Source organism: Flavobacterium frigidimaris (assembly GCF_002217275.1).
Lineage (GTDB): Bacteria > Bacteroidota > Bacteroidia > Flavobacteriales > Flavobacteriaceae > Flavobacterium > Flavobacterium aquidurense.
Genome location: NZ_MUGV01000043.1, coordinates 1 through 115,343, shown reverse-complemented (window position 1 = coordinate 115,343; position 115,343 = coordinate 1). Strand labels below are relative to the sequence as shown.

The window sequence follows — 115,343 nt, the reverse complement described above, 5'->3', positions numbered from 1 at the left end:
CGCTCTTTTTACTCCAATGTTAGGCCTTGGGGATGGTGGGGTCCGGTTTATAAAACCTTAAAAGTAGAAGATCAGACTTTCGAAAAGAACAATGATTTCTGGAAAGACATGCTGAATTGTGTCATAGGAATTGTATGGCAGTCGAGTATGATTTTGCTTCCGATATACTTTGTGATCCGGGATTATCCAAAAGCGATTGCAGCATTGGTTGTGTTTTTAGTGACTACGACAATTTTGAAATTTACCTGGTTGGATAAGGTTAGGAAGATAGAGGATTAATTAGATAATTAGTCAATTAGTCAATTAGATAATTAGTCAATTAGAAAATTAGATAATTGAATATAGAAAATAGAATATAGAAAATAGAAAATAGAATATAGAATATAGAATATAGAAAATAGAATATAGAAAAATATTAAACACATAGAAACATACCTTTTAATTGGTAAAAAGAGATTAAAAGAAACTAGTTTCTCACACATAGCTGTGTTTCTTTAAGTTAATGAAATGGCTTTTTTAGGTTTCATACGCTATGATTCTATGTGTTTAAAAAACAAATCATTAAAACGCATAGGACATAGAACTTCAATTGTGAAAAAGAAACTAGTTTCCCACACATAGCTTTGTTTTTTTTAGCATCTATGTTTCTATGTGTTTTAAAAAAAAAGATAAACAAAAAACAACAAAAAAATATTTAAAGATGAGTACAATTCCTTGGCAAGACAGACCCGAAAACAGCAATGATGTAATGTGGAGATATTCTGAAAATCCTATTATAGAAAGATATGCTATACCATCGTCAAACAGTATTTTTAATAGTGCTGTTGTTCCTTTTGGTGATGGATTTGCAGGTGTTTTCAGATGCGATAATAAAGCGGTTCAAATGAATATTTTTGCCGGTTTCAGTAAAAACGGAATCGATTGGGATATTAACCATGAGCCAATTGTAATGCAGTCTGGTAATACTGAAATGATCGAATCGGCATATAAATATGATCCTCGTGTTGTTTTTATCGAAGATCGCTACTGGATTACGTGGTGTAATGGCTACAACGGGCCAACAATCGGAATTGGCTATACTTTTGACTTTAAGGAGTTTTTTCAATGCGAAAATGCCTTTTTGCCTTTCAACAGAAATGGCGTTTTGTTTCCACAGAAAATCAACGGAAAATATGCGATGTTAAGCCGTCCGAGTGATAACGGTCATACCCCTTTTGGAGATATTTGGATCAGCTACAGCCCCGACATGAAATATTGGGGAGAACACCGTTTAGTAATGAAACCAACTCCTTTTGAAGACAGTGCCTGGCAATGTACAAAAGTAGGAGCTGGACCTATTCCAATCTTAACTAACGAAGGGTGGTTAATGATTTACCACGGTGTTATCAATACCTGCAACGGTTTCCGTTATGCAATGGGATCGGCACTTTTAGATGTCAATGCTCCGGATAAAGTAAAATACAGAACGCAGCCTTATTTATTAGGACCTGCAGAACTTTATGAAATGGTTGGCGATGTACCCAATGTGGTATTCCCATGTGCTGCTTTGCACGATACTGAAGAAGATAAATTAGCTGTTTATTATGGTGCTGCTGATACCGTTGTGGCTATAGCATTTGGTAAATTAAGCGAAGTAGTGCAGTTTACAAAAGATAACAGTTTATAGAAAAAATATGCGTTTAAAATCTAAATGTTTTGCAGTTGCTTTAGGAATTCTTTGCATAAGTGGCTATGCGCAAGCGAAAAAGGCTGTTGTACCAAAAACGTATGTTGCATCAAAAACAACAACTCCCATTATTATTGATGGAGAAGAAACGGATGCTTCGTGGAATAAAGTAGAATGGACTGCTCTTTTTGAAGATATCTCAACTGAGGTAAAACCAAAATATGCCACCAAAGTAAAAATGCTTTGGGATGAGACCAACTTTTATATCCTGGCCAAAATGGAAGAACCACACGTTTGGGCCAATTTAAAACAACGTGATACCATTATTTTTTACAATAATGATTTTGAAGTTTTCATAGATCCCGATAGCGATACTTTTAACTATTATGAATTAGAAATTAATGCTTTAAATACAGCTTGGGATCTATTTTTAACAAAACCATACAGAGAAGATGATAAGGTAGTTTTAAACGACTGGAATATTCCAGGATTAAAATCGGCTGTAAAAATCAACGGAACATTAAATAATCCAAACGATACTGATGAAGGCTGGGTATTGGAAATGGCAATTCCGTGGGCCTCTTACAAAACAACTTTTTTTGATCAAAATGTTCCTGCAGATAAATTCTGGAGAGTTAATTTTTCGAGGGTTAACTGGCAGCATGACATCAAAAATGGCAGTTACGAACGAAAGAAAGATGCTGAAGGAAAATTTCTTCCGGAGTACAATTGGGTTTGGTCGCCAATGGGTGTAATCAATATGCATGAACCTGAAAAATGGGGTTATGTTTATTTTTCTTCAAAAGAAGGAAAAGACAGTTTTGCAATTCCGCAGGATGAAAAAGTAAAATGGGAATTGTACACACTTTACCGCGCACAGAAAGAATACCATAGCAAAAATAAAACATGGGCAAAATCGATACCAGATCTTGCTAAGAAACCAATTACTGTTGATGGAAAAGTATTAAAACCAGTGCTCGAAAATCATACAACCGGATTTAATATAGCTGTAAAAAGTCCATTTTCGAATAAAACATTTATTATAGAAGAAGACGGCAAAATAATATCAAAATAAACCACTATGAAACTACCAAAACTATTACTTTTTTTATTGGCACTTAGTATTTTTTCCTGTGCTAAAAAAGGAGAACAAACCACCTTTAAATTTGGAGTCTGGACAACGGCAGATGCTAAAAAGTCTGACGCAGATTACACCAAAGAATTCAAAAAATACAAAGACGGAGGAATTGACGAAGTCTTAATAAATACAGGAACTGATCCAAAACTTCTAACAAGAATAGCACCTTTAGCGGCAAAAGAAGGTTTAAAAGTACACGCCTGGATTATGGCGATGAACAGACCTGGAGACTCCATTGCTTTACAACATCCGGATTGGTATCAGGTAAGTAAAGAAGGAAAATCTTGCTTTGACAACCGTCCGTACGTAGATTATTACCAATGGTTATGTCCAACCAGAAAAGAATCAAGAGAGCACGTTTTGCATTTAGTTGAAGAGTTAGCAAAAGTAGAAGGTATCGAAAGCGTTCACTTAGATTACATTCGTTTTCCGGACATCTTTTTGCCAATCAGCTTATTGCCAAAATACAACCTGGTTCAGGATGTAGAATTGCCGCAGTTTGATTTTTGTTATTGTGATGAATGTGTGAAAGCGTTCGAAAAAATCCACCACAAAAATCCAAAAACAAGTCGCAATACTTCTATCGATATGGAGTGGAAAAACTTCAGGCTTAATGCGATACAAGCTGTAGTAAATGATGCTTACAAAATTGTACACAAACACAATAAAAAACTAACAGCAGCGGTATTTCCTTATCCTGAAATGGCCGATCATATGGTGCGTCAGCGTTGGGATAAATGGGATATTGATGAAGTGTATCCAATGATTTATCATAGTTTTTATGATGAAGAAATTGACTGGGTGGGTTACGCCACCAAGCAAGGTGTAGCCGATTTACAAGGCAAACAAACGAAAGTAAATACCGGAATTTATATTCCGGGATTAAAATCGGACAAAGAATTAAAGGAAGCCATTTTGTTAGCAAAAGAAAATGGAGCCGTAGGAGTTTCTTTTTTTGATGGTGGCGCTTTATCTGAAAGCAATCTAAAAACCATTAAGGAAACAAAAGCAAGCTTAAATAAGTAGTAGTTTTATCAAATCCGGATCTCTGCAGTGTTGGTTAATGCAGCTATTCGGATTTTGAACGAAAGTAACTTTATATATTTGCAGGAACCATGATAGTAATCGTGGTTCTGTTTGTTTTTATTGAGATAGGATTCATTCTGTGTGAGAAAAAGAATGTTTTACTATTTTTTGAAGAAATAAAATCTAAGATTCAGCACAAAAGAATAAAAATCAAATGATGAAAAAAACTGTATTCATAGCCGCACTCACAATAGTTTCTATATTTTCTGCCCAGGCACAGGAAAGTACTCCTTATTGGCAAAATGAAAAAATCAATGAAGAGAACAGAGAGTCGATGCACGCGGCCTATTATGTTTTTGAGAATGAAAAATCAGCAGCCAATAACGACTGGCGCTCATCAAAAAATTATTTGGATATCAACGGAGCCTGGAAATTTAAATATGTTGACAGCCCGGCAGATCTTCCCGCAGCATTTGAAAAAAGCAATTTTAACGACCAATCCTGGGACAATTTTAAAATTCCGGCAAGCTGGGATGTAAATGGTTACGGTTTTCCTGTTTACACTAATACAACCTATGATTTCGCAAAATACATAAAAGTAAATCCACCTTTTGTTCCCACAAATTATAATCCGACTGGAGTGTACAGACGCGAAGTTACAATCGATAAGTCGTGGGAAGGGAAAGATATTTTTCTGCACGTTGGTACAGCAAAATCAAATCTTACGGTTTGGGTAAATGGCGTTTATGTGGGTTATGGTGAAGACGGAAAATTGCCATCCGAATTTAACCTGAACAAATATGTAAAAACAGGTAAGAACACGATCGTTTTAAAAGTAATGAAATGGAGCGACGGTTCCTATCTAGAATGTCAGGATTTCTGGAGATTTAGCGGTATTACAAGAGATTCTTATTTGGTTGCCCGAAATAAAACCCATTTAAAAGATTATGAAATCGTTCCGGATTTAGATGCTTCTTATGTAAATGGAAGTTTAAAAATCACGACTGAATTTTCCGCTGTAAATAAAAAAGACAATTATACTTTAGAGGTTCAATTAAAAGACGGTGATCAGGTCATTACCTCAAAAGTTATTTCCGCTTTAAGCGAAAAACAAACGTTTGATTTTGCTGTAAATAACCCGAAGAAATGGAGTGCTGAAATTCCGAATTTATATCAGGTTAATTTTCTTCTAAAAGATAAGAAAGGAAATAGTATTGAAGTTATTCGTCAAAATATTGGTTTTAGAAAAGTAGAAATTAAAGGCGGACAGCTTTTGGTAAACGGAAAAGCGATTTACATAAAAGGAGTAAACCGTCATGAAACGGATCCTGTTACGGGACAAACGATTTCTAGAGAACGCATGGAAGAAGATATTAAATTGATGAAAGAATTTAATATCAATGCGGTAAGAATGTCCCATTATCCAAACGACGAATATTTCTATGAATTATGTGATAAATACGGAATTTATGTTGTTGATGAAGCAAATATAGAATCGCACGGAATGGGTTATGATCTTACTAAAACCTTAGGAAATAAACCAAGTTGGGAGCTGGCCCATTTACAACGCATGCAACGTATGGTGGAGCGTGATAAAAACTATCCTTCGATTATTATTTGGAGTATGGGAAATGAAGCGGGTAATGGTTATAATTTTTACAGAGGGTATTTGTGGATTAAAGACCGTGATAAATCAAGACCAATTCAGTACGAAAGAGCCACTGCCGGAGCATGGGACGGAAAGGATCTTAGATACGAATGGAATTCGGATATTATTGACCCAATGTACAGTTCGCCAGATAAAATGGAAGAATATATTTTGGCAAATCCAAATCCGGACAGGCCTTATATTCAGTGCGAATATGCTCATGCGATGGGGAATTCAATGGGGAATTTTAAAGATTATTGGGATATCATCAGAAAGTATCCAAATTTTCAGGGAGGTTTTATATGGGATATGATCGATCAGTCCGTTTATAAAAAACAACCAGACGGAACTGTAGTTTTAGCCTACGGAGGTGACTTTGGACCTAAAGACACGCCAAGTGATAATAATTTTTTGGACAATGGTGTTTTTAGTCCGGAAAGAAAACCAAACCCACATGCTTTTGAAATGCGAAATGTATATCAAAACATTCTGACATCGTGGGAAAATAAAGAAACGACAACTATAAAAGTATACAATGAATTTTCGTTTAAAGATTTAAGCAATGTGAGTTTGCATTGGAAATTAATTTTGGATGGAAAAGAAACTGAAAGCGGTGTTATTGATAATTTAGACATAAAACCTACTGAATCGAAATCCTATCAATTACCAGTTAATTTAGACGGAAAAAAGTTTCAGGAAGCTTTTGTAAATGTGACGTATCATATCAAACAAGACGAACCGTTTTTACCAAAAGGTTTCCAGATTGCAACAGATCAATTGGCACTTAAAGGAAGCTGGAAAAACGATATTAAAATTGAAGGCGGTTCAAAAATAACGGTAGAGAAAAAGGAAAACAGTACCGTATTTAAAAGTGATAAAATGGAAATTGCTTTTGATAAAAAATCGGGATTTATAAATGGTTATTCATTCAATAAACTGCCAATTATAAAAGAAGGGTATCAATTGCGTCCTAATTTATGGAGAGCGCCAAACGATAATGATTTTGGAGCTTATCTTCAGGAAAAACTGAAAGCGTGGAAAGACGCAACGGAAAATCCGACACTTGTGAGCTGGTCTTATGTGGCAAAAGACAATAAAATTATTGTTACAGCAACATATGATTTACCTCAGGTTGTTTCAAAATTAGTTTTGAATTACGAACTTAGCGGCAACGGAGAATTAAGCGTGAAAGAAGAGATAAACATTGATAAAACAAAAGAACAGCCCATGCTGCCAAGATTTGGTATGGAAATAATTATTCCGAAAGATTTTAGCACTATGAGTTATTACGGAAGAGGACCACACGAAAACTATATTGACAGAAATTACAGTTCACAGGTTGGGCTTTATACACAAACAGTTTCAGAGCAGTTTTATCCGTATATCCGTCCACAGGAAACCGGAAATAAAACCGATATTCGCTGGGTGGAACTATCCAACGATAAATTGAAATTAATCGTAAAATCAGATGATTTGTTGTCGATAACGGCTTTGCATTATTTAAATGAAGATCTTGATGACGGATTGAAAAAAGATCAAAGACACGCCGCCGAATTGAAAGAAAGAGATTTAACCAGTTTAAAAATCGATTACAAACAAATGGGTGTTGGAGGTATTGATAGCTGGCAAGCGTGGCCAATGAAAAAATATCTTTTGCAGGACAAAAATTACCAATATCAATTTAAAATTACACCATCTTTAAAATAAATTTATGAGAACATTAAAACCATTATTGATCTTAATCTTCTTAACCGTTTTAACTGCGGGTTATAGTCAAAAAAATTACACGGAAAAAGACATTAAAATTATTCCGAAACCAACGCAGTTAATCATTAATAAAGGTGTATTTGAATTTTCTAAGAACACAAAATTTATTGCCGTTACTGATTTTCAAAAAGAAATTTCAAATGCGCTGATAAGCAAGTTTGAAAAAGCAGGCGGGTTTCGACCTGAAGTGTCCACTGCAATTCCGAATAGCAATTTTGTACAATTTAAAGTAGACGAAACTTTAGATAAAGAGGCTTATGTATTAGATGTAAATCCGAAAAGCATTATCATTACAGCCAAAGGACAGGCAGGTTTTATTTACGCATTAGAAAGTATACGACAATTGCTTCCGGTTGTTATTGATAGTAAAAATGTTATTTTGAAGCAAAAATGGCAAATTCCAAGTTTGGTCATCAATGATAAACCTCGTTTTCAATGGAGAGGTTTAATGTTGGATTTGTCGCGTCATTTTTTTGATAAAAACTATATTCTGGCTACAATTGATCGTTTGGCTATGCATAAAATGAATGTTTTGCATCTGCATTTAGTAGACGATCAGGGATGGAGAATTGAAATTAAAAAATATCCAAAATTAACCGAAGTTGGTGCCTGGAGAGTTGATCAGGAAAATTTATCGTGGAATGCGAGACTTACCACAAATCCAGACGAAAAAGGAACGTATGGAGGATTTCTAACTCAGGATGAATTAAAAGAAATCGTAAAATATGCGGCATCAAAAAATGTCGAAATTATTCCTGAAATCGAAATGCCGGCACACGTAAGCAGTGCAATTGCGGCCTATCCGGAACTGGCTTGTTTTGATCAGCGTATCGGAGTTCCGTCAGGAGGTTTATGGCCCATAACAGATATTTATTGTGCCGGAAAAGAAACAACATTTGAGTTTTTGCAAAATGTAATCGATGAAGTAATTACCATTTTTCCTTCAAAATACATTCATATTGGAGGCGATGAAGCGACTAAAACCAATTGGGAGAAATGTCCGAATTGTCAAAAAAGAATGCAGGAAAATGGTTTAAAAAACAGCCACGAACTGCAAAGTTATTTTGTAAAGAGAATGGAGAAATATATCAATTCTAAGGGCAAAAAAATAATTGGCTGGGATGAAATATTAGAAGGCGGTTTAGCTCCGGAAGCAACTGTGATGAGCTGGAGAGGAACCAAAGGTGGCATTGAAGCGGCAGAACAAGGTCATGACGTTATTATGACACCGGAATCACCATGTTATTTCAATTTTTACCAGGGACCACAAAATGAAGAGCCTTTAGCTTTTGATGCTTATAATCCATTAAATAAAGTATATGAATTTGATCCTGTTGTTTCAACTATGACACCAGATCAGGCAAAGCATGTTTTGGGCGGACAGGCGAATTTATGGGCAGAATTTCTTTCTACTCCAAGTGCTTCAGAGTATATGATTTTTCCAAGATTGGCTGCTTTATCCGAGACTTTATGGAGTCCGAAAGAAAGTCGCAACTGGAATGATTTCACGACAAGATTAACGTCATTATTACAGCGTTATAATTATTTAGGAATCAATTATGCAAAAAGTGCTTATTTGGTAACGGCTTCTTCAAATGCAGATATAGCTCAAAAACAGATTAATGTTACGCTAAAAAATGAATTTCCTAATCCGGATATTCGTTATGTTTTGGGTAATAAATCCTTAGATCAACAGGCTTTAAAATATACAAATCCAATTCCGTTTAACCAAACTACGATTCTAAAAGCTTCACTATTTCAAAACGATAAACCAGTCGGAAAAACATTTACGGATACGATAGTTTTTCACAAAGCAGTGTCACATAAAGTTAGTTACCTGACACCATACAACGGGAATTATAAAGGCGACGGACCTTTTGGGATGGTAAATGCAATTCGCGGTTCTAAAAACTTTCATGATGGTCAATGGCAGGCCTGGTTAGTAAATGATATGGAAATTGTGATTGATCTTGAACAACAACAAAACATACAGCAGGTAATAGTTGGCACTTTGGAAAGTCAGGGAGCGGGAATAAATTTTCCGGTACAAGTAAAAGTCTTGGTTTCAAACGATAGCATTAAATATAAAGAAGTTGGAAAAGTGAATCGTGTGTATGCATCAAATCCAATATCAGAATTAAAAGATTTTACAATTGATTTTCCAAAACAAAATGCGAGATTTGTAAAAATTATTGCTGTTAACCTAAAAAAGAGCCCAAAGGGTGATAGCTCCTGGTTATTTGTCGATGAGATCCTGGTAAACTAAAAAAGCTAATAGAGATAAAAGCTAAAAAAGAAATGAAAAATAGAACGATCCAAACAGCATGTTTTTTTTGCATGCTGTTTTTTAGCATACACACATTTGGACAACAGCCCGCAGAATTTGTGAATCCGTTAATCGGGACTTCAAATTATGGTGCTGCTTTTCCCGGACCAATTGCGCCAAGAGGAATGGCAAGCATTAGCCCGTTTAACGTAGCAGGACCTCAAAATCGACCTTTAGAAAAAGACAGTCAGTGGTTATCCAACCCTTATGTTAATGAAAACACCTTTTTGACGGGATTTAGTCAGGTGAATTTAAGCGGTGTAGGCTGTCCTGACTTAGGTGTACTTTTGCTAATGCCAACGACTGGCGCGGTTGAAACCAATCATTTGAAATACGGTTCTACTTATTCTAAAGAAGTTGCTAAAACAGGGTATTACAGTGTAAATATTGATAAATACAAGATTAAAGGAGAATTTACAGCTTCGAAAAGAGTAGGAGTTAGCAAATTTACTTTTCCAAAAGGACAATCGAATATTTTACTTAATTTAGGTTTAGGATTGACAAATGAAGAAGGCGCTATGATAAAAGTGGTTTCCTCAACCGAAATTGAAGGAATGCGTTCTGTTGGATCGTTTTGTTATAATAGTCCTGAAGATGCTTATCCGGTTTATTTTGTGGCCAAATTTTCAAAACCTGCAAATCATTTTGGAGTTTGGAAAAAAACACCAAAGTACGAAGGGGTAGAAGCACAATGGATGGGTTACAACGGTAAAACCCGAATGATGAAAAATACCATTAAAACGGTTGTTGGAGATAGCATCGGATCCTATTTTACTTATGAATTTGATAAAAAAGAAACGGTTGAAGTTAAAATTGGCGTTTCTTATGTTAGCATTGCAAATGCCCGTGAGAATTTAGAAAAAGAAACCGGAGGCAAACCATTTGACACTGTTTATAAAGAAACATACGAGGAATGGAATAAAGAGCTTTCTAAAATTTTGGTCGAAGGCGGTTCCTATCAGGATAAAGTTATTTTTTACACGGCATTGTACCATACTTTAATTCATCCAAATACTCTAAATGATGTCAATGGAGAATATCCACAGATAAAAAGAACCAAGATTGGAAAAACTACAGATACACGTTATACGGTATTTTCGTTGTGGGATACCTATCGAAACATGCATCCGTTAACCTCTTTGGTTTATCCGAAACAACAATCTGATATGATTAAAAGCATGTTGGAAATGTATGATGAAAATGGCTGGCTCCCAAAATGGGAATTAAATTCAACCGAAACATTTACAATGGTTGGAGATCCTGCAAGTATTGTTATTGTTGATGCCTGTTTAAGAGGAATTCAGGATTTTGATATTTACAAAGCGTATCATGCCATGTTAAAAGGGGCTGACCAAATTGAAGAGAATCCGTTACGTCCCGGGCTTAAGGAATATCTGGATAAAGGTTATTTATCAACCAATTATCCCGGACCTGTTTCTACAACGCTCGAATATAATACTTCAGATTATGCGATTTCTCTTTTAGCGAAAGCGTTAGGTGAAAAAGAAGATTATAAGCGTTTTACTAAACGTTCTTTATCGTACCGAAAATTATATGACAAAGATTTAAAATTGCTTCGACCAAGAACGGCTACAGACAATTGGTATGAACCTTTTGATCCTGTTGCAGGAGCTAATTTTCAGTCAAATGTTGGGTTTATTGAAGGGAACGCGTGGCAATATGCTTTTATGGTGCCGCATGATATCAGGGGATTGATAAAGTTAATGGGAGGTGACAAACCTTTCTCTGATCAATTGCAAAAAGTTTTTGATATCAAACAATTTGATATGGCAAACGAGCCTGATATTGCTTATCCTTATTTATTCAATTACGTAAAAGGTGAGGAATGGAAGAGTCAGGAAATGGTAAAGAAATTAGTAAGAGAACATTTCAGGAATGAACCAAAAGGACTACCTGGAAATGATGATACAGGAACCATGTCGGCATGGCTGGTGTATTCAATGATGGGATTCTATCCAATATCACCGGGAGATCCGATTTATACGCTTACAGCGCCAATGTTTGATAAAATAACGATTCAGTTAGATCCAAGATATTACAAGAAAGAAAATATCGTAATTCAACGAGAAGTGAATTCTGATGGAAAAATCAAAGACATTCAGCTAAATGGAAAAAGTCTGAATAGTTTCTTTATTTCACATGATGATTTTGTAAACGGAACCACATTGAAAGTGATTCAGGAATAATATATCGCTATTTTGAAATAAGCTTTATTTTCGCTTAGGTATCGGACGGAAAGGGTTATCATAATGTATTAATATTTAAGTTATGAGCTACGAAAAAGTAAGAGAAGAATTTATTAAAGATGCAGAAGAATACATACGTGCAAAGCGACAACCGTTTGCAAAATTAGCAGGTGCCGACTTGGAGCTTGCCAAGTATGAATACCTGGAAAACTTTCAAGACTATATTAACTTTCTTAATTTTCGAATAATTGCCAGACTTGATGAAAATTTGATATCTTTTAAAAGCCTCGAAGAAGCAACTGCTTTTCAGGATTTTATGAAGCCGACATTTGAAATGCTTGCAAGAAAGTATACTGAAGGGCTTATGGATTAATGGAACACTCTTAACTCTTTATACACAATAAAAAAAATCCATTCACCGTATGAATGGACTTTTTTTGTATTCGAATCTCTGTAAAACAAACAGGATTATTTTGTTTTTATACCAATTTCAGCGATAGAAATATACCTTCCATCTACACTGGTTTTTCCAATAAACTTAATGTATCTCGCTTTCGCCACTGATTTTAAAATGATGTTTTGCTCCACCGGATTGCTTTTGATATTAGCAAATTCACCTTCTGCAACCGTTGTCCAGTTTATACCGTCAGTACTTATTTCCCATTGGTAATTCTTTACAATTCCACCCGTTCCATTATGGCGTGGTAAATACGATAAAGTTGTGAATTCCATTTCCTGTCCCATATCAATAACTATGAATTGAGGTAAAGGTGTTAATGATGTATTATCAGCGGTACTCCAGAAAGTTTCGGCATTTTCATCAATAGCGTTTAAGGCTGATTCCTTTTCCTCATTTTCAAAAGAGACCGTAACTATTTTCCAGTCTTTTTTGTAAACGTTGAAGGATTGAATGGCAGTTTCACCAGATTTCATGTCTGTTCCAAAAGATTTGGCTTTGACATTACCTGAGGTTAAAAAAGGAAACGGGCTTACAAAAATTGGCGATTGTGCAGTAGGTTCTGTTCCGTCGATTGTGTAGCGAATGTGATTTACACTAGTTTCCGTAGTGATTGAAACATTCCCCTCTTTGTCTCTTTTAATTTTTGGAAGTGGCAATAATTCTGGCTCTCTAAAAACTCCAATATCGCTTAAAGCAATACAAACAGGAGATTCTTTAATAGTAATTCTCAATTTTGAAGTTGTGATATAATTTGGTAAACGCAGCAGTCGGTTAGCACCAATACTGGTAACTTCGCCTACTTTTTTCCAAATTCCATTGATAAAAGCATCAATTTCGACTTTTTCAATGCGTTGGCCCAATTTGATGTTTTCTCGTAAACGGATGATGTTAAATGTTTGTTCTTTGTGCCATTCTAGAGTCACGGTTGCTTTTTTTACTTCATCACTGGTTGCCCAATACGAATAGCGGTCATTATCAGTCAGGTTTTTGGTTCCAAAAAAGATCTGATTTTCACCTCGAACCTCAGAAGCCGTAATAACAGCTGATTGTGCAAGATTATCAGCGAATAATTTCTTTAGAAAATCACCAAAATCTTTCAGACTCTTAACATCATTCTGATGTAACAGACCATCTGTATTTGGTGCAATTCCGATATCCATACCAGCACCTCTTCCAACAGATTTTAAGTAAATTTCAAATAACTCCGAAACTGATTTCACATTATTGTCTTCATTAGCGTGATAAAACCAGCCATTTCTAAGAGGAACATCACATTCAGCCGGTTTCCAAAATTTACCGTTTCGTGTTCCTCCCTGCGCTTTGTCCGAATCGGTTTCTCCGGGAACGGCTACGGTTTTGCCTGCTATTGGTTCCGGGGTAAAAGTGGCCCATGAAGTTTCATTTGCAAAACCTCTTTCATTACCCACCCAGCGCACATCGCCATTATCAGCAAAGATAACCGCGCCTGGCTGCAGCTTACGAGATATTCCCCAGGTAGTGTCCCAGCCATAATAAGTAGATCGGTCTATGTTTCTTTTTTCGTTTTTTCCACCATAATAACCGTCTCCGCCATTAGCGCCATCAAACCAGGTAATGAATAGATTACCATAATTAGTGTACAATTCTTTTAACTGATTTCGGTATTTTTCTACGTATTCAGGTTTCCCATAATCTTCATTATTTCGATCCCAAGGCGAGCAATAAAGACCAAATTTCATTCCGGCCTTACGAGCTGCAACTTCGAATTCTTTTACCATATCGCCTTTTCCGTCACGGAAAGGGCTTGCACTAATGTTGTAAGCTGTTGTTTTGGTTGGCCATAAACAAAATCCATCGTGATGTTTGGCAACAAAAATAACGCCTTTAAAACCGCCATCTTTGGCAGCATTCACAATCTGACTCGCATCAAATTTTGTTGGATTAAAGATCTTAGGATCAGCATCGCCATATCCCCATTCTTTATTCTGAAAAGTGGTTGGCGTAAAATGCACCAAAACATATTGTTCCAATTCCTGCCAACGCAATTGCGGTTCTGTTGGCAATGCCCCATAAGGAGCTGGCGGGCCAATTTTCTGCGCTGTCATGGATAAAAAGGCAAAACATCCTAAGAAAGTTAATAGTAGTTTTTTCATTTGATCTGATATCTCTTATTGCGTTACTTTAATTACCACCGCTTCCTGACTCGCTAATGAAGTCCTCAATTCTTTCGGGATTGTAACAACGATTCCGCCATCGACTTTTTTACTGGTGAGTTTTTGTTTGTTATTTAGTAAAGAAGCTTTCAAATTGCCTTTACTGTCCGTTTTGATGCTGATCTCAGCAGGTAATTCTTTTTCGTCTTTGGCGGGCATGTAAATTCCGTAAATTGATTTTCCTTTCTGTGTATAACCCACTTTTTCATCTAAATAAGGGGCAACAGGTTTAGTATCATAAATAGCCTCACCGTTTACAGCTAACCATTTCCCAACATTAGCTAAAGTAGTTTCAATTTTAGGATCAAACTCCCCCTTAGCATCCGGCCCAACACCTAATAAAAGATTTCCGCCTTTTACCACAATATTAGTCATCAATTGAATTACTTCTTTTGAAGATTTGTAATGATCATTTGGTACCCATCCCCAGGCTCCTCCAAGGGTAATACAACTTTCCCACGGCACACTTAATGGTTTCTCAGGTGTTTTTTGTTCCGGTGTTAAATAATTTTCATACTCACTCGGAACCCAACGATCTACAACCAACATTCCAGGTTGTTTTTGACGTGCTTTTTCTGCAATCAATTTCATATTGATATCCATATCATACGGATATTTGCAAAAGTCTTCTACTTTTTTATTGATAGTGGATAATGGTCGAACCCAACATCCGTCAAGCCAAAGAATATCCACTTTTCCGTAATTGGTAGTCAATTCGTTCAACTGATTTTGGGTGTATTGTACATAACTTTGCCATCTTTCAGGAAATTTTTTGATGTCATAAGTAGGATTTCTGTCTTTTGGAGGATAATAGGACCACCAGAAATTTTCTGTCGTCCAGTCCGGTTTTGAGAAATAAACGCCAACAGCCAAACCTTCTTTTCTTGAAGCATCCAATACATCTTTTAATACATCTGCTTTTGGATTTTTAGCATACGGTAATTCCGGATTCGTAATTTTGAAATCGGTATATTTCGAATCATACATACAGAATCCATCATGATGTTTCGACGTAAAAATCATATATTTTGCTCCGGCGTTTTTGAACATTTTCGCCCATTTTTCAGCGTTTAAATTCGTCGGATTTAATTTGAATTTTGTATTTCTGTAATCGGTGGCATATTTGTAATAATCATCATAACCATCTCTGGTTACCCAATCTTCCGGAGCCAATCCCCATGATTCTACTGTTCCCAACTGTGTATAAAGCCCCATATGAATCAGGACACCAAATTTATAACCCTGCCATTTGTCCAGATTAGCTTTTACTAAAGGGTCCTTTGTCCACACGTAGCCTTCTTCTTCGGTTTTATCGGCTTTCATGCTGAAATCACCTTGCGCGTGAAGCGAAAGAGCACTGGCGCAGACAAATGCCGTATATAATAATTTGAATCTATTTTTCATTTTTAGTTTTTGGTAAGTAGTTATTGCAGATTATTTTATGTAAAACTCAGGATTGATCAATTTGTTCCCGGTTTCATCATAAACGGCGTAATTAAAACCACTCTGAACGCAATAAGAACCATAATCACCTTTTTTGTTTAAAGCAATAAACCCAACCTGAATATCTTTTAAATTTTTATTTCTGTTTTTCATCAGCTTCACCACTCTCAAAACAGCTTCTTCACATGCTTTTTGCGGAGATCTTCCCTGACGCATCAATTCAACAACCAAATGACTTCCTGAAATTCTGATTACTTCTTCACCGTGACCGGTCGCAGTTGCAGCGCCAATTTCGTTATCTACATACAAACCGGCACCAATAATAGGAGAATCGCCTAAACGGCCGTGCATTTTAAATGCCATTCCGCTGGTGGTACAAGCTCCGGAAAGATTTCCATCAGCATCTAAAGCAATCATCCCTATAGTATCGTGATTTTCAATATTAGCAATGGGTTTATATTCAGAAGTTTTTAGCCATTCTTTCCATTCTCTTTCAGAATCCGGAACCAATAAATTTTCTTTTGGAAAACCTTGTGCCAAAGCAAATTGAAGCGCTCCGTCACCAACCAACATAACGTGTGGCGTTTTTTCCATCACAGCCCGAGCAACAGAAATTGGATGTTTGATAAATTCCAGACACCCCACAGAACCAATATTAGACATTTCATCCATAATACAGGCATCTAGGGTTACACGTCCGTCTCTGTCAGGTCTTCCACCGTAACCAACACTTCTTTCTGTCGGATCACCTTCAGGGATTTTTACTCCTGCTTCTACGGCATCTAAGGCACGTCCGCCTTTTTTCAATACTTCCCAGGCTGCTTCATTGGCTTTTAAACCAAAATTCCAGGTAGAAAGTACGATTGGTTTTCTTATTTTTCCATCAGAAAGAATAGTATTAGGCTCTTCGTTCTCTTCTGGTTTCCCGGTGAAGGAACTTAGCGCTACAGCAGCCGAAGCCATTGCAGCTGTTTTAAGAAAGTTTCTACGATTGTTCATATGTTGTGTCTTTTTATTTGCTTTTGGTGCTAAAAATAAGTGTTTTTATTTAATTACTAAATCGTATTAGTAAATTAATTTTCTACTCTGCTTTCTAGCATAAAAATCATAAATTTTTGCTTCTATTTTCTTTGAATCCGCAATAATAGAAGATTTTATTTTAGCTATAATTGCATAGTTGTTTTTAATTGAAAAATTCTAACGTTTTGGCAGACCATTCATTATCAAAGAAACCGCTTACTTTCATATCCGGTAATCCATTTAAAAGTAAATCAGCCTTAAATATCATGACATCCGGAAATCCTGTAATTCCTGAGATATAGTTGTTTGCCCAAGTCGCCTTCATTCCTTTTTCAGAAGTTCCTGCCACAACGCCTACCATTGCCGTTTTACTGTCTTTTCTTGGTACAACAAAATAAGCTGCTAAATCAGCTCCTTTTAACACTTTGTCACCCACTTTTATTTGTTGATTGTCAATTTGAACTGGAGCATTTTTCAGTAATAAATTCCAGGCGCTATTGTTAACTGCATTTCCATAAATCACGACGTTTCTGTCTTTGTATTTTTCCAATGAAAATTCTTTGTCCGAGATCACGTCAATACTTCCATTCCCTCTGTAATAAAAAGTTTCGGCGTCAAAGCGGGCTCTGTTTAAATACCAATCGCGTTCTGAAGCAGAACCGCCTGTCGCATAAACAAAAACAACATTATTATCGAATGCAAATTTGAATCCGCCCTGACGTTCTGCATACTTTTCGGCTGTATTGATTTCGTTTATCAAAACCCATTTTCCGTCTTTCAAATTCAGGATAGCTTTTTTATCCGAAGTTGTTTTTAGCAGCTGATCATCAATATTTAAGGTAATTTCTCCTTTTAATTCTAAAGAAACCAAATCGAGTTCCATTACCGAAACATTTACTGTTTTAATGTTAATTTGCTGCTTGTCAATTTTTGCATTGATAGTAGAAAAATCAAAAGGGCGAATTTGCTGTTGTAGTTTTATCCAGTAATCTGTTGAAGAAACGGCTGGAGTTGCGGTGTGAAAATCAATTTCTTTGACTTCTTTGTTTGTTGGAATGGTTTGGCGCTTGAAGAATTCAAATATTGGAAACCAGTCTACAGAATGATCGCCATACCAATGCTCTCCTCCAGGATACTCGTAATAACAAAAGTTAGGATGAAAAGTGCCTAAAATCTGGCGCATTTCCCGAACCTGCGAAATAGGAACAGTCGAATCGGCATCGCCATGCAGCATATAAACCCCTCCTTGTTTCAGGTTTTGTACAAGGCTTTTAACACGACCAGAATTGGCAGAACGTTTGATTGGCTCAAATGCTTTGAACATATCATGCATTTCATCGCCTTTGTCAGATCCGTACATCGAAATATCAGGGTAGGAGGCGCAAGGGGCAATAGCAGCAAATTTACCCGGATAAGTTGTTCCTAAAAACCAGGTACCGTGACCGCCCATTGAGTGACCGGTTAAGTACGTCTGATTCGGAATAGTGTTGAATACTTTTTTGGCTTCGGCTAAAACTTCCAGAGCATCAATTCTACCCCAATCTTCCCAGTTAAAACCAAAAGGGCGTCTATTTGTAGCTGCAACAATATGAACCCAATCCTTTTGTTTGTAAGCTCTTGCCTGATTTCGAGCCTCAACAGATGCACCGTGAACTGAAAGGACCAACGCTTTTGGTCCGGCTCCCAATGCCGGAGCGACACTATAATACTGTACGCTGTTGTCTACTTTACTCACAAAAGTGCGTTCGTGATGCACAGTTGCAGCGCGTTGTTGGATTGTAATTTCTATTTTGTCGATTACTTTTCCGCTTTTATCTGAAAGTGTAAGGTTCATCTTTAATTCTCCTGTAAAATCAGCTTTTGCAGCCGGAACTTTAAATTTTACTTTTCTCACAAACAAAGGCATAATAGCATCAGTTGCGTATGTAGCTTTTTCTCCGCCGGATAAAGTGGCTGTAATTACAAGGTTTTTTAAATCTTTCTCCGTTGCATTGATTACACGAATGGAAGCCCATTTTTCGTCTTTTTCACCATTGATAACATCCGGAAGCGTTAAATCACGTTTGGTAAACTGAATACTTTTTGAAGGCACAATAATTTTCGATTTCACACGGCCAAAACGGCCTTTGGTATAAATAAATTCGTTTACACCTTTGCGAAGTTTAAACGGAACTAAAGTGTATCCAAAATCATAATGATCACCTTCATGGGGCTGGCCATTAATATAGGTTCTTGTACCTCCTGTAGTTTCCAGTAGCACGATTTGTTCTTTTGAAGCATTATATTCTGTATATAGAAAACCGGATCGCATAGGTTTTCCACTGAAAACTTTGGCAGAATCTGCCTCAATTTCCTGCCAATTTCCTTTCTCTTTATTTGGATTTACAAATTTCCCAACAGCATATTGCCACGCTATAGGATCTTGTCCATTAAAAAGTGTACCTGTTCTGCTTTCAGTTTGAAGTGTATAGCCATTTATAAAATGATACAAAACATTTCCTTCGGCAGTGGTAATAATTTTTTCTTTACCAAAATATTCAACAACATTTCCGGTCGTTTTTGTCTGTGCAATCGAATTTATGCACAAGAAAATAGAGAAAATCAGAAGTCCTTTTTTCATTTTTCGGGGTTTGTTTTTTTTATTTTATTCCAATTTTTCAGACTTTTACTAAAACGTTTTACTTAAAAAGCAGCAAAAAAGGGTATTTAACAATTTATTTCCGATTAATTTACGTTTTTTTAAATTTATTAAATCGATTTAGTAATGTCCTTAAGATTTTTTGTTATTTTTGTTTTTTATGAAATATAAAATTATATCTAAATTAATTTAGTAAATACTTCAATATTATCCTTATTTAGTTATTAATTATCATTGTTATTCTAAAAAATGAAAATTGTAAAAACAAATATCGCTTCCTATACTAATACGTCGCTATCTGTGTTTTCGCGCGAGGAATCTTTTTTTCAATCGCCTTTTCATTCGCACCCTGAATTTGAGTTGGTTTATATCTTAGAAAGTCATGGAAAACGCATCATCGGAAATTCGGTAGAATCTTTTGAATCAGGTGATATGGTTTTTCTGGGAGATGATATTCCGCATGTTTGGCTTAACGATGAAATTTTTTATAAGGGAATAAATAGTTTAAAAGCTAAAGCTATTGTAATCTATTTTAGCAGGGATCTTTTTGGTGATTCTTTTTATGAATTACCGGAAGCACTGGAAATCAAAAAGTTTTTTTCACAGGCCATAAAAGGAGTTTCGATTTCAGGACAAACGAATTTGATTATTGCTAAAAAAATGGAAAAATTGCTAAAGAAGAAAGGTTTTGAAGTGGTTATGGGTCTCATAGAAATTTTATTTCTCTTGTCAAAAAGCAAAGACCTTAGATATATTAATGACAATTCCTATGTTTCTGCCTGTGATGAAAATAAAAATGACCGGCTTGCAGCAGTTTTTCAGTATGTAAAATCAAATTATAAGGAAGAAATATCACTGGATGAAATTTCTAAAATAGCCCATTTGACACCAACATCTTTTTGCAGAATGTTTAAAGCTAAAACCCAAAAGCCCTTTGTAGAATACCTAAACGAAATACGAGTTTCAAATGCTTGTAAGTATCTTATTGAAACAGATTTAGGAGTTTCAGAAATTGCTTACGAATGTGGTTACAAAACTGCTTCTAACTTCAATAAGCTCTTCAAGAAGTTAATTGGAACAACTCCAAAGGAATATCGAAGAAATGCTTTAGTTCAGGCGTTTTAACCTCTTTCTTTACTTAGTTATTAGCATTGTTTCGATGTTGTTTTCGATGTAAAATAACAACCAAAACTTTTCTTTAATGATGCTGTTTTGTTTTTCCGAAATACAGCAGTGTCTTTGCGTATTTATTTTATAAGTCGAATATTTTTTTAAAATCAATAATGTAGTAGTGAGACGGATCGCTTTTTTTGACTTTTTGCGAAATTAATTATAAAGATAATAAATGCTTAATTAAGGATAATTTACAGCTAAAATAAAACCTGATAATACAATAGTTTTATTTTTTTGAGATTACGTTAAAAATGCCATTCGAAAACATAAAACGATTTAGTAGATCGTCTTCGTTTTTGCAGGATCAGTCAATTATTAGATAACCTCTTAGATAATATACGTTTAAAGAAAATAAAATATATAGTATGAGAAGCAGAATAAAATTAGTTTTCACAGTTTGCTGTTTTGCGATGAGCGCTTTATCTCACGCACAAGGTGATATTATGGCAGAAAATGAAAAAATACCTGGCGATACTTATGTTGATCCAAAAGATCAGGCGGTTAAAGATAATCTGGCCAAGTGGCAGGATTATAAATTTGGTGTCCTGATTCATATGGGATTATACAGTCAATTGGGAATTTGCGAATCTTGGGGATTAGCTCCTGAAGATTGGGTAACTCGTAATGGTTATGATGATTACGATTCTTTTGCTTCAGATTATCGCGGTGCAAGATTTAGTTTAAATCCAACTCAGCTTGATTCGGAAAAATGGGCTAAAATGTTCAAAAATGCCGGAGTAAAATATTTGATTTTTACTTCTAAACATCATGATGGCTTTTGTATGTATGATTCGAAATTCACTGATTTCAAAATCACCAATCCAAATTTACCAAATGCAAAAAATCCAAAACCAGATGTATTGAAAAACGTTCTGGATGCTTCAAGAAAAGAAGGATTATCAGTTGGCATTTACTTCTCAAAACCAGACTGGACGTCACAGGATTTTTGGTGGAAATATTATCCACCAAAAGACAGGAATCCAAATTATGATATTAAAGCATATCCTGAAAGGTGGCAAAATTTCGTAAAATATACCCAAAATCAGTTGGATGAATTGACAACTAATTATGGGAAAGTAGATGTTTTATGGCTTGACGGAGGATGGGTTCGTCCTTCAGATAAAAAAGGACGTCAGAATCTGGATATTAATATGAAGCTTATTGCAGAGACGGCCCGTAAAAAACAACCAGGTCTTATAGTTGTAGATCGTTGGGTTCCGGGCGAATACGAAGATTATCTTACGCCTGAACGAAAAGTGTTGGAAAAACCAATTCCGGTGCCATGGGAAAGCTGTGTAACACTTGGAAATGATTGGGGATGGGTACCAAATGACAAATACAAATCAGGAACAGAAGTAATTCAGTTATTAACCGGAATTGTTTCTAAAGGTGGAAATTTATTACTTGGCGTTGGACCTGATGGCAAAGGAAATTTTGAGCCGAAAATTGAACAGGCTTTAGCCGAAGTTGGAAAGTGGCTTGATGTTAATGGAGAAGCCATTTATGCTACTAAACCAATTGCTCCTTACTCTGAAGGTAATTTGTATTACACTTCAAAAGGAGAAAAAACAGTTTTCGGAATTTACCTTCCAAAAGGAAATGAAAAAGAAATACCAGCTGAAATCGTTATTAAAAACAATTTAAAAGGAAAATTAAATGTTGTGCTTTTAGATGGTAAAACTAAACTTAGTTACAAAAATGTTGCTGGCGGAATTGCCGTTGCTATACCTAAATCTTTACGGGAAGAATTGGCTAAAAAAGCGGGTGTTGTTATAAAAGTAGCTGGATAATAAAACAACATTTCAATTTGTAATTTGGATTGTTTTGTAATTGATAATCTCTAATTTTAGATTTTTAACCTTCAATTTTAAATAAAATAATATGGTAACTCAAAAATATTGTCTCGCCTTGGATCTTAATGATGATCCGGTTTTAATAGCAGAATACAAAGAATATCATGAAAAAATCTGGCCTGAAATTACAGCAAGTATTGTCGATTCAGGAATTGAAAATCTGGATATTTATTGCGTTGCCAACAGATTATTCATGATTATTGAGGCCAATGAGACTTTTACTTTTGAAAGGAAAGGAGAGATGGATGCCAATAATCCGGTGGTGCAAAAATGGGAAGAATTGATGTGGAAATATCAAAAAGCATTGCCCGGAGCAAAAGAAGGGGAAAAATGGATGATGATGGATAAAATATTCGATTTGCATGAGAACAGCAAAGCGTCAACATTTTTGAGATAAGAGGCAATTTTCGCACCTCTTATTTGAATATAAAACTACTAACTACCAACCAAAATAATAAACAAATGAATCTTAATCTTACTGAGAAAATAATTATCGTAACCGGTGGAGCTAAAGGGATAGGACTTGGCATCTGTAAAGTTTTAGCTGCTGAAGGTGCTATTCCTGTAATCGTAGGAAGAGCTGAGGCTGACAATCAAATCGCTGTTAAAGAAATTGAAGCGGAAGGCGGAAAAGCTTTAACTGTGGTAGCGGAGTTAACAAATCCGGAAGCTTGTAAAAATGCAGTTAATCAGGTAATCGAAATGTGCGGCCGTATTGACGGACTAATCAATAATGCCGGTGTAAATGATGGTGTAGGTCTGGAAAGTGGCGATTATGAAAAATTTGTTGCATCAATTCATAAAAATTTAGTTCATTATTATTTAATGGCACAACACGCTTTGCCGGAGTTGAAAAAAACAAAAGGCGCAATTGTCAACATTGGTTCAAAAACAGCGGACACCGGACAAGGAAATACTTCAGCTTATGCTGCGTCAAATGGCGGACGTAATGCTTTAACCCGCGAATGGGCTGTTGAATTATTAAAATACGGAATCCGTGTCAATTCGGTTATAGTGGCGGAATGTTATACGCCTTTATACGAAACATGGATTAATACACTCGAAAATCCAGAGCAAAAATTAAAAGAAATTACGGCTAAAATTCCATTAGAAAACAGAATGACAACGGCTGAAGAAATCGCCAATATGGTAGTGTTCTTGTTGTCAGATAAATCAAGTCACACTACAGGACAATTGATTTATGTGGATGGAGGTTATACTCATTTAGACCGTTCCTTATAAGTTACAATTGATTTTAATGTATTAAAAAATAAAATCAAAATATTCAATTAACATAAGGTTATGGCAATTGGAAAAACCCCTGTTTTCTTTTAACGAAGACCAATTATCGAAATAACTTTCTTGTCAAAAAATGCTAAATAAGAAGTAAGTAAGTTCAAAAGGATATTATTTCCTAATACTATGCGATAAAGCTTATCAGAACTGAAATTCGTAATAAAAGTGTTTTTTGTGACTTTTTTTGATGTTTATCTTCGTTTATATGTCGTCCGTCTAAAATAGTTTTACCAAAAATCTAATTTGTTTAGATTTAGCGTTAAATAAAGATTGTTTTTGTTTTAAGAAATCTATCTTTTGTTTTACTGCTAATTCTGATTGCAATTGGTGAAATAAAAGTGTTGCTATTGTTGCATTATTCTTTTAAATAATACAAACAATCTGTTCCGTTTATTTGCGGCAGAATCAGATAAAAAAATCGGTTACGCTTACAGTCAGCAGAAATGTTGTTCTCAAAAAGGACAAATTTAAACGGCGTGTACGCCACAAATTGCAATCTTATTAAAACAATAATCAGAATTAAATAAATATAATAAAATGATTAAAAAAATAATCTTAGCCGCTTTAGTTGTCGGAGCGACTCTTACCGGAGCAGCTCAGAATAAAATTGCTCCACAGGATATTGCAGCAAAAATGAAATGGTTTGAAGATGCAAAATTAGGGATCTTTATTCATGCCGGAATTTATTCTGTTGGGGATGTTTCTGAATCGTGGAGTTTTCACAATGGTCAAATTTCTGTTGAAGATTATATGAAACAACAAAAAAGTTTTACACTGAGTAATTATGATCCTGCAGCCTGGGCCGAGATGATCAAAGATTCTGGGGCAAAATATGCTGTTATTACAACAAAACATCACGATGGTGTGGCGATGTACGATACTAAATTAGGGAAACTAAGTTCTGTAAAAACCTGTCCGGCTAAAAAAGACATGGTAAAACCTTTCTTCGAAGAATTACGCAAAAGAGATATTAAATGTGGCGCTTATTTCTCGTTAATCGACTGGACACATAATGATTATCCTGGCTTTCTGAAAGATAAGGCGCGTTATGATATTAAAAAAGAACCAGCTCGTTGGGAACGTTTTCAAAAATTTTTTCAGGGACAAATCAAAGAAATTTCAGATTGGTACAATCCGGATCTATGGTGGTTTGATGGTGACTGGGAACACAGCGCTGAAGAATGGCAGGCAGAAAAAACACGTAAAATGATGTTAGCCAGAAATCCGAATACGATTATAAACGGGCGTCTGCAGGGCTATGGTGATTATGATACTCCGGAACAAAACTTTCCGGTAGTACGACCGGCATTCAAATGGTGGGAATTGTGTATGACAATGAATGAAAACTGGGGGTACCGTGTGAGCGATACCAACTGGAAAACGCCTTATGAAATCATTACTATTTTTGTGGATGCGGTTTCAAATGGAGGTAATTTATTGTTAGACATCGGACCAAAACCGGACGGAACTTATCCTGAAACTGTTGTTTCTACATTGAAAGAATTGGGTGACTGGAACAGAAGAAATGGTGAAGGTATTTTTGGAACTATTCCTGGAATTCCATTAGGCCATTTTTATGGGCCAACGACACTTTCTAAAGATTCAAAAACACTTTACTTATTTGTTCACGGAAAAACGTCAGGACAATTGATGTTGAAAGGACTTGATAATAAAATTCAGGATATAACGGTTTTGGGTTCCAATGTGAAATTGACTCACAAAGTGGTTGGTAAAATTTCATGGAGCGCCGTTCCGGGATTGGTTTACATTGATTTGCCTGAAACTGCTATCGACAAATATGTGACTTGCATTAAAGTAACATTAGATGCGCCTATTAAATTATACAGAGGCCAAGGAGGTTTTTTAACTAACTAATTTTATTAAGATAACAAATTATAATTCATGCCTCAATGGTATTTCAATAATACGATTATGAACAAAAAAGCATTTTTAATAGCTTTATTTCTTGGAGTTCAAACTTTGTTTTCTCAAAGTACTCCAAAATATAAAAACCCAAAATTACCCGTTGAAGAACGTGTTCAGGATTTATTGTCCCGAATGACGGTTGAGGAAAAATTTTGGCAAATGTTCATGATTCCTGGTGATTTGTCTGATGGAGCGGATAATTATAAAAACGGAATTTTTGGTTTTCAGGTAAGTGCCAAAGGAAGTACTGATGCAAGCAATCAAATTTTAGATTACAGTGCCGCAAGTAATGCGAAGGAAACGGTAAAACTGATCAATAAAATTCAGAAGTATTTTGTAGAAAAAACGCGTCTCGGAATACCGATTATTGCTTTTGATGAAGCCTTACACGGATTAGTACGAGATGGAGCAACTGCTTTTCCTCAGTCTATTTCATTGGCAGCAACATTTGATCCGGCTTTGGTAAAAAGAGTTTCAACTGCTATTGCAATGGAATCAAAAAGCCGCGGAATTCGCCAGATTTTATCACCGGTTGTAAATCTTGCTTCAGATGTTCGTTGGGGAAGAGTAGAGGAAACCTATGGTGAAGATCCTTTTCTTTCTTCAAAAATGGGAGTGGCTTATGTATCTTCTTTTGAAGAAAGAGGTGTGATTACAACGCCTAAACATTTCCTCGCGAATAGTGGCGATGGTGGACGTGATAGTTACCCGATTGATTACAACGAACGTTATTTAGAAGAATATCAGCTTCCACCATTTCGTGCTTGTTTTACTGAAGGAGGAAGTCGAAGTGTGATGACTTCTTATAATTCTTTGAACGGAAGTCCGTGTACTGCGAATGATTGGTTATTAAATAAAAAATTAAAAGGAGAAATGAATTTTAAAGGATTCATTATCTCAGATGCAAATGCTGTTGGTGGTGGAAATGTATTGCATTATACCGTAAAAGATTATCCTGAATCGAGTGCGAATGCGATCAATAATGGTTTAGATGTAATTTTTCAAACCGCTTTTGACCATTATAAATTGTTTCAGCCACCATTTTTAGATGGAAGAATTGATATCAAAAATATCGACGAATCTGTAGCGAGAGTTTTGAGATTGAAATTTGAATTAGGATTGTTTGAAAAACCATACGCCGACGAAAAAGAGACAAACAAATGGAATGGAAATCCGCTTCATAAATTGCTATCAAGAGAAGCAGCCGAAAAAGGAATGGTTTTGTTGAAAAATGAAAACAATATTTTGCCTCTTAAAAAATCAATTCAATCCATTGCCTTAATTGGAAATGATATTACCGAAGCCCGTTTGGGTGGCTACAGTGGTCCTGGCAACGGAAAAGTAAGTATGCTGGAGGGAATAAAAGCGAAGTTAGGAAAATCAGTCGCTATTAATTTGGCTGAAGGTTGCGCGAGAAAAAGTACAGATTATATTGTTGTACCGACTGCGAATTTATTTAGTGTTGAAAGAGGAAAAACGGTAAATGGATTGACAGGAGAATATTTCAATAATGTACAAGTATCGGGAAGTCCGGTTGTAACAAGACTAGACAATACGATTAATTTTGACTGGACCTTGTATTCTCCGGATCAGGCAAAAATTAATTATGATTTTTATTCTGCTAGATGGACAGGGGAAATCAAATCTCCGGTAACGGGAACTTATAAAATAGGTTTTGAAGGCAATGACGGTTATCGTTTGTATCTAAACGGAAAACTAGTTATTGATAACTGGAAAAGCCAGACGTATTCAACAAAATTGGTCGATTTCAATTTTGAAAAAGACAAAGAATACGACATAAAAGTAGAGTTCTTCGAATCGCAGGGTTATGCCAAATTCAAATTGGTATGGAATGTTGGAGTGAACAACGATTGGCAGCATAAAATTGATGAAGCTGTAGCTGCCGTTAAAAAATCTGATGTAGCTGTAATTGCCGCCGGAATCGAAGAAGGAGAATTTAATGACAGAGCGTATTTAGGATTATTAGGACATCAGGAAGAGTTAATAAACGCAGTGGCCGCAACAGGAAAACCGGTTGTAGTGCTTTTGGTTGGCGGAAGCGCCATTACCATGGAGAAATGGATCAATAATGTACCTTCAATTTTAGATGTTTGGTATCCTGGCGAAGATGGAGGACATGCGGTAGCCAATATTTTATTTGGAGACAAAAATCCGGCAGGGCGTTTACCCATTACTTTTCCTGTTTTTGAAGGACAATTACCATTGGTTTACAATCACAAACCAACAGGTCGTTCTGATGATTATACCAACTTAAACGGCGCACCTTTATTTCCTTTTGGATACGGATTGAGTTATTCGACTTTTGAATACAGCAATTTAAGGTTTGATAAAAAACAAATAGGAAAATCAGAAACAACAAAAGTGTATTGTACAATAAAAAACACTAGCAATGTTGACGGAGAGGAAGTAGCACAGTTGTATGTAAGAGATCTTTTGTCGTCAATTGCTCAGCCAATTAAGCAGATGAAAGGTTTTCAGAGAATTTTCCTTAAAGCTGGCGAATCAAAAGAAATAATATTTGTTATCAATAAAGAAGCTTTGCAGATGTTAAACCAGGATATGAAATGGGTGGTTGAACCTGGTGATTTCAGAATTATGATTGGAGCTTCTTCAAGAGATATCCGATTAAGAGACGTTCTTACGGTGACAGAATAGTGTTTTATGATTTTAATTTTGATGATAACAGAACGAATTATTTAATTTTTATGAGGTTCAAATCAAAGGCGCAAAATAAAATGTAAATAAATACTTAAGCTTTTTTGAAACGCTAAAAAAAAATAAAATAATAGAGAAAATAATCCATTTCACTATTTTTTTTAAAAAGGAAAAGCAAAAAAAAATTTGGTAGAAAATAGGGCTTAAAAAAAGCTATTTCATTTTGTTAAAAGAATTTTTAATTATGATAGATTTATGTTAATGATATCATAATTTGAGCAGTTTTATTCTCTTGTTTTTTGAGGCTTTGATTATTATCTAATTTTGATGCTATTATCATTTATTTAGCAAAAAAACAGAATGACCGAGTATACTGTATTTGTTTTATTTATAGCCTATTGGGAGTATAAAAAGAAAATATAACTTTAAAATGTTAAAATAAATAAATACAAATAAAAAAATTACTAAAACGTTTTTGTAAATCGTTTTATTAAATATATATTTGCTAACAATACTTAACTAAGGTTTAAGATAAAGTTAACGTTTCATGAAAAAAAAGATCACTATCAAAGATATTGCTAAAGCAGCAAATGTATCCGTAACTACAGTTTCATTTGTGCTGAACGATAAAGGAGAAAAGATGGGGATTAGTAAAGAAGTGATTGAAAAAGTTCTTAAAGTTAGCGGCGAAATGAAATTCAAACTCAATATGATCGCCAGTAGTTTGAGAACTGGTAAAACAAGATCTATTGGGCTTATTGTAGAAGATATCTCAAATCAGTTTTTTTCTGATTTGGCAAGAGTGATTGAAAGAGAAGCAATTAATTTAAATTATAGAGTATTTTATTGCAGTACAGGCGCAGATGATGCCAGGGCAATTGAGTTAGTTAGTAGTTTATTGCAGGCAAATGTTGACGGTTTTATAATTACGCCTACAGAGAATATGAAAACGACTATCGACCGATTGTCAGAACTACAATGTCCGGTTGTTTTGCTCGATCGATATTTTGAAGAACAAGAAGTTAGCCATGTTGTACTGGATAATTTTGAGGGAGGAAAAACGGCAACTAATTATCTTTTGCAAAAAGGATTTAAAAAAATTGCCTTTATCACGAATTATTCACAGTTAATTCAAATGCAATTAAGAAAAGACGGATACAGTATTGCAATGAAAGAAGCAGGATTGTATGATGAATCGATACTATTGGATATGGAATACCATATTAATGAAGAGGAACGAATTGCTAATATTTCTGAATTTTTAAACAATAATCCTGAAATTGATGCCGTTCTGTTTGGTGCAAATTATTTGTTGCTGGCAGGTTTGCAATCCTTCAGGAAATTGAAATTTAAAATCCCGGCTGATAAAGCAGTAATTAGTTTTGATGATCACGACAGTTTCAGGTTGCATTCGCCCTCGATAACGGTTTTGTCACAACCAATTGAAGAAATGGGAAAAAAGGCAGTAAAATTATTAATGATGCAAATGAATGATGGAAGCAATTACCAGATTGAAAAAGAAAAGAAAATAGGCACTCTAATTATAAGGGAATCAGTTTGATAATGTAGAAGCCTTTTTTTAAAGCTAAAATACTAAAACGTTATAGTACTAATGCTAAGAAGATAAATTCAAAAAATGACTAAGAAAACTTAAACAAATTATTAAACAAACAAAAAGCTTATGATGTAAAAAAAACAGAATATTAATCAAGGAATTATTGCCAAATTCTGATAAGGAGAAATCGGTAATTTGAAATTAAAGATTTTAGTATTCAAAATTTTTTAGAAATCGAAATCTTTCAATTTAAACAAAATTTTAAAACCAAACCAAACTAATATTAATTATGAGAAAACTGTTATATGAATCGCTGTTAGTTTTTCTAATGGTATTGTGCTTTCAAAATGCGAAAGCCCAAAACACTACAATCTCTGGGGTAATTACAGATAATACTAATGCACCCGTTCCATCAGCGATTGTTAGAGAAAAAGGAACAAAAGTAGAAACGATTACTGACGAGAACGGAGCATTTACAATCTCTGTAAAAGAAGGCGCTACTCTTATTGTAAGTTCAATAGGTTACAAAACAACAGAATTAAAAGCTGCTGATGGAATGAAAATCAGATTAGCAAGTGGTACTAATGAACTTGATGGTGTTACTGTTACAGCATTGGGGCAATCTAAAAAGAATAAATCGATTGGATATGCTACAAGTATCATTAAAGCGGATGCAATCGTAAAGACGGCTTCGCCTACTATCGCTAACTCTCTATACGGTAAAGCGCCAGGTGTACGTATTAGTTCTACTCCTGGAGGAGCCGGAGCAATCAATATTCAAATCCGTGGAATTAACTCTATCACTGGAAGAAATCAGCCACTTATCATTCTTGATGGTGTGCCAATTCGTGATGGTGAGGTTAACAACAATGATTACTGGAATGCACCACGTGTTAAAAATAATGGTTTAGCAGATATTAACCCTGAAGATATTGAGAATATCTCTATTCTTAAAGGAGCTTCTGCAGCTGCATTATATGGTTCTGAAGCTGTAAATGGAGTTGTATTAATTACTTCTAAATCAGGTAAAGGAAAAAAAGGTTTAGGTATTGATTTTAGTACTAGTTATTCTGGGAACCAAATTGCATACTTGCCAAGATTTCAATATGAAAGAGGTCCGGGATGGACGAATGCAAACTACTCTACAGGATTTTTAGCGCCAGATGGTTTTGCTCATTATGATACAAATGGTGATGGAGTGGCTGATACAAGAGGAGTTTCTGCCAGTAGTAATAACTTTGGTCCATGGTTCGATGGACAACCGGTTATGTCTTGGGACGGAGTTGTTCGTCCGTATTCTGCTCAAAAAGATGGATATAAAAACATGTTTCAAAATGCATGGGACGGAACTACAAACTTTGCTTTAACAAACAGTACAGAAAATAGTAATATTCGTTTTTCTTATACTCATATTGAGTCAGAAGGATTAAGCATGGGTAACTATAATAAAAAGAACAATTTCAACGTAAATGCATCTTTCAAAACAGGAAAGTTGAAAACGGATGTTATTGTGAGTTATTTAAATCAGGATATTAAAAATCGTACTTTTGCTATGGATCGTTTGGTTAATAACTTTACGGGAATGCTTAGCCCATTTGATAATGGTGACTGGTATAAAGCGAAATATCAAACTAGTTTAGGATATAAATATGTTATAGGTCAGGGAACTCAAAGTTTGACTCCTGGTGAAAATATTTACCGTAATGGTTATAAAACAGATATCTTAGATTATTTCTGGAATACAAATGCGAAACAACAAGACGAGGTTACAAACCGTTTAATTGCCAGTGTTACTGAAACGCTTTCAATTACTAAAGATTTAGCATTGCGAGGTCGTCTTTCGACTGATTTAACTTCAGTAAATACAGAAAATAAAAACCCTGTAGAAATACCTTTACTTTACCAATTTGGTAGTGACGGAGATTCTTCTGGTTCTTTCATGATGGATGCTCAGGATTATAATATTCTTTATGGAGATTTATTATTGACTTATAATACAAAACTTAATGAGGATTTTGGTCTAAATGCTGTGCTTGGTTATTCAGGTACTCAGGAAACAGGCAGAACTTTATCACGTTCAACTAATCGTGGTTTAAGTGTTGAAGGATGGTATGATATGAATTCATCTATCGGACTTGCAACAAGTACTTCTTCAAGATATGAAACTATTAAAGATGCTGTTTTTGGAACTTTAAGCGGAAGCTATAAAAACTACTTATTCCTTGAAGGTACTATAAGAAGAGACCGTACTTCTACAATGAACCCGGATAACAATGCTTTTACTTACCCTTCTGTAAACTCAAGTTTTGTATTATCTGATGCTGTAAAATTACCGGAATTTATCAGTTATGCAAAAATGCGTGGTTCTTGGGGTATTGTGGGTAATTACCCGGATCGTTACAGAGCTAACGTTGCTTATCAACAAACTACTTTAGGAAATCAGGGAACTACTAACCCGGTTTTAATTACAAATTCTCAAGATATTTATGGAAATGAAGGAATCAAACCTGAAATGAAAAATGAATATGAGTTTGGTTTTGAAACTAAGTTTTTTGACAGAAGATTAGGATTAGATGTCTCTTATTATAATGCAAAAATTAAAGATCAAATTCTTGATTTAACATTAGCACCAACCACCGGAGCAAGCAAAATTTTAGCTAACGTAGGGGAGTTGAGTAATCAGGGATTTGAGGTAGCACTGACAGGTTCTCCTTTTAGATCAGAAAGTTTTTCTTGGGATGTAACTTTAAACTGGGCAAAAAACACGAACAAAATCTTAAAATTAGCTAATGGTGCAACAGAATTATTGCATGCTGATTATGATGGTTCTGCTGCACAATTGAAATCAGTTGTAGGTGATCCAATGGGAGGAATTTATGCACACCCTGTAAAAACAGATGCAAATGGTAATAAAATGGTTGACTCTGATGGATATTATATGATTGACGGAGACAAATGGGAAAAATACGGAACTGCTATGGCTAAAGGTGTAGGAGGTTTGATAAACTCATTTACTTATAAAAGTTTTACATTAGATGTAAGTATTGACTATTCTTATGGAGGTTATTTAATGCCAACTGGTATTAACTGGATGACATCAAGAGGATTGACTGAAGAGTCATTGAATAATAGTACAAATGACCGTGGTGGTTTAACGTATTATATGGATAACGGTAAAGGAGTTCAGGTTCCAAATTCTGCAACTGCAGGACCAGCTGGGCAACAATTATTCCGTGATGGTATGTTAATGGATGGTACAGCTCCGGACGGTACACAAAATACAAATGTTATTTCTCAGGCAGGTTACTATAATATGACGTACAACTGGGGAGGACCTCAATACAGTAGTTCACGTTATGAATTGTATATCCAAAAGAATGATTACGTTAAGTTAAGAGAATTGTCTCTTGCCTTTAATGTACCGGCATCGTATGCCAGCAAAATTGGAGCTACTAAATTAAGTTTGTCTTTATTCGGACGTAATTTATTTTATATCTACAGAACCATTAAAGATATGGACGCAGAAGCAACTACTTCAGGATCAAGATGGGATAAAAACGTAAACAATGCAGGATTAGCTCCATCAACAAGAAGTTATGGTGTAATGTTGAGAGCATCTTTCTAATTGGATAAATTATAATTAAAAAATAGACAACATGAGAAAATTATTATATATATCATTAGCGACAGCAGCGATCTTTTTAGGTTCTTGTTCGCAAGCTGATTTTGAAGACGCGTACAGAGATCCGTCTACGGTAACATCGACAAATGTGCCTAAACAATTTGCCGGTTTCATGAAAATTAACTTTGAAGATGTAATTCCATCGTATTGGAACTACTTTACAGTTATAAGAACTACTTCTTTAAGTTACACGCAAGCCCACGGTTTTACGAACATGACAGGACGTTACGTTCCGGGAGCAGCTGTAACAAACAGATGGGAGAGATACTATAAGTTTATTGCTCAATATAGAGAACTTGAAAAAGTGATGGCTTCTTTACCTGCTGCTGAACAAGCAGGAAATAGAATCTATGCAATTACTTCAACAATTTATTTATATGATCATACCTCAAAAATGATTGACAATTTTGGAGATATTCCTTTCTCTGAAGCTGGTAAAATTAGTATGACAGGTGGTAATTATGATGCTGCAGCTGCTAAGTACGACAATCAGACAGAGCTTTATATTAAAATGTTAGATGATTTGAAAGCTTTTTCTACAGAATTGAATACAATTACTTTACCTGCTAAGGTAGAAGTGGAATTCAAAAATCAGGATTTGATCAATAAAGGAGACCTGGTGATGTGGAGAAATTATTGCAATTCTTTGCGTTTGAAATTGTTAAACAGAGTTTCAGCAGTTCCTGCTATGTCAGCTAGAGCTAATACTGAAATTGCTCAAATTATTACTGAAGCAAAAATCGTAGATGAAAATGCAGAGAATATTGCCTTTAGAGTGTATACTCAGGATACAGATTTAGATACTTCAGGTTTCTTTGATGCTTTAGAAGGTGGAAATAACAACATTGCCCCAAAACCAATGATTGACCACATGAATGCCAATAGCGATCCTCGTCAGCCATGGTTATTTGAAAAAGGAGCAAGCGCAACTGCTTATGTAGGACTTGATCCATTGTTAACATCTGGAGTTCAGGATCAATTAATCGCTAATAGTCAAATAGCAATTTACAATAGATCTGTAATTAGTAAAAACGATTGGTTACCTGGTACATTGATAAATGCTGCTGAAGTAAACCTGATTCTTGCAGAATATTATTCAAGAAGCGGAAATGCTACTACAGCAAAGACCTATTTTGAAAAAGCGATCAGACAATCTATTGAGTATTATGTAAGATTAGGTGATAAAGCTGACGTCTTAACATGGAAACCAACTACAGAGCCAACAGCTGCTGAAATTGATGCTTACATTACTAAAATTAACTTTGCAGGTGCTACAACAGCTGCTGCACAATTACAATTGATTGCTTTTCAAAAATACATTCATTATAATGTAATGCAGGCTGATGAATCATGGGCTGAACAAAGAAGATTAAAATTGCCAGCTTTAACTTTCATGGAAGATGAGACTAGCAGTATCAGAAAAACACCACCAACACGTTGGACGTATCCAAATTCTGAAAGAGTTTATAATACTACTAATTATAACACAGTTAAGGATAAGGATAACTTAAGTACTAAAATTTTCTGGGATGTAAAGTAAGCTTCCTTTTGAATTAAATATTTTGTTTTTTAGTAAGAAACCCCAAAGTTCGGATCATCCCGAATGATGGGGTTTCCTTTTGTATTAAATTGAATGTGGTAGTTATTTATGCCAATGAAAAGTTGAAGTTTACAATTTGTGCCGTAGGAACTACACATTGGTAGAGAATATGAATTTGAATAGGTTTAGCGTGCCGAAGGTACGCAATAGTTATCATTTTGTTGCGTACCAACGGCAAGCCAACGAATTTCGAACGGATATGATTACCGCTATTTAGTGCCTGATGGTAGAAATTGCAGACTTTCAACTATTAGTTATAAAGTATAAAAAAAATCGGCGAACTTGCAGTAAAATTAACTACAAATTTGCCGATTTTTATTTTAAAGAAAAGAAGATAATCTTAAAGTATTTTAATTTTGTTTGATAAAAGTTAACGGTTGATCATAATTGGCAATTGCAGTTAATGCATTGTAAATGTATTTGCTCACTAAAACGGCTCCTTCACTGTTAATCAAGGCTGTGTCGTCTTCGGGTGTGTGATATTGTGGATGTCCTCCTGTATGTAATCCTACAGCCGGAATATCGTTTTTATAAAATGTAACATGATCAGAACCGCCGACATCGCCAGCAAAAACAATCGGATTTAGACCGCTGCCTTCACCTAGTTTTTTCATCAGTTCGACACCACCCGGAAAAGTTCCGGCACCGCCCATATAAAGCTCTTTTTTATCGTTTAAACGACCCACCATATCCATATTGATCATCACTTTTACGGCATTTTTGTCCACAGGAAGATGTCTAACAAAATACTTCGAACCTAATAAACCTTCTTCTTCAGCACTAAAAGAAATGAAAATAATACTCCTTTTAGGAGCGATTTTGTTATGATGAAATTCCTCCAAAATGGATAAAAGCGCCGAAACTCCCGAAGCATTATCATCGGCTCCGTTATGAATCGCAAGTGTGTCTTTTTTCTTGCTGCCAGAACCTTTTCCACCCCAGCCCCAGTGATCATAATGTGCCCCAATAACAATATATTCTTTCTTTAGGTTTTCATCTGAACCTTCGATATAACCGACTACATTTTGAGTTGATACACTGTCCGATTTCATTTTATTGATATCGGGTTTAATGAAGATTTTGAAAGGCTGATAATAATCATTATTGAATTTTTTCAGTCCAAATTTTTTAAAATACTTTTTGATGTAAGCCGCCGCTTCATTATTGCCTTTCGTTCCGGCAAGACGGCCTTCTAATTTATCTGAAGCCAGATAGGTATCGTGTCGAAGGAATTTTTTAGCTGAAAATGTCGATTGTGCGGTTCCTTTTTCAGTTGCCATAAAAGCTACGGCAGCGAGGAAAAGAGTTTTGTTGAACATGTTTTTGGTAATTAATTTGTAATATTTACTGTATTTGCATTTCGATTATAGTATCAATTGAATCCAATTTAATACCATCCAAATACACAAAAGTTCCTTCGGGTTGTTGTTTGAATTTTAGTTCTTTTTTTCCGTCCATCAAATAGCATTTTTTAATTTTTTGTTTCATCTCCGGAATAAAAATATAATTAGTTTCTTTTGGTGTATTGATGATATGGGCAAACCAAATTTTGTCTTTAGCAGTAAAACCGCCCCAATCTTGTGGTTTCATTACGTTGCCTCTTGTTCCATAAATACTTTTCCCGTTTTTATCCATCCAGTTTCCTATTTCTTTCAGGGTTTCAATAAATTCCGGTTGAATTGATCCGTCAGCCATCGGTCCGACATTTAAAAGAAAATTGGCATTCAAACTCGCAGCATTGATCATATAATGCAATAAATCTTTAGTTGATTTGTATTTTCTGTCCGTGATAGTAAATCCCCATGAATTGTTCATCGTTTCACAGGTTTCCAATGGCAATTGTGAAACAGATTGTCCTCCAAATCCAGTAGTGTTTCCTCCCGGCAAATCTTTTTCAAAAGCTTGAAAATCTTCTCCCTGTATCGGTAAAAGGTGATGATTGTTGGAGATAAGACAGTTAGGCTGAATAGAATGTATCAATTTATAAATTTCATCATAATGCCAGTTTACTTTTGAAGTTAAGGTTTTATCTGTATCGTTATCCAATTGATCCCAATGTCCGTCAAACCAGATTCCGCTAATTTCTCCATAATTGCTCAACAATTCGGTTAGTTGGCCTTTCATAAAACGAATGTAACTTTCCCAGTCGCTTTTGGCAGTTCTGCCTGTTCCTTTTCCGGTTTTTCCTGTTTCGTATTGATAATCTGTTCTTGTCCAGTCTAAAAGAGAATAATAACAAAATAATTTGATTCCCTGCTTGTGACATTCGTCAGCTAACTCTTTTAATAAATCTCTTTTGAAAAACGTATTGGTAATTTTCCAATCGGATAATTGCGTATCGAAATTGCTAAAACCATCATGATGACGTGTAGTAAAAGTGATGTATTTCATTCCTGCTGCTTTCGCAATGCCAACCCATTTTTTAGCATCAAAATTCTGAGGATTGAAAACGTTTATCAGCCTTCCGTATTCCGTTACTTTGATGTTTTGGTTATTCATAACCCACTCGCCATTAGCCAGGACGCTATAAGGACCAAAGTGAATGAACATTCCGAATTTATCATCCTGAAATTCTTTTCTGTTTTTTAGATTTCCTTCAGTAGGGGTGTAGGTTTGCGCAAACATTGTTATCCAGCTCATTGAGAAGAACAACAGGCAAAGTGTGATTTTTTTCATGGTTATGATAGTTAAGTAGTTTTAGTTGTGGTTTATTTTTCTCCAATTAAAAAACCAGAGACATTCCAGGCGCTACTGCTGGTTCCTTCTGGTTTTCCAAGAGGAATGGAAACGCGTATAGTATGTTTTCCTGGTGAAAGATTTCCTAAATCAATAAGATTGGGATTAGTTGTTGTTCCCGGGCACCAGTTAGAACGACTTAAATCGGATGAGGATAGTCCGCTGCCAAAATTTCCTGAGGCTGGATTACTCAAACGGTACGAACCACAATCAGTGCGCCAGGGTGTGAATCCAAATACTTCTTTTCCGTCAATAAGAATAGTATTTTTTTTCTGTAAAAATTCATCACCATTTTCCCAGCCTCCGTGACCAGTTGTAGTATAGCTCAATTTGAAATTTTTATAACCTTCCGGTACTTCAAAAGACATTTCCAGTCCTTTTTCGTTGTCAAACATGGTGGCATATTCTTGTCCTGCCATTTCCATTACGTTCAGTGTATTGAAAAGAGGTAAAATAAAATCGCCTTTAGGATTGTTGTCTTCGCCTTGGTGAATCGAAATATTCAAACTTGCCTTGTGCCCGCCTGCATCGTAATTCCCAATAAACATACCGATATACACTTCCTGATTACTCAATTTTGACTGTAATAAAGAAATTTCCTGGCGATAGAAAACACTATCCTGCCAAACCTTATTTTTTTGTTCTAAATAGTTAAAATGCTTTACGCCAAAAGGAGTAAAGAAACGCATCAATTCCAGCAACGGTGCGTAGTCATTTGTTGCGACAACACCCTGATATTTTTTGCCATTTCCATTTTCATAAAATGGCAATGTGTTGACTCCGTTTTTTAATCCATCCAAAAAAGATGCTTTTTTATCCATCGGAATCATAAATACGGAACCAGTTCTGTCATATGCATCGCCGTTAGATTGTTGTGTAACATCAACATAAACAGAACTTCCTTTTTTAATTTCGGGAAATTTTACTTTCCGAACAATTACAGTTCCGCTCGCATATCTAAAAATACTGTCATTCGATTTTGCACCTTCAACAAAATTAATTTGCTCTTTATTGAAAACAGAAATATTTACAAAACGACTTTTCCACAACAAATCTTTATAAGTTAATTGATCTGCTTCCGGAACATTTGGTATAGCTAGAAGAGATGGAATTGTTTTTAAAGTCTCAATTTTTGTAGCTGTTAATGCACTATTCCCATTACGAATGGTTTCCAGAACCAAACCTAAATCCTGTCCCAGAGTACTTGGCCCACCTTTTAGTCCCAATTCAGTGGTATACCAAATTTCGATTTTATTGGAGTTTACAACAATAATTGCTTTTTTACAGGTAAAATTGAGGATTTTTTTGGTTTCGGCTGTGAACTCAAATTTCTGTTTTTCCAAAGCTTCAGTGTCGTGAGTAAGAATCGATTTGTTTCCTTTTAAGTTCGCCAGTTGCGAAATAGTTTTGGAATTAAAAGTAACAAAAGTCTGTTCAAACGGAAGATTTGCTTTCTGTTGCAGAATTTTATCTGTTGTGATTAAACTTAAATCCTTAGAAGCGTATAAAAACAGCGGATCCTGATTAGGAATTACTTTTCCATTAGAACTTCTTTGGTACGTAACTTTAATCGCTTTTGGAGTCTTTTGTGCAAATGATATGGTGATTAAGCAAAAGGTTAAAAATGTAAATAAAATTTTCTTCATGTTGTGGTTTTATTTATCAGTTCTTAGACAAAAACTGAAAGGTTATTTTGGTAAATTAAAAGAGGTTTCGTTATTTTACTAAATCGATTTAATTAAAAAGCCAATAAAATTCAGTTTCCATTGTTTTATGTTATTATGAATTAAGAAACAGGGGATTATCTGAGTTACTTTTTTTCTCAAAAGCTAAGATAAAAATTTTTGAATTGTAATAGAAAATAACACCGGTTTGTTTTATCGAAAGGTAAATACTGATTAAACAAAGATAATATTGAATTAATATATAATTGGAAGTCCCTATATCTTTCAATTTTTAAAGAATATAAATTTAGCAGAAAACAGACCAAAGTGTTTTTGTGATCCCGTTAAATAAAAGTGTTGCTATCGTTTTAGTACTAATGTAATTTAAATGCATAATGAATTTTTCAAAAAGCTACAGATATATACTGATTTTTTGTTTTGGCATAAGCATGCTACAAGGCCAGCAAAAAGCATTTCCTTATAAAAATCAAAATCTATCCTTTGATAAAAGGGTAGAAGATCTATTGAAACAATTAACTACGGAAGAGAAAATTTCTTTGTTAGGATTTGAAAGCAAAGCAGTGAAAAGACTGGATATTCCACAATACAATTGGTGGAACGAATCTTTACACGGAGTAGCAAGAGCGGGTAAAGCAACTGTTTTTCCACAGGCTATTGGAATGGCGGCTTCCTTTAATGATGATTTGTTGAATGAAGTGGCAAACGCAATTTCTACCGAAGCCAGAGCCAAGAACAATATGGCGGTTGCCAAAGACCGTCGTTTGCAATACATGGGATTGAATTTCTGGTCACCAAATATCAATATTTTCAGAGATCCGCGTTGGGGAAGAGGGCAGGAAACCTATGGTGAAGATCCTTTTCTTACCGGAAAAATGGGAACAGCTTACATTAAAGGCTTGCAGGGAACAGATCCGAAATACATGAAAACAGCAGCCTGTGCCAAACATTTTGCCGTGCACAGCGGGCCTGAAAAAACCAGACATTCTATCGATGTTATTGTTGATGAAAAAGATTTGAGAGAAACCTATTTGTATGCCTTTAAAAAATTGGTTGATGCTAAAGTGGAAACCGTAATGTGTGCTTACAATAGAGTGAATTCTGAACCTTGCTGTACCGGAAAAACATTATTGCAGGATATTCTAAGAAAAGAATGGAAATTTGGCGGACATGTAGTGACCGATTGTTGGGCATTACAGGATATTTACGAAGGCCATAAAACATTGCCAAACAGTGTAGCCGTTGCGGCCGAAGCTATAAAAAGAGGCGTGAATATGGATTGCAGCGGATTGTTGCAGAAAGATGCGATCAATGCCTTAAACCAGAAATTGATTACTACCAAAGACATTGATAATGCGTTGGCTCCAACTTTACGCACCCAGTTCAAATTAGGGTTTTATGACAAACCGGAAGACAATCCGTATCGAAAATATGGCATAGACAGTATAGCGAATTCGTATCACAGAAATCTTAGCCGAAAAATGGCCGAGCAAAGTATGGTTTTGTTGAAAAATGGAGAAGTAGGTGAGAAGAAAACAAAGTTACTGCCTCTGAAAGAAGAAAATTATAAATCACTGATGATAGTAGGGCCAAATGCTGGTTCTTTGGATGCTTTGCTAGGGAATTATCACGGAATAACAGATAAAGCCGTAAATTTTGTTGAAGGAATTGCAGGCGCTGTTGATCCTGACACTCGAGTAGAATACGATATGGGTTGTGACTTTACCGATACAACCAATTTTGGTGGAGTTTGGGCGGCTTCTATGGCCGATTTGACTATTGCTGTAATTGGTTTTACACCTGTGTATGAAGGCGAAGAAGGCGATGCTTTTTTGGCTGATGGAAAAGGAGACAGAAAAAATATGGATTTGCCAGCTTCGCATATTGCCTACATTAAAGCACTTCGAAAAGGAACCAAAACGCCTCTTGTGGCAGTAATCACCGGAGGAAGTGCTGTCGATATTTCGGCAATTGAGCCTTATGTTGATGCTATTGTTTTTGCGTGGTATCCGGGAGAACAAGGCGGAACAGCTTTAGCAAATCTAATTTTTGGAAAAGTTTCGCCATCAGGACATTTACCAATTAGTTTTTATAAATCTTTCAGTGACTTACCTGATTATAATAGCTATGCAATGGCCGGCAGAACGTATCGTTATTTCGATAAAGCAGTTCAATATCCTTTTGGTTTCGGTTTAAGTTATACGACTTTTGAATACAATTGGGTTCAAAAACCAGAGAATATCAAAACGACTTCTGATAAAATTTCAATGCAAATTAAAATTGAAAATACGGGTAATTATGATGCTGATGAAGTAGCTCAGGTTTATATTGAATATCCAAATATAGACAGAATGCCATTGAAAGAACTAAAGGCTTTTAAAAGAGTATCAATTGCTAAAGGGAATTCAAAAACAATTACACTAGAAATTCCATTGTCAGAACTTCAAAAATGGGATGATACTAAGAAACAGTTTAAAATTTATGAAGGACAATATAAAGTGAGAATTGGCTCGAATTCCAGAGATGTGATGTTGGAAACGGGTTTTGAGATTGGGAAGTAGAGAATAGAACATAGAAAATAGAGAATAGAATAAAGAAGCAAGAGGCAAGATTTTATCGCTTTGCTCTTTTATAAAATCACAGAAGAAAATGAATAGAAAATTTAAATCAGCATTTTTTGCAATTTTAGGGGTTTGTACGCTGCAATTGTACAGTCAGGTTTCTAAGCAAAATTTAACGCAGTATGTAGATCCATTTATAGGAACTGGATTTCACGGGCATGTTTTCATGGGGGCCAATGTTCCTTTTGGGGCGGTTCAGTTAGGGCCGGTGAATATTTCACAAGGTTGGGACTGGTGTTCAGGTTATCATTATTCTGATCCAACTATTATCGGATTTTCGCATACGCATTTAAGCGGCACCGGAATTGGTGATCTTGGTGATTTTCTTTTTATGCCGGCGGTTGGTAAAATCAACTTAAAAAAAGGAACTGCCAAAGACATGGAAAACGGATATATTTCCGGTTTTGATCATAAAGATGAAATAGCAAGACCAGGCTATTATTCGGTTATTTTGAAGAAAAACGGAATTAAAGCTGAAATGACGGCTTCTGAAAGAGTGGGTTTTCAAAAATATACTTTTCCTGCTTCAGATAAATCACATGTCATTTTAGATTTGGTAGAAGGAATTGGCTGGGATAAAGCGGTTGATACTTACATCCGTGTAAAAAATGATACTTTGATTGAAGGTTATCGTTTCTCAAAAGGCTGGGCAAATGATCAACGCATTTATTTTGCAGCGATCTTATCAAAACCGGCAAAAAAAATCCAATTGTATAACAGTACAAAAGAGATGATAAACAAAGTGGTTTTGGGTGATAGTGCCAAAGCGGTGCTTCAGTTTTCAACTTCAAAAGAGGAAGTGATCAAAATTAAAGTCGGAATCTCAGCTGTGAGTATGGAAAATGCTTTAATGAACATTAAAAAAGAAATCCCAGACTGGAACTTTGAAAAGGTAGTTACTCAGGCTAACGAAAAATGGAATAAAGAATTGAATAAAATTTCGGTAAAATCTAATGATGTTGCCAAATTGAAGACTTTCTACACAGCCTTATATCACACGATGATTGCACCGTCTACTTATAATGACAGTAATGGTGATTATTATGGTTCCGACAAACAGGTTCATAAAGCGGCAGGATTTACAAATTTGACCACTTTTTCTCTGTGGGATACTTACAGAGGAGCAAACCCTTTGTTTACTTTAACACAAACCGAAAAAGTTTCAGATATGGTCAATTCGATGTTGGCCATTTATCAGGAAACAGGACATCTTCCGGTGTGGCATCTGATGGGGAATGAAACCTATTGTATGCCTGGAAATAGTGCTATTCAGATTGTTGTTGACGCTTATTTGAAAGGTATAAAAGGCATTAACGCAGAGTTAGCTTTTGAAGCCGTAAAAGCAACGGCAATGCAGGACGATCGCGGATTGAACTTCGTGAAAAAAATCGGTTATATTCCGGGAGATAGTTTGAGAGAATCGGTTGCTATCGGAATGGAATATGCGATCTCTGATGGTGCAATTGCCATGATGGCTAGGAAAATGGGCAAAACGGAAGATTACAATTACTTCTTCAAACGCTCAAAAGCCTATAAAAAATATTACGATGCCCCGACAACTTTTGTGCGTGGAAAAGTAAGTGATACGCAATGGAGAACGCCTTTCGACCCTTTTAAATCGGCACATATGAAAGATGATTTTGCCGAAGGAAATGCATGGCAATACACCTGGTTAGTGCCTCACGATGTGGAAGGATTGATCGCCATGTTAGGAGGAGAAAAAACGTTCACCAATAAACTGGATAATTTGTTTACTGTGAAAGGCGATATGGGAGCTGAAGCTTCAAGTGACATTACAGGTTTGATCGGTCAATACGCACACGGAAACGAGCCAAGTCATCATATTACCTATCTGTATAATTTTGTTGGACAACCCTGGAAAACAGCAGAAAAAGTACGGTATATCGTTGATAATCTATACAGCGATAAACCAGACGGATTGTGCGGAAACGAAGATGTTGGGCAAATGTCAGCCTGGTATATTTGGAGTGCTTTGGGAATGTATTCTGTAAATCCTTTCAACGGAATTTATGTTATCGGCAGTCCAAGCATGGAGGAGTCTGTATTGAATTTAGCTGATGGGAAAAGTTTTACGGTGAAAGCCCTAAACAACAGTCCAAAAAATATCTACATTCAAAAAGCAACTTTAAACGGAAAAGCATATACAAAAAGTTATCTGCTTCATTCGGACATTATGAAAGGTGGAGAATTGATTTTTACTATGGGAGATAAGCCTTCTAAAAGCTGGGGAGTTTCTGCTAAAGACAGACCTTATTCTGCAGAATAAATTTTTAAAAGGAATCCGTCCGGAAAAATAGTATTAGTACTAACTGAAAATGTTTTTCCGGGCTTTTTTATATACACATTTTTGATTTGTTCTTATTTTTCTAAAAAAAGATAATTACTAATTAAACAAGGGTAATTTTGAATTAATTATTATACTGCAGTTATTATATTTTTATATTCCTAAAAATGTATGAATTTAATAAAAACCGTATGGCATTAATAACTCAGGTAAATATTAAAGAGGATGTGAGTTCCAAACAAAACAAAAAGTGGTTGTTTCCTTTTATTTTGGTAACCAGTTTGTTCTTTTTCTGGGGATTTGTACACAACTTAGATCCGATACTTATTCCGCATCTGAGAAAAGCATTTAATCTTTCCGACCTGGAATCTTCTTTAATTGATTCCTCTGTTTTTATAGCCTATTTTGTTATGGCTTTGCCTGCCGGTTATATCATGAGAAAATATGGTTATAAATCGGGTATCATGATCGGATTGGTACTATTTGGTATTGGCTCCATTTTGTTTGTTCCTGCTGCGAATTCACTGCAATATATTTATTTTTTGGGAGCTTTGTTTGTTATTGCTTGTGGACTTACGTTTTTGGAAACAGCAGCAAATCCTTATGTAACCATCTTAGGACCATCTGAAACAGCGACTAAGAGATTGAATTTTTCACAGTCATTTAACGGATTAGCGGCCTTTATTGCGCCAGCCTATGTTGGACCGATGATCCTGTCCGGAAAAAATTTAACTCAGGTTGAATTAGATGCCATGACACCTGCAGCATTACACGCGCATGTTTTAGAAGAAGCGGCAAGTGTAAAAATGCCTTATTTAATATTAGGACTAATCATTTTAGCAGTAGCCGTAGTTTTTTATTTCACTAATATGCCCGATGTAAAAGACGAAGACAAAGAAGGAGTTGACGGGGCTAGTTTTGCAGGTGCCTTAAAATCGATGCGTTTGAGATGGGGAATTTTAGCACAATTCTTTTATGTTGGAGCACAGGTTTGCGTGGGTAGTTTTTTTATCAAAATGGCTACTACTTCGGCAGGTTTAGGTGAAGATATCGCAGCCAAATATTTAGGTTTTTATGGTTTGGCATTTATGTTAGGCCGTTTCGCAGGAACATTTTTCATGCAATACATACAACCAAGAAAACTATTGATTATTTATTCGATCATTACAATGATTTTATCAATAATAGCCATACTCGGAACGGGAATGTTAGTAGTTTATACTTTAATCACAATTGCATTTTTTATGAGTATCATGTTCCCTACTATTTTTTCAATGGGAATTGACGGACTCGGTCATAACACAAAAATAGGATCTTCCCTGATTGTAATGTCAATAGTTGGGGGAGCTTTACTGCCTCCGGTTTTAGGATATATTTCAGATGTTACCGGAAGTATTCAGAATGGTTATATAGTTCCGCTGATCTGTTTTTCAGTAATACTATTGTTCGCCTTTAATGGACATAAAACAAATAAAGCATAAATTCTATTTATATACTATGTTAGAAATCGGAGTTAAAAGGTTGGTAATAAAAATGCATCCGGACGATAATGTGCTGGTGGCTTTAACGGATTTGACAAAAGGAGAAAGTGTCACTTTTGAGAAGGAGACTTTTATCCTGCAGGACACTATTAAGGCAAAACATAAATTTTATACTTCCGATTTGAAAGCGGGAGCAGAGATTATTATGTATGGTGTTTTGGTTGGAAAAGTGCAAAAGGATGTTGCAAAAGGAAGTCTGATGACAACAGAAAATCTTAAGCATGCTGCAGAACCGTATCAATATCGTAATGTTGATTTTACATGGCAGGCACCAGATGTTTCAAAGTATAAAGACAGGACTTTTAAAGGATATAAAAGAAGTGATGGTCGCTTTGGAACAGCCAATTATTGGTTATTTGTACCAACGGTATTTTGTGAGAACCGAAACTTAGATGTAATACGCGAAGCTTTACATAATGAGTTAGGCTATTCAGTAAGTGATAAATATACGCAGTATACACATCAGTTACTTGAAGCCTATAAAAAAGGGGACAGTCTGGATGCAATTGATGTACAACTGACACCGGATCATACTGAAAATAAGGTTTTTAAAAATGTAGACGGAATCAAATTCTTAAACCATCAGGGAGGTTGCGGAGGTACGCGTCAGGATGCTTCGACATTGAGTGCATTATTGGCTTCCTACGCAAATCATCCAAATGTAGCGGGAATAACAGTTTTAAGTTTAGGATGTCAGCATTTGCAGGTACAGGATTTTACAAATGATGTAAAAAAGCAAAATCCTTCCTTTGATAAACCGCTCTTTATTTTTGAACAGCAACAGTCAAAAAGTGAAGAACAATTGATTGCGGATGCCATTAAAAAAACATTTGAAGGATTAATCGAAATCAACAAACAAGAAAGGGCTCCGGCACCATTAAGTGAATTATGTTTAGGGGTTAAGTGTGGAGGAAGTGATGGTTTTAGTGGCGTTTCTGCCAATCCTGCTGTGGGTTATACTTCCGATTTATTGGTGGCTTTAGGTGGTAAAGTTTTACTGGCTGAATTCCCTGAATTATGTGGAGTAGAACAGAATTTAATTGATCGTTGTATTTCAGAACCAGTTGCTAAAAAATTCATTGATTTAATGCAATCTTACGATGCATTGGCACATAAAGTGGGTTCAGGATTTCATATGAATCCATCTCCGGGAAATATCAAAGACGGATTAATAACTGATGCGATAAAAAGCGCAGGAGCAGCTAAAAAAGGAGGTACAGCACCAATAGTTGATGTTTTAGATTATACAGAACCAGCAACAAAATCAGGTTTAAGTTTGGTTTGCACACCAGGAAATGATGTTGAAGCGACAACGGGTAAAGCCGCGTCCGGAGCGACTTTAATATTGTTCACAACGGGATTAGGAACTCCAACAGGTAATCCGGTTTGTCCTGTTATTAAGGTAGCTACCAATTCTATTTTAGCCCAAAAAATGAGCGATATTATTGATATCGATTGTGGTCCGATTATTAGCGGAGAGAAATCTATTGAAGAAATGGGTGAAGATATTTTGGAATATTGTATTAAAGCAGCAAGTGGTGAAATTATTCCAAAGGCCGTTTTATTAAACCAGGATGATTTTATTCCGTGGAAAAGAGGAGTTTCTCTGTAATTATAAAATTTAAAATAAAAACACATGTTTTCATTACAAAATAAAAAAGCGGTTGTTACTGGTGGTGGTAGCGGAATAGGGAAGGCCATTTCGGTTTTATTTGCTAAACAGGGGGCTGAAGTTCATATTATCGAATTAACAGAAGAAAGTGCTCAAGCGGCTGTGGAAGAAATAAAAGCTAATGGGGGAAAAGTAGTTTCGCATGCCTGTAATGTGGCAAACCAGGAAGAAGTTTTAGCAACATTTGAAAAAATTGGCAACATCAACATTCTGATAAATAACGCCGGAATCGCGCATGTTGGAAAAGTAGATACTACACCAGCAGCCGATTTTGATCGTGTTATGGAGGTAAATGTAAAAGGAGTTTACAATTGTTTGTTTGCCGCGATTCCACAATTCCGACTTTCAAATGGCGGTGTTATTATCAACATGGCGTCTATTGCAGCCTGGGTTGGAATTCCGGATCGATTTGCTTATTCTACAGCAAAAGGAGCCGTTATGGCCATGACTTTATCTGTAGCAAAAGATTATATCAAAGAAAATATTCGTTGTAATTCTATTTCACCAGCAAGGGTTCATACACCTTTTGTCGATGGTTTTATTTCGAAAAATTACGCTGGTAAAGAAGAAGAAATGTTCGAAAAATTATCCCAGTCACAACCAATAGGAAGAATGGGAAAACCAGATGAAATCGCAGCATTAGCTTTATACCTATGCAGCGACGAAGCCGGATTTATCACAGGTAGTGATTACCCAATCGACGGAGGGTTTATTAAGTTAAATAATTAGGAAAAGGGGCTAAGGTTCTGAGGGACTAAGATTCTAAGGTTTTTTTGGACTTAGAACCTGAGAATCTTAGTCCCTCAGAACCTTAAAAAAAAAGAAAAATAAATAATTTAAAACGGTACTAAGGTACTAAGATGCTAAGATAAAAAAACTTAGAACCTCAGAACCTTAGCACCTCAGAACCTTTAAAAAAAAAGAAAAAATGAAATTAATACGTTTTGGAGAAATAGGAAAAGAAAAACCGGGAGTTTTAATTGGTGAAAAAAGGTATGATGTTTCGTCAATTGTAACAGATTTTAACGAAAGTTTTTTTGAAGAAAATGGTTTAGAGAAATTACAAAAAGCATTAGACAGTAATCCGACTTTACCAGAAGTGGATGCCAATGTACGTTTAGGTTCTCCAGTGGCGAGACCTTCAAAAATAATTTGTATCGGACTGAATTATGTAGATCATTGCAAGGAAACTGGTGCACCGATACCAACAGAACCGATCATCTTTTTTAAATCAACAACTTCTTTATGTGGACCGGATGATGATTTGATCATCCCAAAAAACAGTGAAAAAACAGACTGGGAAGTGGAACTGGCATTTGTAGTAGGTAAAAAAGCAAGTTACGTAGAAGAAGCAGAAGCTTTGGATTATGTTGCAGGATATGCTTTGCTTAATGATTACAGTGAAAGAGCGTTTCAATTAGAGCGTGGTGGTCAATGGGCAAAAGGAAAAGGAAGTGATACATTCGCCCCGCTTGGACCCTTTTTGGCAACCAAAGAGGAAGTAAAAGATGTTGATAATTTGTCGATGTGGCTGACTGTAAACGGTAAAAAATTCCAGGACAGTAACACGTTGAATCTGGTTTTCAAAATTCCATTTTTATTGCACTATTTAAGTCAGTTTATGACTTTGCTTCCTGGTGATATCATCAGTACAGGAACGCCTCCGGGAGTTGGTTTGGGAATTAAGCCAGATCCAATTTATCTTAAAGCAGGAGATGTTGTCGAATTAGGGATTGAAGGTTTGGGTACTAGTAAACAAACTGCGGTAGCTTATACAAAATAGAGTAACGTAACCCTTTGGGTGAAATTAGTTATATGACATAGAAACGTAGGTTTTTAAGCTTAAAAATCGATGTTTCTATGTATTAAGTAAATTTATTATAAATTGTACTTAAGGTGTTATCGTACACACCGAGGTTTTTTAGTTTTAATAATAATTTAATTAAATAATAAATATGGTTAAGTCATTTTTCTTTTCGCTTCTTTTATGCACGACATTGTCGTTTGCACAAGAAGTAAATATTATTCCGCAGCCTGTAAAAGTTGTGAGGAATACCGGAAATTTTGTGATTACTTCACAAACAAGTTTGATCGTTACCAATAAAGAAGATAACGCTACGGCTGCTTTTTTGAATGGTTATTTGTCTAATTATTATGGCTTTGTATTGCCTGTTACTAAAAAAGCAAGCAAAAATTACATCAAATTAACAAGCAAAACGAACATTGACGGACTTAAAAGTGAAGGTTACACTTTGAAATCAGATAAAAATGGTGTTGAAATTACTGGTAATGCGGCCATAGGAACTTTCTACGGAATGCAAACCCTTATTCAATTACTGCCTGTTGAAAAAAGCAAAAGTCTTGCTATTGCAGCGGTAGAGGTACAGGATGAACCTCGTTTTGCTTACAGAGGAGCGATGCTGGATGTTGGACGTCATTATTTCCCGGTTGCCTTTGTAAAAAAATACATTGATTATCTGGCATTGCACAAAATGAATTATTTTCATTGGCATTTAACGGAAGATCAGGGATGGAGAATCGAAATCAAAAAATACCCTAAACTTACTGAAATTGGTTCTAAGAGAAACGGAAGTATCATTGGTAGTTATCCGGGTAAAGGAAGCGATAATACACCGGAAGGTGGTTTTTATACGCAGGAAGAAGTAAAAGATATCGTTAAATATGCTTCAGACCGATTTATTACGGTGATTCCTGAAATTGAAATGCCCGGACATGGTGGTGCCGCTATCGCTGCTTATCCGGAGTTGAGCTGTTTTCCGAATGAGAAAACAAAGCTTCCTGATACTATGATTTCAGCTAAGAGTAAAGAAGAAATGGCTAACGGAAGAAATAAAATTGTTCAGGAAACCTGGGGCGTTCATTCTGATGTTTATGTTCCAAGTGAATATACTTTTAAGTTTCTGCAGGATGTTATTGATGAAGTAGTGCTGTTGTTTCCTTCAAAATACATTCATGTTGGTGGTGATGAAGCTCCTAAAGATGCCTGGAAAAGAAGCGAATTTTGTCAGCAATTAATAAAAGAAAAAGGCTTGAAAGACGAGCACGGTCTTCAGAGCTACTTTATTCAGCGAATGGAAAAATACATTAATGGAAAAGGAAGAACACTAATTGGCTGGGATGAAATTTTAGAAGGTGGTCTTGCTCCAAATGCTGTAGTAATGAGCTGGAGAGGTGAAGAAGGCGGAATTGCAGCCGCAAAAGAAAACCATCAGGTTATCATGACACCCGGAAGCCACGTTTATCTGGATCATTCTCAAACCAAAAATGAAAAAGAAGTAACCATTGGAGGTTATTTACCAATAGAAACAGTGTATAGTTATGAGCCAATTCCGAAGGAATTAAACGAACAACAAGCAAAATACGTTTTAGGGGCTCAGGGAAATGTATGGACAGAATATATGGCAAATCCTGCTAAAGTAGAGTATATGATATTTCCACGTTTGAGTGCTTTAAGTGAAGTACTATGGTCTTCAAAAGAAAATAAAAACTGGTCCGGGTTTCAAACTAAAATTGAAACTATGAAAAAACGATATACGATTTGGGGAGCAAATTATTATAAGGAATAATACATTTTAGTAAACGGAAGGCAGTCTTTATTGGACTGTCTTTCTTTTATTTATCGCATTCTAACTAGTAAAAAAACAATAACATCAAATCGATTTGATTTTAAATAGTACACTTGCTTCTTATTAAAATTTGTTTATTTTTGGTTTAGAACTTCATCTTAACAGTATAAAACGCCCAATTTTGATTGCAAAGAATAACATAGATCTGGAGGGATTTAAAAATGGTGATGAAATCGCTGTTAGGAAATTGTATGATACACATTACCGTTCTCTATGTTATTTTAATCAAAAAATTATTCAGCATGCGCAGGAAGCTGAGGATATTTCAACTGAAATATTTTTAAAATTGCTGCAAAAGAAAAAGGACTTTAATAGCCTGCCGGAAATAAAAGCTTTTCTTTTTACTGCTTCTAAAAATGCCTGTATCGACTTTTTAAGAAAAGAGAAACAGCAACAAAAATCAAACGATCAATTTTCTTCAAGAGGAGAAATGAACGAAAATTTATTAGAGCAGGAAATACTAACGGCTAAAGTTTTGCAAGCCATTTATATTGAAATAGAGAATTTACCAAAACAATGTAAGCAAGTTTTTAAAGCTATTTTTATAGAGGGTAAAAGTACCGCGGTAATTGCAGAAGAAATGGGTATTAGTCCACAAACTGTTTTAAATCAAAAAACAAAAGCGCTCAAAATAATTCGTTCCGCGGTACGTCAGGAAGATGTCTACTTATCGCTTTTATTCATTGAACTACTGTTATCTGCCTTCTTTAAAAACGAATCCGGTTTATAATATTTTTTCTGTTCCAAGATCTTTTTTTTGAATCTCTTTAGATTGTATTAGCCTCTTTTTAAGTAAAAATTGAATCAACTTTTACTATTATCAAAAACTACAAATAGTTGCGTTTTTTCTGATATTTTAAATTTAAATGTTAAAATTTAAAGAAAATATTCTTTTTACATAGTTAAAAATAGAATTACCACGTGTTAGCTATACTACTAATTTAAAATTAGAAACCTATGTCATATTCAGGTGCAGAAATAGATGAACTCATTGTAAAATTGCTAAATGGAACAATAGCAAAAGATGAAAAAAATATTCTGGAAAAATGGATCAATAGTTCTGAAGCCAATAAAAAAATAGTTGAGAATTTTCAGAACAAGGAATGGGTTACTACAGAGCTTGGAAAGATGTATAAATTTGACAAAGAAGCAGGGTGGAAAATTATACAACAAGCGTTGAAGCCAAAGAATAAAGTGAAAGTAATCAGATTACCGTGGAGGAAAATTGCTGTTGCGGCCAGTTTAGTAGTATGTGCAGGGATTGGTAGTTATCTGGTAGTAAAAAAGAATTCCGCTTCTCAAGTTGTAAAAAGTTCAGAAATAATGAATGATGCCGAGCCAGGGAGAACTGGAGCGATCCTGACACTTTCTAATGGACAGAAAATAGTTTTGGATGATTCTAAAAACGGCCAGCTAACAAATCAAAACAATACAGTAGTATCAAAAACCAATGGTGGCCTAACCTATAAGGCAGGAAAAAATGCTGAAATAGTTTACAACACAATGACTACACCTAAAAGCAGACAATATAGCCTTCAATTGGCAGACGGAACAAAAGTGTGGTTAAATGCGTTTTCTTCTATTACTTTTCCAACAGTATTTTCATCAGGAACAAGAGATGTAAAACTTACCGGAGAAGCCTATTTTGAAGTGGCAAAAAATAAGAATAAACCTTTCAGGGTTTTTGTAAATGATATTAGAATTAAGGTATTAGGAACGCATTTTAATGTGAATGCTTACGGAGATGAGGATAATGTCAAGACCAGTTTACTCGAAGGAAGTATTTTAGTTAATCAAAATAATAAAGCTGTTTTGTTGAAACCCGGACAACAGGCGCAGCACAATAAGTCAGGTGTAATAACAATCAAAAACAACGTGAATACGGAGGAAGTGATGGGCTGGAAAAATGGAGTTTTTTACTTTGAAAATGCTAGTCTTAAAGTCGTATTAGATCAAATAAGCCGATGGTATGATGTTGATGTTGTTTTTGAAAAAGGAGTTGACTCCAGAAAGTTTGAGGGTGAAATAGAAAGAAGCTTAAATCTTTCGCAGGTTCTAAAAATACTGGAAAAAAACAAGGTGCATTTTAAACTTGAAGGAAAGGTTTTAACAGTAATGCCTTAATTGCGATATACAATCCGGGTTTAATGTTTAAATCAAGTGCTGCCTTTTTTTGTTGGAAATAAAAAAACCAGCAGATGTTGGAAGCATTGCTGGTAAGTGTTTCTTATTAAAGAAACTATGGAAGAGACAGACAAAAATTAACCAAGCAAGGAGAATATATCATCAGGCAATAACCATTACAAACAAAAGTAAAGAATTATTGGCAGAATAGCAACCACCCCATAGTTGTATGCTTATTTATTCGTGATAAATAAAATACTGGCTGTATTGGTCAGAAAGATAATAATAATATAAGATAGCCTTAGAACGTTAAAATGTATCTGTTGGCAATTGAAGGTTTAAATGGTCTGTTCTTTTTTTAAAATTGGTTAAGAATAGATTGATTTATATTAGTTTGTGGAAGTTGAAAAGTGCCATCAGGTTTTGATGGTGCTTTTCATTATTCATCCGATTATCATCTGTTTAAACTGAAAAAGCAATAAGTTTTATCATACTTTTTTGAATGGCTGCAGACAGGTACGTTTTTCAATTTTTTAAAAGTCATATTAGCTAAAAGTCAAAATTAAAATCAATATAAAAAACCATGAAAAAAGAATGAATTAAATGCAAGTAAGATGATATAGAGTTGTATCATTTTACAGTTTTTTATTTGTTGTATTCAGCAAATTTGGCATATGTTGGAAGCATTTCCAAATTTGATGACAAATAGAAAACGAAACCAGGCAAGGAGAATTTATTACCAACCAAAACCATTTTAAACTATGAAATTATTACCAAAGTACAAGCCAAAAAACCATTGGCTTAATTCAAAAACATGGAAAGTTATGAAATTATCAACCATACTTTTTGTAGTTCTAACACTCCAGGTTTCTGCTGGTGTGTCATCACAAACAATTGTCTACAGTGGTAAAAAAGTTCCTGTAAAAAAGGTATTAGCAACTGTTAAAGAACAGACAGATTATGTTTTCTTTTATGACGTAAATATTTTAAAAGAAATTCCTCCAGTGACACTTCATTTAGTTAATGCGACAGTCGAAAAAGTGTTAGCAGAAATTTTTGAAAATACTGCGGTAACCTGGGTTATTCAGGGAAAAACTATTTCGCTAATAACAAGGCCGGACACACCAAAAGCAAGCACTAATCTCCGTGTCGTAAAAAGACAGATTAACGGTAAAGTCTTTGATGAAAAAGGACAACCCTTAGCAGGAGCAAATATAAAAGGAAAGGGTACGTCAATAGTAGCAAAAACAGATGTTGACGGAAGTTTTAGTATTGAATTACCAGATAGTATAAACAGCTTGGTTGTCTCTTTTATAGGTATGGAAACAGTAGAAGTACCTGTTAGTTCAGGCGCTATGACGATTATTCTGAAAAACGAGGGACAAAAGCTGGAAGATGTAGTTGTAATTGGATACGGTACAACAAAAAGAAAAGATGTTACCGGAGCCATTTCTACAATAAAAACAACTGATATCCCGAAGGGAGCCAATACTTCTATTGATCAGGCTTTAGGCGGGCGGGCGGCAGGTCTGGTCGTTACACAAACTTCCGGACAACCGGGTGCTGCGCCGACGGTACAAATTAGGGGAAATGCTTCTTTTGCATCCTATGGTGTACTGTATGTGGTGGATGGTGTACCAATAGATGATGGGGCGAGTGAGCCGGGAAGTGGCACTCCTTTTGGAGCGGGAGTAAGCAGATCTCCGTTAAACTTTATTAATCCTAATGATGTTGAATCTGTTGAAGTATTAAAAGATGCCAGCTCTGCCGCTATTTATGGCGCGCGAGCAGGTGCAGGAGTTATTTTGATTACTACCAAAAGAGGAAAAAAAGGAGATCCTAAGGTTAGCTATGGCTTTACGGGAGCCTACCAACAGCCAGCTGATTTTTATGATATTTTAAACAAACAGGATTATATGGTAGAAAGAAACCGTATAACAAAAGAGAAATATCTCTTAAATCAAAAAATTGCCCCATATGGTACAACAGATCCTACCTCTGCACCCGCTTTTGTCCCAAAATTTTCCCAGTCCGAGATTGACAATGCCGGAACAGGCAGAAACGCTATAGATGCGGTCACGCAGTCCGGATTTATCAGACAACATGATTTATCTATTTCAGGAGGAAATGAAAAAACTAAATATTTTATCTCCGGAAATTATCTGGATCAGGAGGGTGTCATTAAAACCTCTTCCTATAAGAGATACAGCGGACGTATCAATTTAGATCAAATGATTACCAACAAATTAAAAGTTAGTGTCAATGTAGTAGAATCAAAATCGTATAGTGATAATGCTTCGACGGGTACAGGAGAAAATGAAAATGCGGGAATAATTTTATCAGCATTTTACCATCCTCCAACTGTAGAGTTGCAAGCCGCTGATGGATCTTATCCGTTAAACCCGGATTATAAAAATTCAGCTAATCCACTTTCTTTTTTAGAAAATACTGATGAAACTATTTTGAACAGATTATTAACCAGTGGTTATGCAGAGTGGGAAATTATAAAAGACCTGAAAGCAAAAGGAAATTTCAGTTATGATCAATCCCACACAAAACGTAACGTTTACATGCCAAAATCTTTTTTATACGGATTACGAAATGGCGGTATTGCCAATATAAGTGAATACAATTCTAATACCAGCTTAGCTGAATATACGTTGGCTTATAAAAAATCATTAAATGAAAATCATCACTTAAATGGTGTTTTAGGATATTCTTATCAAGTGCGTTCAAGAGATGGTTTTTCAGCAGGCAATAGTCAATTTTTAACCGATAGTTTTTTATCGAATAGTCTTCAGGTGGGCGAAGCGCCAAAACCAACGGTCGCATCCTCAAAAGATAAACAAGTCTGGGCTTCTTATTTTGGAAGAATAGGTTACGATTATCGTGGAAAATATATTTTGCAGGGATCTATTCGTCGTGATGGTTCTTCAAATTTTGCCGAAAATAAAAAATACGGATGGTTTCCTTCTGTATCTGCAGGATGGAAAATATCGAATGAGGAGTTTATGCAGAAAGTACCGGTAATTTCATTTTTAAAGTTAAGAGCAAGTTACGGAACGACGGGTAATAGTAATATTGGGGCAAATGCATTTGCCTTTTATGCAGCTGGTGGTGGTGCAAATTATGTTTTTGGAAATGCGCAGACTACCGGAGTGTATCAAAGTCAGATTGCTAACCCTGAACTAAGCTGGGAAACGGCAAAAGAGATTAACCTTGGACTGGATTTTGGTTTATTTAACGACCGTATCACGGGAACTTTTGAGGTATATGATAAAACGATATCTGATTTGTTGAGTTACAAACCATTGCCATCTTATTCAATAGTAAGTAGTGTGGCATCAAATATTGGAAAAACACAAAGTAGGGGTTTTGAATTTACTTTAAAAACAATCAATATTAAGTCGGATCATTTTAGCTGGATTACTGATTTTAATATTGCGCATTATAAAGACACTTGGAAAGAAAGAGATCCTGAGGTGGCCAAAACATTGCCAAAATATGTTGGATTAAACGATCCTATCAGAGCAATCTACGGTTACCAGACAGATGGAATTTTGCAAATTGGAGAAACGGTACCTGCTGCAATGCCAAACTTAAAACCAGGAATGGTAAAAGTTAAAGATTTAAATGGATACGATGCTAGCGGAAATCTTACCGGTAAACCTGATGGTAAACTGAGTTCAGCAGATGCGACGTATTTAGGGAATTCTGATCCGGGTTACACTTACGGATTTGGAAATACTTTTAAATACAAAAGGTTTGACCTAAACATATTTATGTACGGCATGTTTGACCGACTTAAATATAATGATGATAAAGCGGTAGCATATGATTTATCAAGTAAAATGGGAGCCTTTGGCTGGAATGCACTTGAAATGGTAAAAGACCGTTGGGCTTCTGATAATACGAGTGGAAAAAATCCGAGTGGCTTAATAAATCCTTATGGTAGTTATACCGGTAGTTTTTTTAGAGAGAAGGCAGATTTTTTAAAATGCCGAAATATTACTTTAGGCTATACAATGACAAAAGAAATGTTTCCAAATCAAAAAATATTTGAATCATTGCGCTTATCACTCGATGTACAAAACTTGTTTACCGCCACACCTTATTCAGGAATTGATCCTGAATTGTCAAGTTTTATCGCTTATCCTGCCCAAACTTCGATTATACTGGGACTCAATGTGATTTTTTAATTAACTGCAAAAAAACGATATGAAAAATTCTATACCTAAAATAGCAGTTTTTAGTCTGCTGCTTACAATGATACTGTTTACTTCCTGCGAAAAAGACCTTGAACCTGAAGTCTTTGATAAATTGGCTCCGTCGACCTTTTTTAAAAACGAGGTTGATGCCAAGGCAGCCTTGACTAATTTATATACCGGAATGCTAGAGGGATTTGCCGGTTATGGCTATGGCGCAATGCAAGCTTCATGGGTTGTACAAAGCTCGCAAACGACTGATGAGTTAATCTGTTCCTGGGGAGATTCTGGAAGATGGGCGAAATTAAACATGCTTAATTTCGATGATCAGTTTAATGTTCTTACAGATCATTATACAAGGTTAATACCGCGTGTTACCAATGCAACAGTCCTTTTGCAAAATATAGATGCTGTTCCTATGGATGCAGGCTTGAAAAAGCGATACCTCGCTGAAGTAAAAGCCTTAAGAGCACATATGAGTTATATATTGTATACTTTTTATGGTCCGGTATCAATTGTTGTAGATCCTAAGTATGCGCTTGACCCTAATTCTTTGCCGGAACCCCGACCAACAAGTGAATGGATGATCAAACAAATTGAAAAGGATTATAAAGAGGCAATAATTGATTTACCGGCAACATACCCTGCTGCAGATTATGGCCGTTTTACAAAAGGAGCCGCCATGATGGGATTGCTGAAATTGTATATGAAAGAAAAAAAGTGGGCTGAAGCTATTGCTGTCGGAAGAGATTTACAAGCTCTTGAGGCGCAGGGAATATATACTTTGGTTCCGGAATATGAAGATATTTTTAAAATTCAGAATGAACAGAATAAAGAAATGATACTTGCCATTTCTTGTGCCCGTGGTACTAATAATTTTAATATGTGGCTGGCTCACGTTATTCCCGGTGATTATGTTGATCCTTCCGGTCAGGCAATTGAAGCCTGGGGAGGTTATAAAATGCCATGGAAAACGTATGATAAGTTCAATCCAATTGATAAACGCCTGAAACAGTTATTAGCAAAATATCCCGGTGAAGGAGGCAAAATAATTGATGCACGTGCAAAAGGAATGGAGGGAGCGATACCCAAAAAGTATGGAATAGATCCAACGGCAACCAACGAAGCGCATGGAACCGATATTGTAGTTTGGCGTTATGCCGATGTTTTACTTTCATTGGCAGAAGCTATAAATGAAGTAAACGGACCAACACCGGAAGCATACAGTTTAATTAATAGAGTACGAACAAGAGCTGGCTTGCCAAATTTGGATCCTGGTTTATCAACACCGCTTTTTAGAAATAAAATTATGGACGAAAGATTGTTTGAATTATGGTGTGAAGGTTCTCGACGTGATGATTTAATTCGCTGGGGTAAATACATTCAAAGAGCTGTTGATGATGGATCTTCATTTGCAACTGAAAATAAAATTCTTTACCCATTGCCAAGAAAAGCAGTCGATGAAAGTAATGGCAAAATTGTACAGAATCCGGGGTATTAAAAGTTTATTCGTAAAGGGATTAAGGTGAATTTTCAGTGGAATTAAATGGCTTAAAGTTTAAGTTTATCACTAAATTTAGGTTATTGTAATTGAAAAGAATTAGTAAAGCATCATGTTGTTTTTTATGCGAAAAATGACATGATGCTTTTGAATAAAAAATTTGCAATTAAAATATAAAATATAATATGAGTATTAAAAGATTTGCATTGGTAATGCTGCTTATCGGATTTGTTTTTTCTTCAGAAGCACAATCATTTAAGGCTGCGAAAGAATTGGCTAAGAGACGTGTTCCCTGGCTGGCTGATAAATTGGTTTTTTCTTCGATACCAAAAGAAGAAGATAAAGATGTGTTTGAGTTATCTTCAGAGAAAGGACAGGTTTATATTGCTGCAAGTAATGCTAATTCGGCTTCAACTGCTTTAAACTGGTATTTAAAATACTACTGTTACCGTAATATGTCTCATATGGGAGACAATATGGCGCCTCTTGAAAAAATACCGGTAATGGATAAAAAAATCAGAATTGTTTCTCCTTATCGTTTTCGTTACGCCTTAAATTATTGTACCATCAATTATACGATGAGTTTTTATACCTGGAAAGACTGGGAACGCGAATTGGACTGGATGGCGCTGAATGGTGTAAATTTAATGTTGGCTCCTGTTGGCGTCGAAGCGGTCTGGCAAAATACAATGACGAAAATGGGTTTTACCCAAAAGGAGATTTTTGATTTCATACCGGGACCAGCTTTTACTGCGTGGTGGCTGATGGGAAATATGGAAGGCTGGGGCGGACCCGTTTCTCAAAATATGATTGACCAACAGGCTTTATTAGAGAAAAAGATTTTGAAACGCATGAAAGAACTTGGTATTGAACCAGTAATGCAGGGTTTTTATGGAATGGTTCCGACATCTTTAAAAAATAAAGAAAAAGTAACTATCATCGATCAGGGAAAATGGGCGGGCGGTTTTACCAGACCCGATTTTTTAATGCCTACAGATCCTTATTTTGAGAAAATATCTGGTGTATATTATTCCGAAATGAAAAAATTATACGGTAATGATCTTCATTTCTTTGGCGGCGATCCTTTTCATGAAGGAGGAAATTCTAAAGGGGCTGATCTTACTCTTTGTGCTAAAGCAATTCAAAAACAAATGCAACTTTCTTTTCCTTCCAGTACATGGGTGCTTCAGGGATGGCAGGAGAATCCGGCAACGAAATTACTAGCCGGTTTAGATAAGTCAAAAACTTTAATTATTGAATTGTTTGGTGAGAATACAGCAAATTGGGAAACCCGAAAAGCTTATGACGGAACTCCGTTTATATGGTGTAATGTCAGTAATTTTGGAGACAAAGTCAGCTTATATGGTAAAATGCAAAGATTTGCAGATGAAGTATATCGCGCTAAAACAGGTCCTTATACTACTTTTTTAAGCGGCATAGGAATTATTCCTGAAGGAATTCATAATAATGCTGCACCAATAGATTTTATGTTAGAATTGGGCTGGCACAAAGATAAAGTTGAAGCTAAAGCTAAAGAATGGATAAAGAGTTATGTGAAATATCGCTACGGAAAGTCTAACGCTAGTGTTCTTAAAGCTTGGGAAGGCTTTTTGGAAACCATTTACAGTAGTCCCGAAATTTATCAGGAAGGGGGCTCAGAATCTATTTTTTGTGCAAGGCCTTCAACAAATGTAGAAAGTGTTTCGTCATGGGGAACCAGAAAAAGAAACTACGATGTGGCAAAATTTGCTGATGCCGTTAAACTTTTTGTAGCTGTTTCAAAAGAGTTTGAAGATAGTGACACTTATCAGGTCGATAAAATTGATTTGGTGAGACAGGTTAATGCTAATAAAGGAGATATTGTATATCAAAACATGATTGATGCTATTAATAAAAAAGATGCTGTTGCTTTTGAATTGGCTTCAAAACAGTTTCAAAAGATGCTTGTACAGCAGAATGACTTATTGAATTGTAATCCACATTTTTCATTGCATAGCTGGTTAAAGCAAGCAACTGATTTTGGAACCACACAGCAGGATAAAGAGTTAGCATTGCGTAATGCAAAGGAACAAATCACAATTTGGGGACCTTATGATCCTAAAACCAATTTACACGATTATGCCTTTAAAGAGTGGGGCGGGCTTTTGGGATCTTTGTATTTGGATCGCTGGAAACTGTTCGAAAAAGAGCAATTACAACGTCTTAAAAATCAGACAGTAATTTCCTCAGATTACTTTGAAATGGAGAAAAAATGGACAAAAGAAAATGATTTATATGTACCACATACAGTAACAAACAAGCAGGAAGATTCTTTAATTAATACCATTCTTGAAAATTAGAACATTACTTTAGCCTAATTTAGCGCTCTATATTTAAATTTTATGTTAATTTGTCTTAACAATTGTTTAACGAAATAAGTTTTCATATGCTACCGGAAATACAAAACCTTCATGATGTTTGGCAGACAAATAGAACTGTTCAGACAACAGCTTCGCATCAAATATCGTTTGATGATCTTACGAACTCAATTATTAGTACAGGTCCATTTTCGTTTTATATAATTGATTTTTTTGATATGTCACTTTCACATATAAGTCCTTCTTTATTTGAAATGCACGGATTCGATCCTGATACTATAAATTTTAATGATGTATTAGGCGCAATTCATCCGGATGATATTGATTTTGTAGTAAAAGCGGAAGCATTTTTGACTAAGTTTTTTTACGAAAATGTTGGTCGTGAAAAGTTATTGAATTATAAAATAAGTTATAGTCACAGGTGCAGGATAGAAAATGGCGAATATGTTTTGTTTAACCATCAGGCATTAATGCTGACTATGGATGATAGTGGAGGATACGGAAAATCATTAAATATTCATACCCGTATCGATCATTTAAGTTCTTTTAATACGTATAAAATATCGCTTATAGGATTAAATGGTGAGCCTTCTTTTATGAATTTAAGTCTTGATGAAGAGAATAAGGAATTTACAGAATTTTCTAAAAGGGAAATTGATATAATAAAACTGATAGGAGATGGTTTGAACAATACTGAAATTGCTGAAAAACTTTTTATTAGCCCTTTAACAGTAAAAAAACATCGCAATAATATCTTAACTAAATCTGATTCTAAAAACACAGCAGAACTTATAAAAAACTGCATTCTTCAGGGAGTGATTTAAGCTTATTACTTTTTAAAAAAAAAAATACTCCTTTTGGAGTATTTTTTTTGTTTTATAGTTGGCTTAGTTTTGTGAAGATAACGATCCTGATTTTTAATGTGTTATTATAAAAAAGTTTCTTCTTTCCTATTTTAGAATATTGTATAATTTTAATTTGTTGCTATTATGGAGTTTAAAAATCATTCAATATTAATTCAAATAATTTTTCTAATGTTTGTCATTTTCGGATATACTGCTTATTTGTATTCTATCAGAAGAAAAATACTCAAACACAAAGAACAGAATATTTTAGTTTCCAATTTTTCCGGAAGCATAAGTGCAGCCCTGAATAAAAAAGATGAAGATAAACTAAAGAAACGTGTTAGTAATGCAGAAAGAATAATTGACCAGAGTGTGGAGCAAATGACTTATTCGATTGTTTTGCCATTAGACATTAAACTTATAGAAACAGATAATTGTATACTGATTAAAGGGTCTATAGAAAGTATAGAAACAATTTGTTACGAATTTTCAAATATGGATCAGCTCCCTGAAGGTTTTTGTGTGCAGCTTGGCGATTGGAAACTTTTTATACTTGAAGAAAAGCCGCAAAGCTGTAGGGAGGATAAAATTATAGTGATGCCTGCCGATCATTGGTTGTTTATGAGCCGTAAATTAAAAGAGAGTATTCATGGAGAAGAAATACATCCATATAATTATATTTATGAGCCTTTTACATTCAAAAAAGTATTAAAATATGGTATTGGAGCCGAAGCAACAGACTATAATAACAGAGAATTTAAATCCCCTAAATTCAACTAGATTATAGATAAAAGATAAATTTGTTCGTGATGTATGTACAGACTTTGGAACTAGCGTATTCTAAATCTGGAACTGACCCTTGTTTATGTGTTATTAATGTGTTGATAAATAATGATTTATAGTGTAAATTGATGTGTGATTTGAAATAATTAATATTTATATTTGAAAATGATTAACGGCTTATTAATTTAAAATATTTATTATGGAAAAAGCTATACAATTAAAAGTACGCAAGGAGTTAAATGGCCAGCAACAATTGAATATAATTAAATTGAAAGGGAGTTTAATTTCTAAAGGTTATACTGAAATTATACATATTTTGGATCAGGATGATGAATTTCATATTAACTCTTTTGAAACACCTGTTGAAACTACAAATGAAGTACAGGAATATATTACGGCATTTATCAATAAAGAAAACCTGGCAGATACTATAACATTATACAAATAATAGTAGTCTGTAATTTACAATCACAAACAAACTAAGATTTTAATAAATCAACATGAATCCAAAATAAAAAAAGTGTNNACACTTTTTTTATTTTGGATACTTTACTCTATTTTATAAATCTACAAATAATTTCTTATTTCGTTCCCGCAGCGCTTTTATCTACAAGAAACAATAATTCTCCGGAAACGGGTTTAATCAATTGCATCGGGTAAGTTGCTGGATTATATGCTCCCGTTGTTACTTCTTTCAATGCAGGTGCTTTTTTCTCTCCAAAAGCGACTACAATAATCTTTTCAGCTTTATTGATTAGGGGTGCCGTAAGTGTAATACGGAACATCTTTTGAGGCTCCAGATAATAGGCAGCAACCCATTTATTTTGTTCTTCCAAAACGGCCTGACCAGGAAAAAGGGAAGCTGTATGTCCGTCATCTCCCATTCCTAACAGAATAAGGTCAAATTTTCCATCGTCACCTAAAACCTTTCTAATTGATTGTTCATAGGTAACAGCAAATTCTTCTGCTGTTACACCGTCTTTGTACATCTCAAAAATATTTTCTGATGGAATAGCAACGTGGCTCAGTAAGGTAGCGTAAGACATTTTAGCATTACTAAGATCATCATTCAGAGGTACCCAACGTTCATCTCCCCAGAAAATAAAAACGTTGCTCCAGTCTATTTTAGTTTTGTAAGCATCAGAAGCTAATAATTTGTAAATCCCTGCAGGAGAGGAACCTCCTGTAAGTACGGCCGTAAATTGGCCTTTTTCAGCAATTGCTTTTTGCGCTGCTGCTACAAAAAGTTCTGCTGCTTTTATATTAATTTCTTCTGTAGTATTATATATCTGTATCATCTTCTAAAAGTTCTTCTTTTGTTTGTGTGTTTGGAATCCATTTGTGTCCCTGACGTGCCAGTAGCTCGTCAGCTTCTTCAGGTCCCCAGCTTCCTGCCTTGTAATTAGGAAAATTAACCGGTACTGTATCTTTCCATACTTGTTGAATCGTATCGATAGCATCCCAGGCCTGTTCAACCTGATCCCAACGCATGAATAGCGTAGGATCTCCTGCCAGTGCATCGGCGATAAGCGTTTCATAAGCTTCCGGTGACATTGTGGAGCAGGCGAAATAATCAAATATCATTTCAGCAGGTCTCAAAGAAAGTGACAGACCTGGTTTTTTGGTCATAAACTGTAGCTTGATGTCCATTGCAGGCTGAATATTGATAATAAGCCTGTTGGGCGTCATACCTTCTTTTCCATAAGAAAAGGAGGAATGGGGAACTGGTTTAAACTGTATAATGATAGAAGATTGTTTTTCTTCCATCCTTTTTCCGGTGCGTAGATAAAACGGAATTCCCTGCCATCTCCAGTTATCCAGATAAATTTTCATGGCAACGTAGGTTTCTGTAATAGAATCAGGAGCAATTCCTTTATCCTGACGATAGCCGGGAACAGGATTTCCTTTTACCGTACCAGCATCGTATTGTCCTCTGACAACGTAATGATCCACTTCCTCCGGTTTTATACGGCGAATCGATTTTAATACATCAGCTTTACGATTTCGAATGTCATCTGCTTCCAATGAAGCCGGAGCTTCCATTGCGGTCATACACAAAATTTGAAGCAAATGGTTCTGGATCATATCCTTTAAGGCACCAACTCCTTCATAAAACCCACCCCGTTCTTCAACACCAACTTCTTCTGCTACTGTAATTTGAACAAAGTCGATGAAGTTTCGGCTCCATAAAGGTTCAAACATTGAATTTCCAAAACGGAAAGCCAAAATATTCTGAACGGTTTCTTTCCCTAAATAATGATCGATCCGGTAAATCTGCTCTTCTTTGAAAGTCTGCGAAAGCATTTCATTAAGCGCAATTGCAGAAGTTTTATCGTAACCAAAAGGTTTTTCAATTATGATTCGATCTTGCTTTGGATTCGCTGCAAGACCTATTTTCTTAATGTTACCAGAAATTGTACTGATGAAAGAAGGAGTAATGGAAAGGTAAAAAAGACGATTGGCACGTTCTCCAAAGGCTTCATCAATATTATTTATTTTCTCATTCAATCCCTGATACGATTCTTCTTTGTCAATATCAAGGCTATGATAGGTGATGTGCGAAAGAAATTTTTCAGTTTCAGGATCAGACAGACCTTTTTTTCTTGAAAAAGTTTCCAGATTTTCTAAGACATAGCTTCGGAATTCTTCATCGCTTTTTTCAGCTCTTCCAAGAGCAATAATCTGAAACTTCTTCGACATACGGCCGTCAAGGTAGAGATTTTGAAATGCGGGAAATAGTTTTCTTTTTGCCAGATCTCCGGTTCCTCCAAAAATGACTATGATTGTTGGATTTATATTTTTGAACTTACTCATTTGTGTGTTGTGTTGCTTAAAGTTCCTTATTCAGACCATTGTGTGTGGAAAACACCAGTAGTATCAATACGTTCGTAGGTATGTGCTCCAAAATAATCGCGCTGTGCCTGAATTAGGTTTGTTGGAAGATTTTCAGATCGGTAGGCATCAAAATAGGCTAACGAATTCATAAGTCCTGCTACAGGTAATCCTTTTTGAACAGCAAATTGAATAACGGCTCTCATTCCTGCCTGGTTCTCTGTTAATTTTGAAGCGATTCCGGCATCTAAAAGTAAGTTTGGCAAATCTGTTTTTGCAACATATGCTTTTCTGAAATCTTCTAGAATGTTGGCACGAATGATACAGCCACCACGCCAGATTTTGGCAACAGTTTCTAAATTTAATCCGTAATTGTATTCTTTAGATGCAGTATGTAACTGTGCTAATCCTTGTGCGTAAGTCACAACAATAGATAAGTATAAAGCCGATTTTAATGCCGCAATTGCCTCGCTTGTATTTACATCAGTTGTCGGAGCGTTCCAAACAAGTTTTTTTGCAGCTTCAATTCTTTCCGGTTTCGTTTTAGACATATCGCGCATAAAAACGGCTGCATCGATAGTTGGAATCGGCACTTGCAAATCCATTGCGTTTTGCGAAGTCCATTTTCCTGTTCCTTTCGATTTTGCCCAGTCTGAAATTTTATTGATAAGTCTGCTTCCGTCTTCGTCTTTTTGTTTCAGAATGTTTCCGGTAATTTCGATCAGATACGATTTAAGATCGTGAGTTTGGTTCCATTCTTCAAAAGTTTTCTGAATCGTATCTTCATCCAGATTATAACCTCTTTTCATAAGGTCATAAATTTCAGAAATAAGTTGCATGATTCCGTATTCGATTCCGTTGTGCACCATTTTTACATAGTTACCGGCAGATCCGTTTCCTAGATATTCTACGCAAGGCTCTCCATCCACTTTTGCTGCAATCGCTTCAAAAATAGGGCGAAGTCTCTCGTATGCTTTCTGATCTCCACCTGGCATCATCGCAGGACCAAAACGGGCTCCCTTTTCACCTCCTGAAATTCCCATTCCAAAGAAATGAATACCTTTTTCAGATAATTCTAAAAATCTTCTGTCTGTATCGGTGAAAAAAGTATTACCACCATCAATTATAATATCTCCCTTGTCTAAATGCGGAAGTAAACTTGCTATTGCGCTGTCAACAGGCTTTCCTGCAGGAACCAGTAACATAATAGCTCTTGGCTGTTGAATAAGTTCTACAAAATGTTTAACATCTGTTGTTGCTTCAATGGTATCATTAGGACCGGCTTCTTGTTGAAGAGAATTAACTTTTTCGGTATCTAAATCTAAACCTGCTGCAGCAAAGTTATGGCTCGCTATATTCAAAAGTAAATTACGACCCATTACACCTAATCCTACAATTCCAAAATCAAATTTGCTCATAGTTTTCAATTAACTAAAATTATTATAAAATGTTTTTCTGAAAAAAGGAGTAGAAAAAATAGTAATTCTTTTTCGTTCAGTTCTTTGCAGAAATAACAAAGTTTGTATCCATCTTAAAATTTAAGATTTACAGTGCTAAGTTAGAGAAAAATGATGAAACATTACGTGATTATTAGCCCACTTTAAGCTCTGTTTTGTTACTTTTTTATGTGTGAAAAATACATTTAGAACACTACATTACGGTTATTTGTTTGTGAATTATTATTCTTTGAAGTAAAACCTGAAAGATATTTCAATGAAATCGTCAGATTGATTAAACAAAAAGGAGGAACGAAATAACTTAAATACAAAAGGTAAGCAAACAAGAAAAAGAAGCTAAAAATCCCTTATATTAGAGATTTCAAATAACCACACCATAATAATTAATTGAATTTAGATATGGAAGATTTTAGCCACCGCTTTCAAAACAGATTTTTGTGCTTATTATTTTTAAGTATAATTTTAGCCTTCAATACTATGTCAGCTCAGGAAAAAAAAATTATGATTCGTATTTCAGAAATTGAAATTTATCCTGAACATTTATCAGAATATAAGGCAATATTAAAAGAGGAATCTTCGGCCTCAGTTAAGTTAGAACCTGGAGTTTTGGCAATCTTTCCCATGTACAAAAAAAAGGATTCTACTCAAATAAGAATATTAGAAATGTATCAGGATAATGATGCTTATCAATCTCATTTAAAAACACCTCATTTTCTAAAGTACAAAACCACTACCGTTAAAATGGTGAAGTCATTAAAACTCATTGACATGGATACAATTGATCCGGAAGCAATGAAAATGTTGTTTAGGAAAATGAAGGAATAAAAATCTTAAATAAAAATTCTTGAAAATTATTCTTTTTCATTCTCAGGCTGCACTTTGAATTTACAAAAATGGGCATTGTTTGTCATTAGCGAATTAGCTATTTAGTCAAAACTACTATATTTGGTTTTTTTTAAAATTCCGGAATGTCACCAAACAAAAAATCAATCTACACACTTCAGTTTATTTTGCTCTGTATGAGCTCTCTTTTATTCTCGTCCAGTTTTAATATGATTATACCAGAGCTTCCCGCTTATTTGAGTAGTTTGGGTGGAGCTGAATATAAAGGACTTATTATTTCACTATTTACCCTTACAGCTGCTATATCACGCCCATTTAGCGGAAAACTTACTGATCGATGGGGACGTGTGCCTGTAATGGCTGTAGGTTCTGTCGTTTGCTTAATTTGCGGGTTTTTATATCCGGTTTTAAGCTCCGTTTCTGGTTTTCTTCTTTTAAGATTGGTTCACGGGTTCTCAACAGGATTTAAACCTACGGCAACTTCAGCCTATGTAGCCGATATTATTCCACAGGAGCGATGGGGAGAAGCGCTGGGCATGCATGGATTATGTTTTAGCATTGGAGGAGCTTTGGGGCCAGCAGTAGGTAGTATAATTGTAAATGCTTACGGTATGGATGCCATGTTTTACAGCTCTTCATTTCTCGCTTTTTTATCGATCATTATAGTCATGAACATGAAGGAAACTTTAGCAGTAAAAGAAAAACTCCATAAATCCATGTTCTACATCAGCCGGACTGATATTATTGATATTGGCGCACTTCCTGCCGGAATAATAACTTTTTTCTCCTATACGGCTTATGGTTTAATACTTACTTTGATTCCGGACTGGAGCGAACATCTGGGTGCAGTAAACAAAGGAGTATTTTTTACTTCTTTTACGGCCGCATCAGTTTTGGTTCGGTTTGTTGCTGGCAAAGTTTCTGACCGTTACGGTCGAACGAGTGTGATATTAGCCGGTTTGATAGTGACCGCTTTTTCATTATTCATAATAAGTGAAAGTACAAATGTTACGATATTATTAATAGGCGCAGCGATTTACGGAATGGGTACAGGTACATTGTCACCGGCAATAAACGCGTGGACAATCGATCTCAGCAGTCCGCAACATCGAGGAAAAGCCATTGCAACAATGTACATTTCTATGGAATTAGGAATAGGTCTTGGAGCGTTGATTGGCGGTAGTTACTACAGTGATATAATTACACGTATACCACTAATAATGAAAACAGATATAATCATACTATGCGTTGGTATTCTGTATCTGTTATATTGGAAGAGAGTAAAACAACAGTAATTAATCAAATGTTATTCGTTGTTCGTTAAAAAATTAATTCATTATTATATCTTTATCTCCATATTATGGATACAACTATAGAACTATTTGGCGCAATTTTCGGATTTCTTTCCGTCTATTTTACGATCAGGCAAAATATCTGGTGCTGGTACTTTGGGTTACTTCAGGTAACACTTTATTGCTTTGTTTTTTATACCTCAAAATTATATTCAGATATGATTTTGCACATTATTTATATATTCCTGCAAGTGTTCGGCTGGTATAATTGGAAGTATGGCGGAACAAATAAAAGTACCTTGCGTGTCACATTCCTAAAAAACACAACGTTTTGGATTGGTTTGACCGTTATAGCAACACTTTTTACGGGATATATCATGCAGACAAAAACGGATGCATCCTATCCTTATGAAGATGCTTTTATAATGATCGCAAGTTTGGTTGCGCAATATTTAATGATAAAAAAGGTATTAGAGTCCTGGTTATTTTGGATAATAGTGGATGTGGTAGCGATAATCATCTATGCCTACAAAGACTTATATTTTACAACAGCGTTATATGTGCTTTTTTTAGTTATGGCTATAATTGGCTACTTAGAATGGAAAAAAGCTAATAATGAAGAATTTGTGTATGAGAGACCATAAAGTTGGATTGACATTAGGGAAATTTGCTCCTTTTCATAAAGGACATCAGTTATTAATAGAAACGGCTATTAAGGAAGTTGATGAATTGATCGTGCTCATTTATGACGATCCGGTAATCAATATTCCTTTAGCAACCAGAGCCAGTTGGATACGCGAAATCTATCCACATATTGTAGTTATTGAAGGTGTAAATTCGCCAAATGATACGGGATATACTGCTGAGATTATGAAAATTCAGGAAGATTATGTCTTAAGTATTTTAGGTAATCATAAGATATCCCATTTTTACTCTAGTGAACCTTATGGACTACATATGAGTGTAGCCTTAAATGCGATAAATAGACAGGTTGATGTTAGTAGAAATATCATTCCGATATCTGCCACAAAAATTAGAAAAGATCCTTTTGTAAATAAAAATTTTGTTCATCCTAAAGTCTATGCCGATTTGATTACGAAAGTGGTATTACTTGGTGCGCCATCTACTGGTAAAACTACTTTGGCAGAAAAACTAGCCATACATTTTGATACACAATGGATGCCGGAATATGGAAGAGAGTATTGGGAAAAACATCAGGTCAATAAAAGATTAACTTTAGAAGATCTTTTAAAAATAGCAGAAGGTCACATTGAAAGAGAAGACGCTTTGGTGGCACAATCAAACCGTTTTTTATTTTCCGATACCAATGCGATTACTACGTTTTTATTCTCATTAGATTATCATGGTAAAGCTTTAGAAGAATTAGAAAATTTAGCAAAAAGGGCAGAAAACAGACATGATATAATTTTTGTTTGTGACACTGATATTCCATATGATGATACCTGGGATCGATCTGGTGATGTGAAAAGAAAAGTATTTCAGGAAAAAATAATAGAAGATTTAAATGCCCGAAACCTTAAATATTATATGCTCCGAGGAACTGTCGAGGAAAGAATTGAACACGTTTCAAAAGTATTGTCTGCTGCAGAAAACAGTAAATTTAACTAACTTAGAACCAAAAAAGAACCATGTCTGACTTACTAAATAAAACAATAGGATTTTTTAAAAAAGTCCCTGAATCACCTACAAATCCTCAAGAGGCCACGGTTAATAAGAAATTTCAAGTAGAAGATCTTTATTCAAGTGATACCAATCAAAACGAATCGAGCGATTCCATTACTTTGGATGAAAAATTGCGTCAGGCTTATTTTTGGATCACGAATACGGCCATTATCAGTCCGTATTATGATATTGAATTCAATGATGACGATCCTAAAAAGTTTTCATTTGGAGACAGTAAAGTTCCTGTTTATTTGCCTACAGATCAAAGTTATTCGAGCTTCGTATTAATGCCTTTATTGAACTTAGCCGCAAGAGGTAAATGTTTGATTGTTGGTGGACCTGGTCGTGGAAAAACAGCTACTTCTGTATTGATGGGTTTGTTGGCAGGATATGACAATAAGGATGTGATGCGTGCTATTCAGCACGGTCAGCCTCAAATGACAATTTCAGATTTATTAGGTCACCCATTACCTTCTGACATGGTAAAGGCCGAGAAAACTTCAGATATTAGAATTGCCTGGCGAAAATGGTTAGGAATGAGAGTCAAAATTATCGATGAATACAATCGAATCCCGACCAGAACACAATCGGCTTTATTAACCGTTTTGGCTGATAATTATGCTGAAATTTTCGATCAGATTTACGAATGCCCGGATGGTGCATGGTACCTTACGGCCAATGATGATGCGGGTGGAGGAACGTATCAGGTTATTGAAGCCTTAAAGGACAGAATTGATATCGTGATTAGAGCCATGCATTTTAACACCAGATTTGTTGAAGATTTATTGCAGCGCATTGAACTCAATTTTAAGCCGGAAGCTATAATTCCCGAAGAGATTATTTTTACAGAAGAGGAATTAAATACTATAAATAAACAAATTAGAGGTGTTCAGATAGAGCCCGCTTTAAGAAAACGCATTGAGTTTTTCTGCCGTCAGTTTGAGTTTTTTGAACCTGCATCCAACCGATTGGAGTATATGACCAAAGACACAGCAAAATTGTCAGGAATGGATATGCGTACCCTTTTTAGAAAAGAAACCGGAAAGGATCCCATTAAAGATTTAGGTTCGCAGGCAAAGAACGGTTTATCGGTTAGAAAAATCATGACGCTGTTAATGTTTTCTAAAGCATTGGCCTATTTTAGAGGCAATAAAAAAGTAGAATTAGAAGATATCAGACAGGTTTTACCGTTCATTTTACACGACAGTTTAACGCCACATTTAGAATCTCCATTTTTCGATCAGGTAGGCAATGAAGTTTACAGAGTGGATAGAATTGTATGGTTGCGAAATTTGTTCGATTTGTCATGTGATGAATATGTGAGTCAGGATCTGGATAGAAATGATCCTGTTGATCAGTTTGAAGAGGAATTTAAAAAAGGACTTGAGAACATATCGTCAAAAGAAATTGATACTCGACTTTTGAATATTGAAAAGCAATTACAGAAATGGTCGGAAGAGAAAAAACTGTACGGATATAGAGCCGATGATATTTTAAAGTTAAAATATCTGCATCAACGTTATACGAATTATAAAAGATGGCTGCAATGGAAAAAATAAGCTTTCCACCTCTTATTGCAGAATTAAGCGAAAAAAGTGCCTTGTACAATCAATGGTACAACGAGAGCGAAATGAAGTATGGCAGTTTGCTTGCTCATATCATTGCGGGTTGGATGACAGAAGTTGTGGAACCTATTGTAAAAGAAACTATTGCTTTCAATTCTGCTCCGGAAAAAGTACATGAAGTAGTAAAAGCGCTCTATCAGGAATCACTAAAATTAATTGGAAGCGGATCTGCAATTCGTTATAAAGATGAATATAAACAGGCTTGGCTTTTAATGGCAGAAATGCCCAACTTAGTAGTGAAATTTCCGATAAAAACCATTTCACTATTAAATGATGTGCTTTCGAATTTCCATTTGTATGCACCAGAAAAAATAACAGATTGGTGCAAGCTTATTAGCAACAGTAGCTCAGAGATTAAAACCATTGATGATTTTAAAATTGTGGGACGTATTTATGCGTGGAAATGCGGTTTGGCACATTTAAGAATTCGTCTAAAAACAGATTTTGGGGTACTTTCTGAAAATCTGCAACAAATCGTTGGTACTATTGTGGACTCAGATAAAAATACAATCGAAGTTTTTGAAAATCCATGGATAAATAATAGCACAAAATTTGAAGGCGTACAAGGCGGTTTTAAAGGGACAACCGGATTTTTTGAAAATCCTCCAAAGCTCGCACAGATAGATGGACATATATTTGCAACAGATTCGATAAGCAGTTATGCACTTTTTGCAGATCAGTTTGGAAAGGTATTAATTCCGGCAAATACCGTTGATGCAACTTATATTTTATCAAATTCTAAGCGATTAGAAACCTTGGAAAAATGGCTGGGAAAAGACAGTGACAAAATTGATGCAGCTAACATTTCATCTGTAGTAGCAACGGAAAACACTTTGGTTTTTACCTTGCAAAACTCTTATTTTTTATACTTATTCAGTCTTGGAAATGCATAATCAATCTGAAATAGCAGCAATACTAGTGTTATGGAAATCGCATTGGCAGCAGGCAAAATTGGAGTGGAATCCTCTATTGCGTTTGCAGGAGCCTATTTGGTGCCTTTCAAAACAAGACGCCTGGAAAGAAGGACTTACCGGCAGTTTTGCAATGATTCGATTAACAGATCATCGTATAGTGATTAATCTGGAAGAAATTACAGAACGTGGTATTACCGATTATGCTATTGAAGTTTTGGCGCATGAAATTGGACATCATATTTTTGCGCCCGCCAATTTATACGACAATGCTATTTTACTGAACAGGATTCGTTTTGCGCTGCCGGGTATTGAAGACAGGGCACCGATGGTATCTAATTTATATACTGATTTTTTGATCAACGATAAATTGCAACGTACCAATAAATTAAGAATGGCTGAAGTTTATAAAGCAATTAATTCAGAGGATAATTTTACTGAATTATGGACGCTAATGATGCGTACTTATGAATATTTATGGCGTTTAAATCGGGGAGAATTAGCAACAAACTTATCATTTCATAGTAAAAAAATAGACGCAGATGCTTCGTTGTTAGCGTCTTTGGTAAGGAGTTATTCCAAAGGCTGGATTCATGGTGGCGGTAGGTTTGCTGTAATGTTATATCCGTATTTAATGGATGACAAAAAATTTGAAGAGGCACGTAAAAAGATTTTAATATTATTAGATGCTGAAGATGCGGGTAAAGGAGCAATGGATATTTCTGGTATGACTGAACTTGATTTAGAAGGTTATGATGAAGTAATTGATATGCGAAAAGAAGCTATTACCTCAAAAGAAGATCATCACGACAAAAAGGATAGAGATAGTCTGGGGATAGAAAAAAATCCAGCTGGCGGCCATGGACCCAGAAATGGCTATATGGGACCTGGAAATTACATTGATTTGATGAAACAGGTCAATCCAAAAGCAGACGAACAACGTTTGGTTAATGCTTATTATAAAGAAATTGCTTTGCCACACTTAATTGATTTTCCTGTAGAAATTTCAGAAAACAAGTCCATGGATTTACCAGAAGGATTAGAAACCTGGGATATCGGCGACGCAATCGAAGAGGTAGATTGGTTACAATCGGCAATTTTATCACCTACAATTATTCCCGGATTAACAACTCAGAAAAGAACATACGGATCAGATTCGGACAACAGCATTTCAGAAAGCCCGTTAAATATATATTTGGGAATAGACTGTTCAGGCTCGATGGGAAATCCAAGGCATAATTTTTCGTGGCCAATTCTGGCAGCGACTATTATAGGATTATCTGCTTTGCGTGCCGGAGCATCGGTTATGGGATGCCTCTCTGGGGAACCGGGAGATTACCTGGAAACAGATGGTTTTATTACAGATGAAACCGATTTACTAACCACCTTAACCTCTTATTTGGGTACAGGTTATGCCTATGGAATTGAACGATTGCGAAAACCATTTGGAGTAAAACCCAATAAAAAATCACATATCGTAATCGTGACAGATAATGATATATTTAGTATGTTAGATTCAGATACACACACCGATCAGACACATTGGGAGTTGGCCGAAATAGCATTAAAAAATGCTGGCGGACACGGCACTATGGTTTTACATTCTCCTCCGGATTATAATAAAGATTTAGTGATGAGATTACAAAAGATGGGTTGGAATATCTATTATGTTACAAACGAAACAGAACTTTTAAAGTTTGCAGCTGAATTTTCACAACAAAATTATGCCTATGTCTAAATATGATGTTTTTGAACTGGTTACACATCTAAGGAAATGTCCAGAGGCTTACTTACAATCTTCTGATTTTTTTTCAACGGAAGGAGTGAATTCTATTGCTTTGGTACAAGATACCTATAGACTTGTAACTAATGATTTTTTACGAAATGATTTTAATATTTCATCCAATTTAGGCACCATTGATGATAATCATTGGCGGGCAATTCATATTTCGACATGGCTGCTTTCTAACCCGGATTTCATAAATAATCCTGTTATAGAAGATAAATTATATAGTTTTTGGTTTATCGAGTTACATAAGGCTTCTGCTTATGTAAAGTGTAATGAATGGATAAACGACGATGAACGTGCAGAAGAAATGGTACGTTTATTATTATATTGTTGTGAAATTATTCCTTTTGGTGAAAATCAGGATGAAGCAGCAGACAAATTATCTTCTTTAAGCAGTGTGGAGCGACATAAAGTTTTAAAGCAATCATATGAAGCGCATGAACGAATAATGAAGATTAAAAGAGAAATGGAAGAGCAAAAAGCCAGAGAAGCGGCAAATACATATGGCCGTGAGTAGTGGCCCACAAATAGCATTAACAGATGAGGAACGTTTTCCGTTGCTTGATGATCTAAGTTTTTTAAATGCACTTAGACAAGATGTTTTTGCTCCAAAATTTAATTTTAAAAGTGGTGACCGGTTAAACGAAGCACAGCTTTCAAGAGTTCATTGGCACAAAATAAAATATTACAAGGAAAAAGTATTTTGGAGTGCAGCACAAATGCCAATTTGGCTAAAAGATTATTTACATTGGTGTGTTGAAACTGTTCCGTTTTACCAAAATAAAGGGAATGATTTAGATTCTTTTCCCACCATTTCACGAGAAGATATTAGAAATTTTCCTCATTTATTTGTTTCTAATGAGGCAAATTTAAATGAGTTATTGGTCTATCATACTTCCGGATCTACGGGACCGAAATTAGATGTGCTTTTTGATGCTGTTTCTCAGGCCAGTTGGTTGCCTCAAATAGAATCTATTCTAAAAGATTTTGACATTGCCATTACGGAAGGTAAGCATACAACAGCTATTGCTTTGATTTGCGCACAGGAAAAAACATTGACTTATGCTTCCTTATCTACCTATTTAGAAGGAGCAGGGATATTAAAAATAAATCTAAATCCGTCAGAGTGGAATCAGCCTGATCATGCTGTAAAATATCTGGAGAAATATAATCCTCAAATTCTTACCGGTGATCCCATAGCTTTTATGGCATTGTTAGATTTAGCACCGCAGTTGAATCCCAAAGCAATGATTTCTTCTGCGATGAAATTAACTAAGGGTACTAAAAACAAATTAGAAAATTATTTTAAATGTCCCGTTATTGATCTTTATTCCTTGACCGAATGTAGAAATATTGCATATGCTACTGAAATCGGACATAAGATTATTCGACCAGATTTGTATTTGGAAGTTTTTGATGAACATAAAAATGTGAAACTTCCTTATGGCGAAAGAGGCGAATTAGTGGTTACGGGCGGCAATAATCCTTTTCTGCCATTAATACGGTATAGAACAGGAGATTTTTGTAGTTTAAAAATAGAAAATGGAGTTCCGTTTATAGTTGGTTTAGAAGCACGCAATCCAATCCTTTTTTATACAAAATCAAATATAAAAGTCAATAATATTGATATTTCGAATGGTTTATCAGAATTGCCATTGGCAGGTTTTAAAATGCACCAAAGGAAAGATAAGACCATTGAGTTTCTGGGATATTCTAATGAAGTTACTGCAGAGGAAGTCACTGCATTCTTGCATACCATTTTTAAAAATGATATTGATGTCATGGTAGACATTCAAAATATATCACAGAATAACACAGTAGAAAAGACGCTCTATTCTTCAGAATTAATATAATGGAATTCAATTATCTGAATTTCTGTTAGTTATATGTAGTTTAACTAAAATCCCAAAATTATTTCTTTTTATTCTCTAGCTGCACTTTGAATTTACCAAAATAAGGATTGTCGGCCATTAGGGAATGTCCTATCACTAAAATATAATCTCCTTTTTGTTTGAGCTCGATTTTTAAATCCATTCCAAAAGGTCCATCTGATGTTTTATCAGGAAAAAGAATTTGATTGAAACGTATATTTCCCTTTCCTTCAGCTGGAATAATCTGCGCATTCAATTCACCTAAATTTTCATTTTTAAATTTGATGAATACTTTTGAGTGAATAGAATCTAGTGAGCCTTCAGCTTCAAACAAACCTTTTTCATTCCTGAAATTCATAACGATTGTATCCGTTATTTGTTTATTTTCGGCTGTTGTTTGTTTGTCATCTTTGTTAGTTTTCTTTGATAGAACTGAATCTGAAACCGCAACAGTAGTATTCTTATTTTCTTTTTGTTGACATGAAAAGAAAAAAATTGATAGTAAAAGGATTAAGAAATTTTTCATAGCAGTTTTTTTAATAATGGATACCAAAGTTATTTCTTTTTCAGCATGTTTTTTTTATATAATACTATTTTGATTTTGTATGATTTGGATATACCTGCTTTTTTTCGTTGCTTTTCTCAAAATACCTTTTCTATATTGCTAATTTATGAAAAGGTAAAATAAAAAAGAAAGTTTTAAACTACATATTGATTCATTGCTTAGCTTTGTATAATGCACCAAAAAAATTTCTTATCATGCCAGTAATTGAGCAATCAGACTATAATTTTCCTCCGATTATTCATCGAAACAGGCACGTTTCTACTATTTATGCTGCTCTGTTTAAAAAGTTTGAAGTTCCGGGATACACCAGAGAAAAACTTGAGCTGACTGATGGAGATTTTATCAACATTGATTTTATACTTAATGATCCTAAAAAAGCTGTGATTTTATGTCATGGTTTAGAAGGAGATTCCCGCAGAACTTATAATAATAGCTGCGCCGATTATTTTCAGCAAAAAGAGTTTTCCGTTTTCGCATGGAATAATCGTACTTGTGGAGGAGAAATGAATCGTCTTCCGAGACTGTACCATCATGGAGCAGTTGATGACCTTGATGAGGTGGTTCAGTTTGTTTTAAAAAAAGGATTTGAAGATGTTTATTTGATTGGATATTCAATGGGAGGAGTACAGCTTCTGAATTATTTTGGATGGTCTAAAATTGATGAGCGCGTAAAGGCTGGAGTTTCTATTTCGGTACCAACCCATATTGCAACAAGCGCAGAAGTACTTAAGCAAGGCTTTAACAGGGTTTATTTAAAGAATTTTACAATCGACATTAAAAAAAAGCTGAAATACAAAGCAGCACAGTTTCCTGATTTTATAAACAGTGATCAAATTGATAGTATTTCTTCTTTTGATGAAGTAGATCATTATTTTACTGCACCATTACATGGCTTTGCCAGTCGGGATGATTATTATCAGCGTGTTTCTCCTGAATTTTCCCTTAAGGATATTACCACGCCAGTCTTAATTATTAATTCTCTTGACGATCCTTTTCTAAGTGAAAGATGTTACCCAAGAGCAATAGCTCAGGACAGTGCTTATGTTTATCTTGAAACTCCAAAATATGGAGGACACTGTGCTTTTCCTCTACGCAATTCAACCTATTCTTATGCAGAAAAAAGAGCTTATGAGTTTTTCAAATCTTATAATTAGCTTTAAATATTCTAAAAAATAGTTGTTAAAAAAGTTTATCCCAAGGATTATCTGTTCTGAACGGAACAGCGGGAAGTCCCTCTTTGTTAATGAAGTTAGATTGAGCAGCTTCGTTCCATCCAAAACGCGCCGAAACAGGATTCGGAACTTCGCGCGCTGAAAGAATTATTCTGTCCTCTTTTATTACTGCTTTTGCGGCACTAAATTTCCCATCAGTTCCAGCTATAGTGAACCAGTTAAGTGCTTTTCCGTCACGGCTGGTTAAACCACCTCCTGTATTTAAAAAAGTGATTTCGATAGCGTGGTCTACTATTTTCATTTTTTTGTAAACAGGCCCGGAACAAATGATATTTTTTTGTCCATAAGCCTTATTTGCAGCAACAAGACTCAATCGGCGGCCAATTTCCCATTTGTATCCCGGATGTAAATCGGCAATACTATCTACCAAATCAGTAATGACAACGGTGTTGGTGTTTTTTAAATGAAGAGCAAGCTGCTGTGCTTCCCAGAATTCAGGGAGATTTTCAGCAGTGTGCTGACGATCATCTTTGGTAGTTGAATAGGCGTAGGGAGCAATCTGTACAAAATAAAAAGGTAGTTTTGAGTCGTTCCAGTCGTTTCTCCAACTTTCGATCAGTGTTTTAAACTTATAGGCATAACGGATATTTTCATTCAGAAAACAATTTGATTCTCCCTGATACCACAGAAAACCTTTTAAAGAAAACGGAATCAAGGGTTCTATCATTGTGTTATAAAATTTACCGGGATCGCCACCATCTTTACTCAGTTTATCCAGTATTTTTCCGTTTTTCATTTTAGGTGATATCTCCATTTTCGAAGCTTCAATCCAGGGTTCAATTCGACTTCCTGGAACTGCCGCAGAAATCATTCCGATTGGCACATGTAATTTGGAATATAAGTCTTTTGCAAAATAATAACCTACAGCCGAAAAATCAACTAATGGTTTTCCCATTGCAGATTCCCATCCCAAATGTTCAGGACTTGGATCCATGTATTTTCGACGGTCCAGAAAAATGCGAATATTTGGGTTATTGGCTTTATTCAAATCATCTTCAGGAGGTCGCTGTCCTTTAACTGCCGTTTCAAATTTGCTGTATTTTCGCATGGCATACTCCATGTTTGACTGACCGGAGCACAGCCAGACTTCTCCAATCAATATATTTTTCAGAACGATTGTATTTGTTCCCTTAATGATCATTTCTTGTGGTGTAAATGATGCTTTCATCGGCTTGAGTTTCACAGACCATTTACCAGAGCTATCAGCAACTGTGGTTTTGTTTTGTCCGGCAAAGGTTACCGATATTTTTTCGCCAGGACCAGCGGTTCCCCAGACTGGTACATTTTTTAGCTGTTGTATAACCATGTTATGTCCCAAAATTTTCGGGAGTGTAACCTGACTAAAAAGATTAAAAGTACATACAAGAAAAATGCTTAAGGATTGGAAAATCAGTTTATTGGAATACATATATTTGATTTATTAAAAATCGGTAATGTAGAAAGTGTCCGATTTTTTTTTAATGGAGGTTCTTTTAATTTGTAATGGTTAATTTCAAAAGTATAAAAATAAGGCTCGATATCTATCCTGTTGTATCCTGAAGAGTTTTTAAAGAACTGAATCCCGTATATCATTGAAGATAAATATTAAAACTACAAAACCTAATTAAAACAAAATAAGAGCTTTTGTTTTAATCTCCACAGGTATGGAATTCCATATTATTCTATTTTAAGGAAATTAAGCTTCACCAACAATCGATAATAAGTTTATGATGTCTGTATAAATGTTTCTGTCAAAATGCTGTAGATTCACTCGATAATGATGCGTATATTTGGAATTGTAAATTATAATAATGCTATCTATGAAGAAAATAGGATTTTTATCGTTTGGGCACTGGGCCAATCACCCTTCTTATCAAACTCGAACTGCTGCTGATACGCTGCTTCAGTCTATAGATTTGGCCGTAGCTGCAGAAGATATAGGTATCGATGGTGCTTATTTCCGAGTGCATCATTTTGCAACACAGCTGGCATCACCTTTTCCGTTGCTTTCGGCTATTGGCGCTAAAACAAGCAAAATAGAGATTGGAACAGGTGTAATCGATATGCGGTATGAGAACCCGTTGTATATGGTAGAAGATGCCAGTGCAGCCGATTTAATTTCAGGAGGACGTTTGCAATTAGGAATTAGCAGAGGATCACCGGAACAGGTTATTGACGGTTGGCGCTCTTTTGGTTATGAACCAATGCAGGGTGAAACAGACGCTGATATGGGACGAAAAAAAGCTCTGGAGTTTCTAGAGAGACTTAACGGTGAGGGATTTGCAGAGCCAAATCCTTATCCTATGTTTCCAAATCCACCTGGTTTATTACGCCTTGAACCTCATTCTGAAGGACTTAGAGAACGGATTTGGTGGGGTGCTGCATCTAATGCTACAGCAATTTGGGCAGCTGAAAACGGAATGCATTTGCAAAGTTCGACACTGAAGTATGACGAAAATGGCAAGCCTTTTCATATTCAACAGGCCGAACAGATTCGATTGTATAAAGAAGCTTGGAAAAAAGCGGGTCATAAACATGAAGCACGTGTTTCAGTGAGCCGTTCTATTTTTGCATTGGTCAATGATCAGGACAAATATTACTTTGGAGATCAAGGCAAAGGTTCTGATAGTTTTGGAAATATAGAAAGAGATAAGCGCGCAATCTTTGGAAAGAGCTACGCAGCTGAACCGGATAAACTGATTGCAGAGCTGGCACAGGATGAAGCTATTCAGGAAGCGGATACGCTGCTACTGACCATACCCAACACATTAGGTGTCGATTATAATGTACATATACTATCCTCGATATTAAAATATATTGCTCCCGAGTTGGGCTGGCGTTAGTTTTTTGCTAAATGTAGTCAAGTTCCTAAGCAGTTCAGGCAAACCTCCAAAATCATTTGGAGGTTTTTTTGTTTCAAAAATATTCAGTAATCAATTACGTTTTGGAAGATTTGGGATAGTTTTATCGGTCTGTTGATGAACCGCGAAGAGAGCATTTGTATAATTTGTAAAGTAGTAACTGATATAGTTTTCTTTTCATTTCAATAAAAAATTGATTTATGTACTGACAGTTTGTATTTTTGCATTTATGAATGATAATTTTATAAATGAATATTTTGGAATAGGAATACAAAATGGTAAAACGCCTGAAAATTTAGGTGTTTTGTGGCGATCGGCTCAAAATTTAGGCGCTACTTTTATATTTACTATTGGTAATCGCTATGCCAAACAAGCCTCTGATACTCATGATGCTGTAAAAGCAATTCCTTATTTTCATTATGATACTTTTGAAGCTTTTTTCGAAAACTTACCAAAAGGAGCGCGTTTGGTTGGTGTTGAATTAGATGAAAAAGCTTCAGATTTAGAAACCTTTGAACATCCAAGACGTTGTGTTTATTTATTGGGAGCAGAAGATCATGGCTTATCAAAAAAAGTAATGGCTAAATGTCATCATTTAGTAAAATTTAAATCGGAAAAAAGCTTAAACGTAGCGGTGGCAGGAACTATTATTATGTACGACAGAAACTTGTCTAAACCCCGTTCTTAGAGCAAAATTTAGTTTGGTCTTTCAATACTTTCCATTCTTAAACAATATTCGGTTCCCAAATAGAGCGGATTTCCATGTTTTTCTGACCAAAAGCCATCTAGTACATCTTTGGTTATGCATCGGTAAACGGCAACACCTTTAAACGTTTTACTGTTATCTCCTTTGTAATTAAAATTAATTACCAAAATATTGTCTTTAAAGAAACCGTAGCCTTTTTGTTCTTGTGTGCTATTGATAACCCAATGCGCAATAATGCGGTTGTTTTTATCTAAGGATAAATTCAAAATTCCTTTATAGGTTATCTCTTGATTCTCATCCTGATTGCTTCCGGAAATGGAATAGGTGCCAATTAGATCTTGTATTGTCATTTACTTGCCGATACAGAAATTAGCAAAAATATTCCCCAACAATTCGTCGTTTGAGACCTGACCTGTAATCAAACCAAATTGGTATAAGGCCTCGCGAATATCAAGCGCGATTAAGTCACTGGAAAGATTGGTTTCAAGGCCAAATTTTACTTTTTGTATTTCATCTAAAGCTTTTAATAAAGAATCGTAATGTCTTGTATTAGTTACAATTGTTTCATTATTTCTTAAAGCTCCGGTATTAACAAAAGACAGTAGTTGATTTTTTAATTCCTCAACACCAATATTTTCTTTTGCGGAAATTTTTAATAGTTTCAGATTTAAAGTTTCAAGTTTTTGGTTAATGTTTTCGATTTCATTTGCGTTTAATAAATCAACTTTATTTATAACAACCAAAATGGGTTTCAGCGGATATTTATTTTTTACTTTTTCGATTTCGACAATATAGTCAGAACCTGAAACTTGAAACCTGAAACCATCAAACAAAAAGATCACCACCTGTGCCTGCTCTATTTTTTCGAAAGTTTTTTTGATTCCGATACTCTCTACTACATCTTTAGTTTCGCGTATTCCTGCAGTATCAATGAACCTGAAACCAATTCCGCCAATTACTAATTCATCTTCAATCGTATCTCGGGTTGTTCCGGCAATGTCAGAGACGATGGCACGTTCTTCGTTTAATAAAGCATTTAACAAAGTCGATTTACCTACGTTTGGTTCTCCAACTATTGCAACCGGAATTCCATTTTTAATTACGTTTCCAACAGCAAATGAGTCGATTAAACGTTTCAGTACAAATTCAATTCTGTTTAATAATTCATGAAATTGTGTTCGGTCTGCAAATTCAACATCTTCTTCTGCAAAATCCAATTCCAGTTCGATTAATGAAGCAAAGTTCAAAAGCTCTTCTCGTAGTTTAGCAATTTCATTACTAAAACCACCCCGCATTTGTTGCATGGCAATTTGGTGCGAAGCTTCATTGTCTGATGAAATCAAATCGGCAACAGCTTCTGCTTGTGATAAATCCAGTTTTCCATTTAAAAATGCTCTAAGCGTAAATTCTCCCGCATCAGCCATTCTGCACCCCCTTCTCAATAACAGTTGAATAATTTGTTGCTGAATGTAAGTTGATCCATGACAAGAGATTTCGATAGTATTTTCACCAGTATAAGAATTAGGCCCTTTGAAGACAGAAACTAATACTTCATCCAGTGTTTTTGAACCGTCTATAATATGACCCAAGTGCAAGGTATGTGTTTTTTGCCTGGTCAGATCTTTGTTTTTGATGGATTTAAAAACCGAATTTCCGATAGTGATAGCCTCGGAACCTGAAATACGAATGATAGCAATAGCACCTGCTCCTGATGGAGTAGCCAATGCAACTATAGAATCTTGATTTATCATGGTGCAAAGGTATAAAAAAAGGCATAAAGTTCCGAAGAGGAAGTAGGGGACTATATCTTGTTTTTAGTTTTTTAAATTGCTATTTTTAAGGAATTATTAAATGTTAAATTACTGATAATTATCAGGCTGTTTTGTTTTTAGAATGATTAAATTTGAGAAAACAATACTTAAATACTAAGCAAAATGAAAAAGATATTATTCCCAACAGATTTTTCTGAAGCAGCTACTAATGCATTTGTTCATGCTTTGGAATTTGCAAAAATTGTCAATGCCGAACTGGTTTTGTTACATACTTTTGAAATTCCGGTTTATGATAGTCAGTTTTTTCCAGAAAATTACGCTTCGATATACAGCTCAATTGAATTGGCTAAATTTGAGATGTTTAAGGATGAAATTCCTAAACTTAGAACTATTGCTATCGAACGAAACTTAGAAGATATAGTAATAAAACATCGTTTGATGGATGGTGATTTAATTTATAATTTGAAAAATGCCGTTGAAGAGGATAAGATTGATTTTGTTATTATGGGAACCTCAGGTGTTTCTGACTGGACTAAATTTTTTACGGGATCAAATACAAGTTCGGTAATTTCTGAGGTCAAAGTTCCCGTTTTATGTATTCCTGTTACTGCAAAATTTCACAAAATAAAAGTTATTGGTTTTACTACCCGCTATCGCGAAAAAGACAAAACAGAACTTCGTAAAGTAATTGAAATTGCTACAAAAACAAATGCAAAAGTAAAATGTTTATATGTTAAAACTTCTAATTCAGATGTTTTAGCTACTACAATTAAAGAATGGGAAAATGAATTTAAGGGAGATAACGTCGAGTTTTTAGTTTTACCAAGCGATGAAGTTAAGGAAACCATTATTGATTTTATTCTTTATAAAGACATTGATATTTTGACCACAATAACACATAAAAGATCTTTCTTCGAAAGTATCTTCGAATCTAGTTTTACTAAAAAAATTGCCAAAGAAGTTTCGGTTCCTGTTTTAGTTATGCATGAAACGTAAAATTCGGTTTTTTTAAGATTGATTTTATGATGCAAAACTTATATTTGTATCTCATCAAATCAATAAAATGAATTCATATCAAAATAAGGTTACCCATTATTCAGAACTTTTAAGTAAAATCAATAAAAGGTATAATAGCATAAGTTTACTACGTTTATTAAGTGTTTTTCTGTGTTTGTTTATGTTGTTTTATTACATCAAAACCGATGAAACGCTGTTTGTAGTTTTCGCTTTTTTGTCTTTTGTTGGTTTTATTTTTTTAATGAGAATCCACTCTAAGTTATCTTTTCAAAAACAACTTACTACGGCACTTCTAAAAATCAATCAAAACGAAATCGCCTATCTAAAAAGAGAAAAGATTCCTTTTGAAAACGGTATCGAATTCAACGATTTTCATCATCCTTATGCTTACGATTTAGATATTTTTGGCGAACATTCCTTGTTTCAAAATTTGAATAGAACGGCTACTTATATTGGGAAAAAGACATTGGCAAACCAACTCTTAAATCAATTTTCTAATGAAGTAATTCTGGAGAATCAGGAAGCAATAGAGGAATTAAAAACGAAAATTGACTGGAGACACGATTTTCAGGCATTGGCCACAATCAGTAATGATTCAAAGGCTTCTTATGATTCTATATTATATTGGAATTCATTTAAAAATAATACTTTATCTAAAGTTTTAGTTTTACTTTCATTTGCTCTTCCAGCTTTGTTTTTTGGAATTTTAACGGCTTATTTTATTACTTCAAAAACTATTTTATTATCCTATCTGAGTTATATTTTTATTGCCAATTTGATGGTTGTGGGTAGATCGTTGAAACGAATCCAGTCTGAAATTGCAAGGTCGGATAACGTTGATAAAATTATAAAGCAATATAGTTTATTGGTTCAGAAAATTGAAAACGAAACTTTTCAATCCAAAAAATTAAGAGATTTACAACAGCAACTTATTTTTAAAAATACAACGGCAAGTCTACATTTGAAACAATTATCTGAGTTGTTTTCCAGAATGGATACCATTAGTAATTTGGTAGCTGCAACTTTATTTAACGGAACGTTTTTGTTTCATCTTCACGTTTTAAAAGCGCTTTTGAAATGGAAGGATAATTACTCTGAAGAATTTGAAAGATGGATCGCTATTATTGGAGAATTTGAAGCCTTAAATAGTTTGGCAAATTTAGCCTATAATAATCCTGATTTTGTTTTTCCTGAAATCAATTCAGAATATAAAATTGGATTTAAAAATCTAAGTCATCCATTGTTGAATCCGGCAACAAGAGTAGGGAATGATACTCATTTTTATCCGGAATCTTTCATGATTTTAACGGGTTCTAATATGTCTGGAAAAAGTACTTTTTTAAGAAGCTTAGGAATGAATATGGTTTTAGGTGGAATAGGATCAGTAGTTTGTGCTTCAGAAGCTAATATTCACCCACTTCCCGTTTTAGTTTCAATGCGATTGTCCGATTCTTTGGCGGATAGTGAATCGTATTTCTTTGCTGAAATTAAGCGTTTAAAACAAATTATGGATGCCTTAGAAGAGAAACCAGCTTTTGTTTTACTTGATGAAATTTTGAGAGGAACAAACTCCGATGATAAACGAAACGGAACAATTGAAGTAGTTAAGAAAGTGATTGCTAAAAAAGCGATAGGCGCTATAGCAACACACGATATTGAAGTTTGCCTTACAACAAATGAATATCCGGATATTTTAACAAATCAATGTTTTGAAGTCGAAATCAAAAACAACGAATTGCATTTCGATTATAAATTACGTAGTGGAATTTGCAAAAATAAAAGCGCGACATTTTTAATGCAGAAAATGGGAGTTATTTAGGATTTTAGATTTTAGGATTCAGATTTTAGATTGCTGAAATTAACCGCAAGGAACGCAAAGGTTTTACGCAGAGTTCGCAAAGATTTACATAAAGTTTTGCGAACTTTTTTTATCTAAAAAAGTCACTAATATCTTTTCGTTCTTTGCGGTAAAATCTTAAAGTTCACTAATCTAAAATCTGAATTCTAAAATCTAAAATCATTTCTGTACTTTTTTGATAGTATTCACAAAAGCTTCCACGGGCTGCGCACCTGAAACAGCATATTTTCGATCAAAAACAAAAAATGGAACTCCTTGCACACCAATTTCCTGTGCTTCTTTAATATCGCCTTTTACGTCGCTTAAATAAAGGTTTTCATTCTCTACGACTTCCTTTACTTCATTAGAATCTAATCCAGCCTGTATTCCCAGTTCAATTAAAGTTTGTGAATCATTTAGATCTTTTCCATTAGTGAAATAAGCTTTAAAGAAAATCTCTTCCATTTCGTCGCCTAGTTTTTTAGCTTTCGCCAAATGAATAATACGATGTGCTGTCAGTGAATTCGAAATAATAGCTTTATCAAAATGATAATCCAAACCAACGCTTTTTGCGCGTTCTACTACACCTTTATGCATTTCTTTTGATTGCTCAACTGAAATACCTTTTCGTTCGGCTAAAAACGTATAAACGTCTTTTCCTGATTGTGACGTAATAGTTGGATCAAGCTGAAAACTTTTCCACTCAATTTCAAAATCATTTCCAGGAAATGCTTCCAAAGCCGTTTCCAATTGTCTTTTTCCGATATAACAAAACGGACACATAATGTCCGACCAAATTTCTATTTTCATAATACAAAAATAAGAAAAATTTGTTTCAGGTTTTTATTTGTTTGAAGTTTCAAGTTTCAGGTTTTACTTTGGAACTTCGTTTTTTGCGCCAGTTTTGTCATTTCGACGAAGGAGACTCGAGCCTAGCGACTGGCGGAGCAAATCCCTGCAAGTAGCTCGACAAAGTATTTCAGAATCTAAAATAGAAAAATCATTTAGCAGAATGATTTATTAGTAAATAAAATAAGGTATTTTAGTACAAAAATATCAGCAAAAATTAATTCACTGATACAAATGAAATATGATTCTCCTTATGAATAAAACTATTTTTTATTTTCTGTTTATTTTATTTTCAATTAATTTAAATGCTCAGGTAAGAGCTTTTGCCGGAGCAAGTTATTATCGCCACACTGATTTTCAGGAATCGGGCTATTTAGAAGTAGCGTCTGGAGTTGATGTTAAAGTATATAAGTTTTTTAAACCCGAAGCTTCAGTAAGTTATTATTTTGGAAGATTAGAAGATTATAACAAACTAGATCAGGAAGGAAATATTATCAGTATTTCGCAAGCAAATGCAAGTGCTATAAACTTTGGTTTTACACCAAAAATATGTCTTTCGTGGGGAGAGTTCGGTGCCGGAGATGCCGTTTTACAGATTTTGCCTCGCTATAACATATCCAGAATCGAAGCGCAGCAAAATTACACGCTAATCAATCAAAGTAATCCTGCTCAGTCAAAAACTCAAAACAATATTGTAACGGAATGGCAACATTCCTTAGGAATTGGTCTTGGTCTTGATATTATGCTTTCAGATAAAAATTATAATTCTTTGGCAATTAACTTATATTATACTGGTGTAGATATGGGGGAAGCTTTAACTGATGTAAAAAAATCAAATACCCATTATGATAGTACAACACTTGGACTTGGAATGAATTATTATTTTGGTTTTAAAAAGAAATAAAGAATAAAGAATAAAGAATAAAGAATAAAGAATAAAGAATAAAGAATAAAGAATAAAGAATAGTCTTAAATAGATAAAATAAAAAACCGCAAATCTTTTAAAAAGAATTGCGGTTTCTAGGTATAAAAAATGGTTGGTTAATAGCGATATTTTTTTTTACAATGATATGTCTTTAATTTGAAACTAAAAAAAATCCCTGTAACAAAAAGAAGTTTTGATGTTAACTATTTAACATTACAGGCATTACCAACATGGTAACTGTTTCTCCTTCTTCTAAACCATCAACTGGCGTAAGAATCCCAGCTCTATTAGGCAATGACATCTCTAACATAATCATGTCTGATTGTAAGTTAGTCAACATTTCAGTTAAAAAACGTGAGTTGAAACCAATTTGAAGATCATCTCCTTGATAATCACAAGTTAATCTTTCTTCTGCTTTGTTGGAGTAATCAATATCTTCTGCAGAAACATTTAATTCAGCTCCGGCAATTTTTAAACGAATTTGGTGTGTAGTTTTGTTTGAGAAAATCGCAACACGCTTAACTGAACTTAAAAATAGAGAACGGTCAATCATTAATTTGTTTGGATTTTCTTTTGGAATTACCGCTTCGTAATTTGGGTATTTTCCATCAATCAAACGACACATTAAGATATAATTGTCAAATGAGAAAGTCGCATTTGAATCGTTGTATTCAATTTTTACTTCAGCGTCAGAAGAACCTAAAATACTTTTTAAGATATTCAAAGGTTTCTTTGGCATAATAAAATCAGCTACCTGCGATGCTTTTACATCTGTACGGGCATATTTTACCAACTTATGAGCATCTGTAGCAACAAACGTTAGTCCTTCTGGTGAAAACTGGAAGAAAACTCCAGACATTACCGGACGTAAATCATCATTTCCGGCTGCGAAAATAGTTTTGCTTACGGCAGTTGCCAAAACATCAGCAGGAACTAAAGTTACAGATGGATCTTCAAGATTTACAGATTTAGGGAATTCTTCTCCAGCTGCATATGCCAATGCATATTTTCCTGAATTAGAACTAATTTCAACTGTATTGTTGTCTTCAACTGTAAAAGTTAAAGGTTGTTCTGGAAATGTTTTTAAAATTTCAAGTAAAAGTTTTGCAGGCACAGCCACGCTTCCTTTACTCTTAGAATCGATTGATAATGTAGCCGACATTGTAGTTTCAAGATCTGAAGCAGAAACTGTCAACGCATCATTGTCAAGTTCAAATAAAAAGTTGTCTAAAATAGGCAACGTGTTGTTACTGTTAATTACACTACCTAAAACTTGTAATTGTTTTAATAAGTACGAACTCGATACTATAAATTTCATCTGTTTTGTTTTATTTTTTGATGTGTTTTTTAGCAATTAGAGGCTAAATATACGGATTACAAATATATCGTAAACTATCTTAGTTTCGCAATTTTTTTATTAACATCTATTTGCTGTATTTTCTTTTTCTCATGTAAGTAAATACAAGCCCGAAAACCAATAAAATTAGAATTGGAAGTCCGATAGTTATGAATTGCGTCATCGTATAGTTTTCATAAACTTTATCTTTGTCTAATAAAGGCAAATCAACATCTTTACTTCTAATGTTAATAAGTCCCGTATCGTCTAGAAGATAATTAATGCAGTTCATCATGAAATCTTTGTTGTCGTATAAATTTCCGGTACGTTGATCATAACCCAATTCAACTGGCATCATGTTTTTATCCAATTGATTTCTTCCTAAATCTCCATCAGCAATCACTATCATTTTGTTTGGTTTTCCTTTCGCCTGAAATCCATTTTCTTTGAAAGGTAAAACACGATTCTCAAAAGCCGAATGAAAATCTCCTTCTAATAAAACAGCCAGAGGTGAGTTTCCTTTATTCAAATATTCTTGTGGAGTAGTCTGTTCCGTTACAATATTTAAATTGATTTCGGTAGGAGTTCCAATTTTCTTAGAATATTGAGATGATTGTAATAAAACGGTTTTCTTTATTCCGTTTTTCAAAGTGTCAATTGGACTTGCAAAATCAAATTTAATCTGGCCTAAATTTTTAACGATTGGGTGTTTACTAGAAGGTATTACAATAGGAGCGTATTTCCATTTAAATTCCTGGTATTGAGTTGCACTTCCTTGTTCTCCGGTTGCCAGTTTTATTGGACTTCCGTATTCATCTTTTACTAAGTCAGGATTAATTCTGAAACCGTATTTGAAGAACATATCGTTCAGATTCAAATCTCTCGGATAAGCCAGAGTAGCACCAGATTGGTTGTACAAACTATCCATATCTGCAGAAACCTGATCGATTAGCCATAATGTTTTTCCGCCGTTCATGATGAACTGATCCAAAACCTGTTTTTCTTCATCAGAAAAAGTTTCTGTTGGTTTTGCTATAATAGCTAAATCATATTTTTTAAGTGCTTCTAAAGTTCCCGTTGGATTTTTTGAAACGGAGTCCAATGTGAAAGGCCCGATATAATAGCTTTCTTTGATTTGTCTCAACATTTTGGCAACATGAACCTCGTTCATTTCGCCATTTCCTTTTATAAAGGCAACTTTCTTTTGTTTGGCTTTAGTGATCTTATTGATAGCGTCAGCAATGGAATATTCTAAATGCTGAATAGACCCAATTACTTTCTCTGTAGTCGACGCGCCCATAATGTTTTTTAATAAAGGAATATTTACTTCTTTATTGTCATACACCGCAATTGCCCACGGAAAAACCATTGCCTGAGATTGTTTTCCTTTATCGTCAACAGTTATATTTATTGGAGTTAATCCTTTTTGGTAAAGTGATTTCACGACTTCCATATTGTCTTCTCCATTTTCCATCGGATTAACAAATTCAAAAACAATATTGCTGTTATAAGCCTGAAATTCTTCTAATAATTGTTTTGTTTCTAATTGTAAACGTCTGAAATCAGCAGGTAAATCGCCCTGCATATAAATCTTAATCGAAAGCGGGTTTTTTACTTGTTTTACAATTTGTAAAGAGGTTTCAGATAAAGTATAACGTTTGTCTTTGGTTAAATCGAATCGGTGGAAAAATAAACTTCCTAGTACATTTAAAACAATTAGAACGAAAACGGTAATACCTAAAACTTTGATATTTTGTTGAGTAGATGCTTTCATTATGCTTTAAAAGATTTTAATTGATAAACGGTAAAAGACAAGAATAATACTGTAATACTTAAAAAATAAATTACATCACGAGTATCAATCACGCCTCGGCTCATACTTTTAAAGTGATCCTGCATACCAAATGCAGAAACAATATTAGATTCTCCGGGGATCAAAGAAGCCAGCCCTTGAAAACCAAAATAAAAGAAAAAACATAGAAAAACTGCGATGATAAATGCCACGATTTGATTTTCTGAAAGGGTAGAAGTGAAGATCCCAATTGCTGAATAAGAAGCAATTAAAAACAACAATCCAAAGTAAGAACCAATTGTACTTCCCATATCAATATTTCCTTCAGGTAAACCTAAATTCGAAATCACTTTCACATAAATAAAGGTTGGTACAATTGCTAAAACAATCAAGAGTAATGAACCCAGAAATTTACCGTTTACAATTTCCCAAATCGATAATGGTTTGGTCAAAAGCAATTCCAAAGTTCCTTGTTTTTTTTCGTCTGAAAAACTTCTCATCGTAACCGCCGGAATCAGGAAAATCAGGATCCAGGGTGCTAATGTGAAAAACGGAGTCAAATCGGCATAACCGGTGTTTAAGATATTGTAATCTCCTTCAAAAACCCATAAAAATAGTCCGTTGCTAATTAAGAAAATAGCAATGACCAAATAGCCAATAGGAGATCCGAAAAAGGATTTTATTTCTCGTAAAATGATTGATTTCATGTACTTAATTTTGTTTCAAGTTTTTCTTGTTTCAGGTTTCAAGTTGTTAAAGCCTTGCGAACTTTACGTTTTCTAAAACCTTTAAATATAATCTTTGCGCCCTCTGCGGTTAAATTTCGTTGTTTTTAATGTTTCAAGTTTCAGGTTTCAGGTTGCGAACTTTGCGTATCCCGATAGCTATCGGGATTGCGAACCTTGCGGTTAAGTTCGTTTTTAATTTGAAACTAATTTAAACTAACTATTTTATCGACGCTCCACGCCTCAGGTTTTGCATTGAATAATTGTTTTGTAAAACTCCAAACAGAATTAAACAATTCAGATTGTCTGTAATTTTCTAAATCAGCTTCAGTTTCCCAATAACTGTAAGTAAAAAAGACGCATTTATCATTTTTATCCTGATACAATTCTAAAAAACGATTTCCTTCAGCATTTCGTATTTTGTCTTTTACGGTTTCAAAATTCTCCAAAAAGTCCGGAATTTTTTCTTCGTGAAAACTCATTTTTACTATTCTAACGAACATGTATACAATTTTAGATTTTAGATTATTGATTTTAGATTGAAAAATCTACAATACGCGCGCAAAAGTACCAAAATTGATTGTTCTTTTTATTAAAAAATAAAATATTCTAAAGACATATTTTCTTCGAATTATAACGCCTTAATGTATTTCAAATATAGCCCCCGGTTTCAACCGTGGTGATACATTAGATATAACGGTAATTATTACAATGCAAATACGGGATGCTTACCACCATGCGTTCCCACGGTTGAAACCGAGGGCTATGTTTATAATGCAATGAATAATTTCATTGTTAATATGAGCAAATCAGATTAAATATCAATGTAAATCGATTTTATTCAAGTATCGGTAGTTGATTTTAATCTAAAATCTAAAATCTCTATAGAAACTGAATCGTAATAACATCGCGATAATTCAATCCCAACAAACTATTTGCAGAACCCACTTTTGAAGGATTACTCCTGAAAATGGCAATTTCAAGAAAACCCGCTTCATTAAAAATAGCTAATTTTTCGCCCTCATATGTTTTGATTGGATATTTATCAGATGTTGCGATCGCCGAATAATTCGGCAGAATGGTTTTGATGCTTTTTGGTTTCATCACAATTTCGTACGGACGGCCTTTGGCAACTTCTATAAACTGCTGTTTTGAGATGTTGGTCACAATATTTCCAAAATGGTCAATGTAAATAACATATCCTTTTAGTGAATTTCCGTCATTAGCAACTACAGCTTGTAATTCGGTAATTTGCTTAATTCCGGCAACTTCTTTACCAATAACATTCAGCAAACCGCCTTTTGCAATATGACAGGCTACTTGTATAAAAATATCCAAATCGCTAAATTCAGCAGGAAAACGGTCATGAATGTTGATTTCGACGATTTTCTGCGGAACGATTTTTTGCGTAAGCATACTTAAAATTCCGTTATCAGCGCAAATAAAGTAATGATCGTTCCATTGCATCGCAATATGCTGATTTTCTTTATTGCGCTCAATATCAACACCAATAAGGTGCACAGTGCCTTTAGGAAAACTCAAATAGGAGGCGCCAATAACATAACTTGCTTCAGCTGTATTAAATGGATCTATATCATGCGAAATGTCAATAATTTGAACCTCTGAATATTCAGAAAGAATTTTACCCTTTAGCGAACCAACAAAGTGGTCTTTTAAGCCGTAATCAGTAGTAAGGGTAATTATTGACATAATTTTGTTTATAACTATTGGTAGTATTTAAATCTAATTTTCATTAAATTTGAGAAATGCAAATCTAATAATAGTAATTGCAAATTGAAAGAAAGAAAAGACAATTTATGAAAATGTCTCAGTTTACAGTCTCAGTCTCAGTAACTGAAAAACTGTCACTGAGACTGCGACTAAAAAAAAGAAACCCGACAACCACCGATTTATAAAACTGATTTATTTTTAATTTAAAACTACTTCATTTGAACGAAAGAATTATCGAGCTAATAGACATCGCTCCAAAAGACTTTTGGGGCGCTCAAGACTCTCATCTTGAAATAATTAAAAAGTATTACCCAAAGCTTAAAATAGTAGCGAGAGGGACAACTTTAAAAGCATTTGGCGAAAAAGAAGTTTTAGATGAATTCGAAAAAAGATTTCAAAGGTTAATGCTCCATTTTACCCGATACAACAACATTGATGATAATGTAATTGAACGCGTAATTATGAGTGATGGTCAGGATGAAAAAAAATCATACGATCATGACAAAATACTAGTTCATGGAGTTGGAGGTAAAATAATTAAGGCCATGACGCCTAACCAGCAACTATTGGTAGATACCATTAAAAAAAATGATATGGTATTTGCTGTTGGTCCTGCCGGAACCGGTAAAACTTATACTGGTGTAGCAATGGCGGTTAAAGCACTTAAAGACAAAGAAGTTAAAAGGATCATACTTACCCGACCGGCGGTAGAAGCAGGAGAAAATCTTGGTTTCTTGCCCGGCGATATGAAAGAAAAACTAGATCCGTACATGCAACCTCTTTATGATGCTTTGCGCGACATGCTACCGAACGAAAAACTCGAAGATTATATTTTAAAAGGAATTATTCAGATTGCGCCACTGGCATTTATGCGTGGGCGCACACTTGATAACGCCTTTGTAATTCTCGACGAGGCACAGAACACTACCCACTCACAAATGAAAATGTTTTTGACCCGTATGGGAAAAAACGCCAAATTTATGATTACGGGAGATCCTGGACAGGTCGATTTACCACGCAGAACTATTTCGGGTCTTAAAGAAGCTATTTTGGTTCTGAAAGACGTTGACGGAATCGGGATTATTTATCTGGATGATAAAGACATCGTACGTCACAGATTAGTTAAAAAGGTAATTGACGCTTATAAACAAATTGAAAATCACGATTAATTTTATAAAATGTCAAATGTAAATCGTGAAATGTGTTTTGACATTTACTAATATTCGTTTTCTACATCATCTTTTTAGAATGTGGAAAACGAATATTTTTTTTGCCACAGATTAGATGATTTGAGAAGATTTTTTTTACCACAAATTTCACAAATTTACGCGAATTAATTTGTGCTAATTTGTGAAATTTGTGGTTATATAATTAAGGATTAATATATCAATTTAATCTTTCAATCTGCGGCAAGAAATACAACAGTTTATAATTTTTTTGTACATATTTTAAGAAATGCAGGAAACGCATATTTTTTTACCACAAATTTCACAAATTTACTCGAATTAATTTGTGCTAATTTGTGCTAATTTGTGGTTATATAATTAAGGATTAATAAATCAATTTAATCTTTTAATCTGTGGCAAAAAACAAAACAAAAAGTATTTTGAGAAAATGAAACAACTAGATGATTTCTATTTAAAACAAGAAGAACCTGTAAAAGGAGTGTTTCTTGCATTGAGAGAAATTAATTTAAAACAAGACGATAATATCACACACGTGCTAAAATACGGAATGCCCTTTTTCTGCTACAAGGGAAAAATGTTCTGCTATTTATGGATTCATAAAAAACACAAACAACCTTACATCGGAATTGTGGAAGGAAAACATTTTGATGAACCCTTTTTGCTTCAGGAAGCGCGTTCAAGAATGAAAATTATGTTACTAAATCCTGATGAAGATTTACCATTGGAACAAATTGAAACGATTGTTAGAAAAGCATTAAATTTATAGAATTCCGGAATTATAAAAGTATAAAATAGCTAAAATGCAATATTTAACGAAATAGTTAAATAAATAATAAACTTCTCTCATTTCGGGCTTTTGGGCTTTGTAATCTTTGCTCTTCTAAGCCTAAAGCCGTAAATTTGCATTTCATAAACATTTGATCTTTAATATGACTAAGCTTAAAAATATAAAAGTTGTAGTAAGCGACCTTGACGGAACTTTACTCAACCCTCAACACAAAATTTCAGATTATACCAAATCCATTTTTCAGGAACTTCACAATCAAAATTACCTTATCGTAGTTGCTACAGGCCGCCATCATCTTGATGCTATGGCTATTATTGAAACACTTGAAGTTCCGGTTTATTTAGTGAGTTCAAACGGAGCGAGAATTCATTCTCCTAATAAAGTAGAACTTTTTTCATTCAACTTAGATAGCGAGGTTGTAAAAAATGCATTGAATGTTGAAATCGACCCGGAGATTACAGTGGTTTTATTCAAAGAAAATGTTTGGCAAACCAACAGAATAAATGAAAAATTAAATGCTTTTCAAACGGAACTGAAATATCGCCCGGAATTGGTTGATTATAAAACTTTGGAAGATTTTGGAGCAATCAAAATTTTCTTTTCCTGCGATGATCACGAAAAATTAGTAAAGTTGAAAGATGCTATTTTGGCCAATTCTTCAGAACACTTGCATCACGCTTTTAGTTTGCCAACTTGTTTGGAATTTATGGATAAAGCCATAGACAAGGCTGTTTCAATCGAGAGAGTTTTAGAAAAAGAAGGATATACTCTGGAAGAAGCAGTTTCTTTTGGAGATGGTTTCAACGATGTTCAAATGTTATCCGCGTCCGGAAAAGGTTTAATTATGGGTAATGCGCCAGCTTTATTAAAAGAAACGTTGCCAGACTTAGAAGTTATTAAGACCAATGCTGAAGATGGCGTTGCTAAATATATTGCTTCAAAAATATTAAACAAAGAATTCGCAGAAGCTTAATTTTTAGATATTTATCTTCAAAAAACATTGTTTATTGAGGTCAAATTTATAATTTTATAAAACTTATCTTATTTTAGATAAGTTTTTTTTTTGAATATTAATTTAATCATCAAAACATGGAAAAATTTTTACATCAGCTTCAAAAAAATTGTATTTCTGGAATTATTTTGCTTTTGCCTTTGGTTGTTTTTTTTATGATATTGGAGAAAGTATGGGGATTTTTTCGAAAATACGGAGACAAAGTTTCTCATATATTGCATTTAGATAAAATTTTAGGACCAGTTGGGAGTGATATTCTTGGAGGATTATTTTTAATATTATTGATTTACTTCAGTGGATATTTAGTACGATTGTCTTTCTTAAAAAAGTTCGCAGACTGGGTAGATGATAAATTAATGGTTTTTTTACCAGGATATGAAAAGAATAAAAAATTGGCTGAAGAAAAATTGGCACATAAAGTGGCTAAGCCGAATCCTAATTTACCAATATTATTGAAGTATGGTGAATACTGGCAACCTGCTCATCTAATTGAAGAAAATGCCGATGGAAATGCCGTAGTTTTTGTACCCGCAGCACCTTCTAAAGATCACGGGCAAATTTATGTCGTAAGTGCATCAAATATTAGAAGGTTGCCAGAGACAACTTTAGGAAGTCTGGATGAATCAATAAAATCATTAGGAAAAGGAATTTTAGGTTTTAAATGATTTTCTCTAATATATAATATAAACAATCCCTGAAGTTATCTTCGGGGATTTTTGTTTTTAATCATTTGCAAACTAATAGTTTATATATCATACAGGAAAAACAATTTTTTTAATTGCTTTCAAAGTGTATTTTTGTTTTCTCAAAAACAATTACCATGACAAAAAACATTTTTATCCTTGCCTTTTTATTTCTTTCTGTTACTGGCCATAGCCAGAATCTGAAATTAGAAGAAATAATGAAAGGGGAATCTTTTATTGGAAATCAACCAACAAATGGACGCTGGTCATTAGACGGAAAGAAAGTCTATTTTGAATGGAATCCGAAAGATGAATTAGGAACAAGTACTTATTTCTGGCAAAAAGGAATGGCAAAACCAGAAATTGTCTTACCAAAAGAAGCTGTTTTTTCTCAAATGGATTTTAAAACAAAACCAGGATCTGATGTTGTTTACTATTTAGATAAAGGAAGTTTGTATTCTTACTCAATTCAATCGAAAATTTCGAAGAAAATGATTCAGCAATCAACTCCAATTTCTAATTTGCAATTAGGATCTCAAGCCGGAATACTTTTTTTTGAACAAAACGATAACATCTTTAAATACAATACTAAAGAAGGTACGATTTTGCAAATCACGAACTTTAGCAAAGGGATTAAAAAAGAAGTAAAACCTGAGAAAGAGACTTTTTTAACTACGCAGCAAAAAGAATTATTTCAGTTTATAAAAGATAAAGAAGCCAGGAAACAATGGAATCTTGCCAAAAGTAAAGCTGTAAAATCTGATTTTGCAAAGGAATATTTTTATGGTAAAGACGATTTTAATACTCTAAAAGTAAATCCAAACGGAAATTTTGCCACTTTTAGATTAGTAGAAGATACTGAAGTAAAAAAAGAAAAAATGGAAGTTTTTATAACTGCTGACGGTTATAATCAAACACCGGATACAAAGGAAAAAGTTTCTACAGCAAATTTTGTAAAAACAAAATTCGGAATTTATTCTGTTGCAAAAGATTCTGTTTATTATGTGAATTTTTCAACTTTAAGTCATATTCAGGATACACCTAAGTATTATGAATCGTACGACAATTTAAAAAATAAACCAAAAGAAGATAAACTAATTGTTCCTCAGGCTCCTGTTTACAATGAAGATGGATCATTGGCTATTGTAGAAATCAGAAGTCAGGATAATAAAGACAGATGGTTAGTTAGTCTAAATTTGGATAAAGGAACTTTCGAAGAAATAGAACATCAACATGATGAAGCCTGGATTGGCGGACCTGGAATTCCGGGTTATTCTTTTTCTTCTGGAAATTTAGATTTTCTTGCAGATAATGAAACGATTTATTTTCAATCTGAAGTTACAGGATATTCTCATTTGTATACTTATAACGTAAAGACCAAAAAGAAAACACAATTGACAAATGGAAATTGGGAAGTTCGTGATGTTACATTATCAAAAGATAAAAAAGTATTTTACTTAAGCACCAATACTACTCATCCGGGAAATAGAAATTTTTATAAATTGGCTCTTGCTGATGGTGTCCTACAACCCATTTTAACTAAAGACGGCGCACACGAAGTAGTACTTTCTCCAGACGAAAAATCACTATTAGTTCGTTATTCGTATAAAAATATTCCCTGGGATTTTTATCTGGCTGATAATAAAAAAAATACGACTTTACAGCAAATTTCTTCTTCAACAACAGAAGCTTTCAAGCAATATAAATGGAGAGCTCCTGAAGTGATCACCTTTAAAGCGCAAGACGGAACGCCTGTTAATGCGAGAATTTATACGCCAAAAGCAGAAGTAGCAAACAAAGCAGCTGTAATTTTTGTTCATGGTGCTGGTTATCTTCAAAATGCTCATAATTTTTGGAGTAATTATTACAGAGAGTACATGTTTCATAATTTGCTGACTGATTTAGGTTACACCGTATTGGATATCGATTATAGAGGTAGTGATGGTTATGGAAGAGATTTCAGAACTGGAATTTATCGTTTCATGGGAGGAAAAGATTTGTCTGACCATCTTGATGGTAAGAAGTTATTAGTGGATAAATATGGAATTGATGCTAATAGAGTAGGGATTTATGGTGGTTCATACGGTGGTTTTATTACTTTAATGGGAATGCTTACAACACCCGGCGAATTTACATCTGGAGCAGCTTTGCGTTCTGTTACAGATTGGGCACACTACAATCACGGATACACAGGAAATATTTTAAATTTTCCAGAAACGGATCCGGAAGCTTACAAGAAAAGCTCGCCAATATATTTTGCAGACAACTTGAAAGGAAACCTTGTAATGTTGCACGGAATGGTTGATGACAATGTAGAGTATAAAGATATTGTACGTTTGTCTCAGCGTTTTATAGAATTAGAGAAAAAGAACTGGAGCCTGGCTTCCTTCCCTGTAGAGACTCATGGTTTCAAGGAAACGTATTCATGGATCGACGAATACGGAAGAATCTTAAATTTATTTAATTCAACACTTCTTAAAAAATAGTCTACAGTCGCAGTTTTCAATTGCAGCATCAAAACTCTAAACTGTGACTGAAAACTGAATACTTTCTTGTTTGCTCTTTTAATTAGTTTTAAATTTGCATTCGTAAAACAACAACACAACTTACAATAATGAGCAATACAATTACAACAACAAATTTTAATTTCCCGAATCAGAAATCAGTTTACCGCGGAAAAGTTAGAGAAGTTTACAACATCAATGATGAACTTTTAGTAATGGTCGCAACCGACAGACTTTCGGCTTTTGATGTCGTTTTACCAAAAGGGATTCCGTACAAAGGACAAATTTTAAATCAGATTGCAACCAGATTTATGGAACTGACTGAAGATATTGTTCCAAATTGGTTGATTGCTACACCAGATCCAAACGTTGCTGTCGGACATTTATGTGAGCCATTTAAAGTAGAAATGGTAATTCGTGGTTATGTTTCAGGACACGCTGCTAGAGAATATGCTGCAGGAAAAAGACAAATTTGTGGTGTAACTATGGTTGAAGGTTTAAAGGAAAATGATAAATTTCCAGAACCAATTATTACTCCAACTACAAAAGCGGACAACGGTTCTCATGACGAAGATATTTCGCGTGAGGATATTTTGGCAAAAGGAATTGTTACTGAAGAAGATTATATTGTTTTAGAAAAATACACTCGTGATTTATTTCAAAGAGGAACTGAAATCGCTGCAAGTCGTGGTTTGATTTTAGTTGATACAAAATACGAGTTCGGTAAAACGAAAGATGGTGTTATTGTTTTAATTGATGAAATTCACACTCCCGATTCTTCCCGTTATTTCTATGCAGAAGGATACCACGAAAGACAGGAAAAAGGAGAAGAGCAAAAACAATTATCAAAAGAGTTTGTGCGTCGTTGGTTGATCGAAAATGGCTTTCAAGGTCAGGAAGGACAACAAATTCCAAATATGACTGATGAATACATCGAATCTGTTTCTGAAAGATATATTGAGTTATACGAGAATATTTTAGGAGAAAAATTCGTTAAGGCTGATATCAATAATATCGATGAACGTATTAATAAAAATGTTTTAGATTATCTAAATAGCAAAGCTTAAACTTAGATTTTAAGCCTAAATTTTTTAGCCACAGATTACACAGATTAAAGAGATTTTAAAAATCCTTTTAATTTTTGTAATCTGTGGCTAAACTTTTATTGCTCCATTTTGATTTTTAAATTTTCAAGTCCTTTTTGTAAATCTTTTCCAATCATTTTATCCATATTCATCATGGGCATCATGATGTTCATTGGATAAGGAAAAACACCGTTGATTCCCCATTTTACTTTTGTTTGATTTCCTGTAATAGATTCAGTAGACATAAATCCAACAGCAGTATCATTCATAGGTTCTTTAAAACGTAAAGCAAAGTCAATACGTTTTCCTTCTGTTATTTTGGTAATTTCCTGTTCTCCAACTCCCACATCTTTTACACTACTTTCCCAGGCTGAAATAGCACCTACATTTCCATCAGTTCCTTTATAGGTTGATTTCATTTTGGGATCGATATTAGCCCAGACGCTAAACTCATTTTGATTTTTTAAATATCTCACATAATTAAAAACACTATCAGAAGGTTTGTTAATGGTGATTTCTCTTTCTACTGCATAATCTTTTGGCATAAAGTAAGCAGCAATTAAAACAATTGACACAATCAGTATCAGAATAAGCAGCATTCTTTTGATGATAAGCATATTCAATGGTTTAAAGGTTAATATTAGTTTATTTTGCTACGATTCAGCATAGTAAAGTTAAAAAAGATAAAGTGCTGTTTTACGGTATCGGGAAAAAAATATAAGATTTTTTATATTTTTTTGATTTAAACTGTAACATATTGAATAAATGAGCGTCTATATATGAAACGGTAATTTAACATTCAGGAGCGTTTATCAGTTTTTTATTAAATGAATGTTAAGAATTAGTTAAAACAAGGTACTTGGTAATGCATAATACAAAAAATAGAGTACATTTACATAGAATTTAAAAATCATCAATAATCAATCAATTTAACAATCAATCAACATGAAAAATTCAGTAATTGTTTTAGGAGTAGCTTTAGTAGCTTTTGCCAATGTTTCAATGGCAGCGAATCACACATCATCAGTAGTGAATCCAAAAATTGAAGTTTCACACAATTTCTCTGCTCCATTGCATGTAGCGGTAAGTAAAGGAGATGTAGAAGTAGTGAAAAAATTTATCGCTTACGGTGCTGATGTTAATGAAAAATCAGAAGACATGACACCATTAATGATTGCAGCACGTTATAATAAAGTTGAAATAATAAAAGTTTTATTAGAAAATGGTGCTCGTCCGGAAGATAAAAACGAACAAGGTTTCACAGCATTGAAATATGCACAATTGTCAAATGCAACAGATGCTATTGCAATTTTGAAAGATTTAAAATAAAAGTTTAAAACGAGTTTGAGTTAGTATACTTAACGACCTTCCTTGAGCAGAAGGTCGTTTTTTATTTTATATAATTTAAAAGAATTAATTAAAAATGCGTTTTCTGAATTTGTTTATCCTGAATTTTAGAAAAGAGAACCAAAGCTACAATTGCTCCAATAGTTGCATACAACATATCAGATTGTGTGTCCCAAATATATCCCTGAGTTCCTAAAAAAGAATCTCCGCCTTCGCCGGTTGCCAGCGAAACAAACCATTCTATAAATTCGTAGGTGGCGCTGATTGCTAAACAAATACTGACAATAATAAAGTTGAAAAAGCTTTTATTGTTGATTACTTCTTTTCGAATAAATAGTTCTCTTATAATCATTGCTGGCACGAATCCTTGTGCAAAATGCCCCACTTTATCATAATTATTTCTACTTTGATGAAAGACTTCTTTTATATAATCAAAAAAAGGAACTTCGGCGTAAGTATAATGTCCGCCAATAAATAAGATGATACAATGAATTAAGATTAATGTATAAGTGAAATTTGTAAAGCGAAATTTTTTAAAAGTGAAAGCGAGAATTATAAATCCAATAATTGCCGGAATAACTTCAAGAAAACAAGTAAATCCTTCTTTTGCATTTATCACTGAAGCTAATAATGAAATTGAAAAAAGCGTTATTAAAAAATAGATATATTTCATAAATGGGTTTGATTATGATGCAAGATATTAAACTAAAATGTAATGGAATCAAAAAAGCACCATTAAAAATAATGATGCTTTCTCTTTAACCAAATTAATTTAACCAATTAATTTATTTTGAAATTCTTATTCAATGGGAACATTTTTCTTGCGGTTGAAAACCCAAAATATAATTGGGAAAACCAATAGTGTTAAAATAGTGGCTGTTATTAAACCTCCAATAATTACAATGGCTAATGGTTTTTGTGATTCAGAACCAATTCCGGTTGAAATTGCGGCTGGCATTAAACCTATTGATGCCATTAATGCAGTCATAACTACCGCTCTTGTTCTTGCTTTTACTCCCATAAAAATGGATTCTTCTAATGTGAATTTTGCCTTCAGATTATGATGAAATTCGGATATTAAGATTACTCCATTTTGAATACAAATTCCAAGTAAAGCAATAAAACCAACACCAGCAGAGATTCCAAAATTCATTCCAGTAATGTGTAAAGCCATAATTCCCCCAATAATGGCAAACGGAACATTTGCTAAAACAAGCAAAGAATCTTTAATATTTCCGAAAAGAATAAACAGCAATACAAATATTCCGATTAAACTGATTGGTACAACCTGAGCCAAACGTGCACTGGCACGAACCTGGTTTTCAAATTCTCCTGTCCAGCCTGTTGTATAACCTGTAGGCATTTTTAGTTCAGCTACTTTTTTCTGTGCTTCGGCAATCGTACTTCCTAAATCTCTATCGCGAACAGAGAATTTTACACCAATAAAACGTTTTGTATTATCTCTGTAAATAAAAGCAGGACCAGTTACGGTTTTAATATCGCAGATTTCTTTTAGTGGAATTTTAACTCCACTAATAGTTGGAACTTTAAGTTCGGCCAAGTCTTCTTCATCTTTACGGTATTCTTTAGAAAAACGAACTCTCACATCAAATTTCTTTTCATCTTCATATTTTTGAGTGGCCGTTTTTCCTCCAAAAGCCAATTCTAAAACGGCTTGTGCATCGCTCAATGTAACACCGTAAGCGGCCATTTTTTCTCTGTCCAGAATCACACTAATTTCTGGCTGACCAACGTTTCTAAGAATCCCGGCATCTTTTATACCTGGAATGTCTTTGATCTTGGCTAAAACTTCATTTGATAATTCATCGAGTTTATCTAAATCATCTCCATAAATTTTCACGGCATTTGATGCTTTAAAACCAGCTACAGATTCGGCTACGTTATCAATAACGGGTTGTGAATAATTATAGGTAATTCCCTGATGCACTTTCAGTTTATTATCCATTTCATTAATTAATTCATCCATGCTGATTTTTCGAGTCCATTCCGATTTTGGTTTTAAATCAACCTGAAGCTGAATAAACCCGAATCCGTTTGGATCTGTTCCGTCATTGCTTCGTCCTGTTTGCGACAATACATTTTTGACTTCCGGAAAACTTTCGAGATCTTTTCGAATCATTGCCGCCGTTTGAACACTTTCTGGAAGTGATGTACTCATTGGTAATTCTGCAGTTACCCATAAAGCTCCTTCATTTAATTGCGGAAGGAATTCAGTTCCTAAAAAGGTAGCTGAGAAGAAAATCGAAGCCACAATCGCTACGGAAGCTATAAGTGTTTGGACTTTATGTTTAAATGTCCAGGCAAAACCTTTGCCTACAATTCTGTCCCAGAAATTCACAAACGGGTTGTGTTTTTCTTTTACGTTTTTATTCAACAGTATATGCGATAAAACCGGAACTAATGTAAGAGTAAATAGTAAAGCTCCCATTAAGGCAAAACCTAAAGTGTAGGCTAGGGGCGAGAACATTTTTCCTTCTACTTTCTGGAACGAGAATATTGGCAATAAAGCAGTAATGATGATTAATTTAGAAAAGAAAATAGCTTTACCCATTTCTGTTCCGGTTTTTTTAATCAAACTTCCTTTAGCTATTTTATTGTAGGCTGTCATTCCTAATTGATGTGCCCGGTGGTCCAATACCACAAACAATCCCTCGACCATAACCACCGCGCCATCAATAATAATTCCGAAATCGACCGCACCCAAACTCAGCAAATTGGCGCTCATTCCCATCATCTTCAGACATAAAAAAGCAAACAATAAGGATAACGGGATAACAATTGAGACCGTAAAAGTAGTTCTCCAGTCGGCCATGAAAAGAAATACGACACAAGTAACCAGAATAATTCCTTCAAATAAATTGTGCATTACTGTTTCAGTCGTGAAATTCATCAAATTATCACGGTCGTAAAAAGTTTCTATTTTAATATCCTTCGGAAGAACATTCTCATTTAAATCCTTGATTTTATCTTTTATTAAGGCTAAAGTTTCCTGAGCATTTTCGCCTTTTCGCATTACAACAATTCCCTCAACAGCATCATCGTTTTTACCAATTCCGGTTTGACCAACTCTTGGCATTGCGCTTTCGTAAACAGAAGCAACATTTTTTACCAAAATTGGATTTCCTCCGGCATCATCAACAATAATATTTTCAATATCCGGAATCGATTTTAAAAGCCCGACACCGCGAACTACAAAAGCTTGTCCGTTTTTCTCAATAATATCTCCACCAACATTTAAGTTTCCTGCATTTACAGCATTGTAAACTTGTAATGGAGTAATGTTGTATTTTGCTAATTTGATTGGATCAACACCAACTTCGTACGTTTTAGTTTGTCCTCCAAAAACATTTAAATCGGCCACACCAGGAACGGAGCGAAGTTGTTTGTCGATAACCCAGTTTTGATAAGTCAATAATTCTCTACTATCTCTGCTGTTACTTTTTACAATATATCTGAATATTTCTCCAGTCGGTCCGTATGGAGGCTGAACATCTGGTTCAACATCATCTGGAAGCGAAACATTTTTTAATAAATTATTGACCTGCTGACGTGCAAAAGTGTCATCGACTCCATCATCAAAAATGATTTTAATAACAGATAATCCAAACATGGTAATACTACGAACACTGGTCTTTTTCTGAACCGAGTTCATAGAGATTTCGATGGGTGAAGTCACAAAACGTTCTACTTCTTCAGCACTTTTGCCGTTCCATTGCGTAATGATAATAATTTGAGTATTCGTTACATCCGGAAAGGCGTCGATTGGCATATTTTTGAAGGAAATAAATCCGGCAACAGCCAATAATCCAACCCAAAAAAAGGTAAATGCTTTATTCTTAAGTGAAAAAGCAATAATATTTCTAATGAATTTGTTCATTTTAAAAGTATTTTTAATGATGAATTTTTATTTTTAAACTAAAATGCTTGATAATAAGCATCATTAATTTGTATAATTTTTTTTGTATCAGAACTCGGTGTGAAAACGCAATGCCAAAAACTGAATAGGACCTCTGTCTTTGTTATATCCGGGATTTACAGCAAATTGATAATCTGGTGAAAGTGTAATATGGGTGTTGGGAACTAGAAAGGAATAAAAAACTTCTACAATTTGTTCTGTTCCATAATTCAAAGTCCCGTCACCAATCATAAAACCATTTCCTCCAAGTTTTTGATATTCTTTATGTGGGTTTGATAGTCCGTTGGCTACTATTGCAATACCACCAAAATCATTTTCGCGATTCCAAATTTTTCCTTTCAGATTAATTCCTAATTGCGCTGATCGGTCAATTTCTGTAAAAGCCCAGGTTTCATTTTTACCATCATTATAACTCATTCGGGCAAAAAGTCCCCAATTTTCTCCATGTGTATAATCTAAATTTAAACCCAGACCATATTTTGTGCGACCATTTTCCCGTGTACTTTTAATATCCGGAATTGTTGTAAAATTTGAGTTGGCTTCAGCGTAATTTCCCATTCCTGCCACATTTCGAAATCCTAGTAACTTGATAATACTTGTGTCATTATTACTGAAGACTACTTTCTTTTCAATTTCAACGTTTACGGCATTAGAATCTTTAAAACTAAATTCAACATTCGGCCCGTTAGCATAAGTTGGCAAAGCGGTTAATGAAGCTCGTAACTGCCAGCTATCAAATTGATAATTAACATATAATCCGTCAGTATATCCGCGGGTATTCGCTGCATAATCCCAAGCTCCATGGGTCATTAGCGACCAGTTCAAAAATTGTGTTCTAGGATCGTGTGAGTAGGTATTATTATCGAAATAATCGGATAACCCGAATTTTCCAAAAACCAATTGCAACGACTTATTATTCTTAAACTGAAATTTTTGTTCTAATAGCATTCTCGCAACATAAACGACAGGCTTTGAATCTCCAATTCTAAAAGTTTCTCCGTTAGGAAAACCTCCTAAACCTCTGGCTTGTGATAAACCCTGGCCGCCTGACATTTCAGGATTTAAAGTTGCTGTAGCACCTTTCCAGAGCGGAAGATCAAAATATAAAGTCGATGTCAGGGACAATGCACTTTCTTCTTCGGGAGTCATACTGTTGGTTCCTGAATAGTTAGCATGAAAGGATGGATGATATTGATATATAGACGTCATTTGAAATTTAAGACTATATTTTCGTATCGAATCTGTTTCTTGTGAAAATGAAAACGTCGAAATCAGCAACGTTGCAAAACTCAATATGTTTACAGATTTTTCCATTTAATTATTCATTTAAGGCGCGGTAAATAAATAACTGATTGTTGGTAATTATTTTTTCATTGTCTTTTAATCCACTTGAAATATAAGTAGTGTTTCCAACGACTCTGTAAACTTCAACTTGTCTGGTTTCAATATTGTGACGATCTTTAAAAACCATAACAAAGTTTTTACTTTTGTCAAAAACAATAGCGTTACTCGGAATAGCAATCATTGATTTATCTTCCTCTTTAAATGATAATTTTATATTGGCATTCATATCCGGTTTTAATAAATAACCTGGATTTTGTAATTTAATACGAGCCTGCATTGCTTTAGTTTCGGGATCAATTACGTTGAAGATTTTATCTACTTTTCCTTTAAAAACTTTATCAGGGTAACTCAAAGTAGTTACATCGGCATCAATTCCTAATTTTACTTTATTAATATCCATTTCATTGATGTTGGCCATTGCCCAAACTTCGCTGATTTCAGCAATATCAAAAATATTTTCAGAACGATCATTTCTCAAAAGCATGTCCTGATTAATGCTTTTTTGAATTATAAAACCACTAATTGGAGCTGTCACCTCATAAATAGAACCGGCTTTGATGTTGTAGATTTTATAAGTTTCCTGAATTTTCCCTACCTGCGATTGTGCTTTAGCAACTTCTGCTTTTGCCTGAAGAACGTCACTTTCAGAATTTAATTTTCCATCAAATAATTCCTGAGCTACTTTCAAACTGTTTTTGGCTACTAGTAAATCACTTTTTGCATCAAGTGATTGTTTTTCAAAATCTGCAATATCGGTACTTCTGATAGTAGCTAGAACTTGACCTTTGCGAACATAATCGCCAAGCTCCACATTTACTTTAATTACATTTCCACCTACAAGCGGGTAAACATCAATCATTTTATTGTTGTCAGCTGTAATTTTTCCGTAAAAATTCAATTCATTAGTTACAGGTTTTGTTTGTGCTTCAGCGGTTGTCGTCGATTTTAGCATAGAGTCGCTTAATGCAAAAGAGGTATTCGTTTGCGGATTTTCGACTTCCTTTTTACAGCTTGTAAGAGATAAACTTACTATTGCAATTCCTATGATTAGTTTATGTTTCATTTTATTTAGTTTTAAAATAAGTCTTTGTTGATGGTACTGTTTAATTCTTCTCCTGAAAGCACTACTTTTTTCTTTAATTCATTTACCTGAATTGATGCCTGATTGTAGCTTTCCATAAAATCAGTGAATTCTAGTAAACTAACATTTCGTTTTTGAAAATTCGTTAGCATTCCGTTGTAAACTGCCTCAAAATCTGCGTTAACAGTTGGATTTATTACTGTATAGTTTTTGCGTGATTCATCCCATTTATTCCAGGCCGAAGTAATTTCAGTTTGCAATTGCAGGTAAAAACTTTGTTTATCAACTTTAGACTGTTCTAAAATGGTTTGTGCATATTTGATATTTCCTTTGTTTTTATTCCAAAGTGGTAATGGAATTCCCAATGTCAAATTGGCTTCTTTATTAAAGGCACCACTACGTTGATCATAGTTTGCACCTAAAGTAACGTCTGGAACAGAAAGCGATTTTTGCCATTTTACATTGATTTCGTTAGCATCAATTTCTTTTTGCTTGGCTAAATAATCGGGACGATTCGTGATGGCATCATTTTCAAATGATTTTATATCAAAAGCCAATGTTTTCAAATATTTATTAAATTCAGAATCAGAAACATTTGGAACTACAGTTTCTGTTTCGTTCAATAATAATTTCAAATTCGCCTGTTCTTCAATATTATCATTCACGACTTCCATTCGCTCGTTCTTAAAATTGAGATACAAAGATTGCAAACGAACAACATCTTTTAAAGGGACATTCCCTTTTTGAGCCTGAATGGAGTAGGAGTTGATTAAATCTTCTATATGCACCAATTGCTTATCAGTAGTTTCAAGACTTTTTGTATTGTAATAAACAGTGTAAAAACTTTTGCGTAATTGTAATTTTAATGTCCTTAAAAGATCATTAAATTGCAATTCAGCCAATTGTTCATTGGTTTGCGCTAGTTTTACCTCATTGCGTTTTTTTCCTCCCAGATAAATTAATTGCTCGATACCGAATGCTTTTTGCCCATCCTTACCAATATCAAAATATTGATTTCTTTCCGGATTGTAGGCATTCAATTCTGCGCTAAGTGTTGGGTTATCCCAAATACGTGCCTGAATCGTTAGTGCTTTCGAAGCATCAATATTATATTGAGATGCCAACAAAAAAAGATTTTTTTTAAGAAACTGGCTTTCACAGTCCTGAAGTGTTACTGTTTTTTGAGCCATAACTACCTGATTGAATAATACAAGTAGGAATAATGCACATAGTTTTTTCATTGTATCAATTTTAAGTTGTACAAATATGCTATCAAGGGACTTTAAGAGACCTTAAAATCTACCTTAAAAATACCTTAAAATTTCTTACAAATGAAAAAATAGTTGAAATAAATTTGTGTTTATATCTGGAACACTGTAGGTTATGGTTGCTTTATGAAGTGTCAAGATACGATTTACAATACGTAATCCAAGCCCAAAACCAGAAGTGCCTTTCGAATTTTCCCCACGCATAAATGCTTGAAAAAGTCTTTTTTGTTCTTCTTCATTTAAAGTTTTTCCAGTGTTGAAAACAGAAATAATTAGATGATCTTTTTCAGAGCTGATTTTTACTTTGGCTTGTTTGTTAGTAGAGTAAACACAGGCATTTTTGAGAACATTCCCTATGGCAATTTCGAGTAAATTTTTGTTCCCTCTAATTTCTAAAGCAGTATCTAAATTGTCATTTTCTTCCATTTCGAAAAGAATAATAAAATCAGGAAAGCTTTTATTTAAGTTTTCAATTGACGAAAAAAGAATTTCATCCATTCGCTGAACTTCATAATTCTCGTGATTTTTATCATCTATTTTAGAAAGAATCAAAAGTGAATTAATAAGTTCTGTTAATTGATTAACGTCTGATAAAATAGTTTTTAAGAAAGATTTTCCTTTGTCAGATGTTGCTCGATCTGTAATGGTATTTTCAATTTGCGAAGTAATTCTTGAAAGTGGAGTTCTGAGCTCATGCGAGGCGTGTGCAGTAAATTCTTTTTGTTTTTGATAGGACATTTCAATTCGGTCCATCATGAAGTTAAATTCATTGGCAATCAAATCAATTTCATTTTTAGTACTTTTTGACTCAATACGTGTGTCAAGATTGTTCTCGTTTATGTTTTTTATTTTTTGATGGAATATGCTCAACGGGCTCATGGCTTTTCTTACCATGAACGAAGTCAAAACCCAACAAATACAAGTAAAAAATATATAAGAAACGATTAAAGTATATCTAAGAAAAAGCAGTTTCCGTTTCCCGTAATCATCTGTTGCCGATATTAAGGCATAAAAATCTCTGTCTTTGGTATCATAGAAAACGCCATAAACTTCATAATTTCCTTGTTGCTTAAAAAAGGTTTTATGTTGCTTAAGGTATTTTAAATCATCAATGGACCAGGTTATTTTGGCATCATCAATACTACTATAGATTAAATTGTAATGAGAATCAAAAACCAAAGTCTTTTCATCATACAATTTATTGATAGAGTTTTGATCAATTATTTTTAAAAGCTGATCATCAACTTCTTTTACATTGACCAAAAGTTTAATATTTGAAAGTGCTTTTATTTCAAGACGATCACGAAATTCTTCTTTTCTAAAATTAGAGTACAACACAAATATCACAGTAGATGCCAACCCAAATAGGATTGTAAAAAGCAAACTAACTAAAAGTGATATCCGGTTTTTTAATGTCATTCCTGAGCGCTTAAATAATATCCGTAACCAATTTTGGTCCGAATTAGTTTTATTTCGTGGTCTTTATCAATTTTCTTTCTTAAAAAGTTAATGTAAACCTCAATTGTATTCTGATTGGTTTCAATATGGTAATCCCAAAGTTTCTCGGCAATAAATTGTTTAGATAATACTTTTCCTTTAGCATGAGCCAGAATCAGAATCAATTTAAACTCTTTTGGTGTCAATTTGATTTCTTCACCTGAACGAAATACTTTCATATCATCTTCCAGAATTTCTAAATCTTCAATACTAATTTTATTCTCACTTTGCTGTGGAATATCTTTTCGTCGTAAAAGTGATGAAATACGGGCATACAATTCCTCAAAATGAAATGGTTTAACCAGATAATCGTCGGCACCATTATCAAATGAAGCTAATTTATCTTCAATTTCACTAAAAGCCGTTAGCATTATAATAGGTGTCTTTTTATCAATTTCCCGTATTCCTTTGCAAACGTCGATTCCGTTTGTTCCAGGAACATTAATATCAAGAATAATTAAATCGTATTCCTGTGGAAGATATTTCTTTAGTAATAAAGAACCATCGTAATAAGGTACACACTCGAATTCTTTTGAAGTAAAGAATGCAGAGATTTCTTTAGACAACGTAAAATCATCTTCGAGTAGTAGTATTTTCATGCTATATTTTATTAGTCAATTCGGCTAACAATAACCGAATTGACGTTTTAAGTTTTCTTTTTATTTGAAATAAGAGAAAGTCTCATTATTCTCAATTTTCAATAACGATTCATAAATCAACTGAATCACATTTTCAACATCTTCCCTATGAACCATTTCAACAGTAGTATGCATATAACGTAAAGGTAACGAAATCAATGCAGATGCTACACCGCCATTGCTATAAGCAAAAGCATCAGTATCTGTTCCGGTCGCTCTCGAAGTAGCGTGACGTTGAAACGGAATTTTATTTTCCTCTGCTGTGTCTACAATTAAATCACGCAGTTTATTTTGAACAGCGGGTGCGTAAGCAATTACAGGTCCTTTACCCATTTTAAGATCACCTTCTACTTTTTTGTCAATCATTGGCGTAGTCGTATCGTGGCAAACATCAGTAACAATTGCCACATTTGGTTTAATCGTTTGTGCAATCATTTCAGCACCTCGCAAACCAATTTCTTCCTGAACCGAGTTTACAATATACAACCCAAACGGAAGTGTTTTTTTATTTTCATGCAATAAACGGGCAACTTCGGCAATCATAAAACCACCCATTCTGTTATCGATAGCACGACAAACGAATTTATTCTCGTTCAAAATCATGAATTCGTCGGGATAGGTAATCACGCAACCCACATGAACGCCCATTTCAAGAACTTGTTCTTTGGTTTCGCATCCCAGATCAATGAAAATGTTACTCAATTTGGGAATTTCCTCCTTGTCGCGCAAGCGGGTATGAATCGCCGGCCATCCAAAAACACCTTTTACAATTCCTTTTTTAGTATGAATATTAACTCTTTTCGATGGCGCAATTTGATGATCAGAACCTCCATTACGTATTACATATAATAAACCATCATCTGTAATGTAATTTACATACCATGAAATTTCATCTGCGTGACCTTCTATTACAACTTTAAAAGGAGCATCAGGATTAATAATTCCAACCGCTGTTCCATAAGTATCGGTAATAAAAGTATCAACGTATGGTTTTAAATAATTCATCCAAAGTTTTTGTCCTTCACTTTCATATCCGGTAGGCGATGCATTATTTAGGTAGCTTTCCAGAAAAGCAATTGAGGTATCTTTTAAGATAGATTCAGTACTCATAAAAATATTTTTTTGCTAATTTATAAATTTGGTATTAGAGTTGTGTATAAATATATAATTTTACATTTAAATTATGACTCGATGAGATTTACCTACATTCTTTTATTCTTTATATTGATTTCGTTTTCAGGCCAGGCTCAGGTTACGCCAAAAGAGAACCAGCAAATGGGCTATGTATTGACAGAACGAGATTCTATTTTGGGCGATACAATTGAATTGCCTGAAATTATTATCACCAAAGAGAAACTCGATCCCGAAGCGCAAAAGCAATTTATGATTCTTCAAAACAGAGTGTATAAAGTATATCCCTACGCAAAGCTGGCTGCTGATAGATTGACGGCTTTAAATCAGGGAATGGCGCGGCTGAAAACCAATCGCGAAAAAAAGAAGTATTTTAAAATTGTAGAAGATTACCTTAATAATGAATTCGAAGCTAGATTAAAAAAGCTTTCGCGTAAACAAGGTCAAATTCTTGTAAAACTAGTACACAGACAAACCGGAATCACAACATATGAATTGATTCGCACGTTAAAAAGCGGTTTCAAAGCTTTTGTATCTAATACGACCGCCAATTTATTCGACATTAGTTTAAAGAAAGAATACAATCCATACGAAGTCAATGAAGACTATTTAATAGAAACCATTCTTCAAAGAGCATTTGAGTCAGGCCGATTGGTCAATCAAAAACCAGCCAAACCTATAAACTATGGTGACCTAATGAATCAATGGGAAGCAAAAGCAAAGCAAACCAAAACCGAAGAGGCTAAAGATAGATAGCATTACTTATATATAGTTTTACAACCCGACAGTTTTACAAAAGCTGTCGGGTTTATTTTTATAAATAAACAGGGATACTTTTATACTATAATATAAAGGAAGGGTTTTTTAGAGAAGAATCATTATTTTAATAAGGAGCTGTTTC

The 115,343-nt window shown here is 34.6% G+C and carries 84 protein-coding genes (1 of these 84 running past the window's edge); 55 read left to right on the top strand and 29 right to left on the bottom strand.

Annotated features, from left to right (window positions below; genetic code table 11):
• The 8 genes from B0A65_RS21205 to B0A65_RS21170 all read left to right on the top strand — a co-directional run.
• A protein-coding gene (locus B0A65_RS21205) for a sodium:solute symporter family protein (protein WP_074663218.1) crosses the window boundary here: on the top strand, window positions 1-279 show its 3' portion. The gene continues 1,599 nt to the left of window position 1, outside the view; only the last 279 of its 1,878 coding nucleotides appear in the window; its start codon lies beyond the left edge, outside the window; it ends in the stop codon at window positions 277-279.
• 421 nt (window positions 280-700) lie between these two features.
• The gene (locus B0A65_RS21200) at window positions 701-1,666 is read left to right on the top strand and encodes a glycoside hydrolase family 130 protein (protein ID WP_074663378.1); all 966 of its coding nucleotides are present in this window, start codon (window positions 701-703) and stop codon (window positions 1,664-1,666) included.
• 7 nt (window positions 1,667-1,673) lie between these two features.
• Window positions 1,674-2,741 (top strand): carbohydrate-binding family 9-like protein, encoded by a 1,068-nt coding sequence (locus tag B0A65_RS21195; protein WP_074663214.1) that lies wholly within the window; start codon window positions 1,674-1,676, stop codon window positions 2,739-2,741.
• A gap of 6 nt (window positions 2,742-2,747) precedes the next feature.
• Window positions 2,748-3,830 carry a putative glycoside hydrolase gene (locus tag B0A65_RS21190; protein ID WP_074663211.1) on the top strand — a complete coding sequence of 361 codons (1,083 nt, stop codon included), beginning with the start codon at window positions 2,748-2,750 and terminating at the stop codon, window positions 3,828-3,830.
• 217 nt (window positions 3,831-4,047) lie between these two features.
• Entirely contained in the window at window positions 4,048-7,185 is a 3,138-nt protein-coding gene (locus B0A65_RS21185) for a glycoside hydrolase family 2 TIM barrel-domain containing protein (RefSeq protein WP_074663376.1), read from the top strand.
• A 4-nt stretch (window positions 7,186-7,189) separates the two neighbouring features.
• Entirely contained in the window at window positions 7,190-9,511 is a 2,322-nt protein-coding gene (locus B0A65_RS21180; RefSeq protein ID WP_074663208.1) for a beta-N-acetylhexosaminidase, read from the top strand.
• Window positions 9,512-9,543: 32 nt separating this feature from the next.
• Complete coding sequence (locus B0A65_RS21175; protein ID WP_083370519.1) at window positions 9,544-11,778, top strand: GH92 family glycosyl hydrolase; 2,235 nt, start codon at window positions 9,544-9,546, stop codon at window positions 11,776-11,778.
• Window positions 11,779-11,860: 82 nt separating this feature from the next.
• On the top strand, window positions 11,861-12,151 hold the full coding sequence (locus tag B0A65_RS21170) for a hypothetical protein (RefSeq protein ID WP_074663200.1): 291 nt from the start codon (window positions 11,861-11,863) through the stop codon (window positions 12,149-12,151).
• 95 nt (window positions 12,152-12,246) lie between these two features.
• On the opposite strand, the gene B0A65_RS21165 is transcribed toward B0A65_RS21170, so the two are convergent.
• From B0A65_RS21165 to B0A65_RS21150, 4 genes are all read right to left on the bottom strand, one after another.
• Window positions 12,247-14,370 (bottom strand): alpha-L-fucosidase, encoded by a 2,124-nt coding sequence (locus B0A65_RS21165; protein WP_074663197.1) that lies wholly within the window; start codon window positions 14,368-14,370, stop codon window positions 12,247-12,249.
• 15 nt (window positions 14,371-14,385) lie between these two features.
• A complete protein-coding gene (locus tag B0A65_RS21160) occupies window positions 14,386-15,834 on the bottom strand; it encodes an alpha-L-fucosidase (protein WP_074663193.1) in 1,449 nt (482 codons plus the stop codon).
• Window positions 15,835-15,864: 30 nt separating this feature from the next.
• Entirely contained in the window at window positions 15,865-16,872 is a 1,008-nt protein-coding gene (locus tag B0A65_RS21155) for an isoaspartyl peptidase/L-asparaginase family protein (protein WP_074663190.1), read from the bottom strand.
• 184 nt (window positions 16,873-17,056) lie between these two features.
• Window positions 17,057-19,513, bottom strand: a complete 2,457-nt coding sequence (locus tag B0A65_RS21150; RefSeq protein WP_074663187.1) for an alpha/beta hydrolase-fold protein — start codon at window positions 19,511-19,513, stop codon at window positions 17,057-17,059.
• Window positions 19,514-19,780: 267 nt separating this feature from the next.
• Between B0A65_RS21150 and B0A65_RS21145 the strand changes: the two genes are divergently transcribed.
• From B0A65_RS21145 to B0A65_RS21105, 9 genes are all read left to right on the top strand, one after another.
• Window positions 19,781-20,656, top strand: a complete 876-nt coding sequence (locus B0A65_RS21145; RefSeq protein ID WP_074663184.1) for an AraC family transcriptional regulator — start codon at window positions 19,781-19,783, stop codon at window positions 20,654-20,656.
• A 413-nt stretch (window positions 20,657-21,069) separates the two neighbouring features.
• A complete protein-coding gene (locus tag B0A65_RS21140; protein WP_074663180.1) occupies window positions 21,070-22,494 on the top strand; it encodes an alpha-L-fucosidase in 1,425 nt (474 codons plus the stop codon).
• A gap of 91 nt (window positions 22,495-22,585) precedes the next feature.
• Window positions 22,586-22,954: an L-rhamnose mutarotase gene (locus tag B0A65_RS21135; protein WP_074663178.1), complete on the top strand. Its 369-nt coding sequence runs from the start codon at window positions 22,586-22,588 to the stop codon at window positions 22,952-22,954.
• Window positions 22,955-23,019: 65 nt separating this feature from the next.
• Entirely contained in the window at window positions 23,020-23,799 is a 780-nt protein-coding gene (locus tag B0A65_RS21130) for an L-fucose dehydrogenase (RefSeq protein WP_074663373.1), read from the top strand.
• A gap of 591 nt (window positions 23,800-24,390) precedes the next feature.
• Window positions 24,391-25,728, top strand: a complete 1,338-nt coding sequence (locus tag B0A65_RS21125; RefSeq protein ID WP_074663175.1) for an alpha-L-fucosidase — start codon at window positions 24,391-24,393, stop codon at window positions 25,726-25,728.
• A 57-nt stretch (window positions 25,729-25,785) separates the two neighbouring features.
• Window positions 25,786-28,455, top strand: coding sequence for a glycoside hydrolase family 3 C-terminal domain-containing protein (locus tag B0A65_RS21120; protein ID WP_074663371.1), 2,670 nt, complete (start codon window positions 25,786-25,788; stop codon window positions 28,453-28,455).
• A gap of 547 nt (window positions 28,456-29,002) precedes the next feature.
• Entirely contained in the window at window positions 29,003-30,016 is a 1,014-nt protein-coding gene (locus B0A65_RS21115; protein ID WP_074663170.1) for a LacI family DNA-binding transcriptional regulator, read from the top strand.
• Window positions 30,017-30,299: 283 nt separating this feature from the next.
• Window positions 30,300-33,635, top strand: coding sequence for a SusC/RagA family TonB-linked outer membrane protein (locus B0A65_RS21110; RefSeq protein ID WP_074663166.1), 3,336 nt, complete (start codon window positions 30,300-30,302; stop codon window positions 33,633-33,635).
• Between the two features lie 31 nt (window positions 33,636-33,666).
• Window positions 33,667-35,232, top strand: a complete 1,566-nt coding sequence (locus B0A65_RS21105; protein WP_074663162.1) for a SusD/RagB family nutrient-binding outer membrane lipoprotein — start codon at window positions 33,667-33,669, stop codon at window positions 35,230-35,232.
• 410 nt (window positions 35,233-35,642) lie between these two features.
• Here B0A65_RS21105 and B0A65_RS21100 read toward each other — a convergent pair whose 3' ends face one another.
• From B0A65_RS21100 to B0A65_RS21090, 3 genes are read right to left on the bottom strand one after another with little or no spacing between them, the layout of a single operon-like run.
• The gene (locus B0A65_RS21100; protein WP_083370518.1) at window positions 35,643-36,611 is read right to left on the bottom strand and encodes a M20/M25/M40 family metallo-hydrolase; all 969 of its coding nucleotides are present in this window, start codon (window positions 36,609-36,611) and stop codon (window positions 35,643-35,645) included.
• Window positions 36,612-36,636: 25 nt separating this feature from the next.
• Entirely contained in the window at window positions 36,637-37,968 is a 1,332-nt protein-coding gene (locus tag B0A65_RS21095) for an alpha-L-fucosidase (RefSeq protein WP_074663158.1), read from the bottom strand.
• 32 nt (window positions 37,969-38,000) lie between these two features.
• Complete coding sequence (locus B0A65_RS21090; RefSeq protein ID WP_074663153.1) at window positions 38,001-39,674, bottom strand: GLPGLI family protein; 1,674 nt, start codon at window positions 39,672-39,674, stop codon at window positions 38,001-38,003.
• Window positions 39,675-40,141: 467 nt separating this feature from the next.
• On the opposite strand from B0A65_RS21090, the gene B0A65_RS21085 reads away from it, so the two are divergent.
• The 15 genes from B0A65_RS21085 (at window position 40,142) to B0A65_RS21015 (ending at window position 63,759) form a co-directional block, all read left to right on the top strand.
• The gene (locus B0A65_RS21085; RefSeq protein WP_089069663.1) at window positions 40,142-42,271 is read left to right on the top strand and encodes a glycoside hydrolase family 3 N-terminal domain-containing protein; all 2,130 of its coding nucleotides are present in this window, start codon (window positions 40,142-40,144) and stop codon (window positions 42,269-42,271) included.
• An 88-nt stretch (window positions 42,272-42,359) separates the two neighbouring features.
• Window positions 42,360-44,618, top strand: coding sequence for a GH92 family glycosyl hydrolase (locus B0A65_RS21080; protein ID WP_074663144.1), 2,259 nt, complete (start codon window positions 42,360-42,362; stop codon window positions 44,616-44,618).
• A 209-nt stretch (window positions 44,619-44,827) separates the two neighbouring features.
• Entirely contained in the window at window positions 44,828-46,117 is a 1,290-nt protein-coding gene (gene fucP, locus B0A65_RS21075) for an L-fucose:H+ symporter permease (RefSeq protein ID WP_083370527.1), read from the top strand.
• Window positions 46,118-46,133: 16 nt separating this feature from the next.
• A complete protein-coding gene (locus B0A65_RS21070; RefSeq protein ID WP_074663363.1) occupies window positions 46,134-47,789 on the top strand; it encodes a UxaA family hydrolase in 1,656 nt (551 codons plus the stop codon).
• Between the two features lie 24 nt (window positions 47,790-47,813).
• Window positions 47,814-48,578 (top strand): SDR family NAD(P)-dependent oxidoreductase, encoded by a 765-nt coding sequence (locus B0A65_RS21065; RefSeq protein WP_089069662.1) that lies wholly within the window; start codon window positions 47,814-47,816, stop codon window positions 48,576-48,578.
• A gap of 199 nt (window positions 48,579-48,777) precedes the next feature.
• Window positions 48,778-49,632: a fumarylacetoacetate hydrolase family protein gene (locus B0A65_RS21060; RefSeq protein WP_074663812.1), complete on the top strand. Its 855-nt coding sequence runs from the start codon at window positions 48,778-48,780 to the stop codon at window positions 49,630-49,632.
• 172 nt (window positions 49,633-49,804) lie between these two features.
• Entirely contained in the window at window positions 49,805-51,436 is a 1,632-nt protein-coding gene (locus B0A65_RS21055) for a beta-N-acetylhexosaminidase (RefSeq protein ID WP_074663809.1), read from the top strand.
• A 181-nt stretch (window positions 51,437-51,617) separates the two neighbouring features.
• Complete coding sequence (locus tag B0A65_RS21050) at window positions 51,618-52,226, top strand: RNA polymerase sigma-70 factor (RefSeq protein WP_207556473.1); 609 nt, start codon at window positions 51,618-51,620, stop codon at window positions 52,224-52,226.
• Window positions 52,227-52,453: 227 nt separating this feature from the next.
• The gene (locus tag B0A65_RS21045; RefSeq protein WP_074663803.1) at window positions 52,454-53,620 is read left to right on the top strand and encodes a FecR family protein; all 1,167 of its coding nucleotides are present in this window, start codon (window positions 52,454-52,456) and stop codon (window positions 53,618-53,620) included.
• Between the two features lie 824 nt (window positions 53,621-54,444).
• On the top strand, window positions 54,445-57,819 hold the full coding sequence (locus B0A65_RS21040) for a TonB-dependent receptor (protein WP_074663823.1): 3,375 nt from the start codon (window positions 54,445-54,447) through the stop codon (window positions 57,817-57,819).
• 19 nt (window positions 57,820-57,838) lie between these two features.
• Window positions 57,839-59,326, top strand: a complete 1,488-nt coding sequence (locus B0A65_RS21035) for a RagB/SusD family nutrient uptake outer membrane protein (protein WP_089069661.1) — start codon at window positions 57,839-57,841, stop codon at window positions 59,324-59,326.
• A gap of 185 nt (window positions 59,327-59,511) precedes the next feature.
• Window positions 59,512-61,665 carry an alpha-N-acetylglucosaminidase gene (locus B0A65_RS21030; protein ID WP_074663801.1) on the top strand — a complete coding sequence of 718 codons (2,154 nt, stop codon included), beginning with the start codon at window positions 59,512-59,514 and terminating at the stop codon, window positions 61,663-61,665.
• 86 nt (window positions 61,666-61,751) lie between these two features.
• A complete protein-coding gene (locus B0A65_RS21025) occupies window positions 61,752-62,507 on the top strand; it encodes a LuxR C-terminal-related transcriptional regulator (RefSeq protein WP_083370534.1) in 756 nt (251 codons plus the stop codon).
• Between the two features lie 210 nt (window positions 62,508-62,717).
• Window positions 62,718-63,308 (top strand): hypothetical protein, encoded by a 591-nt coding sequence (locus B0A65_RS21020; protein ID WP_123890407.1) that lies wholly within the window; start codon window positions 62,718-62,720, stop codon window positions 63,306-63,308.
• Between the two features lie 202 nt (window positions 63,309-63,510).
• Window positions 63,511-63,759 (top strand): hypothetical protein, encoded by a 249-nt coding sequence (locus tag B0A65_RS21015; protein ID WP_074663796.1) that lies wholly within the window; start codon window positions 63,511-63,513, stop codon window positions 63,757-63,759.
• A 133-nt stretch (window positions 63,760-63,892) separates the two neighbouring features.
• On the opposite strand, the gene pgl is transcribed toward B0A65_RS21015, so the two are convergent.
• From pgl to gndA, 3 genes are read right to left on the bottom strand one after another with little or no spacing between them, the layout of a single operon-like run.
• Entirely contained in the window at window positions 63,893-64,609 is a 717-nt protein-coding gene (pgl, locus tag B0A65_RS21010) for a 6-phosphogluconolactonase (protein ID WP_074663793.1), read from the bottom strand.
• Window positions 64,593-66,125 carry a glucose-6-phosphate dehydrogenase gene (gene zwf, locus B0A65_RS21005; RefSeq protein WP_074663790.1) on the bottom strand — a complete coding sequence of 511 codons (1,533 nt, stop codon included), beginning with the start codon at window positions 66,123-66,125 and terminating at the stop codon, window positions 64,593-64,595. The genes pgl and zwf overlap by 17 nt, the downstream gene beginning before the upstream one ends.
• 26 nt (window positions 66,126-66,151) lie before the next feature.
• Entirely contained in the window at window positions 66,152-67,561 is a 1,410-nt protein-coding gene (gene gndA, locus B0A65_RS21000) for an NADP-dependent phosphogluconate dehydrogenase (protein ID WP_074663788.1), read from the bottom strand.
• Window positions 67,562-68,077: 516 nt separating this feature from the next.
• Here gndA and B0A65_RS20995 point away from each other — a divergent pair.
• The 9 genes from B0A65_RS20995 (at window position 68,078) to B0A65_RS20955 (ending at window position 77,596) form a co-directional block, all read left to right on the top strand.
• Window positions 68,078-68,425: a putative quinol monooxygenase gene (locus B0A65_RS20995; protein ID WP_074663785.1), complete on the top strand. Its 348-nt coding sequence runs from the start codon at window positions 68,078-68,080 to the stop codon at window positions 68,423-68,425.
• A 143-nt stretch (window positions 68,426-68,568) separates the two neighbouring features.
• Window positions 68,569-69,738: an MFS transporter gene (locus B0A65_RS20990; protein ID WP_074663783.1), complete on the top strand. Its 1,170-nt coding sequence runs from the start codon at window positions 68,569-68,571 to the stop codon at window positions 69,736-69,738.
• 65 nt (window positions 69,739-69,803) lie between these two features.
• Window positions 69,804-70,379: a nicotinamide riboside transporter PnuC gene (gene pnuC / locus B0A65_RS20985; RefSeq protein WP_074663780.1), complete on the top strand. Its 576-nt coding sequence runs from the start codon at window positions 69,804-69,806 to the stop codon at window positions 70,377-70,379.
• Window positions 70,366-71,364 (top strand): AAA family ATPase, encoded by a 999-nt coding sequence (locus B0A65_RS20980; protein WP_074663778.1) that lies wholly within the window; start codon window positions 70,366-70,368, stop codon window positions 71,362-71,364. The genes pnuC and B0A65_RS20980 overlap by 14 nt, the downstream gene beginning before the upstream one ends.
• Before the next feature lie 20 nt (window positions 71,365-71,384).
• A complete protein-coding gene (locus B0A65_RS20975) occupies window positions 71,385-72,977 on the top strand; it encodes an AAA family ATPase (RefSeq protein ID WP_074663775.1) in 1,593 nt (530 codons plus the stop codon).
• Window positions 72,965-73,936 (top strand): hypothetical protein, encoded by a 972-nt coding sequence (locus tag B0A65_RS20970; protein ID WP_123890405.1) that lies wholly within the window; start codon window positions 72,965-72,967, stop codon window positions 73,934-73,936. Before B0A65_RS20975 ends, B0A65_RS20970 begins: the two co-directional genes overlap by 13 nt.
• The gene (locus B0A65_RS20965; protein ID WP_074663769.1) at window positions 73,929-75,692 is read left to right on the top strand and encodes a DUF58 domain-containing protein; all 1,764 of its coding nucleotides are present in this window, start codon (window positions 73,929-73,931) and stop codon (window positions 75,690-75,692) included. Before B0A65_RS20970 ends, B0A65_RS20965 begins: the two co-directional genes overlap by 8 nt.
• Window positions 75,685-76,260 (top strand): hypothetical protein, encoded by a 576-nt coding sequence (locus B0A65_RS20960; RefSeq protein ID WP_074663767.1) that lies wholly within the window; start codon window positions 75,685-75,687, stop codon window positions 76,258-76,260. Before B0A65_RS20965 ends, B0A65_RS20960 begins: the two co-directional genes overlap by 8 nt.
• On the top strand, window positions 76,247-77,596 hold the full coding sequence (locus B0A65_RS20955; RefSeq protein WP_074663764.1) for an AMP-binding protein: 1,350 nt from the start codon (window positions 76,247-76,249) through the stop codon (window positions 77,594-77,596). Before B0A65_RS20960 ends, B0A65_RS20955 begins: the two co-directional genes overlap by 14 nt.
• Before the next feature lie 58 nt (window positions 77,597-77,654).
• Here the strand turns inward: B0A65_RS20955 and B0A65_RS20950 are convergent, their stop codons facing one another.
• Window positions 77,655-78,140: a hypothetical protein gene (locus B0A65_RS20950; protein ID WP_074663761.1), complete on the bottom strand. Its 486-nt coding sequence runs from the start codon at window positions 78,138-78,140 to the stop codon at window positions 77,655-77,657.
• A 233-nt stretch (window positions 78,141-78,373) separates the two neighbouring features.
• Between B0A65_RS20950 and B0A65_RS20945 the strand changes: the two genes are divergently transcribed.
• A complete protein-coding gene (locus B0A65_RS20945; RefSeq protein WP_074663758.1) occupies window positions 78,374-79,333 on the top strand; it encodes a YheT family hydrolase in 960 nt (319 codons plus the stop codon).
• Window positions 79,334-79,358: 25 nt separating this feature from the next.
• On the opposite strand, the gene B0A65_RS20940 is transcribed toward B0A65_RS20945, so the two are convergent.
• A complete protein-coding gene (locus B0A65_RS20940; protein WP_089069664.1) occupies window positions 79,359-80,717 on the bottom strand; it encodes a sialate O-acetylesterase in 1,359 nt (452 codons plus the stop codon).
• 484 nt (window positions 80,718-81,201) lie between these two features.
• Between B0A65_RS20940 and B0A65_RS20930 the strand changes: the two genes are divergently transcribed.
• Window positions 81,202-82,233 (top strand): LLM class flavin-dependent oxidoreductase, encoded by a 1,032-nt coding sequence (locus tag B0A65_RS20930; RefSeq protein WP_242670327.1) that lies wholly within the window; start codon window positions 81,202-81,204, stop codon window positions 82,231-82,233.
• Window positions 82,234-82,480: 247 nt separating this feature from the next.
• Window positions 82,481-82,939: an RNA methyltransferase gene (locus B0A65_RS20925; protein WP_074663748.1), complete on the top strand. Its 459-nt coding sequence runs from the start codon at window positions 82,481-82,483 to the stop codon at window positions 82,937-82,939.
• An 8-nt stretch (window positions 82,940-82,947) separates the two neighbouring features.
• On the opposite strand, the gene B0A65_RS20920 is transcribed toward B0A65_RS20925, so the two are convergent.
• Window positions 82,948-83,307 (bottom strand): hypothetical protein, encoded by a 360-nt coding sequence (locus B0A65_RS20920; protein WP_074663745.1) that lies wholly within the window; start codon window positions 83,305-83,307, stop codon window positions 82,948-82,950.
• Entirely contained in the window at window positions 83,308-84,708 is a 1,401-nt protein-coding gene (mnmE, locus tag B0A65_RS20915; RefSeq protein WP_074663743.1) for a tRNA uridine-5-carboxymethylaminomethyl(34) synthesis GTPase MnmE, read from the bottom strand.
• 183 nt (window positions 84,709-84,891) lie between these two features.
• On the opposite strand from mnmE, the gene B0A65_RS20910 reads away from it, so the two are divergent.
• Together B0A65_RS20910 and B0A65_RS20905 are read left to right on the top strand one after the other, a co-directional pair.
• The gene (locus B0A65_RS20910) at window positions 84,892-85,725 is read left to right on the top strand and encodes a universal stress protein (protein WP_074663740.1); all 834 of its coding nucleotides are present in this window, start codon (window positions 84,892-84,894) and stop codon (window positions 85,723-85,725) included.
• Between the two features lie 67 nt (window positions 85,726-85,792).
• Window positions 85,793-87,565, top strand: a complete 1,773-nt coding sequence (locus B0A65_RS20905) for a MutS-related protein (protein WP_074663737.1) — start codon at window positions 85,793-85,795, stop codon at window positions 87,563-87,565.
• Between the two features lie 198 nt (window positions 87,566-87,763).
• Here the strand turns inward: B0A65_RS20905 and B0A65_RS20900 are convergent, their stop codons facing one another.
• Window positions 87,764-88,393: a DsbA family oxidoreductase gene (locus B0A65_RS20900; protein ID WP_074663735.1), complete on the bottom strand. Its 630-nt coding sequence runs from the start codon at window positions 88,391-88,393 to the stop codon at window positions 87,764-87,766.
• Between the two features lie 292 nt (window positions 88,394-88,685).
• Between B0A65_RS20900 and B0A65_RS20895 the strand changes: the two genes are divergently transcribed.
• Window positions 88,686-89,336, top strand: a complete 651-nt coding sequence (locus B0A65_RS20895) for a hypothetical protein (protein WP_123890403.1) — start codon at window positions 88,686-88,688, stop codon at window positions 89,334-89,336.
• A 220-nt stretch (window positions 89,337-89,556) separates the two neighbouring features.
• Here B0A65_RS20895 and dnaN read toward each other — a convergent pair whose 3' ends face one another.
• The 5 genes from dnaN to B0A65_RS20865 all read right to left on the bottom strand — a co-directional run bounded on the left by dnaN (window position 89,557) and on the right by B0A65_RS20865 (window position 94,920).
• Window positions 89,557-90,675, bottom strand: a complete 1,119-nt coding sequence (gene dnaN / locus B0A65_RS20885) for a DNA polymerase III subunit beta (protein WP_026984000.1) — start codon at window positions 90,673-90,675, stop codon at window positions 89,557-89,559.
• Between the two features lie 106 nt (window positions 90,676-90,781).
• Window positions 90,782-92,467: a gliding motility-associated ABC transporter substrate-binding protein GldG gene (gene gldG, locus B0A65_RS20880; RefSeq protein WP_074663729.1), complete on the bottom strand. Its 1,686-nt coding sequence runs from the start codon at window positions 92,465-92,467 to the stop codon at window positions 90,782-90,784.
• Entirely contained in the window at window positions 92,467-93,192 is a 726-nt protein-coding gene (gene gldF, locus B0A65_RS20875) for a gliding motility-associated ABC transporter permease subunit GldF (RefSeq protein ID WP_074663727.1), read from the bottom strand. The genes gldG and gldF overlap by 1 nt, the downstream gene beginning before the upstream one ends.
• 224 nt (window positions 93,193-93,416) lie before the next feature.
• On the bottom strand, window positions 93,417-93,713 hold the full coding sequence (locus B0A65_RS20870; RefSeq protein WP_074663724.1) for a putative quinol monooxygenase: 297 nt from the start codon (window positions 93,711-93,713) through the stop codon (window positions 93,417-93,419).
• 379 nt (window positions 93,714-94,092) lie between these two features.
• Window positions 94,093-94,920, bottom strand: a complete 828-nt coding sequence (locus tag B0A65_RS20865; protein ID WP_074663722.1) for an SAM hydrolase/SAM-dependent halogenase family protein — start codon at window positions 94,918-94,920, stop codon at window positions 94,093-94,095.
• A gap of 239 nt (window positions 94,921-95,159) precedes the next feature.
• Between B0A65_RS20865 and B0A65_RS20860 the strand changes: the two genes are divergently transcribed.
• The 6 genes from B0A65_RS20860 (at window position 95,160) to B0A65_RS20835 (ending at window position 102,181) form a co-directional block, all read left to right on the top strand.
• The gene (locus B0A65_RS20860) at window positions 95,160-96,110 is read left to right on the top strand and encodes a PhoH family protein (RefSeq protein WP_026984005.1); all 951 of its coding nucleotides are present in this window, start codon (window positions 95,160-95,162) and stop codon (window positions 96,108-96,110) included.
• Window positions 96,111-96,555: 445 nt separating this feature from the next.
• Window positions 96,556-96,894, top strand: coding sequence for a DUF1801 domain-containing protein (locus B0A65_RS20855; RefSeq protein ID WP_074663719.1), 339 nt, complete (start codon window positions 96,556-96,558; stop codon window positions 96,892-96,894).
• 163 nt (window positions 96,895-97,057) lie between these two features.
• Window positions 97,058-97,888, top strand: a complete 831-nt coding sequence (locus B0A65_RS20850) for a Cof-type HAD-IIB family hydrolase (protein ID WP_074663717.1) — start codon at window positions 97,058-97,060, stop codon at window positions 97,886-97,888.
• 116 nt (window positions 97,889-98,004) lie between these two features.
• Complete coding sequence (locus tag B0A65_RS20845; protein ID WP_074663714.1) at window positions 98,005-98,592, top strand: hypothetical protein; 588 nt, start codon at window positions 98,005-98,007, stop codon at window positions 98,590-98,592.
• Between the two features lie 155 nt (window positions 98,593-98,747).
• Entirely contained in the window at window positions 98,748-101,096 is a 2,349-nt protein-coding gene (locus B0A65_RS20840) for a S9 family peptidase (protein ID WP_074663711.1), read from the top strand.
• A 128-nt stretch (window positions 101,097-101,224) separates the two neighbouring features.
• Window positions 101,225-102,181, top strand: a complete 957-nt coding sequence (locus B0A65_RS20835; protein WP_074663708.1) for a phosphoribosylaminoimidazolesuccinocarboxamide synthase — start codon at window positions 101,225-101,227, stop codon at window positions 102,179-102,181.
• 95 nt (window positions 102,182-102,276) lie between these two features.
• On the opposite strand, the gene B0A65_RS20830 is transcribed toward B0A65_RS20835, so the two are convergent.
• Entirely contained in the window at window positions 102,277-102,816 is a 540-nt protein-coding gene (locus B0A65_RS20830; RefSeq protein ID WP_074663706.1) for an SRPBCC family protein, read from the bottom strand.
• Window positions 102,817-103,144: 328 nt separating this feature from the next.
• On the opposite strand from B0A65_RS20830, the gene B0A65_RS20825 reads away from it, so the two are divergent.
• Window positions 103,145-103,528: an ankyrin repeat domain-containing protein gene (locus tag B0A65_RS20825; RefSeq protein WP_074663703.1), complete on the top strand. Its 384-nt coding sequence runs from the start codon at window positions 103,145-103,147 to the stop codon at window positions 103,526-103,528.
• A gap of 88 nt (window positions 103,529-103,616) precedes the next feature.
• Here B0A65_RS20825 and B0A65_RS20820 read toward each other — a convergent pair whose 3' ends face one another.
• The 8 genes from B0A65_RS20820 to B0A65_RS20785 form a co-directional block, all read right to left on the bottom strand.
• A complete protein-coding gene (locus B0A65_RS20820; protein ID WP_074663700.1) occupies window positions 103,617-104,219 on the bottom strand; it encodes a DUF2238 domain-containing protein in 603 nt (200 codons plus the stop codon).
• A 126-nt stretch (window positions 104,220-104,345) separates the two neighbouring features.
• Window positions 104,346-107,444, bottom strand: coding sequence for an efflux RND transporter permease subunit (locus B0A65_RS20815; RefSeq protein WP_074663697.1), 3,099 nt, complete (start codon window positions 107,442-107,444; stop codon window positions 104,346-104,348).
• 87 nt (window positions 107,445-107,531) lie between these two features.
• Window positions 107,532-108,797 (bottom strand): carbohydrate porin, encoded by a 1,266-nt coding sequence (locus B0A65_RS20810; protein ID WP_074663694.1) that lies wholly within the window; start codon window positions 108,795-108,797, stop codon window positions 107,532-107,534.
• Window positions 108,798-108,801: 4 nt separating this feature from the next.
• Complete coding sequence (locus B0A65_RS20805; protein ID WP_074663692.1) at window positions 108,802-109,890, bottom strand: efflux RND transporter periplasmic adaptor subunit; 1,089 nt, start codon at window positions 109,888-109,890, stop codon at window positions 108,802-108,804.
• Between the two features lie 11 nt (window positions 109,891-109,901).
• Complete coding sequence (locus B0A65_RS20800; protein WP_083370533.1) at window positions 109,902-111,149, bottom strand: TolC family protein; 1,248 nt, start codon at window positions 111,147-111,149, stop codon at window positions 109,902-109,904.
• Window positions 111,150-111,233: 84 nt separating this feature from the next.
• Window positions 111,234-112,595, bottom strand: coding sequence for a HAMP domain-containing sensor histidine kinase (locus B0A65_RS20795; RefSeq protein ID WP_074663689.1), 1,362 nt, complete (start codon window positions 112,593-112,595; stop codon window positions 111,234-111,236).
• Window positions 112,592-113,272 carry a response regulator transcription factor gene (locus B0A65_RS20790; RefSeq protein WP_074663687.1) on the bottom strand — a complete coding sequence of 227 codons (681 nt, stop codon included), beginning with the start codon at window positions 113,270-113,272 and terminating at the stop codon, window positions 112,592-112,594. The genes B0A65_RS20795 and B0A65_RS20790 overlap by 4 nt, the downstream gene beginning before the upstream one ends.
• A gap of 60 nt (window positions 113,273-113,332) precedes the next feature.
• Entirely contained in the window at window positions 113,333-114,421 is a 1,089-nt protein-coding gene (locus B0A65_RS20785) for a M42 family metallopeptidase (RefSeq protein ID WP_026984021.1), read from the bottom strand.
• Window positions 114,422-114,502: 81 nt separating this feature from the next.
• On the opposite strand from B0A65_RS20785, the gene B0A65_RS20780 reads away from it, so the two are divergent.
• Complete coding sequence (locus tag B0A65_RS20780; protein WP_074663684.1) at window positions 114,503-115,198, top strand: DUF4294 domain-containing protein; 696 nt, start codon at window positions 114,503-114,505, stop codon at window positions 115,196-115,198.
• Window positions 115,199-115,343: the final 145 nt, after the last annotated feature.

Coding starts and splice junctions, on each gene's coding strand:
- B0A65_RS21200 (WP_074663378.1), top strand. CDS start 701: ATGAGTACAATTCCTTGGCAAGACAGACCCGAAAACAGCAATGATGTA.
- B0A65_RS21195 (WP_074663214.1), top strand. CDS start 1,674: ATGCGTTTAAAATCTAAATGTTTTGCAGTTGCTTTAGGAATTCTTTGC.
- B0A65_RS21190 (WP_074663211.1), top strand. CDS start 2,748: ATGAAACTACCAAAACTATTACTTTTTTTATTGGCACTTAGTATTTTT.
- B0A65_RS21185 (WP_074663376.1), top strand. CDS start 4,048: ATGAAAAAAACTGTATTCATAGCCGCACTCACAATAGTTTCTATATTT.
- B0A65_RS21180 (WP_074663208.1), top strand. CDS start 7,190: ATGAGAACATTAAAACCATTATTGATCTTAATCTTCTTAACCGTTTTA.
- B0A65_RS21175 (WP_083370519.1), top strand. CDS start 9,544: ATGAAAAATAGAACGATCCAAACAGCATGTTTTTTTTGCATGCTGTTT.
- B0A65_RS21170 (WP_074663200.1), top strand. CDS start 11,861: ATGAGCTACGAAAAAGTAAGAGAAGAATTTATTAAAGATGCAGAAGAA.
- B0A65_RS21165 (WP_074663197.1), bottom strand. CDS start 14,370: ATGAAAAAACTACTATTAACTTTCTTAGGATGTTTTGCCTTTTTATCC.
- B0A65_RS21160 (WP_074663193.1), bottom strand. CDS start 15,834: ATGAAAAATAGATTCAAATTATTATATACGGCATTTGTCTGCGCCAGT.
- B0A65_RS21155 (WP_074663190.1), bottom strand. CDS start 16,872: ATGAACAATCGTAGAAACTTTCTTAAAACAGCTGCAATGGCTTCGGCT.
- B0A65_RS21150 (WP_074663187.1), bottom strand. CDS start 19,513: ATGAAAAAAGGACTTCTGATTTTCTCTATTTTCTTGTGCATAAATTCG.
- B0A65_RS21145 (WP_074663184.1), top strand. CDS start 19,781: ATGAAAATTGTAAAAACAAATATCGCTTCCTATACTAATACGTCGCTA.
- B0A65_RS21140 (WP_074663180.1), top strand. CDS start 21,070: ATGAGAAGCAGAATAAAATTAGTTTTCACAGTTTGCTGTTTTGCGATG.
- B0A65_RS21135 (WP_074663178.1), top strand. CDS start 22,586: ATGGTAACTCAAAAATATTGTCTCGCCTTGGATCTTAATGATGATCCG.
- B0A65_RS21130 (WP_074663373.1), top strand. CDS start 23,020: ATGAATCTTAATCTTACTGAGAAAATAATTATCGTAACCGGTGGAGCT.
- B0A65_RS21125 (WP_074663175.1), top strand. CDS start 24,391: ATGATTAAAAAAATAATCTTAGCCGCTTTAGTTGTCGGAGCGACTCTT.
- B0A65_RS21120 (WP_074663371.1), top strand. CDS start 25,786: ATGAACAAAAAAGCATTTTTAATAGCTTTATTTCTTGGAGTTCAAACT.
- B0A65_RS21115 (WP_074663170.1), top strand. CDS start 29,003: ATGAAAAAAAAGATCACTATCAAAGATATTGCTAAAGCAGCAAATGTA.
- B0A65_RS21110 (WP_074663166.1), top strand. CDS start 30,300: ATGAGAAAACTGTTATATGAATCGCTGTTAGTTTTTCTAATGGTATTG.
- B0A65_RS21105 (WP_074663162.1), top strand. CDS start 33,667: ATGAGAAAATTATTATATATATCATTAGCGACAGCAGCGATCTTTTTA.
- B0A65_RS21100 (WP_083370518.1), bottom strand. CDS start 36,611: ATGTTCAACAAAACTCTTTTCCTCGCTGCCGTAGCTTTTATGGCAACT.
- B0A65_RS21095 (WP_074663158.1), bottom strand. CDS start 37,968: ATGAAAAAAATCACACTTTGCCTGTTGTTCTTCTCAATGAGCTGGATA.
- B0A65_RS21090 (WP_074663153.1), bottom strand. CDS start 39,674: ATGAAGAAAATTTTATTTACATTTTTAACCTTTTGCTTAATCACCATA.
- B0A65_RS21085 (WP_089069663.1), top strand. CDS start 40,142: ATGCTACAAGGCCAGCAAAAAGCATTTCCTTATAAAAATCAAAATCTA.
- B0A65_RS21080 (WP_074663144.1), top strand. CDS start 42,360: ATGAATAGAAAATTTAAATCAGCATTTTTTGCAATTTTAGGGGTTTGT.
- fucP (WP_083370527.1), top strand. CDS start 44,828: ATGGCATTAATAACTCAGGTAAATATTAAAGAGGATGTGAGTTCCAAA.
- B0A65_RS21070 (WP_074663363.1), top strand. CDS start 46,134: ATGTTAGAAATCGGAGTTAAAAGGTTGGTAATAAAAATGCATCCGGAC.
- B0A65_RS21065 (WP_089069662.1), top strand. CDS start 47,814: ATGTTTTCATTACAAAATAAAAAAGCGGTTGTTACTGGTGGTGGTAGC.
- B0A65_RS21060 (WP_074663812.1), top strand. CDS start 48,778: ATGAAATTAATACGTTTTGGAGAAATAGGAAAAGAAAAACCGGGAGTT.
- B0A65_RS21055 (WP_074663809.1), top strand. CDS start 49,805: ATGGTTAAGTCATTTTTCTTTTCGCTTCTTTTATGCACGACATTGTCG.
- B0A65_RS21045 (WP_074663803.1), top strand. CDS start 52,454: ATGTCATATTCAGGTGCAGAAATAGATGAACTCATTGTAAAATTGCTA.
- B0A65_RS21040 (WP_074663823.1), top strand. CDS start 54,445: ATGAAATTATCAACCATACTTTTTGTAGTTCTAACACTCCAGGTTTCT.
- B0A65_RS21035 (WP_089069661.1), top strand. CDS start 57,839: ATGAAAAATTCTATACCTAAAATAGCAGTTTTTAGTCTGCTGCTTACA.
- B0A65_RS21030 (WP_074663801.1), top strand. CDS start 59,512: ATGAGTATTAAAAGATTTGCATTGGTAATGCTGCTTATCGGATTTGTT.
- B0A65_RS21025 (WP_083370534.1), top strand. CDS start 61,752: ATGCTACCGGAAATACAAAACCTTCATGATGTTTGGCAGACAAATAGA.
- B0A65_RS21020 (WP_123890407.1), top strand. CDS start 62,718: ATGTTTGTCATTTTCGGATATACTGCTTATTTGTATTCTATCAGAAGA.
- B0A65_RS21015 (WP_074663796.1), top strand. CDS start 63,511: ATGGAAAAAGCTATACAATTAAAAGTACGCAAGGAGTTAAATGGCCAG.
- pgl (WP_074663793.1), bottom strand. CDS start 64,609: ATGATACAGATATATAATACTACAGAAGAAATTAATATAAAAGCAGCA.
- zwf (WP_074663790.1), bottom strand. CDS start 66,125: ATGAGTAAGTTCAAAAATATAAATCCAACAATCATAGTCATTTTTGGA.
- gndA (WP_074663788.1), bottom strand. CDS start 67,561: ATGAGCAAATTTGATTTTGGAATTGTAGGATTAGGTGTAATGGGTCGT.
- B0A65_RS20995 (WP_074663785.1), top strand. CDS start 68,078: ATGTCAGCTCAGGAAAAAAAAATTATGATTCGTATTTCAGAAATTGAA.
- B0A65_RS20990 (WP_074663783.1), top strand. CDS start 68,569: ATGTCACCAAACAAAAAATCAATCTACACACTTCAGTTTATTTTGCTC.
- pnuC (WP_074663780.1), top strand. CDS start 69,804: ATGGATACAACTATAGAACTATTTGGCGCAATTTTCGGATTTCTTTCC.
- B0A65_RS20980 (WP_074663778.1), top strand. CDS start 70,366: ATGAGAGACCATAAAGTTGGATTGACATTAGGGAAATTTGCTCCTTTT.
- B0A65_RS20975 (WP_074663775.1), top strand. CDS start 71,385: ATGTCTGACTTACTAAATAAAACAATAGGATTTTTTAAAAAAGTCCCT.
- B0A65_RS20970 (WP_123890405.1), top strand. CDS start 72,965: ATGGAAAAAATAAGCTTTCCACCTCTTATTGCAGAATTAAGCGAAAAA.
- B0A65_RS20965 (WP_074663769.1), top strand. CDS start 73,929: ATGCATAATCAATCTGAAATAGCAGCAATACTAGTGTTATGGAAATCG.
- B0A65_RS20960 (WP_074663767.1), top strand. CDS start 75,685: ATGTCTAAATATGATGTTTTTGAACTGGTTACACATCTAAGGAAATGT.
- B0A65_RS20955 (WP_074663764.1), top strand. CDS start 76,247: ATGGCCGTGAGTAGTGGCCCACAAATAGCATTAACAGATGAGGAACGT.
- B0A65_RS20950 (WP_074663761.1), bottom strand. CDS start 78,140: ATGAAAAATTTCTTAATCCTTTTACTATCAATTTTTTTCTTTTCATGT.
- B0A65_RS20945 (WP_074663758.1), top strand. CDS start 78,374: ATGCCAGTAATTGAGCAATCAGACTATAATTTTCCTCCGATTATTCAT.
- B0A65_RS20940 (WP_089069664.1), bottom strand. CDS start 80,717: ATGGTTATACAACAGCTAAAAAATGTACCAGTCTGGGGAACCGCTGGT.
- B0A65_RS20930 (WP_242670327.1), top strand. CDS start 81,202: ATGCTATCTATGAAGAAAATAGGATTTTTATCGTTTGGGCACTGGGCC.
- B0A65_RS20925 (WP_074663748.1), top strand. CDS start 82,481: ATGAATGATAATTTTATAAATGAATATTTTGGAATAGGAATACAAAAT.
- B0A65_RS20920 (WP_074663745.1), bottom strand. CDS start 83,307: ATGACAATACAAGATCTAATTGGCACCTATTCCATTTCCGGAAGCAAT.
- mnmE (WP_074663743.1), bottom strand. CDS start 84,708: ATGATAAATCAAGATTCTATAGTTGCATTGGCTACTCCATCAGGAGCA.
- B0A65_RS20910 (WP_074663740.1), top strand. CDS start 84,892: ATGAAAAAGATATTATTCCCAACAGATTTTTCTGAAGCAGCTACTAAT.
- B0A65_RS20905 (WP_074663737.1), top strand. CDS start 85,793: ATGAATTCATATCAAAATAAGGTTACCCATTATTCAGAACTTTTAAGT.
- B0A65_RS20900 (WP_074663735.1), bottom strand. CDS start 88,393: ATGAAAATAGAAATTTGGTCGGACATTATGTGTCCGTTTTGTTATATC.
- B0A65_RS20895 (WP_123890403.1), top strand. CDS start 88,686: ATGAATAAAACTATTTTTTATTTTCTGTTTATTTTATTTTCAATTAAT.
- dnaN (WP_026984000.1), bottom strand. CDS start 90,675: ATGAAATTTATAGTATCGAGTTCGTACTTATTAAAACAATTACAAGTT.
- gldG (WP_074663729.1), bottom strand. CDS start 92,467: ATGAAAGCATCTACTCAACAAAATATCAAAGTTTTAGGTATTACCGTT.
- gldF (WP_074663727.1), bottom strand. CDS start 93,192: ATGAAATCAATCATTTTACGAGAAATAAAATCCTTTTTCGGATCTCCT.
- B0A65_RS20870 (WP_074663724.1), bottom strand. CDS start 93,713: ATGTTCGTTAGAATAGTAAAAATGAGTTTTCACGAAGAAAAAATTCCG.
- B0A65_RS20865 (WP_074663722.1), bottom strand. CDS start 94,920: ATGTCAATAATTACCCTTACTACTGATTACGGCTTAAAAGACCACTTT.
- B0A65_RS20855 (WP_074663719.1), top strand. CDS start 96,556: ATGAAACAACTAGATGATTTCTATTTAAAACAAGAAGAACCTGTAAAA.
- B0A65_RS20850 (WP_074663717.1), top strand. CDS start 97,058: ATGACTAAGCTTAAAAATATAAAAGTTGTAGTAAGCGACCTTGACGGA.
- B0A65_RS20845 (WP_074663714.1), top strand. CDS start 98,005: ATGGAAAAATTTTTACATCAGCTTCAAAAAAATTGTATTTCTGGAATT.
- B0A65_RS20840 (WP_074663711.1), top strand. CDS start 98,748: ATGACAAAAAACATTTTTATCCTTGCCTTTTTATTTCTTTCTGTTACT.
- B0A65_RS20835 (WP_074663708.1), top strand. CDS start 101,225: ATGAGCAATACAATTACAACAACAAATTTTAATTTCCCGAATCAGAAA.
- B0A65_RS20830 (WP_074663706.1), bottom strand. CDS start 102,816: ATGCTTATCATCAAAAGAATGCTGCTTATTCTGATACTGATTGTGTCA.
- B0A65_RS20825 (WP_074663703.1), top strand. CDS start 103,145: ATGAAAAATTCAGTAATTGTTTTAGGAGTAGCTTTAGTAGCTTTTGCC.
- B0A65_RS20820 (WP_074663700.1), bottom strand. CDS start 104,219: ATGAAATATATCTATTTTTTAATAACGCTTTTTTCAATTTCATTATTA.
- B0A65_RS20815 (WP_074663697.1), bottom strand. CDS start 107,444: ATGAACAAATTCATTAGAAATATTATTGCTTTTTCACTTAAGAATAAA.
- B0A65_RS20810 (WP_074663694.1), bottom strand. CDS start 108,797: ATGGAAAAATCTGTAAACATATTGAGTTTTGCAACGTTGCTGATTTCG.
- B0A65_RS20805 (WP_074663692.1), bottom strand. CDS start 109,890: ATGAAACATAAACTAATCATAGGAATTGCAATAGTAAGTTTATCTCTT.
- B0A65_RS20800 (WP_083370533.1), bottom strand. CDS start 111,149: ATGAAAAAACTATGTGCATTATTCCTACTTGTATTATTCAATCAGGTA.
- B0A65_RS20795 (WP_074663689.1), bottom strand. CDS start 112,595: ATGACATTAAAAAACCGGATATCACTTTTAGTTAGTTTGCTTTTTACA.
- B0A65_RS20790 (WP_074663687.1), bottom strand. CDS start 113,272: ATGAAAATACTACTACTCGAAGATGATTTTACGTTGTCTAAAGAAATC.
- B0A65_RS20785 (WP_026984021.1), bottom strand. CDS start 114,421: ATGAGTACTGAATCTATCTTAAAAGATACCTCAATTGCTTTTCTGGAA.
- B0A65_RS20780 (WP_074663684.1), top strand. CDS start 114,503: ATGAGATTTACCTACATTCTTTTATTCTTTATATTGATTTCGTTTTCA.